Source organism: Lysinibacillus alkalisoli, from assembly GCF_014643595.1.
Taxonomy (GTDB): Bacteria; Bacillota; Bacilli; order Bacillales_A; family Planococcaceae; genus Metalysinibacillus; species Metalysinibacillus alkalisoli.
Genome location: NZ_BMJT01000009.1, coordinates 1 through 115,343 on the forward strand (window position 1 = coordinate 1; position 115,343 = coordinate 115,343).

Genomic DNA, 115,343 nt, shown 5'->3' on the forward strand with positions numbered 1-115,343 from the left:
CTAAAGAGCTTAACTACTGTGTTCGGTATGGGAACAGGTGTGACCTCTTTGCCATTGCCACTAGACTAAGTTTTTGTCACTTGCGAACGTTATAACGTTTCGTTACTGTCTCTCAAGGACAAAACCTATTGTATATTGATTTTAAAAATAAAGCAATACTTTTTTCAAAAAAAGTATAAATATTTATCAATTAATTTTAAAACATAAACTTTAACGTATATCGTTTAATGCATTTATTGTAGTTTCGACTTCTTGTAATGTCGTATTTTCACCGAAAGATATACGAATAAATTGCCTTTCATATTGCGACATGCCTAACGCATGAATCGTTTTTGTACCATCTTCATTATGTATGTCACATGCACTACCTGTAGAAATAGCGATACCCTTTGCATTCAATTGCATCATAACATGTTGACCTTCATAACGGTTAGTAATAATCCCACAAATAGAGGGCAACTGTTGCTGGCATTGCATAAGCAAATAATTTTTATTAAGCCTTGTTAGTATCTTTTCTCTCAACATATTAAATGTAGCACTATCATACTGAAAATGTTGAACAGCACTCACAAACGCTAAAATAGATGGAACATCAATCGTCCCACCACGCAAACCTTTTTCGTGCGTCACACCAGGCACTAGCGGTTTAGGACAAATCGTTGGATTAATAAAGAGAGCACCACACCCTTTTGGTCCTCCTACTTTATGCGCTGATACAGCAATACTGTCAACTAACGTAGCAAATGATGAATAATCTAACTTAGCAAATGATTGTACCCCATCGATATGTACAAATATCGCTCGTCGTTTCATGATAGTGGCAATACGTTTAATTGGTTGAATCATACCTACCTCAGGATTAACATGGTGAATAATACATAGCCCTGTTTGAGGGGTAATACTTTCTTCTAACAGTTGTTCATTAAGTAAGCCATTTTTTTGAAGTGGTAATTTAGTAACAGTAAACCCTTGATGCTGCAATATGTTAAGCGCTGCATGAACAGATGTATGTTCAGCTAATGTAGTAATAATATGCTTTTTATTACTCGCGTATGCTAAAGACAGAATCCCTATAATATTGCCTTCTGTACCTCCACCCGTAAAAATCACACCATCTCTAGTCACACACATTTTCTCTGCAATCATTGCCCTCGCTGTTGCCAGCATGTGTTGCGCTTCCCCACCTACATCATGCAAACTACTCGTGTTGCCATACACTTTTTTAGCAGTTTGAGTATATACTGCGATTGCCTGAGATGACATTGGTGTAGTAGCTGCGTAATCTAAATAAATCATGATCTAGCCTCCAACTCTTGTATTTGCTATTATTTTATGCAAAAATATGTGACAAGACAACTGTAAAATTAAAAGTAAAGTTAGTGAGGGTATATGTTATGAATCATATAAGATTACAAGATATGTTAAAGGATTTCTTAAATGAGGACATTGGACAGGGTGATTTATCAAGTGAGTTATTATTTCCTGTTACTCAGCAAGGCACACTACGTATAGTTGCAAAAGATACAGGCATTTTTTGTGGGGCTATTATCATCGAACAAACCTTTCGCTTGTTAGATGCTACTGCTCATGTTGCCATGAAGGTTCGTGACGGAGAAAGTGTAAAACAAGGGGATGAAATTGCTGTTATTACAGGAGCTATACATGCGCTACTAAAAGGTGAACGCACAATGCTAAACCTCATTCAGCGAATGTGTGCTATTTCGACGGCCACGTATCATGCCAATCAGCTCATCCAACATACCAGCACTAAAGTGTGTGATACCAGAAAAACAATGCCTGGCTTAAGAATGTTAGATAAATATGCTGTGCGAGTAGGTGGTGGGTTAAATCATCGCTCAGGGCTTTACGACGCTGTTATGTTAAAAGACAATCATATTGCTTTCGCGGGCGGTATTACACAAGCTGTTACAACAATAAAATCCAATTTGGGACATATGTCTAAAATTGAAGTAGAAATTGAAACTTTACAACAATTACAAGAGGCTATAAGGTCTAACGTTGATGTCATTATGTTTGATAATTGCACGCCTCAACAGATTAAAGACTGGCTGCCACTTGTCCCACCACATATTGTGACGGAAGCCTCCGGTGGCATTACAGTGGATAACCTTATCTCTTATGCAGAAACAGGTGTCTCTCTGATTTCTTTGGGTGAACTTACTCATTCTGTGAAGGCTTTTGATTTAAGTGCATGTGTATCTTGGAAAGGGGAATAATTATGAATATCGCATCATTATTACAACAATCACACACATTACCAGCGCATTATAAAACATTATCTACTGAAGAAATGGAGCAACGTGTTCGTACTATTAAGAAGCAATTAGGAACAAAACTGTTTATTCCAGGTCACCATTATCAAAAAGATGAAGTCATTCAATTTGCTGACGCAAGTGGAGACTCGTTACAACTTGCGCAATTGTGTGCGGCCAATCATGAAGCCGAACATATCGTATTTTGCGGGGTACATTTTATGGCGGAGACTGCTGATATGTTAACGACTAATCAACAAGCGGTATATTTGCCAGATATGCGCGCAGGTTGTTCTATGGCAGATATGGCGGATATTTATCAAACAGAAGCAGCCTGGCCTATTTTACAACGTTTATTTGGAGACACAATAATCCCACTCACTTATGTCAACTCGACAGCAGCTATTAAAGCTTTTGTTGGCAAACATGATGGCGCTTGTGTTACCTCATCAAACGCTAAAAAAATGGTGGAATGGGCATTTACAGAGAAGGAACGTATTTTCTTTTTGCCTGATCAACATTTAGGTCGAAACACGGCTTTTGATTTAGGTATACCATTAGAGCAAATGGCTGTATGGAACCCACATAGTCAAACATTAGAAACAAATGAACCTGTAGAAAATATTCGTGTTATTTTATGGCAAGGTCATTGTTCTGTACATGAGGGTTTTACAACAGCTCAGATTGACCATATACGTGCTACAGAACCAACTATGCGTGTCATTGTACACCCTGAGTGCAGCCGAGAAGTTGTGGCAGCAAGTGATGATAATGGGTCAACGAAATATATTATTGATACCATTGCACAAGCACCGAGTGGTTCCCGCTGGGCAATAGGTACGGAAATGAATCTTGTTAACCGCTTAATTCAACAATACCCTGATAAACATATTATTTCACTTAATCCTTATCTATGCCCTTGTTTAACGATGAACCGCATTGATTTAGCTCATTTATTATGGTCGTTAGAAAGTATTATAGAAGGTAAACCTCAAAATCAAATCACGGTAGATGAAGCTACTACTCAGTTAGCCAGTCTAGCTTTACAGCGTATGTTAAAACGAGCATAAAAAAAAGTAGTTTACAGCGCCTCCTGTAAACTACTAACTATGTAATTGATTATTTAATCCCCCTGGACGCCATAATCAACCGTTTATAATACTCCACCTTGAGTTAATAAACGTAAGCTTGCACTTGCCTAATCAGCCACCTGTTGATTAGGCAAGTTTTTATTGTAAGACAGAAACTAATACCGCTTTTTGAGCGTGTAAACGATTTTCTGCTTGTTCAAAGATATAAGAGTTAGGTCCATCAATAACTGAGCTCGCTACTTCTTCTTCCCTATGAGCTGGTAAGCAGTGTAAAAACATATAATCTTTTTTGGCATGTGCAACTAATGCGTCATTAATTTGGTAGTCTTTAAAATCGGCTAAACGTTTAGTTGTTTCGTCCTCTTGTCCCATCGAAGTCCAAACATCTGTATAAATGACGTCTGCATCTGTAGCAGCTAATACAGCATCATTCGTTACAACTACTGTACTATCATTAGAAGCCGCAATCTCTTGTGCTTCCTCGATTATTGTCTCGTCACACTCGTACCCCACTGGTGTAGCTACCACGATATGAGCACCAACATGAGCAGCACCTACTACTAAAGAATGTGCAACATTATTACCATCCCCAATGTAAGCTATTTTCAAGCCTTTTAGTTCCCCTTTATTTTCTGCAATGGTTTCGAGGTCAGCTAAAGCTTGGCAAGGATGATAAATATCCGTTAATCCATTCACTACAGGAATACTAGCATGTTCTGCTAATTCTTTCACCATTTCATGTGAATTCGCACGAATCATAATACCATCAAGATAACCTGATAATACATGACCAGTATCATAGATGGATTCGCCACGTCCAATTTGTAAGTCACGCGCATGCATAAACATACCTTTACCACCTAATTGATTCATACCTACTTCAAATGAAATACGTGTACGTGTGGAATGCTTTTCGAAAATCATTCCTAATGTTTTGCCTTCTAATAAGCGAGGGCACTTGCCTGCTTTAGTAATCGTTTTTAATTGTGTGGATAGCTCTACAAGTTGTTGAACTTCTTCACTTGTATAATCTAATAGTGTTAGCAAGTCTTTCCCTTGAAGACTTTTAACAATTTTTAATTGTACTTCTTCTAACAATTTCATTGCACTCTCTCCTTGTCGATTGCTGTTAATGATTAGTATACATATGTATATTTATTAAATCAAGCGAATTTTTATGTTTTCACAATATTTTTTGTCTATTTGTATTAAAACCTTATTTTACAGGCGTTTATTAAATAAAATACTTTTTAATCATTCCCTCTTAACATTCGTTTATACAGTATATTCGTATAAAAAAAGCACCGTCGAATATCAATTCGACGGTGCTTTTGCACACTACTTAATCAAATGTAATTTTATTGACAGTATCGCGGTCTAATTTCTTAATCACTTCTACAATTAGTTTCACTGCGTTATCATAGTCATCACGATGTAAAATACTTGAGTGCGAATGAATATAACGAGTTGCTACAGTAATTGCCATTGCTGGTACACCATTATGTGTAATGTGTATAGAACCTGCATCCGTGCCGCCACCTGCCATCGCATCGTATTGGAATGGAATATTTAATTCCTCGGCTGTATCTACAACAAAGTCACGCAATCCTTTATGTGATACTAATGAAGCATCATAAACAATAATTTGTGGCCCTTTACCGATCTCACTCGTTGATTCTTTAGCTGAGATTCCAGGTGTATCACCTGCTACACCAACATCAACTGCGAAACCGATATCTGGATTGATTTTATGCGTTGCCGTTTTAGCACCACGCAAACCAACTTCTTCTTGTACATTACCTACACTATATAAAATATTAGGATGTTTTTCATCTTTTAATGCACGCATTACATCAATGGCAATCGCACAACCAATACGGTTATCCCAAGCTTTAGCTAATAAATATTTTTCATTAGCCATAACATTGAATTCAAAATATGGTGTGACCATATCGCCAGGTGCAATACCTGCTTGTTGTGCTTCTTCTTTTGATGCTACACCAATATCAATAAACATATCTTTAATGTCGACTACCTTATTGCGCTCTGCTGCTGGTAAAATATGTGGCGGTTTAGAGCCAATCACACCAATAATTTCTTGCCCTTTACGTGTAGTGATTGTAACGCGTTGTGCAAGCATGACTTGGCTCCACCAACCACCCACAGTTTGGAATTTAATAAATCCTTTTTCATCAATTTGTGTCACCATAAAACCAACTTCATCTAGGTGACCTGCCACTAAAATTTTAGGCCCCTTTTCATCGCCTACTTTTTTAGCGATAATGCTGCCTAAACCATCCATCTCGATTTCATCTGCTACTGGTGCTAAATAACGGCGCATCACTTCGCGTGGTTGGCGCTCATTACCTGCAATACCATTGGCATCTGTCAGTTCTTTAAACATTTGTAACGTTTCATCTAGCTTTGTCATGTTGTCCCCTCCATATATCAATCACTTCCTCTTTATTATACGCTTTTAGACATATAAACTAAAGAAGTTGTGCGAAAATTTCTATTTTACTTTTTATTAATACCCTGTGCGCTGACGTTCATAATTTTTTTGATTTTTTTGGATATACGCATCCGTAATAGCTGCTGCGTCAAAGTCTAGATTATAAGCTAAACTATAATAATTTTGCCAAATCTTTTCATAGTGAGCTTGCGTTGGCTCAGCAATAAATTGTAAGATCACACGTTGTGTATCAATAAATAGGGTGGTCAATTTTACCTTTTCTTTTTTACCTTGCCATTGATCACATGTAAAACCCTTCATAATGCCTAAAGATAGCATAAAATGAATCGAATCTACGAACTCCTCAAGTAAAACAGGTTGAGGGGACGCCCCTTTTGTACTCCAGTATTTAAAGCATCGCGTCTCATTGGCTAGCTCACTTAATTCAATTAATAAGGCTAAACTTTTCTCTTCAAATACATCATATGTAATTTCCTTTGAGCCTTCAATAAAAGCATCTAGCTCTCTTTGCATGTTAAATAATGCTGTCATCTCCATTTTATTCGCCCTCCAATTATCTTAAAATAGCCTTAAAAAAACATTTTTCTTGTCGATTTAACTTTTAATCTCTTTTTCATACAAATAATTTTACCTTTTGTCGAAACCTTTTACACCCTCATCCGTATAAGTAGGAATAATGTAAGTTTGTTAGGAGGAATTGACGATGGCTCTACTTATTCGCTTTGCTATTATAGCACTAATCATCTATCTTTTTTATCGTGGCGTTCGTTATTTGTTAGATCCAAAGCGTAAGTTAGATGAGGCTTATGCGAAAGGGGCTTATTACTTTTATGATGATGTAAAAAATGTACGAAAAAACTTCTTCATCACATATAAAGGAGCTTTATTTGAAGGTGAAAAATACTTAGGTGCAACAAATCATGCATTTGAAGTCATCTCCATTCGCATTAGTGCAAGAGATGTTGCAGAACTACAAGGCTTCTCAAAAGACGATTTTTCCTTTCTTGAAGCAGAAATTGCGATGAACTATCCACAAGCTACTATTGAGTGGCAAGGTCCCATTGACGATTTATTGCATAACTAATTTTCAACTTCCTCTGTGTCTGATAAGGTACAGAGGAAATTTTACCAATGACATAATAACTCTATGAAATAATAAACAGGCACTGACGAAATAAAAACCGTCAATGCCTGTTTTATTTGAGCTAAATGAAGTAAAGCTCGCTTATTATGCGTTAACTGTTGCTAACTCACTTGCTACACGTTTTGTTAAATCTACTACACGAGCTGAATAGCCCCATTCATTGTCATACCATGCTAATACTTTTACTTTACGGTCACCAATTACCATTGTTGTTAAACCATCTACAGTTGAAGAATATGTTGTTGTGTTAAAGTCAGATGACACTAAAGGCTCTGTTGTAAAGTTCAAAATACCTTTCATTGTACCTTCTGAAGCTTTAATAAATGCCGCATTTACTTCTTCTGCTGTTACATCTTTTTGCAAGTCTACTACTAAGTCCACTAAAGAAACATTTGGCGTTGGTACACGCAATGCCATACCATGTAATTTTCCTTTTAGCTCTGGTAGTACTAAAGTCAATGCTTTAGCTGCTCCAGTCGATGTAGGAATAATAGATGATGCACAGTTACGCGCACGACGTAAATCTTTATGTGGGTTGTCTAAGTTGTTTTGGTCATTTGTATACGCATGTACCGTTGTCATAAGACCATTTTCAATACCAAATTCATCATTTAATACTTTTGCTACTGGTGCTAAACAGTTTGTTGTACATGAAGCATTTGAAATAACATCATGTTTTGCCACATCTAATAAGTTATCATTTACACCTAAAACAACTGTGATATCTTCGTTCTTACCAGGAGCCGTTAAGATGACTTTTTTAGCACCTGCTTCGATATGTTTAGCTGCACCTGAACGTTCATTGAATTTACCTGTTGCCTCGATAACAAGTTCTACGCCCATTGCTTTCCATGGTAGTTGAGCTGGGTCGCGTTCGCTAATTAATTTTACTGTTTTGCCGTTAACAATTAAAGCACCCTCTGTTGCTTCTACTGTTCCTTCAAACGGACCATGATTCGTATCATATTTAATCAAGTGAGCTAATGTTTCTGGTGGGTAACTCGCATTAATTGCAACAATATTTACTCCTTGTGTCATCGCTTGGCGAAACACCATACGTCCGATACGGCCAAAACCGTTAATAGCAATTGAAACTGTCATTGGGAAAATCCTCCTGTAAATACATTCTCATTTTTTATTTATCCGCAGATTAGTATAGCACATTTTATAAAAAGTTAAACACATTATATCACAAAATATCATTGTTAGTTAATTCTGATATCTCACTTAGACATAATTATAAAACATGCCATTCTTTTAATAAACGTTTTAATTGCTTTAAGGTCGTTTCCTCATCCCCATTATTATAAATTACACCATGTGCCCCTTTTTCTTTCACTGACATAGGCAATTGCGAGCGCATGCGGGCTAAAGCATCTTCTTTGGATAATTGATTGCGTTCCATTAAACGAGATAATTGTACATCCTCTTTGATTGAAACAACTAATATTTTATCGACAAAATGTTGTAGTTGGCTTTCAAATAATAACGGAATATCCATTACGACATGCTGATTACCATTTGTGACATACTCATCTCTTTGACGCAACATTTCTTGGCGAATCGCAGGATGAATAATATCATTAAGTTGTTGGCGCTTTGCAGGTTCATGAAAAATTAATTGCCCTACATACTCTCGGTTCATTGTGCCGTCACTATGTAACGCCTCATCGCCAAATGTTGCTACAATTTTTTGCAGCGTTGGCGAGTTAGGTTTGACCACATCTCTTGCTACTTGATCCGCATCTACAATTGGCAGTTGTAGGTTTTTCATCATGGTAGCTACTGTACTTTTCCCACTAGCAATACTACCTGTTAATCCTATAATCATATGCTTTTCTCCTTTACTACTGTTGGCAGTTGTCGCAATACGTTGATGTACGTCCTCCAATTGAGACTTGAGTTGTCTCACTTTGGCAGATGGGACATTGCTTTCGTCCATACATTTTTAAACGGTTTTGCATCGTGCCTGCCTCCCCATTAATGTTGCGATAATCTGAAATGGAGGAACCTCCAAAATCAATGCTTTCTTGCAAAATATTTACAATAGCATGAAATAGTAAACGCTTACTTGATTCACTGATTTGCGACGTTTTGCGCAAAGGATTGATCTTCATAGTAAATAACGCTTCTGTAGCATAAATATTGCCACACCCCGATATAACTTGACCATCCATAATAACTTCTTTAATTGCTTTATTCGCATATTTCGTTTTTTCACTTTGCTCAATAAAAAAGTCTTCTGCCTCTTTGACAAACGGTTCAGGTGCCATTTTTAACAGCGGGGGATGGTCGCTTATTTTCTCGATTAAGCGGCATTCACCAAATCTACGAATATCTGCATAAACGAGTAATTGTTTATCTGTAAATTGTATGATGACATGGGCATGCCTTCTAAACTTATCCTCTGTTATCTCTGCTAATGTATTAACCGTAAACCACGCGCCTGTCATACCTAGATGGTTGACAAAAAGATAGCGATTTCCCTCTCGCATCAAGTGAAAGAAAATATATTTAGCGCGTCTTTCAATCTCTGTAATTTGCATACCTACTAACGCTTTGGCAAATGTTTGGGGCGAACTTTTTTTTACAATACTTTCCTTACCATTCTCATACGAAGTTTGAATGGTTGAAGACGTTATTACTTTCTCAATTGTTTTTCCCTCAACAACGGGACGTAGTGCACGCACTACGCCCTCAACTTCTGGTAATTCTGGCATTTAACTCACTTCCTTATTTGGCATCATACCATGTTAAACCGGATGAATAATCTACTTTTAATGGTACATGTAAGGCAATTGTACGCTCCATAACTTCTGGCACAATCTTTTCAAGTATAGCAATCTCTTCTTTTGGTGCTTCAAAAATTAACTCATCATGTACTTGTAATAATAAGCGTGCTTGCAATTGCTCTTGTTCAAGTCTAGCATTCATATCAATCATTGCTTTTTTAATAATATCTGCCGCACTACCTTGTATTGGTGTATTCATGGCTGTACGCTCTGCAAAACTTCGCACATTAAAATTACTGCTATTTAAGTCTGGTAAATAACGTCTACGATTTAATAATGTTGTTACATACCCTTGTTTTTTTGCAATGGCTACACTTTCTTCCATATAAGTTTTCACGCCTGGAAATACTTCAAAATACTTTTTAATAAAAGTATCCGCTTCTTTTCTTGTAATATCAAGATTTTGTGATAAACCATAATCACTAATACCATAGACAATACCAAAGTTAACGGCTTTAGCAGCGCGACGCATATTGCTGTCTACCTCTTCAGCTGCCACATGAAAAACATCCATTGCTGTGCGTGTATGAATATCCATACCTTCTTTAAATGCTTCCACTAAGTTTTTATCATTTGACATATGTGCTAATACGCGTAATTCGATTTGCGAATAATCTGCTGCGAATAACACCCAATCTGGCTGTGACGGTACAAAAGCTTGACGTATTTTACGTCCCTCTTCTAAACGTATTGGTATATTTTGCAAATTAGGGTCTGTAGAACTTAAACGACCCGTTGCTGTCAAAGCTTGTTGGAAACGTGTATGCACCTTTTGATCTTCATGAATTTCTTTTAATAAACCTTCAATATATGTGGATTGTAATTTCCTAAGTTGGCGATATTGTAAAATATGCACTATGATTTCGTGTTCATCTTTTAATTTCTCTAAGACATCAGCCGCTGTTGAATAACCTGTCTTTGTTTTCTTGATAACAGTTAAGTCAAGTTTATCAAATAAAATAACCCCTAATTGTTTTGGCGAATTAATATTAAACTTTTCACCTGCTAATGTATAAATCTCTTCTTCAATAATAGCTAGCTTTGTTTGTAATTGTTCGCCCATAGCTTCTAGTGTTTTGCGTTCTACACAAATCCCTTGTACTTCCATACGACCCAAAATGAGCGCAAGAGGCAATTCTAAATCTTTATACAATGTAAACTGCTCTTTATTTTTCAGCGCTTCTTCAACTTTATTTTTAATCGTATAGATACTATGCGCTTTACGACCAATGTGTAAGGCTAAAGCTTCTTCTGTTGGTAGCTTCCACTTTGCACCCTTACCATAGACGGCTTCATTTGATTCAATATTCATGTACCCATAGTCTTTGACTAATGGGGCAACATCCTCACCATTACGTGCAGGATTATCAATATAAGCAGCTAATAATAAATCAAAATCTACACCTTTTACTGTAAAGCCAAAGCGTGAAAGGCTTGCCAATGCTGCTTTACTATCCGATACATACTTGTTAACCGTTTCACTCGCTAACCATTCTTTAAAGTCATCGCTTTGTCTCGCTACATCAAATGGTATGTAATATATTTTCTCCCCATTTGCCAAACCGATACCTAATATGTCACAGGTATGATAATGTTCATTAGCAAGCTCCACATGTAATGCCATATGCGCTTTAAGATGCTGTTTCGTAAGATCGGTTACGGTTTCTACAGTAAAATCCTCATCTACCGTTGATACTTCTTCCACTTCCATTTTGTCAAGTAACGTTTTAAAGTTCATTTCTTGATAAAATTGGACAAGTGCTTCTTCATCTGCCCCTTGGTACGTTAAATCATCTAGTGCAATCGTTAAGGGAGCTTCCAAATGGATTGTAGCTAACTGTTTACTCATATAAGCTTGTGTTTCATTTGCGATGAGCTTCTCTTTCATTTTTGAAGGCTTCATTGTATCAATGTTTTCATATAAATTTTCTACAGTAGTAAACTCTTTCAACAATTTAATAGCTGTCTTTTCACCAACACCTGGCACACCTGGGATATTATCCGAACTATCTCCCATCAAACCTTTCATATCAATAATTTGCTTGGGTGTTAAACCATACTTCTCTTCTACAAAAGCAGGTGTATAAACATCAACCTCTGTAATACCTTTTCGTGTAATATTAACAGTCACATAGTCATTAACGAGTTGTGTTAAATCTTTATCCCCTGATACTACAATGACATCCATTCCTTGAGTTGTAGCTTCACGTGCTAATGTGCCAATAATATCGTCCGCCTCATAGTTTGGAAGCTCATAACGCTTAATATGATAAGCATCAATTAAGGCACGAATATATGTGAATTGCTCAGACAACTCTGGTGGTGTTTTTTGACGCCCGCCTTTGTATTCTTTAAATGTTTCATGACGAAACGTTGTTTTACCAGCATCAAAGGCAACTAATACTTTCGTTGGCTTCACTTCATTTAACATGCGGTCTAACATCATCGTAAAACCATATGTCGCATTTGTGTGTACGCCTTGATCATTTGTTAACAATGGTAAAGCAAAGAAAGCACGATAGGCTAAACTATTTCCGTCTAGTAATAATAATTTTTCTTTTGTCATGACTGTTCCCGTCCTTTTTCTTTTGTCTTTATTAGTTTACCATGTGTGCACGCTAGGTTAAAATATTGATGCCCTTTCTACAAAAATACCCATAACTATGCGGTAAGCAATAGCTATGGGTTAATGCTTTCTTATTTTGTTTGTCCAGTAAGCATTCGAGCGTAAGGTGATTCTGCTGGTAGTATAATCATCGTATCTTCACCAATTGTTCGCTTGTAAGATTCTAATGTACGATACATCGAATAAAATTCAGGGTCTTTTGAAAAAGCCTCATTATATATTTTACCTGCTTCCTCTTCTCCTGCTGCAATAATTAATGCGGCTTCTTTATTAGCGGTTGATAATAACTCTTGTACTTCTTTATCCGTTTGTGCTTCAATACGACGTTTAGATGCATCACCTTCAGATAAATAACGCTGTGCGGTAGATTGACGCTCTGAAATCATTCTCGTATAAATCGCTTGTTCATTTTCCTTTGGTAAATCGGTACGTCGAATGCGTACATCTACAACCTCAACACCATATTGATCTTGTGCTAATAAGTCATTAACTTTTTTTGTTACTCTACCATTTAAATCGCCACGAGATGATTTTTCATCGTTAATAATCTCACCATATTCTAACTGCCCTACTTCATTACGAATCGTAGAATAAATAAATTCTTCCATACGTTGCTCGGCATTTGTCAATGTGCCTGCATTGCTAATTAAAGCTTTAGGGTCTGTAATACGCCACACAGCATAATTGTCAATAATAATCCGCTTTTTATCCTTTGTATTCATTTCTTCTTCTGAAATATCATAGATTTGCTGATTACTTGGCAAGGTAGATACACTTTGAATGAATGGTATTGTCATGTACAACCCTGGTTTCTTTTCAAATTTAACAACCTCACCAAATTGGCGTACTACTTTATATTCATTCTCACGCACAATATAAATATTAGCAATCGCAATGATAAGTAACGCAAATACACTTGTCACTACAATAGCTACTGGTATTATCTGCTTAAACTTAATGGGCTTTTTTTCAACGGGAACGGCTTTAGGTTGCGGCTTTTTAGGTGTACCTTTCAAAAAATCAGTGATTTTTTTTACATCGTTATTCTCACTCATTTTTTATCGCTCCCTTCTTTTTGCTCCTGTTGTTGCATCATTTGTAGTGGCAAATACTTCATCGTATTTCCATCATCATTCATAATATAAATTTGAGCTTTTGGTAAGACATTTTCTAATGTTTCAATAATTAAACGCTCTCTCGTAATCTCTTTATTATTTTTATATTGATCATAGAGTTTGTTAAAGACTGCTACATCACCTTGTGCTTGTTGCACACGAGCAATCTTTTGCCCCTCAGCTTTAGAGATAATGGCATCCTTTTCACCTTGCGCTTCGCTTGAACGTTGATTTTTATATTTATTGGCTTCATTGGTTTTTGTATCTTTTGTTTCTCTTGCATCTGTTACAGCTGTAAATGCAGCGCGCACCTCTTCATTAGGAAGCTCAACATCTTGTAACTTTACGCCTAGAATACCAATACCAATATCATAATGCTCCATTAAATTAACGAGTAAATCACGTGTTTTATTTTCCACTTCGCCTTTACCTTCTGTGAGAGCTGCGTCAATTGTAGATGAGCCAATGATTGAACGTGTAGCACTAGATGTAGCGCTATGTAAAATCTCTTTGGGTTGGTCTGCATTAAATAAGTACTTTACAGGGTCTGTAATTTTCCATTGCACTACTAGATTAGTTAATACAATATACTCATCCCCTGTTACCATTTTTGTTTCAATTGCTTTTGGCTCTTTTTCAAGTGCTTCTAAATCACTTTCTTTGTAGCCAAAATTTAAACTGAATGTCTCTTTAGACAACACTTCTACATTTTGAATAGGCCATGGTAATTTAAAATGTAAACCTGATTCTGTAACTGTGCGGTCCGCTTTACCAAATGTAATAACTACAGCTTGTTCTGATTCATCAACCGTATACCATGATGTAAATACAGTAGTTAGAGCTATAATTGCTACAAAAAATAAACCGATGAATAATAAACTTCGTTTTACACTCATTTGTCTACCTCCTTCAATGATGCTTAATTTATTTACGGATTTGTGACAAAAAAGTTTCAAAAAAACCCTAATAATTAACGAAGGCAAAACCTTCATTATTATTAGGGTCAAATAAAGAAACTAGACAAAGTGGTGAGTTTAGCGCTTTAACGCTAAGCAGTTCGCGTCTGCTAAACAAGTAGGGGGTTTCTACAATTTTTAGTATAAGCCCTAATTGTTAATCACACATTCACTTATTGTAAAAGGATTGTAAATTACGCTTTCGGAATCCAAACTGTCATTGCTGTCCCTTTTGCTACCTCACTACGCACAAAAATCTTACCATGATGTGCTTCTACAAAATGCTTTACAATTGCGAGCCCTAACCCTGTTCCACCTGAATTACGACTGCGTGCTCGGTCTACACGATAAAAGCGCTCAAACACTCGCTGAATTTCTTTCTCATCAATGCCAATACCTTCATCTTCAATTTCTAAAATACCATACTCTTCATTCTCACGTATTCTTATTGTTACTGTCGTATTTGGTGGTGAATACGTAATGGCGTTAGCAATTAAATTTGTTACTACTTGCATTAAACGATTATCATCGCCCTTAACCATAACATCTTTTGGAATTTCTACTGCAAATGCCATATTTTTCTCTTCCAAATGTTGTGTTGTTAACTCAGCACCGCGTAAGGCAACATCTTGTAAACTTGTTGGGGCTAATGTAATTGTATAATTTTGTTGCTCTACTTTTGATAATTCTAATAGATCATTAACAAGCATCTGCAAACGATTACTCTCTTTATGAATAATTTCCAAAAATGATAATAGCATTGTTTTATCTTGATAAGCACCATCTAATAATGTTTCGGAAAAACCTTTAATCGATGTAATCGGTGTACGCAACTCATGAGAGACATTTGCTACAAAGTCTTTTCTTACTTGTTCGAGACGAATTAAATCTGTAATATCATGTAACACAATGACAACGCCTAACCAACTCCCATGGTCACCAATGACCGGCGCGCCATATGCTTCGTTATACCTCGTATCTGTACCATTTTTAATTTGAATTTGCTTACGCGAAGGCATTTCTGTTAAAAAGACATGGTCAATAAATTGATTTACACTGTCTGGTAAGCCAATCGTGCGAAAGACCTCGCCATGTACATGTTCTGCTTGCAATTCAAAACGCTCTAAAAAGACACGATTTACAATAGAAATATTCCCTTCTCTACCAATCATCATCAATGAACTTCCCATATTTTCAATCAATGTTTTTAATCGCTCGTCTTCCACTTGTCGGATCTTTGTTAATTCTTCTAAATTACGCGCTAACATATTTAATGTGTTACTCAGTGGCAATTTAGGGTCGTATTCGTCTTCATACGTACGTGCTTTATAATTCCCACGTGATAACTCTTGTGCCATATGAATAGCTGCATCTACGGGGTCCGTATATTTCCTTATAATTTTACGTGCAATAAAAGCAATAAATATAAAAGCACCTAACAAGAAAATAAATACGGTAACGATAATTTGTTTCGCTACTTTCGTAACGTGTTCGTCTTCTTCTTGTCGCTCTACTGCTTGTAACAATGCAGTCTCCTGTGTAGGTGACAGCGAAATAGTATAATCTGTGATAGTTTGCTCAATGGCTCTCTTATTGTATTGCTCATCTTCCTTATTGAATTGATGCATATAAATAGGAAAAAGCTGTCCTACTGCTAAACATAAGACAGCTAACGCAAAGCCAATAAGCAACATTAATGTAAAGTACATATTGCTGCCTGTTGGTTTCATATTGCTCTTGGCTCCTCAAATTTATATCCTAAGCCACGAATTGTTTTAATAAATAGTGGTTTTCGACTATTTTCTTCGATTTTGTCACGTAAATGACTAATATGAACATCTACAATACGTGTATCGCCTGCAAAATCATAATTCCAAACTGCGCTTAATAATTGATCACGTGTTAATACACGATTTTTATTTTCTAATAAATAAATTAGTAATTCGAATTCTTTTGGCGTAAATTCCAACGGTTCTTCTTTCATAAAAACTTCAAAACGTTCAGGGAATACTTGTAAGTCACCAAAAGAATAGACTTGCTCTTTTGTGGCAACTTCTTCAACCACTACTGGCGCGAATCTACGCAACACAGCCTTAACGCGTGCGATTACTTCCCTAGGGCTAAATGGTTTAGTCATATAGTCGTCTGCGCCTAATTCTAAACCAAGCACTTTATCAAATTCATCGTCCCTTGCTGTTAACATAATGATTGGTGTATTCATTTTTTGTTGACGCAATAGTTTACAAACTTCCATGCCATCTAGATGAGGCAACATCACATCTAATAAAATTAAATCAGGTTGAATAGCAATGGCTTGGTCCAAACCACTTTGACCATCGTTAGCTGTTTCTACCTCATAACCTGCCTGTTCTAAATTGTACTTTAATAAAGTAGCAATGGATAATTCATCTTCTACAACTAAAATTTTTTTCATTTTCCAACTAGCCTCCGTCCTTGAATTGAAACCCCCATCTCAATCATCGAAACGCTTGCCTATTTTAACTCTGTGGTGGTGCTACAGTAATTAAGCCTTCCATCACACTTTGTTTTTTTTCGTTTACCATCATAAATGAAATACCTGCTTCATTATTTGCTACATCAATTGTTACAACTTCTAATGTTAACTCCACTATTTCATAATGATAAACAGGTGCAATATACTTGGACTGTTCCACTGTAATGTATGAGCCTGGTCCAGGTAAAAATTTAGAGATAGCAGTAAATACAATGCCATTTAATACGATTGGTGGTACAACTGGCTGTTTATAAATCGTATTTTGAGCGTAATCATGCTGAATAAAAAGCGGATTATTATCATTTGTTAATCCTAAATAAAGCAACAAATCTTGATCTGTAATTTGTTCGGTAATATGCATTTTCTCTCCAATTACTAACGCATTACAAGAGCGCCCTATCTTACTATTTTTATGAAGCAAAATCACAACCCCTTTACTGTAATCTAACATAATATTATCAATGTTTTCACAAAAGCACAAACACAAATAATGTTGTATCCGCTTGCATAAATAAACAATTAAAGAAAAGAGACGTTACCAAAAGGCAACCCCTCTTTTACAAATTCTTATCATTTTAAAACATTTTTGACTTCTTCAACGGCTTTTGCTGATTGATCTAATGCCTGCTGTTCGTCTTCTGTTAAGGTTAGCTCAAAGATACGTTCAATACCAGTGGCCCCTAATAATGTAGGTACACCTAGGTATAAATCATGATAACCATACTCACCCTCTAAATAAGCAATAGCTGGTAAGACACGTTTTTGATCTTTCAAAATAGCTTCTGCCATCTCCACCATTGCTGCAGCAGGTGCATAATAAGCAGAGCCATTGCCAAGCAGATTCACAATCTCTGCGCCACCTTTACGTGTGCGGTCTACTATGGCATCTAATCTTTCTTTTTCAATTAATGTTTCAAGTGGAATACCACCAACTGTTGCATAACGAGTTAGAGGTACCATCGTATCACCATGACCACCCAATACAAAACCTGTTACATCTTTAACTGACATTTGCAATTCTTCTGCAATAAATGCTCGGAATCTCGCTGTATCTAATACGCCAGATTGGCCAATGACACGATGTTTCGGGAAGCCGGTTTCTTTATATACCGTATATGTCATAGCATCAACAGGATTTGTAAGTACAATAACAATAGCATTTGGCGAATATGTAGCAATTTCTTTCGATACAGATTTCATAACATTTTGATTAATCTGTACAAGGTCATCTCTGGTCATGCCAGGTTTACGTGCAACACCCGCTGTAATTAACACAACGTCAGAATCTTTTGTATCTTCATAGTTCGAAGTACCTGTTATATATGCATCATAACCTTGAACAGGTGCCGCTTGCCACATATCTAAAGCTTTTCCTTTAGTAGGGTTTTCTGCTGTTGGTATGTCGACTAAAACAACATCACCTAATTCTTTTTGCGCCACTAAAAAGGCTGCTGTTGCACCTGTATAACCGCTACCAATTACAGCTATCTTTTTACGTTTTAACGTCATATTTTCTACACTCCCCATAATTAATTTAAAAAAATAAGAGTAGAGACATATCTCTACTCTTATTTTACCATATTTTATAGATTTTTAATTAGCTCGTCTGCAAACTCCGAACATTTTACTTCTTTAGCACCGTCCATTAAACGTGCAAAGTCATAAGTTACAACTTTAGAAGAAATAGTTTTTTCTACAGAGTTTGTTACTAAGTCAGCTGCTTCTTGCCAACCTAAGTGCTCTAACATTAACACACCTGAAAGTAATACAGATGAAGGGTTAACTTTGTCTAAACCTGCATATTTAGGAGCTGTACCATGAGTTGCTTCGAAAATAGCATGACCTGTTACATAGTTAATGTTAGCACCTGGAGCGATACCAATACCACCAACTTGTGCAGCAAGTGCATCTGAGATATAGTCTCCATTTAAGTTCATTGTTGCTACTACATCAAACTCGTTTGGACGCGTTAAAATTTGTTGTAAGAAGATATCAGCGATTGAGTCTTTTACAATGATTTTTCCAGCTGCTTCTGCATCTGCTTGTGCTTGATTAGCTGCCGCTTCGCCATCTGCTTCTTTAATTTTATCATATTGAGCCCAAGTGAATACTTTATCACCGTACTCACGTTCAGCTAAATCATAACCCCATTGTTTAAATCCACCTTCAGTGAATTTCATGATGTTACCTTTGTGTACTAAAGTAACAGAAGGTTTATTATGTTTAATTGCATAGTCAATCGCAGAACGTACTAAACGCTCCGTACCTTCTTTAGATACTGGCTTAATACCAATGCCTGACGTTTCAGGGAAACGAATGTTTTTAACGCCCATTTCGTTTTGTAAGAAGTCAATTACTTTCTTAACTTCTGGAGAGCCTTCAGCATACTCGATACCGGCATAAATATCTTCAGTGTTTTCGCGGAAGATAACCATTTCAACGTCTTCTGGACGTTTAACTGGTGAAGGAACACCATCGAAGTGACGTACTGGACGTAAGCAAACATATAAATCTAATTGCTGACGTAATGCTACGTTTAGGGAACGGATACCGCCACCGATTGGCGTAGTAAGAGGACCTTTAATTGCGATTAAGTATTCGTTAATTTTATCTAATGTATCTTGTGGTAACCACTCACCAGTTTTGTCGAATGCTTTTTGACCAGCAAGTACTTCTAACCACTCAATTTTCTTCTCGCCATTGTACGCTTTTTCAACAGCTGCGTCGATTACGCGTGAAGCTGCCGCCCAAATATCTGGTCCAATACCGTCACCTTCGATAAACGGAATTACTGGGTTGTTTGGTACATTAAGTACACCATTTTCAACTACAATTTTGTTTGTCATAGTAATTGTTTCCTCCTAAATGTCATAGTCATAGGACTGTGCTAGCACTAACACAGTCCTACAAGTAATTCTACCATATGTTAAAAATTAACGCTCGTCAATTGGAACGTACTTTTGCATGCCTGGTCCTACGTACTCCGCACGTGGACGGATTAAACGGTTGTTAGCATATTGCTCTAAAATATGAGCTACCCAACCTGATGTACGTGAAACAGCAAAAATAGGTGTAAATAGATCATGTTCGATACCTAAAGAATCATAAACTGATGCTGAGAAGAAGTCTACGTTAGCAGGTAATTTCTTTTGCTCAACAATCATGTCATGAATTTTAACTGACATATCATAAAGTTCTGGTTTGCCTGTTAATTTCGTTAGTTTTTCTGACATTTCACGTAAATGTGGTGCACGTGGGTCACCTTTACGATATACGCGGTGGCCAAAGCCCATGATTTTTTCTTTATTGTCTAACTTATTTTGAATATAAGACTCTACATTATCAACTGAACCAATTTCAGTTAACATTTTCATCACTTGCTCGTTAGCTCCACCATGTAAAGGACCTTTTAAAGCGCCAATTGCTGCTGTTACACCTGAATAAACATCAGAAAGAGTAGCTACACATACACGTGCTGTGAATGTTGAAGCGTTTAACTCATGGTCAGCATGTAATACTAATGCTTTGTCAAATGCTTCAATTTCAATTGCTTGTGGCTCTTCGCCCTTTAACATGTACAAGAAGTTAGCTGCATAACCTAAGTCTGCTTTTGGTTCAACAGGTTCTAGGCCTTTACGAATACGAGAGAAAGCAGTTACTACTGTTGCAATTTTAGCTTGTAGCTTAATGGCTTTGCGGTAATTTGCTTCTGGGCTCATATCATCAGCTTCTGCATCAAATACACCTAAAGACGAAACTGCTGTACGCAATGCTGCCATTGGGTGCACAGTGTCTAATGGGTATGAACGGAACTGGTCAATGATTGCTTTTTCAACGGACATATTTTCTGCTAACTGTTGTTTTAGTTCTGCTAACTCGTCAGCTTTTGGTAGACGTGTATGCCATAACAAGTAAATTACTTCCTCGAATGAAGCATTTACTGCTAAATCGTCGATATTATAACCAACATATGTTAATGTATCATCGATGATCGAACTAATTTTAGATTCCGCTGCTACAATACCTTCTAAACCTTTAGTTGCTGTCATAAAAAATCGCTCCCTTTTTTAAAAATAATATTTGTACAAAATCTTGTACTTTTATTCATCTGCTCATAAATGAATGTTTAAGTAAATCGCTTACATTGCTATTATAATAAATTTTGTCATCTTTGTGAATGAAAACAACTTAAATAAAGAAAAAGATGATTTTTCGATTATTTTTTTGCACTAAGCAGATTTTCAAAGGTTATTTTCTTGTGAATAATCCCTTCCCTACAGCATTTCATAAAAATATGCAAGTAAAAAACAGAAAATTCGCTATTTCACTCCTTTTTCTTCTTTTTCATGAATGATCACTCACATTATTTTTGTACAATAATCATTTGATGATTTTTTGTCCTTTTTCGTAACCATCTATACACGACTGGTTTGAATAAATTACGTGTAAACGGTAGGACTAGCACAATGCCAATTAGATTTGTTAACACACCAGGTAAAATCAATAATATACCACCTATAAATTGTGTTAACCCTTCTACCATTGCCATTGCAGGTACTTCTCCTTTATTTACTGATGTCTGAATAGCTGATACTGTCTTTACTCCTACTGTACGTAATAATATAACCCCAACAATACTTGTTAGTGCAAAGAGACCTACTGTTGGTAACACACCTACCCACTGACTAATCCATAAATAAATGGCCAATTCTACAATGCCATAGACGATAAAAGCAAAAAAGAGTTTACGAACCATAACATCACCTCTTATCCCATATTATATAAACTTTAAGAGCAGAACAGTAATAATATGCCTTGTGAATTATAGTTACATAAAAAAAGTCTGAATGATTGAGTTAGCGAATTGCGCTAACTTACTATCATTCAGACCTATACTATTTAAAGTACACTAGCATGACCTTTATAAATGACGCCTGTCTCTGCGTCCATTGTAATCTCTTGATTATGTCGGATTAGTGTTGTTGCCTCTTTCACACCTACGATAACAGGTATGCCTAAACTCAAGCCTACTACAGCAGCATGGCTTGTTAACCCGCCTTCTTCAGTAATCAAACCAACACAATTTTCTAATGCTGGCATCATTTCTTTATCTGAGCCCACTGTTACAATAATGGCACCATCTGTATCATACGCTAATGCTTCTGCTGCATTTTTAGCTACTACTACTTTACCAAATACAGAAGCTTTACCAATTCCTTGACCCCGTGCAATCAAGTCGCCAATAATATGAACTTTCATTAAGTTAGTTGTACCCGCCTCACCGACTGGCACACCTGCTGTAATGACCACAGCATCACCATGTTGAACATAGCCATGTTTTAAACTCTCATCTACAGCTAGTTCTAGAATCTCATCTGTCGTTGATACACGTTGACAAACAATTGGCGATACGCCCCATACTAACGTCAACTTACGAGCTGAACTTACAGAACCTGTTACAGCTACAATTTGTACGCCAGGACGATACTTGGCAATCATACGTGCTGTATTGCCACTCTCTGTAGGCGCTAAAACAGCTTTTACACCTAAGTTAATCGATGTGTAAGCAACAGCTTGCGAAATAGCCTCTGTCATATTTTGTTCACGTTCCCTACTGTGAGCTGAAACGATACTTTTATAATCTAATGAGTTTTCAATATACGAAGCGATCTTATTCATGGTTTGTACTGATTCTACAGGATACATACCGGCTGCCGTCTCACCAGATAGCATTATAGCATCAGTGCCATCCATAATGGCATTTGCTACATCACTCGCTTCTGCTCGTGTTGGGCGTGGATTACGTTGCATAGAATCTAACATCTGTGTTGCTGTAATAACAGGTTTCCCTACTTTATTACATTTTACAATGAGAGATTTTTGTACAAGAGGTACTTCTTCTGCAGGTATTTCTACACCTAAATCACCACGTGCTACCATAATGCCATCAGATACTTGAATAATATCGTCAATATTATCGACGCCTTCTTGGTTCTCGATTTTAGGAATAATTGAGATGGTACTGCCACCATTTTGTTCTAATAACTCACGAATTTCTAATACGTCTTTAGGTCGTCGCACAAATGAAGCTGCAATAAAATCTACACCTTGCTCAATGCCAAATAAAATATCTTCAGCATCTTTCTCTGTAATGCCTGGCAATTGCACCGAAACACCTGGAACATTAACCCCTTTTTTATTTTTTAAGACGCCTGCATTCTCCACAATTGTATGGATTAATCCTTTCTCCACATCTGTTGCTAACACACGCAGTTCAATTAAACCATCGTCTAATAAAATAATAGAGTTTTGTTTTACATCTTCAATTAATTTATCATAAGTGACTGAAAAAATTTGGTCATTACCTTCTACTTCTGTCATTGAAATATCTAGCACTTGCCCTGTTTTCAAGTGGACTTCGCCATTTTGCATATTATGTGTGCGAATTTCAGGTCCTTTTGTATCTAATAAAATACCGATTTGTTTGTTTAATTTTTCCGCTACTTCTCGAATAGTATGAATACGCACAGCATGTTCTTCATGTGTACCATGCGAGAAATTAAGTCTGGCTACATTCATACCTGCCTCTATGAGTTGCTCTAGCATTTCTGGCGATTCACTCGCTGGTCCAATCGTACAAACAATTTTCGTTTTTCTCATTTTGTCCACCCCAAATTTCGCTTTATTCATGTTAAATTGATAATTCTGTTGCCAAGGTATACAAGGCTAAGTTTGTTGCATGCTCTTTCTTAAATGCCTCTGTCAAATCATAGTCTACAATTTCATGATTCCGTACACCAATAGCTCTCCCTTTTTTGCCTGCTACAAGTGCTTCAACTGCATAAGCACCAAATTGCGAAGCAAGCACACGGTCACGCCCCGTTGGTGAACCTCCTCTTTGCATATGCCCCAACACAGAAACACGTGTAGTAATACCCGCATTTTCTTTTAATAATCTGGCAAGCTCAGTACCAGACATCACACCTTCAGCTACAATAATAATATTATACATCTTCCCGCGGTATTCGCCTCGTTTAATTCGTGCAATAACATCTTCAATACAAAAATCGACTTCTGGGATAATAACTGCACCTGCACCTGCAGCTACTCCTGCATAAAGCGCTAAGTCTCCCGCGTCTCTCCCCATCACTTCTACGATGAATAGGTTCTCATGCGACGTTGCCGTATCTCGAATTTTATCGACTGCATCTATCACTGTATTTAACGCCGTATCAAAACCAATTGTATATTGCGTACCTGGCACATCATTATCAATTGTGGCAGGAATACCAATACATGGAAAACCTTTTTTTACTAAGTCCATAGCGCCTCGGTACGAACCATCACCACCGATGACGATTAATCCCTCAATCCCCGCCTCTCGCATATTAGCAATGGCTTGGTCTTGTACATCAGATTGTTTAAAGTCAGGGTACCTTGCTGAGTATAGCTTAGTGCCACCACGCTGGATAATGCTGCCTACATCACCTACTTGCAAGGTAGTCATTTGTCCTTCAACTAAACCTTGGTAACCGTAATAAATACCAATTACTTCGATATTTAATACTTTTGCTTTCCTGACAACAGCTCGGATTGCTGCATTCATCCCTGGTGCATCACCGCCACTTGTCAAAACAGCGATTTTCTTCATGATTTACACCTCCTGTTTGTTTTCGTATGTACTCACATTAACATGAAAAATCAATCTTTGTAAGTAGGCTACAACAGGAAACATATATCTTTTACAATCGATATAAAAAGAATGCGTTTTCACACATTCTTTTTGAGTCATTATTGATTTTCAGCGATTGGCTCTGCTGTTTGGATAGCTGTTAGTTCTTCGTATTCGCCCATTTTTCGGAAGCGATCATAGCGATCTTGTACTAATTGCTCTTTCGTTAATGGCATTAATTCAGACAGCGCTTGTTGTAATACAACACGAATATTTTCAATTTGTTGTTTCAAATGATGATGAGCTCCACCTAACGCTTCTTCAATGACACCATTAATCACATCTAACTCATATAAATCTCTTGCTGTAATACGCATGGCACTAGCCGCTTCACTCGCTAATGAAGCATCTTTCCATAAAATAGACGCTGCTCCTTCTGGTGATATAACAGAATAGGTAGAGTTCTCTAACATATACACGCGATTGGCAACACCTAATCCAATAGCACCTCCACTACCCCCCTCGCCAATTACAATGCTGATTACTGGCACAGTTAAGCCTGCCATTTCTACTAGATTACGTGCAATGGCTTCACTTTGACCACGTTCTTCTGCCGCTTTACCTGGGTAAGCGCCTTTTGTATCAATAAAACAAATAATAGGGCGATTAAATTTTTCAGCTTGTTTCATTAAACGTAACGCTTTACGATAACCCTCTGGATGCGGCATACCAAAATTACGTCGAATATTTTCTTTTGTTGTTGTTCCGCGTTGATGACCAATGATAGTGACTGGTATACCGCTAAAACTAGCGACGCCTCCGACCATTGCTAAATCATCACCAAAGTTACGGTCACCATGTAACTCCATAAAATCATCAAATAATCCTTTAACGTAGTCTAATGTTGTAGGGCGCTCTAAATGACGTGCTACTTGTACACGATCCCAAGGCGTCATATTATCATAAATGTCTTTTTGCAATTCTTGTAGACGACTTTCAAGTTTTTGTATCTCTGCTGTCATATCAATATCTGCACTATGTGCTAACTCTTTTAATTCTTCAATTTTCTTTTTTAAATTTGCAATTGGCTCTTCAAACTTTAACATTTTAACCATGTTGTCGACCTCCTTGAGTATGTAGACGCACTAAAGTACCTACACAATCTCGCATATCTTTTCGATGGTAAATGGCATCGAGTTGTCCATGTTCTAACAAAAATTCAGCCGTTTGGAAATCAGCTGGTAATTTCTCTCTAACAGTTTGTTCAATGACACGTCGTCCTGCAAAACCAATTAAAGCTTGTGGCTCTGCTAAATTAATATCACCAACAGAAGCAAAGCTTGCGGAAACGCCCCCTGTAGTAGGATGCGTCATAATTGAAATAAATAGCAAGCCTTCTTTACTGTGACGCTCTAGAGCTACACTTACTTTTGCCATCTGCATCAGCGATAAAATTCCTTCTTGCATGCGAGCACCACCACTTGCTGTAAAGATAATGAATGGCACACCTAATGCCGTTGCTTTTTCGACAGCACGTGTAATTTTCTCACCTACGACTGACCCCATCGAGCCCATACGGAAGTGTGAATCCATTACAGCTACTACGATCTGATTGCCTTGCAATTGTCCGGTGCCTGTTGACACGGCTTCATTCATGCCCGTCTTCTCTTTATCTACTTGTAATTTTTCAAGATAAGAGGGAAAGTTTAAAGGGTTAACTGTATGTAAATGATCATCCAGTGGTGTAAATGTGCCTTCATCAAGAAATGCTGCAATACGCTCAGTAGCTCTCATTTCAAAATGATGATTACAACGTGGGCATACTTTTAAATTGCCTTCTAATTCTTTTGTTAAATAAATCTCGTTACATTTTGGACATTTCGTCATTAATCCTTCTGGAAATTCTTTTTTCTTGATCTTTTTAGATGCTTCTACATGACGTTTACGACTCAATGTAAATAAATTGCGAATTGCCATTTTAAATCCCTCACTCTGTTTTTATAATTGCTGACGCCACTGTTCGTACGCTTCTAATGCGTCTTCTTGTAAGCCTAATTGAATTGCTTTAAGTAATGTTAAAACATTTGTTTTTTCTTGCTGGGTTACTTTACCACTAAATTTATTACCACTATAGGCCTCTAATTGAAACCAAATACGTAAAGCTAATCGATTGCCAGACGCAATCATAATTTCCCGCATAACATCATTACGTAAACTATTGTTTGTAATCTCCAATTGAATAAATAAGCTATCCCAAACCGGCAAATTACGTAACTTCTCCTTTTGACATACTACCCGTATTGCCTCACGTTCATGCAAACTTCTTGTTTTCTCTACATCTGATAATGCACGTTCATCGTCCATAATAAATGTAGCTAATACTTCTATTAATTTATGTTGTGGGGAAGCGGATAAAAATGTACCTCCACCATGTTTTGTTTCAATTAATCCTAATAACTCTAAACTACGCAATGCTTCTCTCACTGCAGAACGCCCAACTTGCAAACGTTCTGATAACACGCGCTCTGATGGTAGTTTTCCACCTGCTTCTATTTTCTCTTCTCGAATTAATACCCGAAGCTGTTGAACAATCTCTATAAAACGCTTTTTAGGTTGCGTCATGTCCATCATTCATTATGCCTCCTTCACAAAGTGGTATGACCACTTTTAACAGCATAGCGAATTTTATTTTCTTTGTAAAGAAAAAACGTGAAAATTTTCGTTTCATGTCGAAAATCTTCACGCTTTTACGCAAAATAACTGTATTATAACAGTTTTCTATTTATGATGGGATAACTCGAAGTTGCTTAGCTTGTAATTGTACTTTACCTTGCCTTTGCTCCACTACTCCTTCTACATATAATAATGTAGCGATTGGAGGTGGTTCTTGTAATGTGCGAAATACTTGCGGGAAAACGGTGATAGAAATGGTATGATACTCGTCTTCGGCTTCAATAAATGCCATTTGTTCGCCTTTTTTAGTACGCAATACTTTTACTTGTTGTACCATAGCAAGCCATTTAACACGCGTACCAGGTATCGCTTGATACCAATCATCACTCACACCTATATAATGCTGTGTGCGCAAATGTTGCAAGGGATGCTCACTAATGTAATAACCTAATGCCTCACGCTCATATGCTAGAACATCTGTCATTGGTAAAGGCGGTACTTTATGATATTTAGGCACATAAAAGATAAACTGCTCTGCCTCTTCTATAGTAATAGTAATGTCTTTACGATGTGTGATGGCATGTTGGCGGGCTGCAGATACAGTCTCTAACAACGTTGCTCTAGTCTGCCCAAAATCATCTAATGCACCAGCTTTAATCAACAATGTTAATGCTTTTTCATTCATAGCCTCACCTGTTAATTTAATTGCTAAATCAAAAATATTTTGGTAAGGTCCTGTTTGTTTTCTTTGCTGAATTAATTGCTCTACCCATTTTTTTGGCACTTGCTTAATCGCTGATAAACCAACGGTAATTGTATGGTCATGTGCGGTATAATAGCGCTCACTATGATTAATGCTTGGTGCTTTAATCTGCAAACCTTTTGTGCGGGCTTCTTGTAATAGACGCAGTGTTTTCGTTGTGTCACCAATCGCATTCGTTAACAATGCGGCATAAAAAATCGCAGGATGATTTGCTTTAATATATGCTAGCTGATACGAGATTAAACTATATGCAACCGCATGACTTTTAACAAAACCATAATTAGCAAAACGCATAATTAATGAAAAAATCTGTTCTGCTACAGCCATATCATATTTTTTTTGCTGTGCACCATTAATAAATTGTTGTTGCATTTTAGCTAGTTGAACACCATCTTTTTTGCTGACAGCTCGTCTTAATAAATCCGCTTCACCAACCGTCATGCCTGCAAAGGTTGTAGCAACTTGCATAATTTGTTCTTGGTACACTATAATACCGTATGTTTCTTGTAAGATTGGCGCCAAATTGGGATGTGGCATACGCACAGGCTCTGCATTATTTTTACGACGCGCATATTGTGGGATAAAATCCATTGGCCCTGGTCGGTATAAAGCATTGATTGCTACAATATCTAAAAAATGAGTCGGTTTAATTAAGCGAAGCGCCTCTCTCATTCCTTGTGATTCTAATTGAAAGACACCTGTTGTATCGCCTTGTTGTAATAAAGCATAGGTTTTCTCATCATCTAACGGAATGTGATATAAAGGTAAAACTTGACCATATTCTCTTTCATATAACCAGCGCATTTGGGCTAACATCGTTAAATTACGCAAACCTAAAAAGTCAATCTTAAGTAAACCTGCTTCCTCTACTTCCTGCATGGGCCATTGTGTGGCGTATAAATCCTCCGCACCATTTTGAATAGGGGCTACTTCAACAATTGGGATTGGAGCTAATACAATACCAGCAGCATGGATAGAGCCTGTACGTGGTAAGCCTTCTAGCTTACAAGCTGTTTGCCACCATTGCTGATGCGATTCACTTTGAGCCACATAACTTCGCAAATTAGCATTTTGTTGATATGCTTCTTGCAATTGAGTAGCTTGAGCAGGTAATAATGATGCAATATGCTGTAGTTGCTCTGCTTCAAAGCCCATTGCTCTAGCCACTTCTCGTGCTGCCGCCCTCATCGCTAATGTGTTAGATGTACTAATTTGTGCTACATAATTCTTTCCATATCGCTTAGCTACATACTGAATAATTTGTTGCCTTTTCGCGTCAACAAAATCAATATCAATGTCTGGCAACGATACACGCTCTGGATTTAAAAAGCGCTCAAACAACAAGCCATATTTTAAAGGGTCTACTTCTGTAATACATAAAGCATAGGCAACTAATGAACTTGCTGACGAACCACGTCCTGGTCCTGTCACGATTTTTTGTTGACGAGCATACTGCATAAAGTCTGCAACAATTAAAAAATAATCCGCGTACCCCATATTACAAATCACTTGCAATTCATATTCTAGACGCTGATAATATTCCTTTGATACTTGCGGGAGGCGCTTTTGTAAGCCTTGTTGTGCTTGTTGACGTAATACCTCCGTAGTTGATTGACCCTCTTGTAGCGGGAATTTAGGCATATGTTTTGTAAAAGATAACGTTACTTGACAGCGCATTAATAATTGCTCTGTGTTTTGCCGCCATATAATAGGAAAGGCTCCGTACTCTTCTGCTGTTAGCATGCGGTAGTCTTGTGTGACTTCACTTTCTACACCTGCTATCTTTTGTGCAATTTCATAACTAAACGCGTCATCATGATATAAATAACGTGCTTCTCTACTAGCTAATAAGGGGATGGCATTTTTTTCGCAATAATCCATCACTTGTTCATCATCTGTACTGACATATAATTTAGATGAATACGCATCAAATAAAGCCTCCACGCTTTGCAATGTTGGTTGACTCATATGTAATAGACAACCTTTAATATAGCGGCTAAGCCAATGCCAACGAATGTATTGCTGTGTCTGTGCCGCGCTTGATAGCTTCAATAAATTTTGATACCCTTCGTTATTTTCTGCATAAAAAATACAAGAAACTTGTTGCTCATTTGGTAAAGCAATATTGACTTCAACGCCATATACCGCATGAATACCGGCTTGCTTCATCGCCTTAGCAAAAGGTAAAAGCCCATGCAATGATTGGTTAACAATTGCACAGGCTTTCGCATGTTGTGTTTGTAGAAAGTCTGTTAATGAAGCCAAACGTATCGTGCTTTGTAATGCATCCGCACTTGTTCGCACTTGGGCATATACCGTCATAACATTCCCTCCTTATTTGTGACAAAGTACTTGTAATTGACGATAAACTTCGTCTGCCTCCTCAAATGTGTAAACAGATGCACCTGAGGCAAGCGGATGTCCGCCACCACCAAATTGCTTTGCCAATGTATTAATCACTGGGCCTTTTGAACGCAAACGTACGCGGATATTATCTTCTTCTTCAATAAAAATAACCCATGCCTTCATATCTTTTACATCACCTAAAGAGCTTACTAATAACGAAGCTTCTGAAGGCGTTGCGTTAAATTGCTGTAATACCGCCTTTGTTAAATCAACTCGCCCTGCACCATGTTCATCCATAATAAAATTTTGGTACATATAGCCTTGTAAATGTAAGATGTTACATTCTAATTCATACATGCCATTATAAATTTTTTCGCGATCAAAATCATAGGTAATTAGTTTCCCTGCTGTGGTAAATGTCTTTAATGTCGCGCTTGGATAACGAAAACGCCCTGTATCGCCTACGATACCTGCATATAATAACGCAGCTGCATGATGAGGCAGTTGCCATTGTTTTGTCTGTTGACCAACTTCAAATAAATCAAAAATCATCTCACTGACAGAACTCGCTGTTGTATCTACCCATACAAGATCGCCATATACATCATCATTAGGATGATGGTCAATTTTAATTAATTTTGCGCCTTTACGATAACGCTGGTCATCCACACGTTCTGTATTAGCTGTATCTGTAACGATAACGAGTGCATCTTCATAAAGTGCATCAGCAATTACATCTGGTTTAGCCATAAAACTTAATGACTCCTCATGAGTTCCTACAGCATAAATATTTTTATTAGGGTAGTTATGTTGTAATAATTGCTTTAACCCAAATTGTGACCCATACGCATCGGGGTCAGGTCGTACGTGACGATGAATAATAATTGTATGAAACTGTTCAATTGTGTCGATGATTTGTCGTTGCAAATAAACTTCCTCCTTGCGCGTCATAATTTCCGTTAGCATTTTTGACAAAATATCGGTACAATGGTGTCAGCAATATGCTAGGAGGTTACTCGTTTTGACAGCGCTAAAATTTTTAAATATTTTATTTGTTGTTCTTATTGTACTGTCTTTCGTTAGTTATTTCTATTTTAAAACGAAACAGTTTCGCACATCACTCATTGCTCATAAAAACTGGTATAAAAGCAAAGCTGGTGTGAGCCTTGCTGCTTTTATTATTTTGTTCGGCTTTAACCAAGCACTCATGTTCCCTGATTGGATTACATTCTTAATAGCGGGGTTATTTGTGATCATAGGTGCGGTGCTTGGCGTTGGGAGTTATCGCCGCGTTAAACATTATGGCCAATTTGTTGAAGAAGAATACGAATTAAATAAAAAGAAATAATAAGAAGGAAGCAGCTATCAGGCGGCTTCTTTTTATTTTTTTATACAGTGCATAGCCGCCTCTGCCTCGTGCCAAGGCACAGCATAACCTTTACCTTTTGTACAAAACATACTAGAAGAAGTATAAAGTGGGTCTGCATTTTTATCATACTGTGACAGCGCTATGACTTCTTCTGTATTATGACACACATCATATCCATCTGCTTGCAAAGTGAGCACACCTTTCCCATTTGTCATTGCAGCAAAGTGCGTACTATAATGCATAAAGGTTGCAACAGGTACTCTGCCTGTGAGCTGTGCCTCACGCTCTGTCAAAAGGGGCGGCTCAAATTCACCACTTGCTTGTTGAATGTCTGTCATTACACGTCCTATTACTTCACTTGGCATCTTCATTTTGAAGCGGTAATATGGTTCTAATAAAATCGGTGTGATTTGTTCTAAACCTTGACGTAGCGCGCGGAACGTAGCTTCTCTAAAGTCACCACCTGCTGTATGTTTAATATCGGCGCGACCTGTTAGTAATGTAAATTGAATATCTGTAATCGCAGCACCGATAAGCACACCATTATGTTGCCGCTCAAATAAATGCTGTTCTATGAGTCGTTGATAATTTAGACTCAACTCATCTACATGACAAGTTGTGATAAATGTATTCCCCTGTCCGCGTTGATTAGGTGACAGTTGCAAATGTACTTCTGCATAGTGTTTAAGCGGCTCAAAGTGACCATACCCTATGACACTTTGTTCGATTGTTTCTTTATATAAAATCGTGGGCTCATTAAACGCCACTTGCAAATTAAAGCGTTGTTGCAGTATAACAGTCATGACCTCTAATTGAATTATCCCCATAATTTGAACATGGATTTCTTGCAAAGTTTCATGCCATACTACTTGGAGAGAAGGTTCTTCACTTTCTAATAATCGAAAGATATGTAACACATCTTTAATATGTTGCTCGCCTGTGTATTGTACACGAGCTTGTAAAGTTGGCTCTAACTCATATGTTGACGTTTGATAAGTTTCACCAATGGTGTCGCCAATTTTAGCTTGTTGTAAACCTTTAACTGCAAATAGGTCACCTGCACATACACAAGGGACAGCGTCAAAATTCTCACCATTATACACCCTAATCTCTGTTACTTTTTCTGTTTCACTAGCTAGATGAAGCTCATCACGCACACATAATTTACCTTGCCTCGCCTTCATAAAAGTGAGACGCTGATTGCCCTCATGTCTAATTTTAAAAACATCAGCATAAAATGGAGCGGATGTTTCATAACAAGTTGTCATTACTAGTATAATTTGTTGAATGAATGTCTCTATACCTATATCTTTTAGAGCCGAGCCATGAAAGCATAAAAAAGCTTGTTCGTTCTTTATGAGTTGACGTAATGTCATTAAACATTGTGCTGTGGATAAGCCTTCTGTTAAATAAGCTTCTAATAATCCCTCATCTTGCTCTGCTAGCCACTCTTGAAGCGCAATCGGTATATGAGTGTTTGTCATCGCTTCTTCCATACAAAAGAGTTGTGATGTTAATGATTGTAACTGCCTTTGCACATCATGCACCATAGCACCTTCACGGTCTACTTTATTAATAAAAAAGAAGGTTGGTATGTGGTACTTTCTAAGCAAACGCCAAACGGTCTCTGTATGCCCTTGAACACCTTCAACTGCACTAACAAGTACAATAGCATAATCCATTACACTAATGGCGCGTTCCATTTCTGGCGAGAAGTCTACATGCCCTGGTGTATCTATTAAATGATACACTTGCTCTCCCACTTTAAATCGTCCTTGTTCCGCAAAAATCGTAATACCACGTTGTCTTTCTAACACGTGATTATCTAAAAAGGCATCTTGGTGGTCCACACGCCCACGCTGTTGAATACCTTTAGTATAATAAAGTATTTGCTCTGAGAATGTCGTTTTTCCTGCATCTACATGCGCTAATACGCCAATTGTTGTAAACATTATACGTCCTCATTTCTTGATAAAAAAGACAAAGCCCTCCATCGATACTAGGCTTTGTCTACTTAACACTGATTTATCTTTCAAGCAATTGGAAAGTCATCATTGCTTTACCCACTAAAATTGTATCATGATATACTTCAAAGTCCATTTTAACAAATTTACGGCTCATATCTAAAATGACGGGCTTTACAGTTAAAATGCTTTCCATTTGTACAGGTTTGATAAAATAAATTGTCATGTTTTCTGCTACGGCATCACCACGTTTGCGTCTCTTTAAAGCAAATGTACCTGCCTCTGCTAATAATGTAGTAAAAGCACCATATGAAATGGCACCAAATTGGTTGGTCATTTGAGGTGTTACTTTAAACTCAACTTGTAACTCTTCCTCATTGTTTAATACTTTCACTTCATTTTTCACAATATCATCAATTGTCTCACCTTGCTGTGGCTGACGTTGTGCTAATTGCAACGCCTTTAACACGTCTTGCCGGCTAATCACACCTTGTAAAACATTATCATCATCTACAACTGGCAGTAAATCAATGCCCTCCCAAATCATTTGGTGACCGGCAGATGCCACACTCATTTTCATAGAACCTGAGATTGGGTTTTTCGTCATCACCTTTTCAATCGCCTCATCATCTGGACGCCCAATAATATCTTTTACTGTAATCATACCAACTAATTTATTTTTTGCTGTGACAACTGGGAAAGCCCCATGTGTTGTACGCTCATTTTCATGTTGAAAATCGGCGAGTGTTTGCGTATTACGCAACACTTTTGTTTCAGATATGGGCACATAAATATCTTCAATAAATAAAATATCTTTTTTAATTAATTGGTCATAAATCGCACGATTAATCATTGTTGCTACTGTAAAAGTATCATAGCTTGTCGTAATAATAGGCAAAGATAACGCATCAGCAAGCGCTTTATTCTCATCCGTTGTATCAAAGCCACCCGTAATTAATACAGCCGCTCCAGCATGCAAAGCATTTTCATGTGCTTTGAAACGATTTCCTACGATTAATAAACTACCTGCTTCTGTGTAACGCATCATATCATTTAATTGCATAGCGCCAATGACAAATTTGGTTAATGTTTTATGCAACCCATTTTTGCCACCAATTACTTGACCATCAATAATATTTACAATTTCTGCAAAGGTTAACCGTTCAATATTTTCTTTTTTCTTCTTCTCAATTCGAATCGTGCCTACACGTTCAATTGAACTTACTAAACGACGGTTTTCTGCTTCTTTAATTGCGCGATAAGCTGTTCCCTCACTCACAGACATTTCTTTAGCAATTTGTCGTACCGAAATTTTATCACCGACAGGTAAAGATTCAATGTATCTCAATATTTTTTCGTGTTTTGTTGACACAGTATCACCTATTTCTCATGCTGTATTTTGATGTTATCAGTGTAACATATTTTAATCAAAGGTGATTTTCTTTTATTTTTTTAAAATGCTACTGCGTCACCTGCTGACAAGATTTGCACCTCAGCATCCTTCACTAAATCAACAAATTTTTGTGGCTCTTGTTTAATAGGTGGAAATGTATCGTAATGAACAGGTATCACAATTTTAGGTTGTAAAAGTGATACAGCTTTAGCTGCATCTTCTGGCCCCATTGTGAAATGATCACCAATCGGTAAAAACGCTACATCAATTGCCTCATACTCTCCAATTAATTTCATATCGCCAAATAATGCTGTGTCACCTGCATGGTAAATCGTCTTGCCTTCAATTGTAAGTATGATTCCCATCGGCATGCCCATATAAATAATTTCATTATCTTCTGTAGTGTAAGAGGAGCTATGGAAAGCCTGTGTGTATTTCACACGTCCAAAGTCAAATTGAGCTGCGCCTCCAATATTCATTCCCACTGCATGAATTCCTTGAAAACCGAGCCATGTTGCTAACTCATGGGAACCAATAACCGTAGCACCTGTTCTCTTTGCTAGTGCCACTGTATCTCCCACATGGTCATTATGTCCATGTGTAAGTAAAATAAAGTCTGGTTGCTCCTCAGTAGCATTTAAATCTGTCAAATTATTGCCTGTAATAAAGGGGTCTATTAAAATCACATGTTGCGCTGTTTGAATTTTAACAACAGAATGTCCGTGATACGTTATTTTCATTAAAATTCCTCCTTATTTATGTCATCTAACATATATTATTCGTTAAAAGTGCAAAAAAACCTTTATTTTTGATATGCTAAGTATGCACAACAATAAGACATGGAGGTTTTCTTATGAAAGTAAAAGAAATTCAGCAATTTTTACAGCAAGAAAATATTGATGTGGCATTTATTACAACACCTGAAAATGTAAACTACATAACAGGTTTTAATAGTGACCCTCACGAAAGATTACTCGGGGTAGCTGTTTTTAAAGAAGCAGCACCATTTATTATTTGTCCACAAATGGAAGTACCTGATGCAAAACGGGCTTCTGGCTGGGAAGATGTAGTCGGACACCTAGATACGCAAAACGCAATGGATATTTTAGCTGATGCCATTCGTGCCCGTGTAAGCGATGTCAAATCGATTGCCATTGAAAAATTACACTTAAACGTTGCTCGCTACGAACAATTACAAGAGCGTTTTGTTAAAGCTTCCTTCCCTCGACTTGATGACAAATTAAATTATATGCGTGTGATTAAATCGGAAGATGAACTTGTTAAATTACGTGAGGCAGCTAAACTAGCTGATTTTGCTGTACAAGTTGGTTGTGATAATATTGCGGAAGGTAAAACAGAGCTTGATGTTTTAAATGCGATTGAAACAGCTGTTAAAAACAAAGGCTATGACATGTCATTTAGCACAATGGTGTTAACAGGTAAAAACTCTGCTTCACCTCATGGCGTACCAGGACATAATAAAATCCAAAAAGGTGACTTCGTATTATTTGACTTAGGGGTATTATACGAAGGTTACTGCTCAGACATTACACGTACTGTCTCATTTGGTGAGCCAACTGACAAACAAATTGAAATTTATGAAACAGTATTAAAGGCTAATGAATCTGCGATTGCAGCCGTTAAACCAACTGTTAAAGCAAAAGACATTGATAAAGTAGCACGTGATATTATTACAAATGCCGGCTTTGGTGACTATTTCCCTCACCGTTTAGGACATGGTCTTGGGATCTCTGTACATGAGTTCCCAGACATTAGTAGTGTAAATGAAATGGCATTGGAAGAAAACATGGTATTCACGATTGAGCCTGGTATTTATAAAGGCGATGTAACAGGTGTGCGTATTGAAGATGACGTAGTTGTAACAAAAGATGGCGTTGAGGTACTAACAAAATTCCCTAAACAACTTACTATTCTACCTGTTAAATAATCTCATAAAAGAGAAATAGCATAAGTAAGCTATTTCTCTTTTTTTATGAGATTTCATCGATAGATAATTGACTAACAACTACTAGATTTCATGTTAAAATATGAGTTATCAATTAAAGGAGGTTTTTTATTTGAGTAAAAAAACGTATTTCATTGCAACTTTAGCAATATCCGCTGTTGCAGTTAGTGCTATTGCACCAACAGCTCATGCAGAAAAACTGACATTCAAAGATTTAAAAGGGATCGATCCCGGACAAGAAAAAGCCATCTACTCATTAGTAGACAAAGGGATTATTAAAGGCTATGAAGACCAAACATTTAAACCTTATAATCATGTAACCCGCAGTAACGTTACAAAATTCCTTGCTAAGTGGCTTGTGTATAATGACTATAAAATCCCTGCAGATTACAAAGCCAAACAACGCTTTAATGATGTTTCTTTACAAGCGAAAGACCAAGAATTATTACAATATGCGGCACTTGTGCATGATGCTAATGTTTTTAAAGGGATTAAACAAGATAAAGGACTCCCATCATTAGCGCCTGAACAAACGATGACACGTGGGGCTATGGCAGTTGTGTTAGTACGTGCTATTAAAGAATTATACGATGTTGATTTGATTGATTTATATAAAAAGGACAACTTCAAAACATCAATTAAAGATTTGACATTGTTAAAAGATGACTTTGAAAAACAAGAAGCCATCATTGCTTTAGAATTTGCCAAAATCACAACACCTGAAAAAGGGATGTTTAAACCGAAAGACCCTGTGCGTCGTTCCCACTTTGCTAAGTTTTTAGATAGCACCATTACCAATATTGATGCATTTATTGAACCAGAAGTACCTGCATTAACTGTAAAAGAAGCTACAGCTACATCAACAACAACGCTTGCTGTAACATTAAGTGATGATTCAACGCATACTGTGACATTAGAAAAACCACTAGAGGAAAACATGACAACACCTGTTAGTTTTGTCATTGATGGTGTGACCTACAAAGCTGATGTCCGCTTTGATGTGAAAGAATTGAAATTATTGACAACTAATCATGCTAACAGCACAACATTACAATTGCATTTTAACCAAGCCATTGATCCAACAAAATTGTTAAATGCTGATCATACGTTAAAAAATGGTGTCATTTTATTTAATGGTATTGGACAAGCGAAAAACCCTATTATTGCTTCTGCTTCGTTAAGTAATAATCAGCGTACTATCACTTTACAATTGGATACAGCACTCGCTGGTAAATATAATATAGAACTTAGAAATCTAGCTGCGGCATCTGGTGAAACATTAACGCATGACTTTAATTTAACATTAGAAGCGGATACAACCGCCCCTACTATTGTAAAAGTAGAACAAAAAAATGCCTCATTAGCGAATGTTATTTTCTCTGAGCCCATGCAGGCTATTAACGCAAAAGACGTTACATTTACGTTAGCGAATGGCACTGCACTAGAAAATGTTAAAGGAACGTTACAAGAAAATAGCACAGAGATGCTTATTGACTTGTCTGAAGCAACAGCTAACGGCAAATTTTTAGCGCCTAATACAAAAGTACAAGCACGTTTTGCTTCTGTGCGGGATATGGCTGGCAACTTTATTGCACCTAACCCTACTATTGTTGAACTAATGAAGGGCCCTTCTGACGGTATACCACCTGCTTATCGTGAAATTAAACAGACTGGGCCTACATCATTTGATATTTACTTTAGTGAAGCTGTCTTACCTTTGAAACGAGAGGAATTATCTGTTGTTAAAGGGGATCAACGCATCGAGGTAAAACATATTACAATGGCGAAAGATACACCTCATATTATGTCTGTAACGATGACAGGAGCTAATTTAGATGGCAGTCATACCATTTCATTAGCTAAAGATGCTGTCATTCAAGATTTATCTGGTGAAACAGCAACCTTTGCTACAACATATACTTTTAACAACGATACACAGCCACCAACTGTAATCGACCAACGTATCATTACACAAAATGATGAGCAGATTATTGCCTTAATCTTTAATAAAACAATGACTCTTAGCGATGCTGTTGCTAGTGCTACAGGTACGTATACCAAAGATGGCGTTGAGTATCCTGTCGAGACTGATTTTATTAAAAACATGACATTATTGGATGACCGTCGTACATTACACATTAAATTACGAGATGTATTACAAGCGAAAAATCCTGAAGTACCTTTAGATGTAGTAGGGGCTAATTATCAGCTTTCTTTAAAATTAGAAAAACTAAAAAGTGAATACGGTGTAGACTATATTGGTTACACTACTTTAAACTTTGTACGCACACAAGATAGCATAAAAAATCAAGACATCATTATTGTTAAAGACATCCAACAAGACCCTACAGATAATAATATTGTTACAATCACTTTTGATAAAGAAGTAGATGCTGCAAGTGCAACTGATATTAGCAACTATTCCATTGATGGCGTTACGGTTGAAAAGGCAACTGTGGAATATAATAAGCTAAACACTGTAAAACTCACACTCAAACAAAATAGTATTACAGACACTGTAGACCGCCATATTACAATTAAAAATGTCCATGCTAAGCATTCAACTGTTCCTATGAAAGAAACACGTAAGACGATTCGTTTACAAGAAAATGTGTCACCTACTGTACAAAACATTGTAGTAAAAGATGGCACGACGCTTGAAGTTACCTTTTCAGAAAATATCATTGTCGAAAACTTGCCGTTTGAGATCGCCATCAATAACGCTAAAGTAGACTACATGATTACAACAAAAGCGACTGATGCTAAGACACAAGTCATCTCCCTTGCACAGGGTAAAATCTTTAAGGCTGGTGATCTACTATCAATCCAACCTAATATTGATAAATCTAATACGATTAAAGATCAAGCGAATAATCCGCTATCTTTCTCTGGTTATAGTGCACCTATTTCATTTAATTAATACTAAAGTGTATAAAAAAGTACCATGGCAAACATCGCCATGGTACTTTTTTTTATTGAAGTAAAGCGTCAATATCAACGTATGGTAAATCAAATGCCTCTGCCACACCTTTAAATGTCACATTGCCTTCTAATGTATTAATCCCTTGTTTTAAGGCTGCATTATCTAGACACGCTTGTTTATAACCTTTATTAGCGATTTGCAGTGCATATAATACGGTATTGTTTGTCAAAGCAATTGTAGACGTACGTGGTACTGCACCAGGCATATTTGCTACTGCGTAATGTACAACACCATGTTTGACATATGTTGGGTCATCATGAGTTGTCACACGATCAGAAGTTGCAAAAATACCACCTTGGTCAATCGCAATGTCAATTACTACCGAACCTGGTTTCATAGACTTAATCATTTCTTCACTGACTAACTTTGGTGCACGTGCGCCAGGAATTAATACTGCTCCCACCACTAAATCTGCATGTTTTACAGATTCTGCAATATTATATGGATTAGACATTAACGTTTGGACATCACGACCAAAAATATCCTCTAATTGACGCAAACGGTCTGCGCTTAAATCGATGACGGTCACATCAGCACCGAGTCCTACCGCTGTCTTAGCTGCATTCGTTCCTGCGATTCCTCCACCAATTACAGTTACACGACCACGTTGTACACCCGAGACACCACCTAGTAATATACCTTGTCCACCATGATTTTTCTCTAAGTATTGTGCGCCGATTTGTGTAGCCATTTTACCTGCTACCTCACTCATTGGCGTTAATAATGGCAACGTACGATTTGGTAATTGTACCGTTTCATAAGCGATAGCCACTACTTTTTTCTCTAATAATTTTTCAGTTAGCTTTGGCTCTGCTGCTAAATGTAAATATGTGAATAAAATTAAACCTTCATAAAAATAGTCATATTCACTTTCTGCTGGCTCTTTTACTTTTAACACCATATCGCTTGCCCAAGCTTCTTTTCCTGTCGCAACAATGGTTGCACCTGCCGCTATATAATCCTCATCTGTAAAGCCTGAACCCGCACCTGCATTCGTTTCAACTACTACTTCATGCCCAGCGCTTAGTAACGTCACCACACTAGCTGGTGTCATTGCTACTCGATTTTCATTATTTTTGATCTCTTTTGGAACTCCAATTTTCATCTTTCTTGTTCTCCCTTCTTAGGCAACTTGCCCTATTCAGACAAGAGGATTTTGACTAAACTTCATTTTATCAAATTTTATCTGAAAATTCTCGATTTCGTTGATATTTTTATAATTTAGCGTTAAAAAAAGTAAAATTACTTAATAAGTTAGTTCGCTCTTTCCTTTTTAATAGGAAAATGCTTGTTTATTCCCTTTTCTATGTTCTTTTTCATCATTTATTTCATAATATTTTCTAAGTTGCTATTTCCTTTGAGTAAGGATTTGGTATAATCAAGGTATACACATAGAGGAGGTAATTTAAATGGCTAATCATTATCAAAATATCGTTGTTGCAGTAGATGGTTCTAAAGAGGCTGAATATGCTTTCCGTAAATCAATCGATGTAGCAAAACGTAACCCAGGCTCAACTATTCACTTAGTAAACGTAATTGACACTCGCTCATTCGCAGCTGTAGAAGCTTATGACCGTTCAATTGCTGAGCGTGCTAAAGAGCATTCTGATAACTTACTTAAAGGCTATAAAGAAGAAGCTGCTAATGAAGGCGTTGACAACGTTAAATTAATCGTTGAATACGGTTCTCCAAAGAACATCATTACTAAAGAGCTTTCTAACTTAGTAGATGCCGATTTAATCATCTGTGGTGCAACAGGCTTAAATGCTGTTGAACGTTTCTTAATTGGTTCTGTTTCAGAAGCAATTGTACGTTCTGCGAAATGTGACGTACTTGTCATCCGTACACCAGAAAAGTAATACATAAAAAGGGCTTGCCCTTTTTACAAGAAAAGCTGAGGCGAATATCGCCTCAGCTTTTACTTTTGTTCATCTTGCCATTGTTGTACTTGCGCAAAGAACTTAGTTAATGCCTGTTTGTTTTGCAAATTTGGTACTTTAGCTAGTAATACTTCCTTTGGTGCTTTTGTTTCCTCACCTTGCTTTTGCAAAATTAATAAACTTTTCTCATGTGCTTGACTAGCAAACATGTTTGTAGGCAATTGCACGACTGCTTGAATGTGAGCATGCTTTTTAAGATAGCTATGCAACTGTTTTGCCTGTTCAGACTCAAATAATGTCGCTGGAATTAATAAGAAAACATAGCCACCGTCTTTCACATGTTGTAAAGATCGTTCAATGAAGAGATGGTGGGCATAACTCATACCTTCACTAGCACATAACTCATACTCTAAAGCTACTTCTTCATTTGGATAATAACCTACTGGTAAATCGCATATAATAGCATCCACTGGATCAATTAATAGTTTATCTAGTGCGTCTTGGCGATAAAGCTGGATAGGGTGTTCCAAACATTCTGCTGTAACCGCTGCTAACTGAATTAATAGTTCATCTACTTCTACTCCAGTAGCTTGTATCCCTTCACGCATATTCATAACAGTAAAGAGCAAATTGCCTGTGCCAACCGCAGGGTCTAGCACTGTAATAGTTTGGTCTTTGTAAAATTGTTGTATAAAATAACCGACTAGAAAACCTAACGTATCTGGTGTCATTTGATGATTAGGTTGTGCACTTTTACGCATACCTTTTAACATGGCAATTTGGATGGCTTTACGAATATCTTCCTTATCAACATTTGCTAAAGGCAATGTAACCTGTTGCTCTAATGCGCTATCTAATGTGTGTAAGACACCCTCTAAATAACTCAGTTCTTGTTCTTTTTCTAATTGTTCAACGTGTGTATTAATGGCGCCAAATAATTGTTCCATTTTTTCCATGCAAAAAATCCCTTCTTCCGTATACACATAAAGAAGGAGCTGATTGGAAAAGTTCCCTTAACAGCTCCCTCAGTACTTATAATATTGTATCTATTATTTTAATGCTTTAACCGCATCAATTGCACCTTCATAATTAGGATGGTCTGTTGCTTCGCTTACATACTCTACATATGTTACCTTATCGTCTTTATCTACTACAAACACTGCACGTGCTAGTAAACGTAGTTCCTCGATTGCTACACCATAGGCTTGACCAAATGACAAGTCACGGTGGTCAGATACTGTTTTTACTGCTTCAATACCCGCATCTCCACACCAGCGCTTTTGAGCGAATGGTAAGTCTACAGATACAGTATAAATGACAACATCGTCACCCAACTCGGCAGCTGCTTCATTAAATTTACGTGTTTGTGCATCACATACGCCTGTATCTAATGATGGAACAACGCTGAATAAACGTACTTTACCTGCATCTGTTTGTAAGGTTACTGGTGATAAATCATTAGCCAATACTGTAAATTCAGGCGCTTTGTCACCTACTTTTACTTCATTACCTAATAATGTTACAGGATTATTTTTAAACGTAATTTGTACCATTTTATGACCTCCTAAGGGATTGTGGTGGCATTGCCACGTTCTTCTTTATCTTACTAAACTTATTCAAACATAAGCAACTATTAGTACTTAGCTTTATCCACATACACATTTTCATGAACTACACATGTATCTGCAAAATAATCATGTAATGCTTGATGTTTAGGTAAAAAGGTGATTAAAACATAGAGTAATGGAATCACATTACTAATAAAACGGCCAATCCATTCTCTAAATAATAAATCGACTAATGTAGGTTTAGTGCCATCAATCCGTATTACTTTTAAACCAAATATCATTTTGCCTAATGTTTGTTGAAATTTCCAAGTCATGATAACAAAGTAAGCGTAATAAACAATAGCAGTTAAAATCGCTAATGGGGCAAACATTGTATCTTTATTAAACGATAAATCAAACAGATAGAAAAATGGATTAATCGCGATGCCAACAACAGCTGTCACAATTAGTGAATCCATAATATAAGCAATAAAGCGTATCCAGAAACCTGCATATTTATGTTCATACTGTTTAGTGTCAACAGCGTTAGTCAACGTTGTATCTTCTAATGGCATATCAAACTGTGTCATGCGATTTCCTCCTTAGTTTGCACCATATAAATACATCATTTGTGGTGCATTATATTTTGTTAACATCTCTGCTACAAAACGCTCTTCTAACGAAGGGCCAAATAACGTAGATGCCTTCACACCTAGTATTGTGCGCCAATTTGTCGTTGGATCTGCAAATGTAATAAGCTGTGCATCTGTTAAATCATAGTCTTCTCGCATTTGTTGAATAACCGTTTCCTCATCAGCGATTTCATCAACTAAGCCTGCTTTCATTGCTTGTGTACCACTCATAATACGCCCATCTGCCACTTTCTTGACATCTGCCTCTGACATATTACGCCCCTCAGCGATGATATTTACAAATGTACCATATGATTCATCAATCATCTCTTGCATCATTTTTCGTTCTTCCTCTGTGACTTCACGTGTTGGACTTAACATATCTTTATGAATGCCTGATTGGAATTTTTCATAACGTACACCTAATTTTTCTGCTAGTTCTTGATAATTGATCGTTTGCATAATAACACCGATAGAGCCTGTAATCGTTTCTTGCATAGCAAAGATTTTATCCGCTGGTGCTGAGACATAATAACCGCCTGAGGCTGCCATTGCGCCCATAGATACATAAACAGGGATATCACGTGTTGCTTGGATTTCCATAATTTTTTTACGAATTTCAGCAGACTCAATCACACCACCACCTGGTGTATTAACAGCAAAGACCACACCTTTAATGCTGTCATCTTCTTTGATTTGTTTTAATTGAGACAAGAAATTTTTATGATTATAACCTGTGGAGAAGGCACTCATTTCAACATCTTGAATCGTACCATCTAATTTAATATAAGCAATTTTGTCATTTGTTTTTCCTTGTTCTAACACTTGGGTATTTGTAAGCTCTGATTGTTCATTAACAAAATCCTCAATATTAGCAAAGAAATCTGTTTTAAAAAAGCTAAATACGGCATTGATGCCAATAGATCCTATAAATAATACAACAGCAATAATTAAAGCTGTCCAGCGTTTTGGATTCATTATTCTTCCTCCTTATAATAAACTAGCAAACTTATCTTCTTTTTGTTTTTCTGGGTACACATGAATTTCACGATTCGTTACTGCACGATTGATTAATGTTTCATAGTCTGTTTTCTCTTCAAAATGCTCTACTTTATCAAGCTTAGGCTTTGTTTTAGGATTAGCTGGTGTAAATATTGTACAACAATCTTCATATGGGCGGATTGATGTTTCATATGTCCCTATCCTTTCTGCTATGTCAATTATTTCTAGTTTATCATAAGAAATTAATGGTCGCAAAATAGGTGTTGTTGTCACAGCATTAATGGCTGTTAAACTATCTAATGTTTGGCTTGCCACTTGTCCTAAACTCTCACCTGTTACAATAGCTAAAGCACTAATCTCCTCACGTACTTTATCCGCTACACGCATCATCATACGGCGTGTTGTTGTCATTGAAATATTTTCAGGTACTTCTTCTTTGATTTTTAATTGGATTTCCGTAAAGGGAATAATGTGTAGGCGAACATTCGCACCAAACTTCGTTAACTCCTTAGCTAAATCTCGCACTTTCTCTAATGAATTTTCACTCGTATACGGTGGACTAAAGAAATGAATGGCATCAATACGCACGCCACGCTTCATCATCAAATATCCTGCCACAGGACTGTCAATTCCACCTGATAACATTAATAACGAACGTCCATTCGAACCAATAGGCATACCCCCTGCCCCTTGTATTACTTCTGCCATCATATAAACGGCATCTAATCGCACTTCAATACGTAACTCCAATGCTGGTTTACGCATTTGCACTTTCAGATTTTGATACGTACTTAATACTGTTCCCCCAATTTCACGTTGGATAGCATGTGATTGTAAAGGAAATTTTTTATCTGTACGTTTCACTTCTACTTTAAAGGTATAAGTGGTATCTTCGTATTGTTTTAACACGTACTTGGCTAACATTTTCATTTGTTCCATATCTTTTTCACAAGAAGCTACAGGACTAAAGGATTGAATCCCAAAAACATGAGGTAATCTTTTTACTAGTTCTTCTTTCATTTCCTCACTATCAATAGCAATGAACATGCGGTCATGTTCTGTGCGAATCGTTAATGGTGGTAAATCTGCGCAAGAATAGCGAATGTTTTGACGCAATCTCCGCACAAAATCCATTTTATTTTTACCTTTTGTTGATAACTCACCATAACGTATTAAAATTTCTTTCCAAACCATTATTTACTCTCCTTTTAAACTCGCAATTACTTGTTTAATCTTATGACAAGCTTGTTGTATTTCTTCATCTGTTAATAAACTGCCTAGACTTAATCGGACAACACCTTTACGATAAGCTGTATCCACCTTCAATGCTTGAAGCACATGACTTTCTGTTTGTTGTTTGGAAGAACAAGCACTCGAAGTAGATGCAATAACACCTTCCTTTTGCAAGGCATTAATAATAATTTCACCACGCAACTCTTTTATGCTAAATGTAATAATATGCGGTGCACATTGCTTAGTTGAAATCATCTGTACATCTTGAAAACAACCTAATACCTCCATCAGTTGGTGCTGGTACTTGCGATACTTCATTTCATTCATAGCTTGTTCACGCTTTGCGATACGCATTGCCTTGGCTAAGACAACATTTTGAGCAACCGCTACAGTCCCGCTGCGTAAACCATGTTCTTGCCCTCCACCTAATAATTGCGGGACAAGTAGTGGCCGGTTAGCAAAGGCTAAAATACCTGTGCCCTTTAAAGCATGTATTTTATGCCCTGACACGGTCATCACGTCCATGCCGTCTTGAAAACTAATAGGTAATTTACCAAAACTTTGTATCGCATCCACATGCAAAAATGCACGACTTTGTGTTTTTACTAAGCGCGCAATAGCTTGTATGGGTTGAATCGCTCCCATCTCATTGTTCACATGCATAATGCTAACAAGTACAGTATCTTTGCGTAAAGCTTGCTGCAATGCCTTTAAAGAAATTTGACCTTCTTTGTTCACTGCTAAATAAGTAACTTCATAGCCTTGCTCAGCAAGTTTAGCTATCGGATTTAACACAGATGGATGCTCAATAGCTGTTGTAATAATATGTTTACCAATGTGTTGATGTTGTTCAGTTAAGCCAAATATTGCTAAGTTATTTGACTCTGTTCCACCAGAGGTAAATATAATATGCTCACCCTTTGTGTGTAGCACTTCACCAATTTGCTCACGTGCTCGTGTTAACAATTGATTGGCTTCTACACCCTTTTCATGAATTGAAGCAGGATTCGCATAGTATTGTTCATTAATGGTTACAAATGCGTTTAGCACGTCTTGATAAGGGCGTGTTGTTGCACTATTGTCTAAATAAATCACTTTAAAATCATCCCTCGTTAAGATTTTACACATAAAAATAAAAGAGTTCTCCCTCACATTTGGAGCAACTCTAACAAAAAGGCTATCCAATTGGCTCATTGGATAGCCCAAACTATTATAACGTGAATCGAATGCTTCGTACACTACTTAATAATGACTTTTTCAAGGTCTTGCTGTACCACTTGTTGAATCCTCGCTAATGCACCAGGTTCAATCGCTTCTACAGCATTGCCTGCTTCTTCTAATGCTTTCGTATATTGCCTAGCGTTAAAAGCTTGCTCAGCTTCTGTTAAACGTTCGTCTAACATCGCATTTGTAGAGCGATAACGATTCCCATACTGTATAATGCGTTCAATCATTACTACTTTTTCAATCATTTCTTCACCCGCTACGTGTGCTTCTAACATATTGGTCTCAGCAGCCGTTAAATGTTTTTTTACTTCTTCCATGTTTAACGGTACTTCTTGTAAATTTTGTTTCACGACATAAATTAATTCGGCAACGTCATCTAACTTTGCTTGCAATTTATGCGGTACACCTGGTGTATTTGCTTTTTGTAACTTACGCTCAATATCCACAAGTTGACGTTCGACAACCGTTAAACGTTCTCTTGCGTCATTCTCATGAACGCGTAGATTAGCTAATCTTTTTTCAAAGCTTTCTTGTATTTTCGCAATGCTCTCCATTTCTAATTCAATTGCTTGCAATTCTTCACGCAAGCTAGAGTATGCTGATTGTTCTTCTGCAATTTGTTGTGCTAAAATATCGTATCTTTTTTGTAACACTTCCAAATGTCTTAAGCTATCTCTTGGCACCTCAGCGTCTTCTGCTGATAAACGATAACTCTCTTGCACATACTCTGCTTCTGTTAACGTTTTTCTTGTGTTTTGCATCAATTTAAAAATAGTATTTAATAATGCGTCTCCGTGACGATCTGTATATTGTTTAGCGACAACCTCATTTTCTAACACATCATAGAAGCCATCAATCTTTTGATTCAAATGTTCCACACGAGGCTGAATGGTCTCCAAGTGTAAATTAGCAATATCTTTTTTTAATGCTGCTAATTCCTCATCGACCGCTGTAAAGGCAATTTGCAACTCTAAATGCCTCAAATAATAACCTTGCGCTTCCATCTCTTTGTAACCTGTACGAATTTCGTCTAGTGCAGTCGGAATATTAGTTTGAATATCTGTCAGCAACCCTGGTATATCTTGAATCAATGGTAAGAATAACTGTGCTTCTGTTTGCAAAGATAAAACGAGCTCTCTTGCTTCTAAATAATTGCCTTGTTCGGTTAATCTTTCAAAGAGCTCACTTGCTGGTTCAAACGCTTCTAGACGCTCTTCTAAAGCTGGTAATGCTGCACCGAATGCGTGCTGATGGGCTAGTAATGTTTTTCTCGCGGTGCGGTATGTTTCTCGTAATTCTTCCATCTCAACTCGATTTTTCTCTTCGCTACCCATTAATTCATTAAGTTCGTCCAGGATTTTTTGCTGGTCTTGTGCAGCTCGCTTTAAATATTCTCTAATTTCCTCTTCATAGGCAGTGGCACGTTTAAACTTTAGCGCACGTATGCTATCTTCTACATCGAATAATAAATCATCAATTTTTTTCACAAACGTTACTTTGATTTCATCATTCATTTTGCGCCAACGCTCAAACATTTCTTCTGTTTGCCCATTCATGTTCAACGTTTTAACTTTAGTTAGCTCCTCGTTAATCGGCTTATTTTGCATTAACGATTTTTCTTCCTCTAATTTAACAAGTATCGTTTTATGTTTTTTTTGCTGTTGCATAATAACGAGTATGATAACAAGTAGTATGACAATCGGAATGATGATATACTCCATCGTAAGCCTCCTGTTCCAAATCCATATCGGTCGATTTCTATACAATAGTAGTTTACTATCCATTATATACTATACGTGCGTATTTTGTAGGGATTTTTAGTGCTTTTATCATTTACATCATAAAAAAAGGTTGTGTTAAATTTGAAAAGAGACGGACATATCCATACACCATTTTGTCCACATGGTTCTGCAGATGTATTGGACGCTTATGTAGAAAAAGCTATTGCGAATGGTTTTACTGAAATTTCATTCACTGAACATGCACCGTTACCACCTTCTTTTGTTGATCCTACGCCTGATCAAGATAGTGGAATGAGTTTTGCTTCTTTAGAAACATATTTCACCGAAATCGCTCATGTTAAACAAAAATATGCGAATACCATTAAAATTAATTGTGGTTTAGAAGTCGATTTTATTGAAGGCTACGAAGAAGAAACCACAACATTTTTAAATACCTATGGCAAAGAATTAGATGATGCTATTTTGTCTGTACACTTTTTACAAATCGCTACAGACTATTATTGTATTGATTTTTCACCTGAAGTATTTGAGGCATTCGCTCATAGAGTAGGCTCAATCCCTAACGCCTATGCACATTATTACCGCACTGTGAAAAAATCCATCACAACGGATTTAGGGCCATTCAAACCTAAACGCATAGGGCATCCTACTTTGATTCACAAATTCCAACATGCACATCCGTACCATGTAGATGACGAAGCTATGGTGAAAGATATACTATTAGCGATGAAACAGCATGGGTTGGAATTAGATCTTAATAGTGCTGGATTGCAAAAACCCCAGTGTTTAGAACCCTATCCACCATATGCTTACTTTTCTTTTATCCAGGAAATTGAGCTACCCTATGTATTTGGCTCTGACGCGCATACGGTGAAGGGTTTACATCAATATTATGAAGCGATTCAGAAAGGGTTGCATTATCATGTTTGAGACAACAAATTACAACGGTACTTTAGCAAAACAATACGATCAAGTGACCGCACAATTACAAGCTTTATTAGCAGGTGAAAGTAATCATATTGCTAATCTTAGTAATACAAGTGCATTGCTCAATCAATTTCTTACAGATATTAATTGGGTGGGCTTTTATTTACGTGAGGATGACCAACTCATATTAGGGCCATTTCAAGGGTTGCCAGCATGTGTGCGCATACCTTTAGGGCGTGGGGTTTGTGGTACAAGTGCAGCAGAGGATAAAACATTGCGTATTGCGGATGTCCATCAATTCCCTGGTCATATTGCCTGCGATGCGGCATCACGCTCTGAAGTCGTTATCCCTCTTCGCAAAAATAATGTAGTCATTGGTGTTTTAGATATTGATAGCCCCATTGCCAATCGATTTACAGAAGAAGATCAAGCTAGATTAGAGCAATTGGTTAAAGTATTAGAACAGCATCTATAAAAAATGATACAAAAAATGTTAGACCGAAATACATCGGCCTAACATTTTTTAAATTTATCAATGACTAACCGCAATATTTTCATGTTCGCCATACACAACAAAACGATTTTTCCCGCTATTTTTAGCTACATATAATGCATCGTCTGCTTGTGAAAAGATGGATTTAAAAATCTGTTGTTCATTAACATCCCACGTAATTAAACCTACTGATATTGTAACTTGAGGATTGGTAATGACAGGCATAGTCTCTACAAACTGTTGTGCGATTTTACGTGCTTTCTTCGCATCAATATTCGCCATGCAAACAGCCAATTCCTCACCACCCCACCGCGCACATATGCCTCGGTCTGCTACCATTTCTTTTAATTTATTGGCAATTTGGATTAATACCTCATCCCCAATTTGATGGCCATACGTGTCATTCACACGTTTAAAGTTATCAATATCAATTAACAAAAACATGCCTGTTGGTGTATCTGTTAATACTTGTTCAACATATTTATCTAAATAACTACGCGCATATAATTTTGTTAAATGATCACGATCTACCATTTCTTGCAATTTATTTTGTAACATCGTATTAGCCATCGCTAAAGAAGAATGGTGTATCAATGACTGCATTAACTTAAAACTATCAAAAGGGAAATAATAAGGGTCTTTATGCAAGACCATACAGTACCCTTGGATTTTTTCTTCTATTAAGATAGGGGCTGCCATAATCGAGTTATAGGTTACAGGCTCATTCATTTGTCTATTAAAATCTGCTATAAAAATAGGGTCTTTGCTAAAACTAAATTGCTGATTGATATAGTTAATATACGGATCTGCATCACTTGTGTGAAAAAGTTCTGTGCTTTCTTTCACACTAAAATTATTGCCGTCTTTAAACATGAAACAAATTTGATCAGGCTGAAATGATTTTTTTAATTGATCTTTTAAGAAAACAAACATTTCGTTTAAGTCCATCTTCAAGTTAAGACGGTGTGATGTTTCATTAATCAATTGCAAGTCGCTAATTAATCGATGCGACTGTCGATATAACTTAGCATTTTCTAACGCATTACCTGAGGCATCTGCTAGCATGCGAATATATTCTTTTTCTCTCCCTGAAAACACGTAACCTTCTGGGCCTGAGATTTGTAATATGCCATAAATAGCTTGTCTCCCCTTAATGGGTGCATTTAAGATGCGACGCTTTAAATCCGTTGCATGTTCAAATGTTAGCTCTCCAGACACAAAAGCCTCAATTGTAGCTGGACGCTCGGAAGCATAATCAAATAATTTAATGTTTAATGTCAGCTCACGATCTTGGTCATTAGACAAAATTAATTCGATTTGCAAATGTGGAATATGTTGTTGTAAAGCCATTAACATATTCTCTAATATGACATCCACATCCATTGTAGAGTGGAATAAATCTGTAATTTGAAACAACTTACGATATTGCTGTTCATTTGTTTTTTCATTTGATAATTGATCTATTTTATACATTAAATTCGTAATCAATAGTAAAAACTCTTGAAGATATTGTGATGATGCAAACGCTTCCCATTTAGATGTGGACTGTATTAATAAGACACCATTAGGTTTTTTAGCCTCTTTTTTTAAAGCAATCGCATGTGTAATTGCATCATAATGTTGATAATTTTTTAACAAGACAGGTTTCGGTACGATGGCGCTTTGGAAAAAGTAAGGTTCAATCATTACCCATGAAATGGCATCTTGAATAATATGATCTTGAACATTTTTTCGAATTGGCAACAATAATTCTGATTCAAATTTTAAAAAGGTGCTATTAGTAATATCAAAATATTTTTCCAAGCACGAATCGAGTATTTTTACATATTGATAAAAATCACTGAATCCCAACTCATTGTCCATAAGCAAACTCAACACATCTGACTTAATATTTTTTAAGGTTTGTTCATGTCCTGTCATCATCTCACCCTTATTTTCATTCCTTTATTTTTCACATATTTAAAGATTAGTATACACCAACCATGACATTTTGACTATTATTAATTATAACTTTATACACATACAAGTCGCATACAACTTCAATTTTATATCTATTTTTGCATTATTGGTAGTAAATAGACCTAACACAAGAAAGATTTATGAATTTTTTTATTAAAATTAGCCCTATAAACGAATTGACTTCGTTTCTTGAAAAAGCTATACTGAAATTTGTGTAAAATAATGCAGCAGTTATATGCGATAATATTAATTTTATTCCTCTATTTTGTCAAAGTAGAAGGTGTATCTTGTAACCTTTATAGTCGGCTGCATGGGTGAAGGTACATGAAAATAAAATTGTAGTACTCGTTAGATATAACTGGTTTGTTTTACAACAAAAACCAACATTTAAAGGAGGAGACACAATTATGTCTCGTTATACAGGTCCATCTTGGAAATTATCTCGTCGTCTTGGTATCTCTCTAAGCGGCACAGGTAAAGAAATCGAAAAACGTAACTACGCACCAGGTCAACACGGCCCAACTCAACGTAAAAAACTTTCTGAGTATGCTTTACAATTACAAGAAAAGCAAAAATTACGTCATATGTATGGTGTAAATGAGCGTCAATTCCGCACTTTATTCAACAGAGCTGGTAAAATGCCAGGTAAACACGGTGAAAACTTCATGGTACTACTTGAAACTCGCCTTGACAACCTAGTATACCGTATGGGCTTAGCACGTACACGTCGTGGTGCTCGTCAATTAGTTAACCACGGTCACATTTTAGTAGATGGTAAACGTGTTGATATCCCTTCATTCAGCGTTAAAGTAGGTCAATCTATTTCTCTACGTGAGAAATCTCAAAACCTTACTGCTGTAACAGAAGCTATCGAAGTAAATAACTTTGTTCCAGACTACGTTACTTTTGACGCTGACAACAAAGTAGGTACTTTCAACCGTATGCCAGAACGCTCTGAGCTTTCTGCTGAAATCAACGAAGCTTACATCGTTGAGTACTACTCTCGTTAATCTTTGTTATTTCATCGTTTTATGTGCAACACCTCACTTTTGTGGGGTGTTTTTTCTATGTTAGTATAACGCAAAACATCTGAAATTTTTCTGAATAATGAAGCTATGGCAATACAAACTTGCGACAACCCATATATGACAACAGGCACTAACGAATTAATATTCGCCAGTGCCTGTTTTAATCATCTATTATTGAAAAGTTACCATAGTATATTTCTTTTTACCTCGTCGAACAATGATAAACGCATCATCTAAACGCACACTTTCATTTACAATAAAGTTTACGTCTTGTATACGATCACCATTCATTGAAATAGCACCGTTTGTTACGTCCTCGCGCGCCTGTCGTTTAGATGGTGAAATACCTGCTTCTACGATAAATTCCACAATATTTTTATCTTCTTTAGTCATTTCTGCTGTTGGCACACCTTTAAATGCATCACGCATCTCACCTGTCGATAATGCTTTTAAATCGCCAGAGAATAAGGCTTGTGTAATACGTTGTGCCTGTTCTAATGCTTCTTGACCATGAATAAGTCTTGTCATTTCTTCTGCTAGCGCCTTTTGCGCTTTGCGTAAATGTGGCTCTTCTTCCACAGCAACAGCTAATGCTTCAATTTCCTCTTTGCTTAGGAAAGTAAAGATTTTCAAATATTTTACAACGTCATTGTCTGCTGCATTAATCCAAAATTGATAAAACTCATATGGTGATGTTTTTGTAGCATCTAACCACACTGCACCACCTGCTGTTTTACCAAACTTTGTACCATCTGCTTTTGTTACTAATGGAATTGTAAAACCATAAGCTTTAGCCGCTTCATCATGTGTACGACGCAATACTTCAAGACCTGTTGTTATGTTACCCCACTGGTCAGAGCCACCAATTTGCATACGTACTTTATGATTATCATATAAATGCACAAAGTCTGCTGCTTGCATTAACATATATGAAAACTCTGTATATGAAATCCCTTGGTCTAAGCGAGAAGCTACATTGTCTTTAGCTAACATATAATTCACACTTAATAATTTGCCATAATCACGTAAGAAGTCGATTAATGACAATTGACCAATCCAGTCATTATTGTTTACTAATTTCGCAGCGTTATGACTTGCTGCATCGAAATCAAAAATCATTTCTAATTGTTTTTTTATTCCTTGCACATTTTGTTCAACTTGCTCAGGTGTTTGTAATTGACGCTCTTCAGAACGACCAGATGGGTCACCAATCATCCCCGTAGCTCCACCAACTAATAATACAGGGCTATGACCATGCATTTGGAAGCGACGCAATGTTAATAAAGGCACAATGTGACCAATATGCATAGAATCTGCTGTTGGGTCCACACCACAATACAATGCAATTTTCTCTTCATTCAATAGGGATGCCATACCTTCTGCATCTGTTTGTTGATATAGCAAGCCACGCCATTCTAAGTCTTGAATTAATTCGTTTGTCATTATGTTTTCCTCCCAATAGATGCGTGAGGACAAAAAAAGCCCTACACGCAATTTGTTTGCATGCAGGGACGTTTATGTGGATAAACGCGGTACCACCCAGCTTGAAGAATTTAATGTTCTTCCACTCTTTTCACCATAACGCGGCGTGGCACGTTTTGCTCCCGAAACGTAATTCATTTTCACACTATGGCTAACTTGCAGCAACCGTTAGCTTTCTTCACAGGGAATGTAAAAACTACTCAAATTCGTTCAACACAAAAGAAGTATAAAACTTATAGTAGCTATTCTACAGCTTTTTAGTTCATTGTCAATAAATATATTTTCATAGGTATGAATTATGCTATAATAAACAAGATTTATAGGAGGTCGATGAAGTGAAAGATTGGATTGCTAAAATCAACCAACGCATCGAACATTTTTTTGAAAAACCGTGGATGTCTAAAGTTCGTATTTCAAGTGGCATCGCTTGGAATCTTAGCTTAATATTTATTGTAATGCTTATTTTAGGTGGCGTTTTTGCTGTATCAGTAGGCGCTGGCTATTTTGCATCGCTTGTTAGCAAAGAACCTTTACGCACGGAAAAAGAGATGCGTGACCTCGTTTTCAATTATGAGGAAACGAGTGAAATGTATTTTGCCGATAATATTTACATCGGGAATGTTCGTACAGACTTAGATCGTCGCGAAATTGCATTAGATCAAATATCACCTTATGTGATTGATGCTGTACTTGCTACTGAGGATGAGTACTTTAGAGATCATAAAGGAATTGTGCCAAAAGCATTAATTCGTGGTGTACTACAAGATGTTACTAACTCCTCTAGTCAAACTGGCGGCTCTACATTAACACAACAACTTGTTAAAAACCAAATCTTAACGAATGAAGTATCTTATGAGCGTAAAGCAAAAGAAATTTTACTCGCTATGCGCCTTGAACATTTTATGTCAAAAGATGAGATTTTAGAAGCTTATTTGAATGTAATTCCCTATGGACGTAATGCCTCTGGGCGTAATATCGCAGGTATTGAGACAGCTGCTCAAGGCGTTTTTGGTGTGCATGCTAAAGATTTAACTTTAGAGCAAGCAGCGTTTTTATCAGGTATTCCACAAAATCCATTTACCTACACACCATTTACTAATTCAGCTACTGTTAAAAGTGATGAATTTTTAAAAGCTGGGTTATTACGTATGAAAACAGTATTAGATCGTATGTTAGAAACAGGCTATATTACAAAAGCTGAGCATGATCAAGCTGTGGCTTACGATATTACAAAAGATTTTACAACACCACAAGCTCGTCCTGAAGATACCTACCCATGGTTAACATACGAAATTGAGCGTCAAGCTAAAGATGTTGTGGCAAGATTACTTGCAGAAAAAGATCAAATTGATCCAAAACGTTTAAAAGAAGAAGAAAATTTACGACAAAAATATTTAGTTTTAGCGGACCGTGAAATCCGTTCTAAAGGTTATCGCATACACTCTACAATAAAAAAAGATATTTATGATACTATGCAGCAAATTTCTAAAGACTATCCTTATTATGGACAAACTTATACCGAAATGATTTATGATGAACAAGCTGGTAAAGAAATCGAAGTGCAACAACCTGCTCAAACAGGTAGTGTGTTAATTGAAAACAAATCCGGTCGCGTCTTAAGCTTTGTTGGTGGTCGTGACTTTGAAATTGAAGAATTAAACCATGCCACGCAAGCGCCTAGACAAAACGGGTCAACGATGAAACCTTTACTTGTTTATGCACCTGCTGTTGAATACGGGAAGATTGGTGCTGGTAGCCCTGTTGTTGACGTAAAATATCCTGGTGGCCCTAGCAACTACTACGCTGAATACGAAGCTGGTTTAATACCTGCCAGAGAAGCTTTGGCACTGTCCTTAAATATTGCAACGTCAAGACTTTATCATAGCATTTTAGACCAAAACCCTACTTCATTTTTAGAGAAAATGCAGTTTTCAAGATTAACAAAAGAAACAAAATCTAATCCAAGCTCTGCTTTAGGTACAGTTGATACAACTATTCAAGAGAATACTAACGCTTATGCTACATTAGCCAATAATGGGCAATACGTTGAATCTTACATGATTGAAAAAATTGAAGACCCTTCAGGCAATGTAGTTTATCAGCATAAATCAGAAGCTGTAGATGTTTATAGCCCTGAGACAGCTTATATTGTTTCGGATATGTTAAAAGATGTTTTGCGAAAAGGTACAGGTGAAGCTGCTCGTAAAAACTTAAAGTTTGGTTACGAGTTTTCAGGAAAAACAGGTACCACTGAGGAATATAAAGATGTGTGGTTTGTTGGCTATAATTCACAAGTCACACTTGGTACATGGATTGGTTATGACCAACCTCGTACTTTGTACGCTTTTAATAATGCCTATATGGAACCTAGTAAACGTGTTAATGTATTATGGGCACAACTAATGAACGGAATTTATGATATTAATCCTAACTTAGCTGCGCCAAAAGAAGGGATTAAACGCCCTGATAATGTAGTATACGCTTCGTTTTGTGGCATGTCAGGTATGGCACCTTCTGCTGCTTGTTCCAATGCTGGCTTAGTGCGCAGCGATTTATTTAATGCTAAAGTATTTGTGCCATCTAAAGCAGATGATAGTATGTCTAGCGCTGCTGTTGTTATGATTGGTGGACGATATTACAATGCACTAGCAAGCACTCCTGCTGAATTTGTTCGTCGTTCAGGTGGTGGCTTAAACCCTAATTTTGTAAAGCGTATGTTATCACCTTTAGGTGGTAATCCTGCAAAATTAATTCCTAAAGGTTCATCTTTAACTACAGGAATTGCAGCTGGCAACTTCCCTGTAGATGGCGCAGCACCGGCTGCACCAGGTGTCTCTATGAATGGGAATGTTTTAAGTTGGTCACGCTCTGCTTCTGCTGATGTGGTAGGTTATCGCGTTTACTCGGGCAATGCATTAATTGCTTCCATCCCCGAATCTGGACCTTATAGCATTACTGTGAATCCAGGAGCTAGTTATGTGGTTGTAGCTGTTGATATTGAAGGTAAATCTTCTGGCGCTTCTAATGCGGCCTACTCTAAACCAGTAGAGCGACCAAGAGAACAACCAAACACAAATAACAACAATACTACAACACCACCACCTACAACAGAAACAACACCTGAAGAAAAACCACAAGAACCTACAACACCTGAGGAAAAACCGCAAGAGCCAGAGCCATCTACTCCGCCTGAGGAAGAACCTCAAGAACCCGCTGCATAAAAGAACATATACAAAATAACTGAGATACAAAGAAAAATGTTAGACCGAAAATTCCGGTCTAACATTTTTTGCTGTTATAGTAGCTCTATAGCTAACTTTATTATTGTTTTATGTCAAAATGCCTTTTAAAATTGTCACAGCTTCATTAATCTCAGATTGACTAACTGTCAAAGGTGGTAATAAACGAATCACATTAGGGCCAGCTTGAACAAGTAATAGACCATTTTCTTCTGCCTTTTTTACATAACTTGCAGCAATCGGCTCGCCACAATCAATACCTAATAATAACCCTTGCCCTACGACTTGATATCTCTCTGGTAATTGTTGTTGCAAAGCTTGTTTAAAATAGGTAGATTGTTGTTGAACCTGTGCCATAAACGCTGGCTTAAATACATGATCTATGACTGCTGTCGCCACTGCAATAGCTAATGGGTTACCACCGAATGTTGTCCCGTGTGAGCCAGGACCAAACGTGTCATAAAACGCTGCTGTCGCTAAAACAGCACCTATTGGAAAACCACCCCCTAAACCTTTAGCTAGTGAAATGATATCTGGCTTTAATGTCGTCTGTTGGAAAGCATACGGTGTTCCTGTTCTGACAATACCTGTTTGTACTTCATCAATAATTAATAAAATTTGATATTCATCACATACTTCTTGTATCGTATTGGCAAATTCAGGTGTTACAGCATTTACACCACCTTCTCCTTGAATCACCTCTAACATAATAGCTCCAATGCTCTCATCAGCTACTGCTTTTAGAGCTTCGCAATCATTGAAAGGGATGGTAGTAAACTTTCCTAGTAATGGGCCAAACCCTTCTTTTACTTTATCTTGACCAGTTGCTGCCATGGTAGCATATGTGCGACCATGAAAAGATTTTTCAAATGTGATTACATGGTGTCGACCAGAGTGTTTGCGTGCTAATTTAATGGCAGCCTCATTTGCCTCTGCTCCACTATTGCAAAATAATGCGTGCGATAAATGTGTATTAGCTACTAATTTTTTTGCTAATGCTTCTTGTTCAGCACTTTCAAATAAATTAGACACATGCCATAACTGTTCACTCTGCTTTTGTAATGCTTCTATGAGCATAGGATGGCAATGCCCCAAACTAAGCACTGCGATACCACTTGTAAAATCTAAATAGCGTTTATTATGTTGATCCCATACTTCCGTGCCTTTTCCTTTCACAAGCTGTACAGGACGTCGACCATAATTATTGAATAATACCGTCATACCTATCATCACTCACCTTTTATTTTTGTACCTGTTAAGTTAGCCCCTACAATGTGTACAGAAGGAATACCTGCTTGTAAACATTGTAAAGCCCCTTGCACTTTAGGTATCATGCCACCGTAAATATCACCTGTTGCTATCCATTCGTTGATTTTCTTCTCTGTTGCCTCTTGTTGATACACCTTATTAATGCGTATCCCATCAACATCTGTAACGAGCAATAAACTCTCAGCACCTATAGCAAGCGCAATTTCACTAGCCATTGTATCGCCATTAATATTCATCGCCTGTCCTTCATAGGCTCCTATACAGGCAATCACTGGAACAAAATCAACTGCTAATAATTGGTTTAGGAAAGCTGTATTGACTTGCGTAACTTCGCCTACAAATCCGTATAATTCCTCATCCAAAAAGTTAGCATTCACAAGTTGGTTATCAAAACCATTTAAACCTACTGCTGCAATCCCTGCTTTTGTTAGCGCATGTACGAGAGAAGGATTCACTTGACCAATTAGTGTATTTTGTATCACATTGATAGCTTGCTTACTCGTGACTCTAACACCGTCTATTGTATGGGAATGCACGCGTTGATTCGCTAATGCTTCGTTAATAGCTGGGCCACCACCATGCGTAATAATAATGTTATATTGATTTTGCATCGCCTTAAAGTTTAAAAAAAATTCGTCCGTTAAGTGACTTAATGTACTGCCGCCTAATTTAATTACGATTGTTTTACGAACGGTAGGAGGCGTTAATTTGGACATAGTCATAGGTTAAATCACACCCCCAGGCTGTACCTTTACCATCACCAATATGTAAAGCCACATCAATTTTCACTTCTTGTTGCTTTAAAATCTGCATTAATTCTTCTTCTGAAAAATGTACAGGCTCACCAGATTCAACAAGCATCTTATCGCCAATTTTAATCCCAATCTTTTCAGGGTCTACAACAGCACCACTATATCCAACAGCTGCAATGACACGCCCCCAATTAGCATCTGCACCAAAAACAGCCGTTTTAACAAGAGGCGAGCCTACAACTGTTTTCGCAATTTTGCGCGCTTCTTCATCTGTCTTAGCACCTGTCACATTAACTTCAATTAATTTTGTAGCCCCCTCCCCATCCTTAGCAATCATTTTAGCTAAGTCTTCTGCCACCATTTGTAATGTTGTATAAAATTTATGCCACTCTGGATGTTCAGGTGTTAAAGGTTTATTTTGTGCTAAACCATTGGCCATAATAATGACGGTGTCATTGGTTGATGTATCACCATCAACTGTAATAGCATTAAATGTACAATCCGTAATTTGAGATAATGCCATCTGTAACATTGGGGAGTCGATATTGGCATCCGTTGTAATAAAACCAAGCATCGTTGCCATATTAGGTTCAATCATCCCTGAGCCTTTTGCCACCCCTGCAATAATCACTTCTTTACCATCAATAATGGTTGTATAAGATGTATTTTTCATCACTGTGTCTGTTGTTAAAATGGCTTGTGCAAAATCGATGGCATTTTCTAAACAATCATCTACAACTAATGCCGCTACTCCTTGTTGTATAGGCTTCATCTTCATCGTCTCTCCAATAACACCTGTCGAACAAACACCTACTAAATTTTCTGCAATATTTAATTTTTGAGCAGTCAGTGTTTGCATTTCAAGTGCGTCTACTAAGCCTTGCTTCCCTGTGCAAGCATTAGCATTACCTGAATTAACAATCATCGCTTGCATTTTCTTTGTTTCATACACTACCTTTTTAGTCACACTTAGCGGTGCTGCTTGAATGGCATTTGTCGTAAACACACCTGCAACACTCGCTGGCACATCACTCACTAATAAAGCTAAATCTTTCTTTTTATGTTTAAGACCACAATGCATTCCTGCTGCCTTAAATCCTTTTGGTGATACAATATTTTTGCTTGATAATTTTGTCATAATTGCCGTTGAAGACCCCATAGTCATTCCTCCAAATAAAATAAATAATGAAATAAAGCAGACAAACTCACTGCGCTGTGGATTTGTCTAACATTTAAATAAACAATGGTACCACGTCTAAACCTGTTGTCTCTGGCAAACCAAATTGAATATTCATATTTTGGATAGCTTGCCCTGCAGCACCCTTCACTAAATTATCAATGGCACAAATGATCGTTGCTCTGTTCGTCCGTTGATCCACACGCACTAAAATATCACAATAGTTTGAACCTTTTACACGCGCTGTATTTACTGTTGTAGCATCTGTTATAACACGTACAAAAGGATGATTTGCATAAACTTGTTGTAAACAATGTACTAACGATTGTTCTGTTGCACTCCCTACTAACGGAGCGTATGCAGTAGTTAATATCCCTCTTGTCATGGGTACTAAATGTGTATTAAATGTAATGGTAGTTGTCACATCTGTGAATTGAGCAATTGATTGTTCGATTTCTGGAATATGTTGATGCTCATTGACCTTGTAAATGGAGAAACCTTCATTAGCTTCACTAAAATGTGTTGTTTGTGAAGGTTTATTGCCTGCTCCTGAATAACCACTTTTAGCATCTATAATTAGCTGCGTAGCATCAATCAGTCCCTCTTTAATTAATGGCAAAACAGATAATAACGTTGCTGTTGGATAGCAGCCTGGATTAGCAATTAAGGGGGCTACTTTAATCTTGTTGGCATTCCACTCCGATAAACCGTATACACTTTGTGCTAATGCTTTTTCATCAGCAGCTTCTTTTTTATACCATTGTGTATACAGTTGACGGTCTTTTAAACGAAAATCACCTGATAAATCAATAAGCTTTGGACCCGTGTGTAAAAGTGTTGGCATAATTTTACTTGCCACTCCAGCAGGTGTACTTGTAAAAACGACATCTAACTTCGCTAGTTGTTCATCATCGATTTTTTGTAGCGTATGATCAACAATATGCGTTAAATGACCAAATTTATGTGAAAACGAAACACCTTCTTCAGATGATGTAAATAAATGTAGTTCTGACATTTCTTTATGATTATGCAAAAATCGAATTAACTCTAATCCGCCATAACCTGTGGCACCTATAATACCGATTTTCATTTCTTTCACCTCTAAAATTTAATATATTCAGTATAGGCATGTATATTTATAAAGTCAAATGAATTTTTATAATTAAAAATAGTTGATTTGAAATTATATCAAACCAACTATTCTATCTTCTAACGTATTTAATTAATCTTCCATTGTAGAAAGGTCACCTGTTGGCAAATCTAGTTCCCATGCTTTTAAAACACGTCTCATAATTTTTCCGCTTCGTGTTTTTGGTAATTTATCTTTGAATTCAATTTCTCTAGGTGCAGCATGTGCAGCTAGTCCCGTCTTCACAAAATTTTGGATGTCAGTAATCAACTGTTCAGAAGGTGCAACCCCTTCTCGCAGGGCAATAAAGGCTTTAATAATTTCGCCACGTACAGGATCGGGTTTACCAATCACACCAGCTTCTAGTACATCTGGATGTTCAAGTAACTTACTTTCCACCTCGAATGGCCCTACACGTTCTCCTGCTGTCATAATGACATCATCCACACGCCCTTGGAACCAGAAGTAACCATCCTCATCTTGATAAGCAGAATCACCTGAGACATACCACTCACCTTGTAAAAAATATGCGTCGTATCGCTCTTGATTTCCCCAAATCGCACGCATCATAGCTGGCCATCCTTTACGTATCGCTAAGTTGCCCATTGTATATGGCTTCACCTCATTACCTTGGTCATCTACAATTGTGGCATAAATACCTGGCAACGGTTTACCCATTGAACCTGGTTTAATCGCCATAGAAGGATAGTTACAAATCATATGTGCACCTGTTTCAGTCATCCACCACGTATCATGGATGCGATGCCCTAATGTCTCAATTCCCCAACGAATGACTTCTGGATTTAATGGCTCTCCCACAGACAACACATGACGCAAGCTACTTAAATCATAATCTTTAACCATTTCTCCTGCCCCCATTAACATACGGAAAGCTGTTGGAGCACTGTACCAAACCGTTACATGATAAGATGCTAATGCTTGGTACCAATTTTGAGGTGAAAAACGACCACCTACTACTAATGTTGTTACACCATTTAACCAAGGTCCAAAAATTCCATAAGCGGTCCCTGTTACCCAGCCTGGGTCTGCCGTACACCAATAAATATCTTGCTCTTGTAAATCAAGTACCCACTGAGCAGATTGATATTGTTGAATCATTGCATTATGCACGTGTAAAACACCCTTTGGCGCACCTGTAGAGCCCGATGTATAATGCAATAACATACCATCTTCACGCGCTACCCAAGTAATATTAAATTGTTCAGAAGCTTGACTCATTTGCCTTGTTAAATGATAAACGGAATCTGTTTCTTCAATGTCATCCCCTACAAGAAAAACAGTTTCAAGTTTTGGTAAACGATCTAATGGCACACGCTTTAATAATGATGGTGTTGTCACTAATACTTTAGCGTCACTGTCGTCGAGTCGGTCATATACAGCGCCTTCCATAAAGGCTTCAAATAATGGACCTACAATCACACCTAGTTTTAATGCACCTAATAATGTAAAGTATAGTTCAGGCTGGCGTGGCATATAAATAAATAAGCGGTCACCTTTTACTAACGTTGTTTTATCTTGTAAGACATTCGCCACTTGGTTTGTTTTACATTTCATATCGTAAAAGGTATACGTCTCTTTTCTATCACCATCATCATAATACAGTGCTACTTTATTTTTCCGGCTTGACTCAGCGTGACGGTCAATCGCCTCGTAAGCTATATTCACTTCTCCCGTGTGAAACCAACTAAACTGTTTTTCTACATCCTCCCATCTGTGAGTGGCCGCAGTTGCCTCATAATCTTGTAACAAATAATACGCAGGTATTGCTTGTAACTTATCTTTGTCGCTCACTTGCATATTTTTTCCCCCTTTGTTATCAGAATATCGTTATCTTACCACTTTATTTTTTCATTATTCACAATATTTTCATTTTTAAAAAACTTACTGTATATTTCGCAAATATTAGCGTATTTTCGCATAATATCCGTTATAATGGTTGTATCAAAATCAGGTGGTGATTGAGATGGAACATAAAAAAACTTTTTTCTCTATTGAAAAGGAAACAAAACATGGCACTGTAATTGTGGAAGGCCCTGTCACAGCTGAAGCTTTAACAAGTTATACTTTCCATGAAGATTTAGTTGCTTTCCGATTGCCTGAACAACAACATCAAGCCATTATTGGCATTGCAAAGCTTGATGAAGGTCGTATTATTCTTATGCGACAAGGGACTACTGTAGTGGGGTATGTTACGTACTTATACCCTGACCCACAAGAACGTTGGGCTGAAGATCGCATCCCTAATATGATTGAACTCGGCGCAATAGAAGTGATCCCAGCTTATCGTGGCACTGGCGCTGGTAAAGCATTGCTAGAAGTATCCTTTATGGCTGATGAGATGGAAGACTATTTAGTGATTACTACAGAGTATTATTGGCACTGGGATTTAAAAGGCACTGGATTAAATGTATGGGATTATCGTAAAATGATGGAAAGGATGATGAGTTCTCAGAAGTTTGAGTACTATGCTACAGACGACCCTGAAGTTACCTCCCATCCTGCTAACTGTTTAATGGCACGTGTTGGGGAGCGTGTGCCTAGCGAAACTTTAGAGCGTTTTGATCGCTTGCGTTTTGCAAACCGTTATATGTACTAAAAGTAAATATCACAAGGGGGATTTTACATGTTAGTTGAACAAATCATGAATAATAAACCGTATACATTAGAAGCACATCATACAATACGTGATGCTATGCGTTTAATGCGGGAAAAGAAAATTCGTCACATTCCTATCGTGACACCAAATCGTGAAGTTATTGGGGTAGTAACACAGCGCGATCTAAAAGAAGCCATGCCATCGTCATTAGAAAGTGCTGAACGTGATCGACTATTTGACGTTACAGTGGATCAATTTATGATAAAAAGCCCGATCATGGCGCATCCTTTAGATACGGTAGAAGATTTAGCTTTAATTTTTTACGATGCTAAAGTAGGCTGTTTACCTATTATTTCTAATAATGAATTAGTAGGCATTGTCACAACAACGGATATGTTATATACCTATGTTGAGCTTACTGGCGCACATAAACCTGGTTCTAAATTAGAAATCCGTGTAGAAGACACACCTGGTGTGTTGGCTCACATTACAAAAATTATGGCTGACCATAAAACGAATGTGCAAAGTGTATTAGTATATCCTGACGATAAAAGCACGACCCATCGCGTGCTGTCTATTCGTATTCAAACTGTTAATCCGATTGAATTGATTGAAGACTTAATTAAGCATGGCTTTGATGTTTTAGGCCCTGCCTTTCCAGGTGTTGAATTTTAGTGCGAAATACTGTCTTTGTATATTCGCCAGAACAACTAGGCTACAAGTTTTCAGATAGTCATCCTTTCAATCATAAAAGATTAACATTAACGATGGATTTATTACGAAACATAAAAGCACTAGATGATGATGCGATTATTCCGGCTCGCATTGCAACAGACGAAGAATTATTACTTGCACACGAGGCAAAATATATTGATATTGTAAAACGAGCTGGTCATGGTGACCTCACTTCTCAACAAGGTGAACCTTATGGTATTGGTACGGAGGACACACCTATATTTGAGCAGATGCATGAAGCCAGTGCTCAACTCGTTGGTGGTACACTGACAGCTGTAGATGCCGTCATGCAAGGACAAGCGCAACATGCGCTTAATCTTGGTGGTGGCTTACATCATGGCTTTCAAGGGAGAGCATCAGGTTTTTGTATTTATAATGACAGCACAGTAGCCATTAAATATATGCAAAAAAAGTACGGGGCACGTGTACTATATGTTGATACCGATGCCCACCATGGTGATGGTGTACAATGGAGCTTTTATGACGACCCTGACGTATGTACGTTATCGATACATGAAACAGGCCGCTATTTATTCCCAGGCACGGGTAACCTCACAGAGAGAGGCAGTGGTGCAGGTTATGGTACGTCATTTAATTTTCCTATTGATGCCTTTACAGAAGATGAAAGCTTTCTAACCATTTATGAAAAATCAATGCGCGAAGTATTTGAATTTTTCAAGCCTGATGTAGTATTGACACAAAATGGCGCAGATGCACACTATTTTGACCCACTAACCCATCTCTATGGCTCTATGAATATTTATCGAGAAATACCTAAATTAGCTCATCAACTCGCTCATGAATATTGCGAAGGGCGCTGGATTGCTGTTGGTGGAGGTGGCTATGATATTTGGCGTGTTGTACCAAGAGCTTGGTCATTGCTTTGGCTAGAAATGAATGACATCGCTCTACCTCATGGCCCTTTGCCACAAGCATGGCTAGATCGTTGGCAAGAAGAAGCACCTGTCCCTTTAATCCCTACTTGGGAAGACCCTCAACCACTGTACCCTGCTATCCCAAGAAAAGCTGAGATTGAAGAAAAAAATGCAATGATGTTAGACAAAGCATTGCATATTATTCGTAAAGATTTAATAAATAAAGAAGCTTAATCGAAAACGAAAAAGGTAAGCCGATGAAATACTAATCGACTTACCTTTTTTATAACATATTTTTATCCCTTTGTAGAGTCACGTTCTTCAATACGGTGAGGTAAAACAACGGTTAACTCTTCCACATCTTCTTTATTGATCAGCTTTGTTAGTAAACGCATAGCCACAGCCCCGATATCATATAAGGGCAACACAACACTCGTTAGTTGAGGACGTACCATACGTGCTAATTTTGTATCTTCAAAACTAATCACTTCTACATCTGTTGGTACTTGTAAGTTATTATCATATAAGGCATGTACAATACCTAGAGCAATTTCATCATTACCAGCAAAATAAGCCGTTGGTGCATTTCCACTATTAATCAGCTCATTTACTGCTTGTACACTCTCATCATAATTTACAATGTTTTTAATAATATAATGCTCATTTATTTCCATATTCTTTTCTTGTAAAGCTTTTTGATAAGCTGGGATTTTATATCCACTATTTACTGTATAGTTTTCAGGCCCTGATATAAATGCTACTTTATTATGACGTTTTAGCAGATGTGATAATGCTTCATAGGCAGCAGCAAAATAATCAATGTTAACTGACGCAATCGTATGAGATTCGTCAATAGACCCTGCTAACACTACAGGCACTGGAGAAGCCTCAATAGCATCATGTAATGCAGGTGTAACTTCATCACTCATCAATACCACACCATCTACTTGTTTACCTAACATCGTATCAAATAGCTGTAATTCCTTATCTTCATTTTGGTCTGAATTTGCCAAAATAATATTATAATTGTACATCGTTGCAATATCTTCAATACCACGTGTTAATTCCGCATAGACGTTACTGGAAATGTCAGGGATAATGACGCCCACAGTTGTTGTTTTCTTACTAGCTAATCCTCTTGCTACAGCATTAGGACGATAACCTAGTCTTTTAATTACTTCTAATACTTTCTTTCTTGTTGCTGGCTTTACATTTTGATTACCATTCACAACACGTGATACTGTAGCCATTGAAACATTAGCTTCTCTAGCAACATCATAAATTGTTACAGTCATTTGCATGCGTCCTCCCATCATTTATTGTCTCTCTTATTTTAACAGAAATCGAATAAAAAAACGTCTTAAAGCAATTGATTTAACTGCTTTAAAACGTTTTGTCACTATGCGTTCACTTCATGTGTTTTCATAAATTTTTGTAACGTATCATAAAAAGCATTGAATGTTGGAATATCCATTTGTTGTTGCGAATCTGAAAGTGCGATTGATGGGTCTGGGTGCACTTCCGCCATTACACCATCTGCACCAATAGCAATTGCTGCTTTCGCACATGGTAGTAATAAGTCACGACGACCTGTTGAATGTGTTACGTCTACAAATACAGGTAAATGTGTTTCTTGCTTTAAGATTGGCACTGCTGAAATATCTAATGTATTACGTGTCGCCTTTTCATACGTGCGAATACCACGCTCACATAAAATAATATTCTCATTGCCTTTTGACATAATATATTCAGCAGCATGAATAAATTCATCAATAGTCGCTGCTAACCCTCGTTTTAATAACACTGGTTTATTAGTTGCACCTGCTGCTTTTAATAATTCAAAGTTTTGCATATTACGCGCACCAATTTGAATAACATCAATATAATCTAACGCTTCGTCTAAATGAGCTGGTGTTACGATTTCTGTAATTACGCCTAAACCGTACTCATCTGATACACGTTTTAAAATTTTTAAGCCTTCTAAACCTAGACCTTGGAAATCATATGGTGAAGTACGTGGTTTATAAGCTCCACCACGAATTAATTTTTCACCTTTTGCTTTAATAGCCTCTGCTACCGCTGCTACTTGCTCATAAGACTCTACCGCACAAGGGCCAAATATGAATGAAGGTTTACCTTCACCAATCTTTTCACCGTTTATATCAATAATTGTATTTTCAGACTTTTGCTTACGTGATACAAGTAATTCTTTTTTCTTTTCTGCTTCTAATTGCTTTAATGCCGTTTTGAAGATTTGTTTAAAAATATAATCAACCGTCATTTGGTTTAATGGACCATTATTATGTTCTTTAATTAAATCTAACATATGACGTTCACGTAATGGGTCGTAACGATTCACGCCCTGCTTTTCTTTAATTTTACCAATTTCATTGACAATCTCTGCACGCTCATTGATTAAACGTAAAATTTCTAAGTTTAAATTGTCAATTTGACTACGTAAACCTTCTAAATCTTGTTGACTCATATTCTTTCCCCTCTCTCCAACAGTCAGACTCTTTCAGAAGTCTGAAAACTATGTTACATTTTAATGAATACGTTTATTATAATCAAAATAAGCATGAATGTCACGCAAAAAGTTTTAGTGGTTTAAACCACTAAAGTGTTTTGCTGTGAGTAGGTGAAAGGAAGCGGTTTCATTGTCCCAAACATTATTTGCATTAGATATCGGCACGCGTTCAGTAGTTGGTATTATTTTAGAAGAAACAGATGGGCGCTTTCATGTTGTCGATATGGTAATGAAAGAACACCAAGAACGTGCGATGGTCGACGGACAAATACATAATGTCATATATGTAGCACAGTTAATTAAAGAAATTACTACAGCACTTGAACAAAAGTACGGTACTCTACAAAAAGTAAGTGTTGCCGCTGCAGGTCGTTCACTAAAAACAGAACAAGCAGAAGCAACAATGCCCATTCGCCACCGAGCAATCTTTACAGAAGAAGATATGAATCGTTTGGAACTGCAAGCTGTACAACAAGCACAGCAACAATTAGTACAAGCACAAGGTGAACATCAAACTCATTTTTATTGTGTAGGTTACTCCGTGTTACATTATAAATTAGACGGCGAAATTATTGGTAGTTTACTCGACCAACAAGGTGATTTTGCTGCGGTCGAAGTGATCGCTACATTTTTGCCACGTGTTGTTGTAGAATCGTTAATTGCTGCTTTACAACGCGCTGATTTAGAAATGGGTGCTCTAACATTAGAACCTATCGCTGCTATTAATGTGCTCATCCCTCCTTCAATGAGACGATTAAACGTTGCACTTGTGGATATTGGCGCTGGGACTTCAGATATTGCGATTACAGATAAAAACACAGTTGTTGCTTATGGCATGGTACCTATCGCTGGCGATGAAATTACAGAAGCCTTGAGTGACCATTACTTGTTAGACTTTCCTGTAGCAGAACAAGTAAAAAGACAAATTGTGACCGCACAACCTATTGTAATCCAAGATATTTTAGGTTTTGATGAGACATATGAACACGAAGCTGTTTGCCAAACGATATTGCCTGCTGTACAAGAATTAGCTAATGCCATTGGTACTGAAATTTTACGGCTCAATAATAACGAAGCACCTAAAGCTGTGATGTTAGTTGGCGGAGGTAGTCTCACACCTAAATTAACCGAAACCTTAAGTGCTGTTTTACAATTGCCAACAAACCGTATTGCAGTGCGCAACGTAGAGGCTATTCAAAACATTACAAGAGCTGACCATATTAGTACTACTCCCGAGCTTGTGACACCGATTGGCATAGCTATTGCAGCACAAAAAATGCCTATTCAATATATGTCTGTCACAGTAAATGAACAGGTTATTCGTTTATTTGAATTAAAAGAAATGACGGTTGGTGATGCCTTACTCGCTGCTAATATTAAAGCAAAACAACTTTTTGGAAAGCCTGGTCAAGCGCTAGCTGTGACAGTAAATGGACAAGATATTTTTATCCCTGGCGAACACGGCACCCCTGCAGAAATTTTAGTCAATGGTACACTTGCTTCTACTAAGACAATTATCCATTCAAAAGACGTGATTACAGTAGCTGAAGGCTTGGACGGGAAACCTGCTACTGCTACTGTTGGTGAAGTCATTGACTATACAGGTCATAAACAAATTACCATTAATCAAGAAAAATATGATATCGCACCAACCATTGTAGTGAATAAGCAAATCGTAAATATAGACTATATTTTACATGACCGTGATCAGATTACTGTAGAAACAGCTGATACCATTGAGCAAGTATTGCAATTGACTAACTATGAACAAGTAATAACACAACTTAAACCATTCCAAGTATACGTGAATCAAAAGGTGATCCAGATTCCTCAAGCAAGCGTAATGTTATTACTAAACGGCAAACCTGCTAAACTAACCTATCATGTGCAACATGGCGATAGCATTACATGGCAACAACCTCAAAAGGTGACCGTACAGGAGGTTGCTAATGAAGCAAGCCTTGTATTACAACATGAAATTACAGTCACATTTCAAGGTGAGCAACTGGTGTTATGTAAAACTGTTCACCAAGCTATGATGCAACAACAATTCGTTGAACCCTCTCATATTGTAAGTAATGGCGCAACAATAACCTTTATCCCAAGAGATAGTTCACCATGGATTTTTCAAGATGTTTTTCGCTTTTCAGATTGGCAGTTACCTACTGAGACCACAAGTCATTTCGAGATTTTACGCAATCAACAACCTGCCAGATTTGACTCTCCTATTTTTGGTGGCGATGAATTACAAATTATCTTTAAATAAAAAAAAGCATCGCTCGATTTTGAGCAATGCTTTTTATTTTAGCTTTGTTTTGGTGCCTCATCTGCAAGTGATTCTTCACCCTCTATTGAAGCTGTGCCATCATCAGATGGTAGTTTCTCATCTTTCAATGTTTTCACTTTATCAACAAGTTGTGAGGTTTGTTCTTGCAATTGTTGGGAGAGTTCTGCTGTTTTGTTTTTAGCTGTTGAAGATAATTCTAAGCTTTTATCTTTCAAATTTACAGCTTGTATCGCCACATCATCACGTAACTCACTCCCTGATTTAGGTGCTAATAGTAAACCTGCTGCGGCACCAATAATGCCACCAACGAATGCTCCAATCACGAAATCCTTCATATTTACACTCTCCTCGTCATAGATCGCTTCTTGCGCCTTATAAACTTGTGGTAAAGTACTGCCGAATTGTTGATCTTTCACTTCATTATAGTTTGGCTTTTTTGTCATAGTTTACTGCCTCCTAAAACAATAATGTTACTTCTTACGTTGCCAGAAGCGTTTTTTTGCTGGTACTTCTTTAGCTGTACCTACAATTGTTTCTGCTTCTTCTGTTTTACGCTCTTTCCATTTATCAGCAATGCCCATTGCTACATTGCTCCACTGTACAACTTGTGCAATTTTTTCTTCATTTTGTTCAACACTATTTGATACTGAAGAAGTGATACGCTGTACAGAATTGTTTAAACCACTGACAGACTCACCAATACCCTTAACTGCACCAACAACACTGTTTAATTGTTGTGATTTGTCTTGAATATCCTCTGCTAATGCATTTGTTTTTTCTAATAAGAACGTTGTCTCACGTGTAATCCCTTGCATTTGCCCTTCAATCTTGCCAACTGTGTCTGTTAATTCTTTTACCGTATCTTTTACTGTAAACAATGTCACGCCAACACTAATACATAAGATTAGAAACGCGATTGCTGCAATAAGTGCTGCAACATATAATACGATTACCATTGTTCTACCTCCTATTTGTGTATCATTTATTAGATTTAAGCATACTACTTTAATTCGATATGCTTAGAGAAATCCCTTTAATTATATTATAAAACCTCTTCAAATGCGCGTTGATATTTATTAACATCGCCTGCGCCCATAAATAGAAATACTGCGCCTTCATGTGCTTTTAACACATCAATTTGCTCCACATCCAACACTTGCGCTTGCTCAATTAAATCTGCTAAATTTTGGATTGATAATTCCCCTTGTTGTTCACGGGCTGACCCAAAAATATCACATAAGTAAACGTAGTCTGCACCACTTAGACTATGTGCAAAATCTTGTAAAAATTTCTTTGTACGTGTAAAAGTATGTGGTTGGAAAATCGCAATCACATCTTTGTCAGGGTATTTTTGTCTCGCAGATTGTAATGTTACTTTAATTTCTGTTGGATGATGCGCATAATCATCAATTAACACATTATTCCCTATAACGGTTTGACTAAAACGTCGTTTAACACCGCCATATGTCGTTAAACGAGCTTGTACTAATTCTGCTGGGATATGTTCATAATGACTTAATGCAATGACAGCTAATGTATTTAGCACCGTATGGTCACCATATAATGGAATATCAAATGTATAGTAAAAATCATTGCGTACATAAACATCAAATGTCGTACCTGCTGTTGTCTTTATCAGATTGCGTGCTTGGAAGTCGTTGCCCTCGCCAAAACCATAATAGACTACAGGTACATTTGCTTGAATGCGTTGTAATTGCTCGTCATCACCACATGCAATAATGCCTTTACTTACTTGTTGTGCAAGTGATTGGAAGGCATCAAACACATCATCAATATCACTGAAATAATCAGGGTGATCAAAATCAATATTGGTCATAATCGCATAATCCGCATGATATGCTAAAAAATGACGGCGATATTCACATGCTTCTAATACGAAGAAAGATGCCTCCTTATGCCCTTCTCCTGTACCATCACCAATTAAATAATTCGTTGGCTTATAGCCTGCTAATACATGAGACATTAAACCTGTCGTTGACGTCTTACCATGTGCGCCTGTAATTGCTATAGATGTATAGCGATTCATGTACTCACCTAAAAATGTATGGTAACGAATGACTTCCACACCTAATTCTTGTGCTCTCACTAATTCGGGATGCTCATCTGGAAAAGCATTCCCTGCAATAATTGTCATACCTTGTTTAATATTGTTTGCATCAAAAGGCAATAATGTGATGCCTCTCTCATGCAATGGTGCTTCAGTAAATAAATATTTATCAATATCAGACCCTTGTACGTGATGACCCGCATCAAATAAAATTTGTGCAAGTGAACTCATACCTGTGCCTTTAATGCCTGTAAAATGAAAAAGTGTCATGATATAAAAACCCCCCGGGGATTACCCTCCGAATCAAGTGAACTGCATTTTGCTCTAAGCCTGTTCCGTTGCTTATGATCATTTATAAATAAACATTTGTTAAATGATTTTTTCCCATAATAGTATACCACTATATGTGCTAAGACGTAAGGTATCCTAACACTTTTATTCACGTTATTTTGCTTTTATTATTAAATCGTCCTATCTTCTTATAACGGTTACCCTATTTTATTATAAAACTGCAACTTTACTACGTGGGTCGTGCGTTGTTCTCTCATCTTTTCACAATAATCTACACTCTTATGAGCAAAATAATTTGTACACTTTACAAAGCAAGAGACTTCACATGAACTAGTCTACGATAGAAAACGTAGAAGAGCTAGCGAAAAATAAAATGGTAAAAAAATAAGCTGACATATTTAAACTATTGCTATCTCGTATTATAAGCCAAATAGGACATAACTATCTCTCCCATTTTACTTACAAGACATCGCAAAGTGACAACTTTACCATAAAAAAGAGCAGCGAGTGCTACTCTTCATTTACCTATTAGGTTCAAAAATATTTTGCACAAGTATAAGCTAACCTGATTCTCTATGATGTAGGCTTCCTTTTTTGTTTAGCTTTATCTGACTTTAACATAATAACGTTAAATGGCATTACTTTCTCTTGTGGCTCCTTCTCCGTGAATGAGTCGCTATTAAGCGCAGGCGCTTCTATTATATTAACGTCTTGATTTTTTGGCTCTTGTAATGGTGGTTTAATGACTTCTACAACTTCATGTTTGTTTCTTTCTTTTGGTACTTTGACAATAGGCTCTTCTCGCAAAATAGTAGGTGTAGCTAGTTCTTCATCTGTCACATGCCGGTTTGCGATTGGCTCTGTGTCTAACTTTATTTTACGTACAGGTTTAGGCTCAACATATAACGCATCATTTTGTTGCGTTTGCATACGCTGTGCTATTTTTTCACTCATTGGTGATGGTTTGATAAAGCCGTGTACAGGCGACGGTACATCTTCTGCCTTGAACGGAATTTTATGAGAAGGGGGTGATATTGGTAGATCTTCTTTCTCTACAATTGGCTCTATTCGCATATTTTGACGTTTTTTCAACGGTTGACGTTGGGTAAATGTTGAGTCATCAAAACGCTGATATACCTTTTTAGAGCGTGCTGCTAATAATTCATGAAGTTTTGGTTGGTCCATCTCACAAATATCATCTTCTCGCAGACCTGGTATCTCTTGCTTGTCTTGTTGCCAACCTTCAATATTAAACACACGTCCCTCATTTTCATATGTGGACTCTTGTTCTGTTGTTAGCGTTAAATTTGTTTCATCGTCTGGAATCAGTGGGAAGGAGAAATTTTCACGCTTATCTTCTGTTGGCTCTGACTTAGGTTGTGGGGGGCTTGTCGTTTTATCCCCGTGCTCTTTGTCTTCTGTAGCAAATATTTTATTCACTTGCTTTTTAAACCAATTCATCGCTTTCACTCTTTCCTTACCTTGTCATACAAGTCTTTTTATTTAACACATACTCCTTTCAAGGATAACATAATTTTATACGTATTTCTTCGATAAACATGCCTATTCTCCACGTTTTTCAACAAAAAAAGTACCTAGAAAGGAATGCTTTCTAGATACCCTTTATTCATTATTGTTCAAACGCTTGCCCAATCACTGCGCGCTCGTCTAACACTAAAATACCTTTTTCTGAAGGTGCGTTTGGAATAGCTAACTCCTTAGCTGAACAAATCATGCCAAAGGAATCAACACCACGTAAATTGCCTTGCTTAATTAATAAACCTGAAGGCATTACAGCGCCAATTTTAGCTACAACGACTTTTTGACCTGCGTCAACATTAGGTGCACCACATACAATTTGTAATGTTTCTTCACCTATATTAACCATGCAAATATTTAATTTATCTGCATTAGGGTGTTTTTCTTTTGTCTCAACATACCCCACAACAAATTTAGGTGAGAAGTCAACAGCTAAATCAACACTCACTTCGTTATCCTGTAATGCCTTTTCTATATCCGCTACTAAAGTGGGCGTTAATTCCACAATACCTTGTGCTGTTGTTGTAACATATTGACTGGCATTAAAGAGGTTAAATGCTTTTATTTCTCCTGTTGCGGCTTCTTTTAAGAGGGCAACATCTCCTGTTTTTTCTACAACTGTTTTTACAATCGGTTCTGTGGCAAGTTGTACTAATAATACGTCGCCCACATGTGCTTTATTATAAGCTACATTCATGATTCATGATTCTCCTTGTCTACTTTGTTTTTCGCTAAAATAAAGATAGGCTCTAATGCGCCATCTTCATAAATGAACGATAATGAGGTAATAGGCACCATACCTACTGTGAAGTAATGCATCGTTAACTGTGCTAATACATCATAACCTGTTTCATTACGTATATCACCAATAATTAAAACATCTTGATGCGGAACTGACAAGGTCATATCACCAGTAATGTGTTGACGCATCTCCTGTAAGAAGCTGTCATTTAAAATGCGACTTGCATCGTAACCATCATTTTGATTAATAAAGTAAAAAACATTACCTGCTACTTCATCACGTTTTGTAGTAGTGGATAACCCTTGAACAGTAAAGCGCGCTGCTTCTTTAACTTGTGTTGTTGTCATTTGTAGCGATGTAAGCATACGTTCGTCTATTAATCGATAGGTTGTGCCTAAATCTAAAGCGTAAAAAATACGTGTTTCTGCTGTATGTTCAGTTGTAATAAATGGCTCACCTTCTTTTGAACTCGTTGGAAATGAAGTGGCCCTAATCACTGGATAAATAGTTGGAGCATGAGAAAACCCCTGTTGTTGTTCACTTTGCATCGCTTGGAAAGTTTGTTTTACAGTGTATACTACTTCTTCTATTGCAGCTTCCTGTTTTTCATTATATTTGGCTACAACTTGACTCACTTGAATGGTCATACCTTGTTGTAACGTTGTATGTTGTAAACGCAATTGTTCTTTTTCTTGATCGAACGCATACGTAAAATCGACTGAACCGAGTCGTTTCTGTAATTGTTTAACAATATCTTGTGCTTTCATATGTCAGCCTCCTACTCTCTTGCTAAGTGTATGCAACAGACGCTTAAGTTGCAATTACTTAGCGTTGATTATAGCGATATTGTCCAACCAATAATGTAATAATATGTTCAAACATCGCTTGACGTGATACTAAACCATCCGTAAAAATACCAATTGCACCTTGATTCTGTCTAATATCAGATTGAGCAGCATAACGCTCCATTACAGGGCCCAATTCCTCTCCTGCTAAAATACATTGAGCGACTTCTATAGGTAAAGGCAATTGTGCACCTGCTGCTGTAAAACTTTGCCCATCGGCTGTCACAAGTGCTGCCCAGTTACAAATGTATAATTGATCTTCTAATACTGTGACGCCACCTTCTAAACCAAATGCTATATGAGCATCGGTTAATGTCAATGCATGCTGTGCTCGGTTAATGGCACCTTGCCTCGTCTCTTCATTAGACATAGGTTGGTCACTCACTAAAGAATGAGCTTTTACAGGTGTAAAAATAGCATCTAAACATTGCGACTGCATCACCATTTTGACAGCATTCACTTTTGCTTTATTCATTGTACCAATAGCTATGTTCATTATTTCCCCTCCTATGTAGAGATAAAAGAAACCACTGGAGTGAGCGGTTTCTTTTCTTTAATCCTATTAACTATTCGTTAAAATTGTATTGATTGTAGAGCGGTCTGTTGCTTCCACTAATTTTACTAATAGCTCTTTAGCAGCTGCATAATCCTCTACATGCATAACAGAAGCAGACGTATGAATGTATCTTGAGCAAATACCAATAACAGCACTTGGCACGCCTTCTAGTGACATGTGCACACGGCCAGCATCTGTACCACCTTGTGATACAAAGTATTGATAAGGGATTTGATGTGTTTCCGCCATATCAAGAATAAATTCTCTCATGCCGCGATGCGTCACCATTGAACGGTCTAAAATACGCAACAACGTCCCTTGTCCCAATTGACCAAATTCTGTTTTATTGCCATTAGCATCATTAGCAGGTGATGCATCTAGTGCAAAAAATATATCAGGTTTAATCATATTTACAGCTGTTTGAGCACCGCGTAATCCCACTTCCTCTTGCACAGTAGCACCTGTATAAAGATGGCTCGCTAATGATTGATGTTGCACAGCTTTTGCTAAATCTAATGCTAAACCACAACCGTAACGATTATCCCAAGCTTTAGCCATAATTTTTTTCGGATTTGCCATTGGTGTAAATGGACAAACAGGAATAATGGATTGGCCTGGGCGAATGCCAAGTTCAAGTGCATGGTCTTTACTATCTGCCCCTACATCAATTAGCATATTGCTAATCTCCATTGGTTTACTGCGCTCTGCTTCTGTTAATAAATGCGGTGGAATAGAAGCAATAACACCAGGTATTTTGCCGTTTTTAGAAAATACATCGACACGTTGTGCTAGCATTACTTGATTCCACCAGCCACCTAATGGCTGGAAGCGTATCATGCCATTATCTGTTACAGAAGTAACCATAAAAGCCACTTCATCCATATGTCCTGCCGCCATAATAGTTGGTGCATCTACTTCTTTACTTTGACGCACCCCAAAAATACTCCCTAAATTATCTTGTACGGTATGATCTGTATATTTTTCTAATTCACTGCGCATAAATGCACGCATTGCCCCTTCATCACCAGGTGCTCCTGGTAATTCTGTTAACGTTTTAAACATTTCTAATGTTGTTTGATCCAAAGTTGCCCACTCCTTTATTATAAAAATACATTTAATATTGTAACATAAGTATTTAGGTGTTATGAATTGGCATGCTATGGTAAACTATAGATATTAGTAAAAAGGAGGCTATTTTTTATGAAATTTCGTGATTTTTTAATCGGGGTTGCTACAGGTTTAGCTGCAGCAGTTATTATTAAAGAAGCAACTGAGCGTGTGTCACCGTACAAACCAGCAAACAAAGTATTAGAGGACATTAAGAGCGAGTTTAAAAACGTGGCACCAATTGACGGCTCATGGATTTACATGAAAACAGAGGACTTTTCAAATGGCGTAGCGACGGTTCCTGTTTATCGCGGGGGGATTTCTCGCATTGTAGATGGCGAGACTGAAACATTTGAATTTGCTGCAGATGCACGTTCAGGTGTAGTAGTAGATTTACAAAAAATTTAATGATATTGATGAAACGTTCCATCAAAAAAATGATGAGAACGTTTTTTCATTATAATAATTTGACGATAAAAAAAGAGTTGTACGAGTAATGAACAAATGTGTCCTTTACTCAACAACTCTATCTACTAGCTACTTTGGGAGCCCAAGTTGTCCCATTCACTATTTTAAAACTTTAATTGTAACTGTTTTTCTACCCCATTGATATGCACGTGCTTTATTTGGAATAAATACATCTATTTTATTCCCTTTGATCGCACCGCCTGTATCACCTGCGATAGCCTCTCCGTAACCTTCAACCCATACTTTAGAGCCTAATTTAATGACGCGTGGGTCAACAGCGATTACTTTTAAGTAAGGGTTAGCACGTAAGTTAATGCCTGTTGCTGTAATGCCTGAACAACCTGCGCAATACGCTGTGTATGCTGTTGCTGTCACACGCATTTCTTTCGCTACATTACTTTCTTCTTTTGGTGGTTCTGGTTTTGGTGCTGGTGGTTCTTCTAACACTTGTAGTGTTTGGTTTGGATAGACAATGGATAACTTCATATTATTAAGGTTTTTAATTTTCTCTACTGAAGTACCATACTGTTTTGAAATCGAATATAGCGTTTCGCCACGTTGTACAGTGTGTGTTTGTGCATCTGCAACTGCAGCATAAATTCCTGCTGTAAGTGCTAGAGCACCTAAAAGAGTTAATAGCTTTTTCAACATTACGTTTTTCTCCTCCAATTTCTGATTGTACGTCTGTTTTCTAGCTGATACCTACTTTACCGAAGTTATATTACAGATACATTACAGAAATATATTAACTACGTAACAAAGTATTACTAAAACGCTTTATGTTACTCATTAAAAGAAAGCGGTTACAACGTTGATAATATCGCTTTAGCGTTTATTCAGCTGTAATTTCTTTGTCATATTATAATTTTTATTACCTATTTTATTCCACATAAATGGATTTTATTTACTTATGTATTCAAAAACTTATCCCTTAACCAAAAAAACGCCACTGAAAAATCTCAGTGCCGTTTTAGATACTATGTTCTTTTATTAAAATTGAATTGTAGCTTCTCTACCACGTTTCACTTCATCAACTACTTGTTTGCCTGTTGAATCCCATTTAATCATGCGATAATAAGCATCATGGTAAAAACTAAACCAATATCGCTCAGCAAGAGCCTCTTTCATTAGCTTCTCTTTAGCAAACACAGATGTCATTGGATAATCGTCGTAGGCTAACACCCATAATGGATTTTGATGGGCATGCGTTGGCATAATATCGCCCATATGCAATATTGTCTCATTGTTTTGAGTAAGTTTAATAATAGCATGACCTTCACTATGTCCACCTGTATGCACCATCTCAATGCCAGGCAACACTTCTATACGTTCTTGAAAGGTAACTACTTGGCTTACAATAGGTTCCCAGTTCTCTTTCCAATACGTATTGCGTGAACGAATATTAGGTGAGCGCATCTCATCCCACTCAATTTGATTCACTATGATTTTAGCATTGGGAAATGCAGATACTAATTGCTCACCATGCCATTCCGTTAATCCTCCTGCATGGTCAAAATGCAAATGTGTCATTAAAATATAATCCACATCATTTGGCTCAATATGACAAGCAGTTAAACTTGCTTGTAGTGACGACTCTTCAATAACACCGAAGTTGCGCAGTTGTTTTTCATTTAATTTGTTAAAGCCGACACCTGTGTCGATGAGTAAATTTTTCCCTTGGTATTGTAATAAAATTGGTTCTGTCGGTAATTCGATTTGATTATTAGCATTGACTGGATATTTACGCGACCACAATGGTTTTGGTACAACACCAAACATCGCTCCCCCGTCGAGACTTGTTACGCCACCATTTAACCATGTTAATGTCATATCGTGAAATGTAAATTGATCCATTCCCCTTCCCCCTTTTACGAATATTACGCTTTTGTTTGAAACTTAGCTTCTAATCGATAAATGGGTTGTCCTTTAGCTGAAAATCTCTCTTCATACTCTGTCATCACATTATCAACTGGCATATTAACATGTAGGTCGAGTGATACATCTTTTAACAACATGCCATAAGCGGAGATACTCATCAGCGAGTATTCAAAAAGACCTCTATTATCCGTTTTAAAATGGACTTCCCCTTCATCTACTAGAATAGATTCATATAATTTCAAAAATCCTTCATGCGTTAAGCGACGCTTTGCATGGCGCACTTTAGGCCAAGGATCTGAGAAATTCAGATAAACTTGTGCAACATCACCTTTTTCAAAATACGTTAAAAGGTCAGCACCATTTACTTTTAACAGGCGGAGATTGGCTGGTGTGTTTGCAGCAATTGCCTTTTCTAATGCGCAAACCATCACACTATCGTATAATTCGATGCCAATATAATTAATATCAGGATTTTGTAGCGCCATCCCTGTTACAAATTGTCCTTTACCTGTACCCACCTCAATATGCAGGGGGTTATCGTTACCAAATACGGCTTGCCATTTACCAATATGTTCCTCAGGATTGGGAATAACAACATTTGGGTGACTTGCAATAAAGTCCGTTGCCCAAGGTTTATTTCTTAATCTCACAACTATTTCCTCTTTTCTTAAAGATGTTTAAATTGTACAACATTTCATTATAAAAATATCGTTTTTGCAGAATTTTATTATGAAATAGCAGTATAGTCCTTCTATATATGATGGTTAGCTGTAAATCGTACACTTTGCCAACAACGCGGCTTTATTTGACCACTGATTGTGGCATCCACTGATTGATTTGCTAGCTTTTCGCCGTCAACATGTGCAGGTGCGTCTCCTTGTGTAATTGTTATTGCCATTGTTGTGGCTTGCATAATACTTACCTCTTTAAAAAACGTATGCCATCCTATAAAAACCGAACTAAACACCAATAATAACTTCAATCGTGACACTTTGTTTACAACAACTACTTGTAAATAACCATCATGGGGTACAGCCTGTGGCGCCACCTTCATACCACCACCAAAATAAGGTTGATTACATAGCGCAATAAACCATATGTCTTTGTAATGTATTGTTTTGCCATCGCTTGTAATCGTAGCTGAAAATGTTTTGTAATGTAACAAAGCACGAATTACCGCAAAAAAATAAAGAAAGCGCCCAATACGTAAATGGTTAAATAGACGTTTCCATTTTGATTGATTGACTAAGGTAGCTACATATGCGTCAAAACCTAAGCCTGCATTATTAACAAAACAATGCACTTCATCATCGACTTGCATTACACCACTATCAAAGGTATGAATTGTAGGCTGTACTTGTTGCATAAATTGTTCAATCTCATGTGCGTGATGAAAGGTTGGAAAGGCGCGTGCAAAATCATTACCCGACCCAGCAGGTACATAACCAATAATGATATTTTTAGCGTGTAATGCACCTTGTACAATCTCGTGCATCGTCCCATCACCACCCACGCCTATAATAAGATAGGGGCGATTAGATTGTGCTAACTGTTTAGTGATTACCGTAGCATCTCCTTCAGCCCTCGTGTTGTGTACTTGATAAGAGACTGTAAGTGTACGCTGTAGCTGTCGCCATATTCGTTTTGCCTTCCCCGCCTTAGGATTGACGATGAAAAACAACTCCATCTATTAGTCCTCGCTTTCCTCTTCATCCCAAATATTGCGATTAAAGGACGTAACTTGTGTTTGTGATAATAAAGCTTGTGCTGCTCTCATCTGCATATGTTTCATAGGAGATGCTGCTCGTTGTAATTGTTCAAACCATTCATGAAATGAGCGTTTATCTACTAATTTCGTATTAAATGGCACGCCAGGATAATCAAAATAACCATTTGGCGATAATAAGATTTTTTTTATAGGTAGGGTAATACCTTCTTGTTTGAGAATTTGCTCTACAATAGACTCTGTACGTTGTAAATTAATCATAGGGTTTAACATGCGGGTATCTCGCTTCCCCACTTTCTTTGTCCAAAAGCGATCGCCATCCGCTACATATACCGCTTGGTCTTCATTAGCGAGCTTAGTAATACATAAACACTCTGTTGGCGTCATAATAATAATATCTAGCTCTATAGGTGCTTTTTTAATTTGCACAATAGGATAATAAAAGACCAAATACGTATCTGGCAAACTTAACAATACTTTACGCAGAAACGCATCACGCAAAAATTTAGGGTCTACATACGATTTTTCACGCAAGGTAGAACTTGCCCACTTTAATTGGAAGTGAAAGAATTGATTCATGAACATCTGTCTTAATTCTTTTACACTTTGCGGGGCATAGACAATTTTAGGATTAAATGTAAGTGTTGTTGCCTCATCTGGTATTTCATCCTCACTCGCTAATAGCTCTTCATCACCTTCTACAGGTTCTTCTATTATTTTCTCTCCTTTTTGGCGTTTAAATAAACGCGTAAGGAAAGACGAGCGCTGTTCCTCTTCCTCCTCTTCATGCTCCCACGTTGCTACTGTCTCACCTTGTTCCCATTCTCTTTTTGTGCGTTCCCATTGATTTTGTTTTAAGCGTACAAATTGAGTAGGGTATCTTGCTAGGTCAATTTGATAACGCGACGTATAATCTTGTATTTTTACGAGTTGTGCCATTCATTGCCACACCTTTCTCTTTACTATGTCTTATTTTACATGAGCCCTTTACTTTTTAATATGTATAAGACAAAGAAACCGCTCACTTGCACGCGGTTTCTCGCCTATTATTCTCTCCAATTAATGCAGTGCAGCAATACGTTGGGCAAAGCTAGCTTGCAAACGGCGTGTGTAGTCACCTACAATACCATCATTAATCTTATGTTCGTCCACCTGTACAATCGGTGTTACTTCAGAAGTTGTAGATGACACAATTAGCTCGTCCATGGCTAAAAGTTCTTCCACTGTAAATGCTTCTTCTTTTACAGGTAGACCAATCTCATGAGCACATTGGATAATTACGCGACGTGTGATGCCATTTAAAATAAAATGATTAGCTGGATGTGTATATAAGACACCATCTTTAATGCCTAATACATTAGAAGCAGCACATTCTGTCACGATACCATCTCGGTGTAATACCGCTTCATAACAGCCTTTTTCTGCTGCTGCTTGTTTAGCAAGTACTGCACCTAACAAACTGATAGATTTAATATCACAATGTAACCAACGCGTATCTTCCATGATTGTCACTTTAACGCCTTTTTCAAAATTCTCCACTGGGCGTTCTTTAAATGTAATATTACCCGTAACAACCGCTTCCACACCAGGCTCTGGGAATAAATGATTACGTGGTGCAGCACCTCTTGTTACTTGAACGTACACATGCCCTGTCGTTAACTCATTTGCCTCTACTAAATCATGTAACATTTTATGCATAACATCTTTTGTATAAGGGATGACTAAATGAATTTTTTCAGCACTCTCATATAGGCGGTCGATATGTTCTTTAATAGTGAATAGTTGACCGTCATACGCTTTAATCACTTCATACACACCATCACCTAATTGATAACCTCTATCCTCTTGTGAAATCACTACTTCTTCTTGTTTAACAATGTTGCCGTTCCATAATACATACATACGCTTACCTCTTTTCTTTAATTTGTGGCTAACGCTACAATAGCCTCTGCATAAATTGCGGCTGCCTTAATCACATTATCAATCACTACAAATTCATCTGCTTGATGCATCACATCTGGCTCTCCTGGAAATAACATACCATAAGCCACACATGCTACATTCTCCCCTTTTTCTGCCATAGCACGTGCATATGTGCCACCACCTGTTGATAATAAAGGTGTTGTTTGGTCGCCAGAATACTTGCGATAGATACGCTCTAACGTTTTCACCAACGGAGCATCTGCCTCTACATAGTGAGGGGGCGAATTACTTACGATATCAAAAGCAAATGACAAGGCATGGATTTTAGCTTGTGCACCTGCTAATCTCTCTGCAAATGGATATGTGACACTGTAGCGCATACTAACTTGAATTTCTGCTTTATTATGCGCAAAATGAATAATACCAGGATTTAATGTTGTGTGCCCGGATGCTTCGTCTTCATATGCTAAACCTAGCGCTGTACCGTAACAATCTTTGCCAAATGCTGTCACCATAAATGATGTAAAGTTGCGGCTAGCTGGTTCTTGCATATAAGGGTGTAAAAATTCTGCTAATTTAATCGCTGCATTAATCCCGTTATGAGGCTCCATCGCATGTGCCGATTTGCCTTTCAGTGTAAACGTAGTTACACCATCTTTTGTTTCCACTGTTCCTGTTAAAGCTTGGTCTTGTAAAAATTGATGATATGCTTGCTCACTATGTTGTAAATGATGCACTTGTGCAGTTGCTAATTCGGGTACCATATTAGTACGATGCCCCGCTTTAAAGGTAATAATCTGTTCTTTTCCCTCTGCTTGACTCGTGAATAATAAATCTGCAATGCCTTTTTCAGCATTGATTAACGGAAAATCAGCATCGGGTGCAAAACCGATACTTGGCAACTCTTCTGTAGCAAAGTAACGGTCTACACAACGAAAACCTGATTCCTCATCCGTGCCAATAATCATGCGCACACGTTTATTTAATGGAATATTAGCATCCTTAATCATTTTCATTGCTAGCCATGCAGCCATTGTAGGTCCCTTATCATCAATGGCACCTCGTCCAAATAATTTACCATCTTCAATCACGCCTTCAAATGGCGGGTATGTCCATGTTGATTCATCACCTGCTGGTACTACATCGACATGACAAAGTATACCAACAAGTTCATCACCATGCCCCATCTCAATATGCCCTGCCATTTCATCTATATTTTTTACTGTCATACCTTGTGCCTCACCACGTGCTAATAACCAATGTAATGCTTCATTAGGCCCTTTACCAAATGGCTGCTGGGCTGTTGCCTCTTGCTCATTCAATACACTCTCAATACGAATTAATTGCTGTAAATCGTCAATTAATTCTCCTTGTCGTGCAGTTGCTTGTGCTAACCAATCCAATTTGTCTACCTCCTCTAGTTGTCGTTATAGCTATTTTACTCTTTATCATTGAAATTACAATCGCATGTACTAACAAAATGGTTCACTTTTTAGACAAAATGTTTATCTTTTAAAAAAAGCGTGAAATAGTACTGTGAAGGCTTTTTACTTCACAGGTAAAAATAAGTGGCGGCTGTTAGTTGTTAAATATTTATTAGCCTATTGTAAAAAATGGTTGTAACACTAGCACTTCTTTTAAATCTTTTATATAATGGAGTTGTCAGAATTCATCTGACAATAAAACAATAGGAAAAGGGGATGTCTAAGGCAACTTATGATATAACCTTGTGTATTCCACACAACATTCAGTGTCGTCCGCTAGTCTTTGCCAAGAGAATTAAGATGAAGGAGTGGTTCCATATATGAAACCAACTACTGATCGAATGCTTAATCGTATTAAAGATGTGTATTTATTTATCCTAGATAGAGGAACAGTCACTACACAAGATTTAGTCGACGAGTTTAGTATCACTCCTCGCACCGTTCAACGAGATTTGAACGTGTTAGCCTTTAACGATTTGGTACAAAGCCCAAGTCGAGGCAAATGGACAACGACGAGTAAGAAAGTTAAGATTCCGTCATAATTAACAAAAGAGTGGCCTTTTCGTCGGGGCCATTCTTTACTGAAAAAAGCATCTGCAAAAGATAGTGAAACTTGCTACCTTTTACAAATGCTTTTTATTTTGCTTGTAAATCTTCTAGTTCTTGTGCTGTTAACTCACGATACTCACCTAACGCCAAGGACTCATCTAACTGTAAGCTCCCCATAGAGAGGCGTTTCAAATAAATCACTTTTTTATTTACAGCTTCAAACATTCGCTTCACTTGATGAAATTTCCCTTCATGAATGACTAATTCAATCTGGGATACTTCACCTGATGTGAGAATCGTTAATTGAGCAGGCTTTGTCGTATAACCATCATCTAAAGTAACCCCATAAGCAAAAGCAGTAATATCTTTATCTGTCACTATCCCTTCGATATGTGCATAGTAACGTTTAGGCACGTGCTTTTTAGGTGACAATAAATTATGACTCAATTGCCCATCATTCGTTACTAATAATAAACCCTCCGTGTCTTTATCTAGGCGCCCCACGGGAAATGGTTTAAAATGTTGTAATTCAAAGTCCAATAAATCAATTACTGTTGTATCACGTAAATCCTCAGTTGCTGAAACCACACCTGGTGGCTTATGTAGCATCACATAAACAAACTCTCTATACACGATACGCTCACCTAACACAGCAACCTCTTGTTTATTCACATCAATATGCTGAGCAGCATTTTTTGCTACCTCACCATCAATCGTCACAACTTTATCTTTTAATAATTGCTTTACTTCTTTACGTGTACCATAACCTGTATGGGCAAGCAATTTATCCAATCTCATCTCATACACCCCTTACAAACCAAATTTAGCTGCAATACGCATAACACGCTCACCTAATATCTTTTGTGCTAAACCTAATTTTAATGATAAGAAAGCGTAAGCTAACGCCCCTATTGGCGCACACACTACCACATATAACAACGCTAATAATTTAGTATCTGCTGGGCCAATCACTAATGATAATAACCATTTAGCTGCTAAAACAACACATGCCATTACCGCTGTCACACCTGCAATTAACATAATACGTCTAAACACCATAGTAGAGCGATAGTTCAAAGCAATACTTAATACCGTAATATTGATAGCAATAGCTACGCCATAACCAATTGCTGTAGCTAAAATCGAACCATCTGCCTCAAACAACTTAATAAGTGGAATATTTAATGCTAACTTAAAGAAAATACCTGTCAATAAGCTAAAAACAACCCATTTTTGATAGTTAATTCCTTGTAATAAGGCTGCTGTAATAGCAAATAGAGCAAATAAAATGGCAATTGGTGCATAGTGCATTAAAATAGTTGAACCTTCGACACTTTCTGAATAAAATGTAAAATAAATTTCATATGATAATGTCATAATGCCCACACAAGCAGGCAACATAATAAACATAATGATTTGGAATGTCTTATCAATCGTATAACGTAATGAGACTTGTGCATTTTGTGTAAAATACTTTGTAATGGTAGGAATGAGTGCCATAGATAAGCCTGATGCTACCATAACAGGGATCATTACAATCTTATTAGATAAGAAGTTAATCATTGAAAAATACTTATCTGTCACATTAGCCAAGCCAATCGATGTCATCGCGCTGTTGAATGTTAACATATCAACCAATTGGAAAATAGGGTCAGCTACACCGACAAAAGCAAATGGGATAGAATATGTGAGAATTTCTTTAAACATAGATGTTGTAGAGACATCACTTGTAATACCATTTGCTCGCAAATCATTAAACTCTGGCAAATATTTACGCCAGTAGTGTAATAACACAAGCATGGATGCAATCGCACCAACAAATGCAGCAAATACAGCCATACCAATAGCTGTTTCAACTTTACCATCTAACAAAACAATAATAATGAACGAACTTGTTAATAAAAAGGCAACTCGCACAACCTGTTCAACAAATTGAGAAACAGACGTCGGAATCATAATGCCATACCCTTGGAAAAAACCACGCCATAAACTCATAAAAGGTACAACAATTAAGGCAAAGCTTAACCAGCGAATCACCATGGCAATTTGTGCTACTGTAAACACTTGGTCATCACTTTTTATGACCATACTTGCAATTGGTGTGGCTAAACTAAATAATGCGATAAAAGCAATAATACCAGTAGCGAGCATAATCATTAAGCCCGACTTCATTAACCTACGCCCTGTATCATAATCATTTAATGTATTATATTTTGATACAAACTTTGCAACTGCATTCGGAGCTCCGGAGATGGCTAATGTCAACATGATGGAGTAAGGAATATATGCATACGTATAAAGTGCAACATTTTCTTCACCAATGATTGCGTAAAAAGGAAAAATATAAATTAAGCCTAATGCTTTAGAGAGGAACAAACCAATGGTTAATATCGCTGTTCCTTTCATTAAACTATTTGAGGACATGAAGCAGCCACCCATTCTTTTCAAATTAACGTAATGTACGATAACACACTACTAAACGAACCTAAAGTATAGTTTACCCTTGAACTAACATTTACTCAATTGCTTTCTTTAAGAAAAATTCATTTTAATGTTATGATAATTGAGCAATATTAGCGAAAAGAAAACAAGTAGTCATCTTATATGGTAAGCTTATTATCTTCTATAACCACGTCTTACTAGAGACGAAAGGTGATTAAATTTGTTGCGGAAAATAGGAAGTGAAAATATGTATGATTGTATTATTGTCGGTGGCGGTACAGCCGGCTTAATGGCAGCTGTTGCAGCGGCAGAACAACAAAAAAAAGTTTTACTCATAGAAAAAGGTAAAAAATTAGGACAAAAACTGGCCATCTCAGGTGGTGGTAGATGCAATGTCACTAACCGATTACCTATCGAAGAGATCATTAAAAATATTCCTGGGAATGGTCGCTTTTTATATGGACCTTTTAGTATTTATAACAATGAAGATTTAATTCAGTTTTTTGAATCCAATGGTGTAGCGCTAAAAGAGGAAGACCACGGTCGCATGTTCCCTGTCTCTAATCGTGCGCAAGATGTTGTAAATGTGTTATTACATGCATTAGAACGACAAAATGTTACTATAAAATTACAGACACCTGTCACAAAACTCATTATGAATGAGGAGCGTGTACTAGGTGTTAGGACAACACAAGGTGATTTTTTAGCGCACTCCGTTATTATTGCGGTAGGTGGTAAAGCCGTACCACATACAGGCTCAACAGGTGATGGCTATGCATGGGCAGAGCGTGCAGGTCATACAATTACAACATTATTCCCAACAGAAGTACCACTCGTTTCACAAGAAAGCTTTATTCAAAATAAAGAGTTGCAAGGTTTGGCACTGCGAGATGTGAACGTGAGTGTACTCAATAAAAAAGGCAAAGCAATTATTACTCATAAGATGGATATGTTATTTACTCACTTTGGCGTAAGTGGCCCTGCTATTTTACGCTGTAGTCAATTTGTTGTGAAAGAACAAATGAAGACACAACAACCTGTAACGCTAGCGATTCAAACATTAGACATGAATACGCATGAAGCCACTCAACTTTTGCAAAAGCTCACAAAAGACGCACCTAAAAGAGCGATTAAAAACACATTAAAAGGGCTTGTACCTGAACGTTGGCTACTCTTTTTATTACAGCAAGCCTCCATTGATGGTAATAAAAATGGCGCAGACCTCTCACACTTACAAATCCAAGCATTAGCTGTATCCTTAACGCATTTTACAATGCTTGTACATGATACACTACCAATGGAAAAAGCTTTTGTTACAGGTGGTGGTATCTCCACAAAAGAGATCGAACCTAAAACAATGGCGAGTCGTAAAAAGCAAGGTCTTTACTTTTGTGGCGAAATTTTAGATATTCATGGTTATACAGGTGGTTATAATATTACCGCTGCGCTTGTTACTGGTAGAATTGCTGGTATGAGTGCTGTGTCAAATTTGTAAATAACTTGTGTGTTATGACAGATTCTCACGGATTCATGCAAATAAAATTGACAGTGTTGTGTAACTGTTATAATTTATTAGTAGTTCATACTTTTTGTTATATAACAAAAAAAGTGCGAAGCTTACATATGTAAGCCTCGCACTTTTCTATACATGTGAAATATCATCTGTCGTTTGTGAAGCTAGACTGCGTTTTTCACGTGTAATATCTACTTTCAATGCAATGGCAACAGCGAGTGCGATTGCCACAAGCCCAACAAAAATATAGAACACAGGTACATAACTATTTGTGCTTGATTTAACAAAAGTTACAATCATAGGCCCAAATATGCCACCTAATGACCAAGTCGTTAGTAAATAACCGTGAATGGCTCCTAGTTGCTTTGTACCAAACATGTCACCTGCAAACGCTGGTAGATTAGAGAATCCACCACCATAAAAGCTTACAACAAGGAAAATAAAGAGTTGGAATAAGACCGTGTTAGTCGTCATTGGTAATGAGATAAAGATAATAAGTTCGGCAACAAAGAATAAAATAAAGACGTTAGCGCGTCCTACATAATCTGATACTGCTGCCCAAACTAAACGGCCACCACCGTTAAAGATTCCCATAATCCCTACCATTGTTGCTGCACCTGCTACTGATAAACCAGCAATCTCTTGTGCCATAGGTGAAGCAACCGAGATCATCATAATTCCGGCTGTTACGCTAATGAGATGCATTGTCCAAAGCATCCAAAAGCGCTTCGTTTTAACAGCCTCTCTTGCAGACAACTGTGCTAAATCGCCAGTTGTTTTTTCTTTTTTACCTTTAACTAATGCTTCCATACCAGCCACTGTATATTCACGTGGCGGCGGTGCAATATATGAAGCACCCAACATCATTAAAATAAAATAACTAGAACCTAAAATAAAATATGTTGTTGAGATGCTAAAGTTATTCATCAATGCTACAGCTACTGGTGCTGTAATTAAGGCGCCTGAACCAAAGCCTAGCACTGCCATTCCTGTCGCTAAGCCTCGACGATCTGGGAACCACTTAATTAATGTAGATACTGGTGCAATATAGCCAATCCCCATACCTAAGCCACTGAGTACACCATAAGTGAGCCAATATAATGTTACAGAATCTAATAAAATGGCTACACCTGCTCCCGCTTGCCCTAAGCCAAATAATATGGCGGCTAACATAGCAGAACGACGCGGCCCTTGTTTCTCAACAAAGTTACCAAACAACGCTGCTGCAAAGCCTGCTAACCCCATCATAATTGTAAACGCTACTGTAATTTTTGAATCACTCCACCCCATCTGTTCTGCGATTGGCATTTTATATACACTGTATGCATATGCTGCACCAATAGATAGGTGGATTGCTATTGCAGATAATGCAATTAACCATCTGTTTTTATTCATATCTTCTCTTTCAACCCCCATCTTGCTATTTGTGAATACTTTATGAACGGCTATGAGTTAAAAGATACCACTTGTTTTTATACAATTGCAAGCTATTTTTTAGACTATTTATTATTTTCATTCGAAGTCATTTATTATATAACAATTGCAAAAAAAGCATTTTTTTCTTTATAAAACGCTTTTTATCTTGATTTATAAAAATAGATTACTATTATCTAAAGTATATAATCCACCGTTCATTATTATAGCGCCATAAATATTGTTTTTTAGTTTTTTTGTTCCTGTAAGTTATATTTATATACTTAGAGCAGAAAAATTCAACATTTTATAAATATACTTTCATCTTTTTTAAGCTAGGATACTTTGTAGTAATAGATAGGGTGAAAATGAACATAGCACTTGTTGTATAACAACCCGTTTTATTTATGTTCTTTCTTCCAAATCACATAAAAAAACGCTAACCTTTTTTCTCGGTTAGCGTTGATTTTTATATGCTATTTCATTTTCTTAGGCCAAAAACTCCATTTTCCTAAAATCACAAGTAATGCTGGAATGACAATTGTACGTACTAAAAACGTATCAATTAATACACCAATAAATACAGCAAAGCCAAATACACGTAAATCTAAAACAGGTTGTGTCATTAATACAGCAAAAGTGGCTGCTAGTATTAATCCTGCAGAAGAGATAACCCCTCCTGTTTTGCCAACGCCTTCTAAAACGGCTGTTTTCAGGTCATGTGTACGTTGTTCTTCTCTAATGCGTGCCATTAACATAATACTATAATCCACGCCTAATGCTACAAGAAAGACAAAAGCATATAATGGTGTACGATAACTTAAACCGCTATAGCCTAATACATCTTGAAATACTATCACGGTAATGCCTAATGCTGCACCAAAAGATAATAAAATAGTCGCCATCATATATATTGGTGCAATCATAGAACGTGTTTGAATGCCAAGCATAATCCCGATGAGTACAATCATAATGGCACCAACACGCCATAAATCCGCTTCACTCGTAGCCCGAATATCTGCTTGTTCAGCAGTCTCGCCTGCATAATATAACGTAGCACCTTGCATGGATGCTTCTTTTACAATAGCTTGCTCCCGTTGCTGCATATCTTCAAGCAAATCAAATGTGACTTCATCATATGGGTTATCTTTGAATAACAATGTAAGCTTAGCAAAATGGTTGTCTACTTGTGAGATACTTGTCCCTTGTGCTGTAACACTTTGTACACCCGTTTGTTTAGCTAACACTTTCACTAATTGTTGAACATTTTGCTCTGTCAGCGCTTCTTTATGCTCCACCACTACTGTAGTTGGTGCAATGTCACCTTTTGAAAAGGCCTTTTCTAATTGTTGGTACCCTTGGATAGATGACATCTCTTCTGGAAAAGAATCTAATAAATTAAACGTATATTTCATGGTGGAAATTTGTGTTGAACATATGATGAGAATAACAATTACAGGTAACATGGCACGCCATGGTTTAGCAATCACAAAGCGCGCAATCTTATGCCAAATCCCTTCTTTGTGTCCCGTTTTCTTTTTATGTGGGTTAAATGGCCAGAAGGCTTTAGCCCCTGCAATCTCAAATAATGCGGGCAGTAATGTAAGACCTGCCATTAAGATAATAATGACTGCCACAGCGAATACAGGTGCAAATACACGATAAATTTCAAATACAGCAAAGAATAACGTTAACATCCCTAGCAAAATTGTACTACCACTAAAAACAATGGGTTCTCGTACATGCTTCATCGCCTTTTTCATAGCTAAAGTAGGTGATGGTTCGCTCATCAATTCTTCTCTGAAGCGTGAAAAAATAAGTAAAGAGTAATCTGTAATGACAGCAAATAATAAAATTAACATAATGGATAATGCTTGCCCATCAATGGTTAATAATTGTGCTTCACCTGCCAAACCAATTACACGGTCCACCACCATATAAACAATGCCTGCACCAACGAGTGGAATGAATGCAAGTAATGGTGAACGATAAATAATAATGAGAAGAATTAAAATCACAAAGACTGTACTAACCATTAATACAACATCTGCTTTTGTAAACATCTCATAAGCATCGCCAGCTATAGCTACTGGACCTGTAAAATAAGTGTCTACAGTTGGTAATGCTTGTTCGGCTTGTTGTGCCATCTTGTTAATTGCTTGCTTGGCTACCTTACCTTCAATCTCTCCTGTTATGGTAATAGGCACAAAGAAAGTTTGTTTGTCTTTTGAAGTAAATGCTTCTAGTGCTTGTGGTGGCATTTGAGCTAATGGTAATACTTTAGCCTCTAATGTAGTCGTTTCCACCATATGATCTAACATAGCAATCGCTTCATTGTATTGCATTTTTGTAAAAGGCTCGTCGCTGTGCATAACCACAAATAGTGGTGCCCCTTCTGAAGTAGGAAAATATGTTTTAATATATTGTTTAGCTTCTATAGATTGAGCTTCATCTGGCAACCCACCATTTTTAGCATTTGTGCTCACTTCTTTTGCTGTAGGTGCTACTATACTTAAGACCACCATTGCAATTAGCCATAAGCTTACTGTAATGAGTGCCCATTTTTTTGTTTTAAAAAAGTTCATGTTGCCTTCCCCCTGTCGTTTAATAACTACAGTTTAGGTTAGCAACATGAACTTTAAATGAACTCTATCTAACGCCAAGATGAACTAGTTAAATTTTTTCCGCATAAAATATCGATGTTCGTTTTGACCAAATTCATGCAGACGCTCTTCTTCAATCTTAAATCCTGTTTTTTTGTATAATCGTATCGCTGCCTCATTTTTGATATCCACAGTAAGTACAACTGATGTAAATGATTCTTGTTGTAAAAATTGTAGGACAGCGTTAAAAAATTGACTGCCTAAACCTTTCCCTTGGTAATCTGAACGTACATAATAGCCAAAAATATAAGCACATGTGGCATCTTCATAATCACGTATTACTTGTGCTACTGCAAGCGGACGCTCATCCTTTGTACTGGTATACCAAAGTAGCCGTCCATAACGGGCAATGGGGACAAAAGTTTGTTCATCCACAGCACCAAATTGAGGAAAGGCATCCTGTTCTAAGGCTCGCATCATCTGTTGTTGTGATGGTGTTAATTTGTTGACAACTTGCAAAGTATACATAAGTATCTCTCCTTCTTACAAAAAAGACAAAGTCATTCGTACCTGACTTTGCCTTCCACCTTGTTTTATTTAATAACGATATTAACTAATTTACCCGGAATAGCAATTAATTTAACTAATGTTTTACCTGCCATTTGTTCTTGTACCTTAGCATCTTCAAGTGCTACTTTCTCAAGTGCTTCTTTTGTGATATCTTTTGCTACTTTAATTTTAGCACGTACTTTCCCATTAATTTGTACAACCATTTCGATTTCGTTATCTTCTAACTTACGCTCGTCAAATGTTGGCCATGGCTCATACGTTAGTGATTCCTTATGCCCTAAATGTTGCCATATTTCTTCTGCAATATGTGGAGCAACAGGTGATAATAATAAAACAATACCTTCTGCATACTTTGTTGGGATACGCTCTACTTTATTGGCTTCATTTACAAATACCATTAATTGTGAAATAGCTGTATTATTACGCATATGTTCGTAATCATCTGTTACCTTCTTAACCGTTTGGTGATACACTTTTTCAAGTTCTCCACCTTCTTCACCATGCACTTTAGCATTCAATGTACCTTCTTCGTTCATAAACAAACGCCATACACGGTCTAAGAAGCGACGAGCGCCATCTACACCATTTGTTGTCCATTCTTTTGACGCATCTAAAGGCCCCATAAACATTTCGTATAAACGTAAGGTGTCAGCACCATGTGAAGCGACGATATCATCAGGATTGATGACATTACCTAACGATTTAGACATTTTCACATGTCCTTCACCTAAAATCATACCTTGGTTAAATAATTTTTGGAAAGGCTCTTTTGTTGGTACAACACCTAAATCGTATAATACTTTATGCCAGAAACGTGCGTATAACAAGTGAAGTACTGCATGCTCTGCACCACCTACATAAATATCCACAGGCAGCCAACGTTTAGCTAATTCTGGGTCAATAATCATCTCGTCATTAGTAGGGTCAATGTAACGTAAGTAATACCAACAGCTACCTGCCCATTGCGGCATTGTATTTGTTTCTCGACGACCTTTCATACCTGTTTCAGGGTCTACTACATTAATCCACTCTGTAATATTGGCAAGTGGTGACTCTCCTGTACCTGATGGTTTGATATTCGTTGTTTTTGGTAGTTCTAATGGTAATTGATCTTCCGGAACGGTTGTCATTGTGCCATCTTCCCAATGAATAACTGGGATTGGCTCACCCCAATAGCGTTGGCGTGAGAATAACCAATCGCGCAAACGATAGGAAATTTTCTTTTCTCCAACTTTATTTTCTTCCAACCAGGCAATAGCCTGACTAATGGCTTCGTCTTTACCTAAACCATCTAAGAAACCAGAGTTAATATGGCTGCCATCACCTGTAAAGGCCTCTTCTTCAATATTACCACCTTCTAATACAGGCACGATGTCTAAATGAAATTCTTTAGCAAACTCATAGTCACGCTCATCATGTGCTGGTACCGCCATAATAGCCCCTGTACCATAAGAAACTAATACATAATCTGCAATCCAAATTGGCATTTTTTCACCATTGATTGGGTTAATAGCATACGCTCCTGTGAATACACCTGTTTTTTCTTTTGCTAAGTCTGTACGTTCTAAATCTGACTTTGTTTTTACTTTATCTAAGTATGTTGTGACAGCGGCTTGTTGCTCAGGTGTTGTAATTGCTTGTACTAATTTATGTTCAGGTGCTAACACAGCATAAGTGGCACCGAATAATGTATCTGGTCGTGTTGTAAATACTGTGAAGTCATAGTCTGTATTCTCTACTTTAAAAGTGACATTTGCCCCCTCTGAACGACCAATCCAGTTACGTTGCATCTCTTTTAAGCTCTCAGGCCAGTCTAATTCATCTAAATCTTCAATTAAACGATCCGCATATTCTGTAATTTTTAACACCCATTGACGCATTGGACGGCGCTCAACAGGGTGATTGCCACGCTCAGACAAGCCGTCAATTACTTCTTCATTTGATAGGACAGTACCTAATGCTGGGCACCAGTTTACTGCTACCTCATCGACATAGGCCAATCCCTTTTTATACAATTGGATGAAAATCCATTGTGTCCATTTATAATATTTAGGATCCGTTGTATTGATTTCACGATCCCAATCGTATGAGAAACCTAAATCATTCATTTGACGTTTGAATGTTGCAATGTTTTTAGCCGTAAACTCTGCTGGGTCATTACCTGTATCAATGGCATATTGTTCAGCTGGCAAACCAAAGGCATCCCACCCCATAGGGTGTAAAACATTATAGCCTTGTTTACGCTTAAACTGACTTAACATATCTGTTGCAATATAGCCTAATGGATGCCCGACATGTAAACCTGCACCTGATGGATACGGGAACATATCTAATGCGTAAAACTTAGGCTTTGATGGGTCGTTTTCTGTTTTGAACGTCTTATTGTCCGCCCAATACTTTTGCCATTTCTTCTCAATTTGTTCATGATTGTAACTCAATTTTTTTCCTCCTTTAATACACTGCTTGATTAAGATGTAAAAAAAATCGCCCCTTTCTTAAAAGAAAGGGACGAGAGATAATAAACTCCCGCGGTACCACCCAAATTAGTGACCACACTCAGCTTACATCTTTATCGCAGACTTACGGCATTAATTACTACTACTTCGTTAATGCTAGCTCCAAGGCGAGTTCAATAATAGTTACTTATCAACTTTCACCAACCGTTGACTCTCTGCAAAGTACACATTATTTACTAGTCCTTTTCCTCGCTATATTTTCGTTATGCATTCATTCTAATCGAGAAAAGTTAAGAGTGCAACTTATTTTGTAGTAGCTACTTGTTTTTTAAGCGGTCGGTCATATAACACACTCGGAATGATGGCCAATGCTAACACACCTACCATAAAAGTAATCATCAGCGTGAAACTGTAAGTCTCAACAAGAATACCACCAAGTAATGGACCAATCATACGTCCTGTTGTTGCCGCACTATTTACTATACCTTGATAGAAACCTTGCTTCCCTTTAGGTGCTAGACGATTCGCAATAAGAGGTACTGCTGGCCAAAAGAACATCTCACCTAATGTCAACACAACCATAGCAATAGCAAACATTGTAAAGTCTTCTGCATAACGCACAATAACAAAAGATACTAAGACAATAGCAATACCAAATACAAGTTGATGCTTTACTTTATTTTCCCAACGTCTTACTAGAGGCGCAATAAGAGGTTGCCCTAATACAATGAGTAATCCGTTGATTGTCCATAACAAACTATATTCTTTTAACGTTAAACCAAGCTGCTGTGTATAAGAGGAAATTGTAGCACTCCATTGTGAATATGCTAACCATACTAACATCATGGATACACAAACCGTCAACAAGGCATAAAGTGAAGCTCTATTATGGATCGGCTGGCTCTCAGATAATACAGAACGTGGCTTTTCACTATCTTCACCATCAACTAACCCTTTGTAAGTTGTAAGAGCAATGACAAAGAAAATCAGGAACATCACCAAATTAATCACAAATAAGTAATTAAAACTATAACTCGCTACAATACCAGCTAAAGCCGGTCCTACTGCCACACCAACATTTTGGGACAAATAAATCGCATTAAATGCACGCCTACCACCTTCTGGCCAGGCTGCGCCCGCCATAGCAAACATGCTCGGGAAAACAATCCCATTACTAAAACCTAATAAAGTTAAGAACCAAATGTATTGTGGCCAACCATGCCATAACGTCAAACAACCTATTGATATAATCGTACAGGTAATCCCTATCATGATGGCACGATACCCACCTAAACGGTCAAATAAAAAACCACCGACTAAGTTTCCAATAACGCCAGCAGCTGAATTCAATGTAAGGGCTACACCTGCAATTACAAGTGATTTCCCTAAATGATCATGAATATAAATCGCATTTAATGGCCATAAAAAAGAGCCACCTGTGTTATTAACAAGCATGCCAATAATTAAAAACCACATTTTTTTAGGCAAACTCTTGCGCCTCCCTTCTCCATCTCAATTCACAAAGTGTAAAGCTTAAATAATAAATATACAACCCCTAAAAACGAAAAAAACACAAAAGCATAATACATTTCTCAGGCCTTTGTGTCTTATGGTTTATTTCTTAACATCCACCCATTTTAACGTTTTAGATTTTGTTATGGTAGTAACTACATACTTTGCTTCTGCCACTTGTTCAACATAAGGTGTACGTCTTTTTTTATAAGTTTTGTTATTGTACTCTTCTTCTACTTTATTGGCACTATCAATCATATACATGCCTAATGAAACATCCCCCTTATCAAAAATCACCTGTGCATTCATTTTCGTTTGGGCAATATATTTACGCGCTTCCTTTGTAGTCTTCGCATATTTCACACGATGTTTTAAATGTTTACGCTCTTCATTAGCTAACTCTGCCTTCTTTTTTTCAACGGGGTTAAGTTCCGCTAGCTTTTTACGCTCACTTGCTGTCAAAGCCTCTCCTCTTGCTATTTTACGTAATGCCTGTCTTGCTTTCATTTTTTCTTTTAGCTCATCCATAGCATCAGCAGTAGTACTTCTTGGCAAGATACTTTTTTTATCTTGTGTTTTTTTAGGTTGCATCTTTTCAACCCTATTTTTTTCGGCTAATTTAGTAAAATCACGCACGCTATTTTTATTCATTTGCATGGCTACTTGTTGTGAAGCAGTGCCAAATATCATCATAATCATCGCTCCTTCGTCCCTCATTTGCATCCTTGCTTATTTTCTATATCGGATTATATTGAAAAAGCTACAACAAATTGCTTTTATCGTGCTAAAATATACCGTTAGAGGAGTGAAAGTAATGACAGAACAACAATTTCCATTTCCTTCAGATGGAAAAAGATATTATACATGGAATCGTTATTTACGTAATGAATTTGGACATAAAGTATTTAAAGTAGCGCTCGATGCGGGTTTTGATTGCCCTAACCGAGATGGTACAGTTGCTTTTGGTGGTTGCACATTTTGTAGTGCTGCTGGGTCGGGTGATTTTGCAGGGGATCGGGTAGACCCTATTGATGTACAATTTGCGGAGATTAAAGGAAAGATGCAACAAAAGTGGAAAGATGGTAAAACGATGGCCTACTTTCAAGCCTATACAAATACACATGCTCCCCTTCCCATATTAAAAGAAAAATTTGAAGCGGCTCTAGCACAAGAGGGCGTGATGGGATTATCGATTGCAACTCGCCCTGATTGTTTACCTGACGATGTTGTTGAGTATTTAGCGGAATTGAATGAGCGAACATTTTTATGGGTAGAGCTTGGTTTACAAACCGTACATGAAAAAACAGCAACACTCATCAATCGTGCACACGATTATCAAACTTATATTGAAGGTGTTGAAAAGCTACGCAAACATAATATTCGTGTTTGTTCCCATATTATTAATGGGCTTCCACTTGAAGATTACGACATGATGATGGCAACAGCTAAAGCCGTAGCACAACTTGATGTACAAGGGATTAAAATCCATTTACTACACTTATTAAAAGGAACTCCTATGGTTAAACAATATGAAAAAGGGATGCTAGCATTTTTAGATAAGGATGCTTACATTCAACTTGTCGCAGACCAACTTGAAATCTTACCTCCTGAAATGATCATCCATCGTATTACAGGTGACGGTCCTATTGACTTAATGATTGGACCGATGTGGAGTGTGAATAAGTGGGAGGTTTTAAATGGTATTGATGCGGAACTTGAGCGTCGTGGGAGTTGGCAAGGCAAAAAATATGAGGTCTCACAATGAAACTTGAACGTGTCTTGCAATATGCTAAAACATTACTTACCCAAACTATAGAAGAAGGCGCTACAGTTATTGATGCAACGGCTGGTAATGGGCATGATACTTTATTTTTAGCTAAGTTAGTTGGCAATACAGGGCATGTGTATGCCTTTGATATTCAACAACAAGCCTTAGACCACACAAAAGAACGACTAGGATCCTATGCTTCACGTGTCACATTAATCAACGATGGACATGAAATGGTAACAAACTATGTTGCACAACCTATTGATGCAGCCATCTTTAATCTAGGTTACTTACCTGGGGGTGACCATTCCATTGTTACAATAGCAACTACTACCATTGAAGCTATCGACCGTATGCTTGATTTATTAATCGTTGGCGGGATTATTATTCTTGTCATCTATCATGGGCATGCTGGTGGTGCAACTGAAAGAGATGCCATCATTCAACATGTTAGCCAGTATGATCAAAAATACGTTCATGTGTTGCAATACCAATTCTTAAATCAAAAAAATACACCGCCCTTCATCATTGCATTAGAAAAAGTCAAAGCTTTTTCTTAATATTACCTACAAAGTACGCCTGGAAAATACTTTTCAAGCGTACTTTGTAGGTTACCTCCTATTTATTCTATGCGTTCAACTGACAACGTAGTAATTTGAGCAGGGAAAGACTCTTTAATTTCACCATCATAACCTACCTTTATTTGATCACCCACTTCAAATTGTGTCTGTTTATTAACGGAAAGATCCACCACAATCTCCCCTAAATCGCTACTGACAATAGCTAAATCACCATCTATTTGCATAATACTGGCTTCAAAAAAGAGCGCTTTTTGTGGGGTATCTGGATTATCATTTGTACAAGCTGTCACAAAAAACAGACAAACACCTATTACAATTACCACTTTTTTATACATCTACGACCATCTCCCTATCATGTTTTAATGCATTCATGTAAAAAGGAATTATCACCAATATAACGTAGTAGCGTTACACTTGTTGATAATTCCTTCATTACATCAATGATTTATTTTTTTTGATTGCGTTGCACCCAGAAATCTGCTTTTTGAATACCTAATGCTTGTGGGTCAAATTGCGGGTCAATCCCTTGTTTTCGTTGACGCTCATAATCTTTTAAAGCAATAATGGCTGGTTTTGATAATAACAACATCCCAATAATATTTACCCATACCATCATGCCAAGACCAATATCACCAATCAACCATGCCGTTTGTGCTGTACGTACCGACCCAAAATAGGCCGCTGCTAACACGATGATTTTAACAAAGAACACACCTTTTCCTTGTGCTTTACCACGCATTAAATAGGCAACATTTGTTTCTGAAATATAGTAATAAGACATAATTGTCGTAAATGCAAAGAAAAATAGCGCAATTGCGACAAATGCAGAGCCAAAACCATGTAATGATGTAAAAGCGCTATCTACAGCAATCTGTGTATACTCTGTATACGAGTGACCTGGTACATGTTCAACAATGTAAGGACCTGACTCATTGCCTTCTTGTACATTATAAGTCCCCATAAATAAAATCATAAACGCGGTAGCCGAACATACAAGCAACGTATCAATATAAACTGAAAATGACTGTACTAAACCTTGTTTAACAGGATGAGATACCTCTGCTGCTGCTGCAGGATGTGCGCCGTTACCTTGACCTGCCTCATTAGAAAAGATGGCACGTTTTACACCCCATGCAATAGCGGAACCAATCAAACCACCAAATGTTGCATCTACACTAAATGCGCTACGTACAATTAAACCAAACACAGCAGGCACTTCTGATATATTCATCGCAATAATAACTAATGCTAATAAAATATAAGCAATCGCCATAAATGGCACAATTAATGTAGCAGCTTTTGCAATACGTCGCACACCACCAATAATGATAAAACCTAATACAAGTACAAGTACAATTCCAGTAATTGCTGGTGTAATACCAAACGCATTTTTAGTAGCACTAGCAATAGCATTTGCTTGTACGCCTGTCATTAACATAGCTGTAGCAATAATAGCTGTAAAAGCAAAAATCATGCCAAACCATCGTTGACCCGTACCCTTTTCGATATAATAGGCTGGCCCTCCACGATAGACACCGTTATTTTCTTCTTTATAAATTTGTGCTAATGTCGATTCCACAAATGCAGTGGCAGCCCCAATAAATGCTGTAACCCACATCCAAAAGATAGCACCTGGCCCCCCAAAAGCAATAGCTGTCGCGGTACCAACAATGTTACCTGTACCCACACGACCTGATAACGCAAGTGATAAAGCCTCAAAAGAAGAGATGCCAGAGTCTGATTTTTCACCAGCAAACATTAACTTCACACTATCTTTAACTAATCTTACTTGAACAAACCGTGTAATAATTGTGTACATTAAGCCAATTACTAAAATACCATAAATTAAAATAGGCCCCCATAATGCATCATAAATCGTTGTTAAAAAACTTTCCATCTAAGCCCCCCCTTTGCTTATCCTTTATTTTACAATATAACCGATCGAGCGTAAAACGTTTCTAATATAATCCATCATAAATAGGAATATACTGTCGCGCTCTGTCTCTTGGAATAAGCTATGCGAACAGTTTGGCCATTCTTTCAAATGCATTTCAGCTACCTTTTGTTGATATAGCCATTTTTTAGCTGCCGCTAATTCTATGATCTCATCATTTTCCCCTGTCATCACTAAAATCGGAACATTCGGGAATTTATAAGACATTAGTGTTGTAATATCGCGCTGTAGTAGTTGCAATTCGCGATACCATTTCACTGAAACGGTTGTATTATACGGAATGTCTTCCATTAAAGTATGCACTTTCTCTACATCCTTTGTTAACATCGTCGGTTCAATTTCATGTGTGATCTTCACACTGGCTGTTAATGCGCTTAAACTTGTTAAAGCACTTGCCATTTTACCAGGTTGCAAGGCTAGTTGTAGCCATGGTGATGTAAAAACAACGCCTGCAACAGGAAAACCTTTACGCAATGCATGTATAGCTAATACTGCTCCTAAACCATGCGCAATAATAAATACGGGTAAATCATAGGAGAATGCCGTTTTCAATAAATTTTGTACATGTTGGTCATACCGCTCAAAACTCTCATCGTGTGCATGTAATTTTCGATTTAACTCCCCGTGACCAGGTAAGTCACCAGCAAGTACATGGTAGCCTTCTCCTCTTAATTGTTCAATTAACCAAGCATACCAGCCATGGTGTTCATAAGCACTGTGTATAATGGCAATGACAGCTCTCGGCTGACCTTCTGCCTCCCACTTCCACATAGCTGAACCTCCTTTAAATTGCAGTTCTATTTTCCATTATAACGAACATCTTATCAAATAGTCATTTACTATTTGCTTTCACTAAAGTGTTTGATACGATTAATCTATTAACAAAGGAAATGGGGAGAGTATTGTGATTTATCCATATCAAGATAAACAGCCAAAGATTGACCCTTCTGTGTTTATTGCAGATTACGCTACAATAACAGGAGATGTAACTATTGAAGCAGAAACGACAATTTGGTTTAATACCGTAATTCGGGGCGATGTTTCACCTACTAAAATCGGTAAACGTGTCAGCATTCAAGATAATTGTTGCCTACATCAAAGTCCGAGTTACCCACTTATTATTGAGGATGAGGTAACTGTTGGTCATCAAGTTACATTGCATAGTTGTACGATTCGTAACCATGCATTAATTGGGATGGGCTCTATCATATTAGACGGCGCTGAGATTGGTGAGGGTGCATTTATTGGTGCAGGGAGTCTTGTTCCTCCTGGAAAAGTAATACCTCCCCATTGTTTAGCGATGGGGCGACCAGCAAAAGTCGTGCGTGAATTAAATGAAACGGATAAAAAAGATATGGCACGCATTGTACGTGAATATGTTGAAAAAGGAAAATATTATAAAACACTACAACATAACAAGTAAAAGGGAATAACAAAGCTTTTTCATAACCATATAAAAAAGAAGTTGCCTAGGCAACTTCCTTTTTATGTGACTAAGATGATACGTATCTTGGTCTCTCTTATTTATTTTACTAATGCTGCTTTTTCTTTCAATACAGCTGCAATCGCTGTGTCCTCCCATGGTAACGCAATATCTGTACGACCAAAGTGTCCATAAGCAGCGGTTTGTTTGTAAATCGGGCGACGTAAATCAAGCATCTTAATAATACCTGCTGGGCGTAAATCAAATAACTCGCGTACCCAGGTAACTAATTCGCTTTCTGCAACTTTACCTGTACCAAATGTATCAACAGCAATCGATACGGGTTGAGCAACGCCAATTGCGTAAGCTAACTGCACTTCTGCACGGTCTGCTAAACCTGCAGCCACAATATTTTTAGCCACATAGCGAGCAGCATAAGCAGCTGAACGGTCTACTTTTGTTGCATCCTTACCAGAGAAAGCACCGCCACCATGACGCGCATAACCACCATAAGTATCTACAATAATTTTACGACCTGTTAAACCAGCATCACCTTTAGGCCCGCCAATTACAAAACGTCCTGTAGGGTTGATGAAATATTTAGTAGCGTCATCTAATAATGCTTCAGGCACGATTGGTGCAATGACAACACGTTTTAAATCAGCTTGAATTTGCTCTAATGTCACAGCCTCATCATGTTGTGTAGAAATAACAATCGTGTCAACGCGCACAGGGATATTATGTTCATCATACTCAACGGTAACTTGTGTTTTACCATCCGGACGTAAGTAAGCCAGTTCACCTGATTTACGCACTTCAGTTAGACGACGTGCCAACTGGTGTGCTAATGAAATAGGTAAAGGCATAAGCTCTTTTGTTTCATTACATGCATAACCAAACATTAAGCCTTGGTCTCCCGCGCCAATCGCTTCTATTTCCTCATCTGTCATAGCGCCTTCTCGTGCTTCAAGTGCTTGGTCAACACCTTGTGCGATATCTGGAGACTGTTCACCAATCGCTGTTAATACAGCTAAGTTTTCCGCATCAAAGCCATACTTGCCACGCGTATAGCCAATCTCTTTTACAGTGTCACGTACAACACCTTGAATATCCACATAAGTGGATGTCGTAATCTCACCTGCTACTAATACTAAACCTGTAGTAACCGTTGTTTCACATGCTACCCGTGCATTAGGGTCCTTTGCTAAAATAGCGTCTAAAATACCATCTGAAATTTGATCACAAATTTTATCTGGATGACCTTCTGTAACACTTTCAGATGTAAATAGGCGACGTTTTGTCATAATTGTTTCCTCCTAGTATGTTTGCGATGATCGCATTGATACGGTACTCTTCCCATGTTCGTTTTTTTAAACGATAAAGCCGCTAACTGCTTTAAACACAAGGAATATAGAAAGGTACTTTAATAAGGAAAATCTATATTAGGTACTTATTAAAATGTTGTAGAAACAAAAAAAACCTTTACTCACCAATAAAAAGTGAGGAAAGGAGTTAACGTTCGGTATCCTTTCACTCTTATCGTTCAAGGGCAATTCCCTTGCATTCAGATTAAGCACCAACACCTTATATATACATATAATGCAGGTTGCCGGGTTTCATAGGGCCTGACCCTCCACCAGCTCGGGATAAGAGTATCCGTTCGCATATCATGTTACGAAATATATGCGTTAAAGTCAAATATTTTTTGTCTATTTTTCGAAATAGAGAACTTTTGCAAAAATTAATCGTATAATTAGTATAGATTATTTAAGTAAATGTGTTATACTATTTTTGAAATTACGAAAGTCACCCTAATTATATAATTAGGAATATTATAAAAAAGGATGGTAAATAAGCGATGAATTCAGTAGATATCCATAACGAACTGAAGGACTTATTAAGCGGTAGCAATATTAAGAATCAACTTTCTGTAGCACAACTTGTAGAGAAAGCCACTTCACGCGGCGAGGCTATGTTAACAGCTGATGGTGCGGTTTGCGCTGAAACTGGTAAATATACAGGTCGTTCTCCTAAAGATAAATATACCGTTGAAGAAGAAAGCACAAAAGACAAAATTGATTGGGGTAAAGTAAACCAACCGATCTCTGCTGAGGTGTTTGATAAATTATACACTAAAGTAGTGAACTATTTAAAGACTAAAGACGAAGTTTTCGTATTTAATGGTTTTGCTGGCGCTGATAAAGATAGCCAACTTAGCATTAAAGTTGTTAATGAATATGCTTGGCACAATTTATTCTGTCACCAATTATTCATCCGCCCTACTGATACTGAATTAGCTAGCCATACAGCTGATTTCACAATCGTTTCTGCACCGACTTTCCATGCTGACCCAGCAGTAGATGGCACTAACTCTGAAACATTTATCATCGTTTCGCTTGAAAAGAAAATCATCTTAATTGGTGGTACAGAGTATGCTGGCGAAATGAAGAAATCCATCTTCGGCATCATGAATTATTTATTACCACAGCAAAATATTTTATCTATGCACTGTTCAGCAAACGTTGGTGAAGCTGGCGATGTAGCATTATTCTTTGGCTTATCAGGCACAGGTAAAACAACATTATCTGCTGATGCTGACCGTAAATTAATCGGTGACGATGAGCACGGTTGGTCAGATAATGGTGTCTTCAATATTGAAGGTGGCTGCTATGCTAAAACCATTAATTTATCTGCTGAAAAAGAACCTGAAATTTATAACGCAATCCGCTTTGGCTCTGTACTAGAAAACGTAGTCATTGACCCAGAAACACGCATTGCAGATTATGACGATGGTTCATTAACAGAAAACACGCGTGTAGCTTACCCTATTGACTACATTGAAAATATTGTAACGCCTTCAGTTGCAGGTCATCCAAAAACCATTGTATTTTTAACTGCGGATGCGTTTGGCGTATTACCTCCAATCAGTAAATTGACAAAAGAACAAGCGATGTACCACTTCTTAAGTGGCTTTACTTCTAAACTTGCTGGTACAGAGCGTGGAGTAACAGAGCCTGAACCAGTATTTTCTACTTGCTTTGGTTCACCATTCCTACCACTTCCAGCAACGGTTTATGCGGAAATGTTAGGTCAAAAAATCGATGAGCATGGCGCACAAGTATTTTTAGTTAACACTGGTTGGACTGGTGGCGAGTACGGCGTTGGTAACCGTATGAAACTATCATACACACGCACAATGGTACGTGCAGCTATCGATGGAAAATTAAACGGTGTACCTACTATTCAAGATGAGGTATTTGGTTTACACATCCCTACAGCAGTAGAAGGGGTACCAAGTGAAGTATTAAACCCACGTGATGCATGGGCTGATAAAGCCGCTTATGATCAAAAAGCAGCACAACTTGCGGACTTGTTTAAAGATAACTTTAAAAAGTTTGCCAACGTACCTGAAAATATTACAACTCAAGGTGGACCAATCGTTTAAGTTGGACACTCTAAAAAAAGACACTCACGTAAAACATCGTGAGTGTCTTTTCCTTGTACAAAATATTACATATCTTATTCAGCTTTTTTAGCAAATATGGATACAGTCAAGAGTGCCATTATGATTGAAAAAACCATAAACATAAACTTTTTCATGATTTTGCCTCCTTCATCCATGTGGTCAAAGCATTAACCGTTTGACGATGTATAGCAGGTGGGAATGCATGACCATAGTCTTTATAATACCAAGTACTCGCTTGTGGTAAAGCTCGTTGTAATAATTCACTATGTGTAATCGATACATGATAATCTTTAACACCATGGATAATTAACACGTCTGCTGCTATTTTATGGACATGACGCAATGGTGTGCGTGCTTCATACGCATCTGGTACTTTAGTAGGTGTACCTCCAATCACACGTTTCATCATACGACGCATATCCATTCGTTCGTTGTAAGTTAACGCAACATCCGTCATGCCGCCCCACACAACAACAGAGCTGATATCATCTCGCTCAATAGCTGTCCATAAAGCCATTGTGACACCGCGTGAAAAACCGAGTAAATGAATGTCTCCTTCCCAATATGCTCGTAAGACATCCACTGCGTAAATGGCATCATAACGGTCAACACCTACAAATTCATCACGCCCTTGCCCACCACGATTACCACGATAATAAGGAGCAAAAACAATAAATCCTTGTTGCGCATATTCAGCAATTCTTGCTGGTCGTATCATGCCAACTCTTTGAATGCCGCCTCGTAAATAAATTAATCCATCTTGATAGGTTTGTGGGATCGCTAATAATCCTTTTACTAAAACACCTTTAGCGTAGTATGTAATCTCTTGTAATGTTACACAAGGCGTTGGTGAAGGATAAAGTTTACTATAAACTATTTCACCATTTTGCATGAGCATACTCCAAGATTTTAGCCATACCTTCATCTCTCATATAAAAGCTAAGTTTTGGCTGATTGAATAACTCTTGTTCCGTTAACCACAACTTGCCTATCGTTTCCTCGTCAATCGGGACTTGCTCTTCCTCTACGGCTTCTGCTATAAAAACGGTTTTACAAAAAGGGGTTTTATCTAATACTTCATAATAAGCTAGCCACTGAGGCGTTGAAATACGCACACCTGTTTCTTCCCAAACCTCACGTGCTGCTGCCTCTTCAACTGTTTCGTTTTTCTCAACTTTACCACCAGGAAACTCCACACCACGTTTTTTATGAATCGTACATAAATATTGGTCATGTCGTTTAACTAGCACTAAGACGTGCTGGCAAGACACTTTGTGGTTAGGCTCAAAAAACAAATTTACTTGTAAACCATTTACATCTGTAAAGGTGAACATCTTTAACACCTCCTGCTTATTTAGTTTACCATGATTGTCGAAATTCATTCACTTCATTCTTTCTCTTCAATCTCTTATAATAGGGGGGAGAGTATACACAAGGAGTGAAGAAAATGGGTGTACCTACCGCTATCATTGTAATGATTGCTTTAATTATGTTTATTTTTGCTATGGCAGCAATCATTATTATTAAAAAGAAAAAAGTATCTTTAAAACAAACCATTGATGAGCATCCTGTTCAAAAGACATACACTAAAGATGACCGTCAATGAAGCATGTTTTTATTTGGCTCATTCAATTTTACCGTAAAGCGATTTCACCGTTTACCCCACCTTCTTGTCGCTTCCACCCTACTTGTTCATCTTATGGGCTTGAAGCATTTGAAAAACATGGAGCCTTCAAGGGTTTTATTTTAACCATTGTACGTATATCAAAGTGCCACCCTTTGCATAAAGGTGGCTTTGACCCTGTACCCGAAAAATGGCCTTCACGTAAAAAATAACGTGAAGGTTATTTTTATGCTTGTTTTTACAAAATAATTACGTTACAATAAAAACGGTTATTAACAAAACGTAATCATTACTATTTAAGAGGTGCTCTACTATGAAAAAATATATTATCGCTTTATTATTACTCTGTTCGGTCTTGGGGCTTAGTGCATGTAATAAAGAAGTACGTCAAGCTAAATCTGACACTTTGACCGTTTATACTACGGTTTATCCTTTATCTTATTTTACAGAACGCATCGCTGGTAATAAAGTGGATGTTCATTCCATTTATCCCCCTGGTGCTAATGAACATACTTTTGAGCCTACTCAAAAAGATATGATGAAATTAGCAGATGCTGACATCTTTTTCTATATTGGCTTGGGGTTAGAAGGCTTTGTGGAAAACGCTAAAAAAACATTGGATAAAGAAGACGTTTCACTTGTAGCTACTGCTGACCGTGTGACAGATGCTAAATTAGCGACTAGTACTGGTCATGTACACGCAGAGGATGAGGAGCATGAACATGACGAACACGAACATGACCATGCTCATGGTGAAATTGACTCGCACGTTTGGTTATCACCAAGTATTAGTGAGGATTTAGCTGCGAGTATTTTACACACCTTATCTGAAAAAATGCCTGCAGAGAAAGAGAACTTTACTAAAAACTATGATGCACTTATACAAGACTTACAAAAGCTTGATAAAGATTACGCGCAAGGTTTAAAAGATGTTACGCAACATACCTTCTTTGTATCACATGCTGCTTTTGGCTATATTGCAGGTAATTACGGGCTTAATCAAGTGCCTATTGCAGGATTAAACTCACAAAGTGAGCCTTCTCAAAAAGCTTTAATGAAACTGGTAGAACAGGCTAAAAAAGATAATATTTCTACTATATTTTTTGAACAAAATGTTTCATCTAAGCTAACCGAAGTAATCCAAAAAGAAGTTGGCGCTACATCTAGCACTTTACACAACTTAAGTGTGCTAACAAATGAGGATATTAAACAAAAAGAAGATTATTTTAGTTTAATGTATCGCAATTTAGAAGCTTTGAAAAAAGCATTACAATAGTTTTATTGTACTATAATTTCACTTGCGATAAAGTGCTATAAAAAGTCGATGACTTTTTATAGCACTTTTTTATTTTCTATGTGCAGATCGTTTAACTTACGTTACTATTGATATAAACGGTGGAACAATGTAGCTTATTTTAGGGTATAACATAGTAATACGAAACTTTTAGTCTGTTCAATCGTTATACAAAAAGAATGAAAAGAAAAGGAAGTGGTAAAATGCGTAAAACCACAATCGCCTCTTTATTGGCATTACCTATTGCCTATTCTGTAGGGGCAACATTATTTGAGCGTTTATATAATCCACGTATTATTCGCAATATACCTACACATAATACGATTTACTTAACTTTTGATGATGGGCCACATCCTGTGTATACGCCTGCCCTACTGGATTTGTTAAAAAAATATGATGCTACTGCTACATTTTTTGTCGTAGGTGAGTTAGCCGAGAAGTACCCTCATATTTTACAACGCATGGTAAAAGAGGGACATACGATTGGGATTCACCATTACACGCACACATCAAGTTGGCAACTTACGCCTTACCAGTTACAGCGACAAATTGAAAAAACGGCACAAGTAATTGAACAAGCAACAACAATTGTACCAATTTTATATCGTCCGCCTTGGGGACACTTTAATCTAGCTACACGACAAATTGCTAAAAAGTATGATGTTATTTTATGGTCTCATATTTTTAAAGACTGGAAATTGCATGATAATCATTTAGCTCAATTACATGAACCTATCGAAGATGGCGCCATTTTATTACTGCATGATAATGGCGATACAAAAGGCGCTGACCAACAAGCACCTGAAAGTATGTTACTACAGCTGAAACGTTTTTTAACGAGTACAACGCAAAAGTGTAGGGCGATCCCTGTATGACGGTTGACTTTATTATTCATGCCTTTAGTACATATGGCTACATTATTATATTTATTTGCGCCTTTTTTGGTATTATCGGCATTCCCGCACCCGAAGAGTCGTTACTTGTTATTATTGGCATGGCTTGTGTAACAGGCAGTATGGACTTTACACATGCTGTGTTCTTTGCTGTGATTGGTACAATTGTAGGTATGATGACAGGTTATTTACTTGGTAAAAAATTAGGCTTACCTATGTTACAACGTTGGGGGCATTATGTTGGCTTTACAGAAGAACGTTGGCAACACGTTTCACAGCGTTATGTACGTAAAAGCCGACTCACTATTATCGGCGCTTACTTTTTACCAGGTATACGGCAAATTAGTCCTTATGTGGCTGGTGTGGCTAAATTACGCCTTTCACTCTTTATGACTTACAGCATTATAGGTGCGATCGTTTGGATTGTCCCTTATATGGCAGCAGGTTATTTCATTGGTCGATATTTTAACATTCCGCCCGTTTATATTTCTTCCATTGGTTTTATTTTATTTGGCCTATTCATTGTGCACCTCATCATACAATATATTAAAAAGAAATGGAAAGGAGCCAAAAAAGCATGAGAGTTTTAATGTTACCTTTATTTCGTTTCCCTACAGGGCATACAAAGGCAGCAGAAGCTATTATAGATGCAATCGAAAAAGTTGACAGCACCGTGCAAATTGATACTGTTGACTTACTGAGCTATACGAATGCTACTATGGAAAAAGGGATTGGCACCTTTTATATTAAATGGATTCACTCTTCACCAAAATCCTATCAATTGATGTACGAAAAAATTGTCAATAACAAAAAACCAAAAACAACAAAAGAAACGCCACCTTTCTTTGCTAAATTCTTTTTACGTAAAATGAAACAACTTGTGGCACAATATAATCCCGATCTTATTATTTGCACACATGCTTTTCCCTCTAGCATTTTAGGTATGTTAAAGCGTGATAATGCTATCAAAAATGTACCTGTTGTAAATGCTTATACGGACTTTTTTATGAATGATGTATGGGCGAAAAACACCAGTGAGTATCATTTAGCGCCACACCAAGAAGCTAAACAGCAGCTTATACAAACATTTGGACGAGAGGCATCACGCATTTTTGTAACAGGTGTACCTATTCACTCTGGGATTACAACAACACCTGCAACACCTCAATCTCATCACGTGTTACTAGCTGGTGGTAATATCGGCTTTATGGACGTACAAGCGCTCATTGACCTAACTGCTCTATTGCCTGATACAACCTTCACTGTCTTATGTGGCAGTAATAAAAAACTTTATCAAAAAATCAAACAGGCAAATAGAGACTCTTTAATCCCACAAGGATACATTACATCTCGCTCTGAAATGAATACCTTGTACGAGAGCACATCCGCTATGGTAACAAAGCCAGGTGGTGTCACCATGACTGAAGTGATGCGTAAACGTATTCCTATTTTTATTGATCATTTCTTGCCAGGGCCTGAGGAGGAGAATTTTCATTATCTCAATGCGCGTGGTATGGTACGAAAATTAAACGAACATAAGTTACAAGAGCTTACAGACCCTACCATTATCGCTCAAATGAGTGAGGCTATTCAACAATATGAGGAAGAATTAGATTATTCTTTGGAAGAAGCGATACAAGCAATATTTGCTGACCTTGCTCAATAATTATATAAAAAGTGGTGAAGAGGACATAGCATTATTATCCTTTTCACCACTTTTCTATTATGCTCTCTATATTTCACGTTGCCACTTTTGACAAACATAATATAACAAATAAAACAATATGAAAATGACTGCTATCTCTATAGGAATATACCATGGATAAGAAGGAACCCAATTAAGAAATACAGATGGTGGCAGCTCCCGTAAGTAAGCATAATTTGTATTAAAAGTTGTATTAATCATTAATAATAGTCCGAAATACACTAAGCTTTGACGATACACCTTGTATAATGCCTTCTCATTTACTGTAAATTGAAATAGTATTGCTAAATAAATAACACCTAAAAATAATGCACTATGCCCCATAAAAAATTGAATAAACATCGCATTTGGAAAGCCAAGTTGCCCTGTTTCTGGCGATAACAATGCTAAAAAAGCACCTATTAGTCCCCAGTAAAATGTAAATGATAATAATAACGGTCGTTTTATAATAAGCATCATCAACACTAACAATGTAGTAAGTCGACATGGATACAATGGCAAGGCATCAGAGGCATACCATTCATGATTCATGGCATACCAACTGTATAACAACACTTGTTGCACAACGATAATACTAATAAATATATAACGTAAGTAATGCTTTAATTTTGTCTTCTGAATTTTTTCAGCATTGCGCACCAGTAATATCGCAACACATAAAACAAGTAAGAGCCATGTAATATGAGGCCAACTTAATGTTGCAAATATCGGTTCGTTGCTATGATAAAGTGCATCTATGATAGTGAAAACTCCTTTGCCAACTCCATCAATGAGGTTATGTTAATAACTCTCGTAATTGATGACGCATAATTTTATTAGAGGCATTGCGTGGCAGTTGTGAGACAACAAACCAATGTTTGGGGCATTTATAGCTTGCTAAATGCGCTTTACAATAAGCTTCTACTTCCTCTTGACGATACGATGTTGTCACTACAATGAAAGCAGCAGGCACACTGCCCCAGCGCTCATCTTCTATACCACAAACACCCGCTTCTAAAACCATAGCATGCCCCAATAATACTTGCTCAATCTCTGCTGGATAAATATTTTCTCCCCCAGAAATAATTAAATCTGCAC

At 37.3% G+C, this 115,343-nt stretch carries 103 protein-coding genes, 1 rRNA gene, 1 riboswitch and 2 other annotated features (1 of these 107 running past the window's edge); of the genes, 28 read left to right on the top strand and 76 right to left on the bottom strand.

Annotated elements, in window-relative coordinates; all coding sequences use genetic code 11:
• Both rrf and IEW44_RS12705 read right to left on the bottom strand, forming a co-directional pair.
• Positions 1 to 65 (bottom strand): 5S ribosomal RNA (gene rrf / locus IEW44_RS12700); the annotation flags it as partial.
• Between the two features lie 145 nt (positions 66 to 210).
• Positions 211 to 1,296 carry an IscS subfamily cysteine desulfurase gene (locus IEW44_RS12705; RefSeq protein ID WP_188615431.1) on the bottom strand — a complete coding sequence of 362 codons (1,086 nt, stop codon included), beginning with the start codon at positions 1,294 to 1,296 and terminating at the stop codon, positions 211 to 213.
• Positions 1,297 to 1,394: 98 nt separating this feature from the next.
• Between IEW44_RS12705 and nadC the strand changes: the two genes are divergently transcribed.
• Positions 1,395 to 2,237: a carboxylating nicotinate-nucleotide diphosphorylase gene (gene nadC, locus IEW44_RS12710; protein WP_188615432.1), complete on the top strand. Its 843-nt coding sequence runs from the start codon at positions 1,395 to 1,397 to the stop codon at positions 2,235 to 2,237.
• A 2-nt stretch (positions 2,238 to 2,239) separates the two neighbouring features.
• The gene (nadA, locus tag IEW44_RS12715) at positions 2,240 to 3,343 is read left to right on the top strand and encodes a quinolinate synthase NadA (protein ID WP_188615433.1); all 1,104 of its coding nucleotides are present in this window, start codon (positions 2,240 to 2,242) and stop codon (positions 3,341 to 3,343) included.
• 159 nt (positions 3,344 to 3,502) lie between these two features.
• Here nadA and argF read toward each other — a convergent pair whose 3' ends face one another.
• The 3 genes from argF to IEW44_RS12730 all read right to left on the bottom strand — a co-directional run bounded on the left by argF (position 3,503) and on the right by IEW44_RS12730 (position 6,374).
• Positions 3,503 to 4,468, bottom strand: coding sequence for an ornithine carbamoyltransferase (gene argF / locus IEW44_RS12720; RefSeq protein ID WP_188615434.1), 966 nt, complete (start codon positions 4,466 to 4,468; stop codon positions 3,503 to 3,505).
• Between the two features lie 238 nt (positions 4,469 to 4,706).
• Complete coding sequence (locus tag IEW44_RS12725; RefSeq protein WP_188615435.1) at positions 4,707 to 5,795, bottom strand: M42 family metallopeptidase; 1,089 nt, start codon at positions 5,793 to 5,795, stop codon at positions 4,707 to 4,709.
• 96 nt (positions 5,796 to 5,891) lie between these two features.
• On the bottom strand, positions 5,892 to 6,374 hold the full coding sequence (locus tag IEW44_RS12730) for a dUTP diphosphatase (RefSeq protein ID WP_188615436.1): 483 nt from the start codon (positions 6,372 to 6,374) through the stop codon (positions 5,892 to 5,894).
• A 166-nt stretch (positions 6,375 to 6,540) separates the two neighbouring features.
• Here IEW44_RS12730 and IEW44_RS12735 point away from each other — a divergent pair, with 166 nt between their 5' ends.
• Positions 6,541 to 6,921 (top strand): sigma-w pathway protein ysdB, encoded by a 381-nt coding sequence (locus IEW44_RS12735; protein WP_188615437.1) that lies wholly within the window; start codon positions 6,541 to 6,543, stop codon positions 6,919 to 6,921.
• 144 nt (positions 6,922 to 7,065) lie between these two features.
• Here the strand turns inward: IEW44_RS12735 and IEW44_RS12740 are convergent, their stop codons facing one another.
• The 20 genes from IEW44_RS12740 to IEW44_RS12835 form a co-directional block, all read right to left on the bottom strand.
• On the bottom strand, positions 7,066 to 8,082 hold the full coding sequence (locus IEW44_RS12740; protein WP_188615438.1) for a glyceraldehyde-3-phosphate dehydrogenase: 1,017 nt from the start codon (positions 8,080 to 8,082) through the stop codon (positions 7,066 to 7,068).
• Between the two features lie 136 nt (positions 8,083 to 8,218).
• On the bottom strand, positions 8,219 to 8,812 hold the full coding sequence (gene coaE, locus IEW44_RS12745; RefSeq protein ID WP_188615439.1) for a dephospho-CoA kinase: 594 nt from the start codon (positions 8,810 to 8,812) through the stop codon (positions 8,219 to 8,221).
• A gap of 16 nt (positions 8,813 to 8,828) precedes the next feature.
• The gene (mutM, locus tag IEW44_RS12750) at positions 8,829 to 9,701 is read right to left on the bottom strand and encodes a bifunctional DNA-formamidopyrimidine glycosylase/DNA-(apurinic or apyrimidinic site) lyase (RefSeq protein ID WP_188615440.1); all 873 of its coding nucleotides are present in this window, start codon (positions 9,699 to 9,701) and stop codon (positions 8,829 to 8,831) included.
• A gap of 13 nt (positions 9,702 to 9,714) precedes the next feature.
• Positions 9,715 to 12,339, bottom strand: coding sequence for a DNA polymerase I (polA, locus tag IEW44_RS12755; protein WP_188615441.1), 2,625 nt, complete (start codon positions 12,337 to 12,339; stop codon positions 9,715 to 9,717).
• A 131-nt stretch (positions 12,340 to 12,470) separates the two neighbouring features.
• Positions 12,471 to 13,454, bottom strand: a complete 984-nt coding sequence (gene hflC / locus IEW44_RS12760) for a protease modulator HflC (protein WP_188615442.1) — start codon at positions 13,452 to 13,454, stop codon at positions 12,471 to 12,473.
• Complete coding sequence (gene hflK / locus IEW44_RS12765; protein ID WP_188615443.1) at positions 13,451 to 14,410, bottom strand: FtsH protease activity modulator HflK; 960 nt, start codon at positions 14,408 to 14,410, stop codon at positions 13,451 to 13,453. Before hflK ends, hflC begins: the two co-directional genes overlap by 4 nt.
• A gap of 254 nt (positions 14,411 to 14,664) precedes the next feature.
• Complete coding sequence (pnpS, locus tag IEW44_RS12770) at positions 14,665 to 16,200, bottom strand: two-component system histidine kinase PnpS (protein WP_188615444.1); 1,536 nt, start codon at positions 16,198 to 16,200, stop codon at positions 14,665 to 14,667.
• On the bottom strand, positions 16,197 to 16,904 hold the full coding sequence (locus IEW44_RS12775; RefSeq protein ID WP_188615445.1) for a response regulator transcription factor: 708 nt from the start codon (positions 16,902 to 16,904) through the stop codon (positions 16,197 to 16,199). The genes pnpS and IEW44_RS12775 overlap by 4 nt, the downstream gene beginning before the upstream one ends.
• Positions 16,905 to 16,968: 64 nt before the next feature.
• Positions 16,969 to 17,412: a hotdog family protein gene (locus IEW44_RS12780; RefSeq protein ID WP_229704242.1), complete on the bottom strand. Its 444-nt coding sequence runs from the start codon at positions 17,410 to 17,412 to the stop codon at positions 16,969 to 16,971.
• A gap of 143 nt (positions 17,413 to 17,555) precedes the next feature.
• A complete protein-coding gene (gene mdh / locus IEW44_RS12785) occupies positions 17,556 to 18,494 on the bottom strand; it encodes a malate dehydrogenase (RefSeq protein WP_188615447.1) in 939 nt (312 codons plus the stop codon).
• Between the two features lie 74 nt (positions 18,495 to 18,568).
• Positions 18,569 to 19,831 (bottom strand): NADP-dependent isocitrate dehydrogenase, encoded by a 1,263-nt coding sequence (gene icd, locus IEW44_RS12790; RefSeq protein WP_188615448.1) that lies wholly within the window; start codon positions 19,829 to 19,831, stop codon positions 18,569 to 18,571.
• An 87-nt stretch (positions 19,832 to 19,918) separates the two neighbouring features.
• A complete protein-coding gene (gene citZ / locus IEW44_RS12795; protein ID WP_188615449.1) occupies positions 19,919 to 21,034 on the bottom strand; it encodes a citrate synthase in 1,116 nt (371 codons plus the stop codon).
• 314 nt (positions 21,035 to 21,348) lie between these two features.
• Complete coding sequence (locus IEW44_RS12800) at positions 21,349 to 21,741, bottom strand: FxsA family protein (protein ID WP_188615450.1); 393 nt, start codon at positions 21,739 to 21,741, stop codon at positions 21,349 to 21,351.
• A gap of 143 nt (positions 21,742 to 21,884) precedes the next feature.
• A complete protein-coding gene (gene pyk / locus IEW44_RS12805; protein ID WP_188615451.1) occupies positions 21,885 to 23,645 on the bottom strand; it encodes a pyruvate kinase in 1,761 nt (586 codons plus the stop codon).
• Positions 23,646 to 23,676: 31 nt separating this feature from the next.
• Positions 23,677 to 24,636, bottom strand: coding sequence for a 6-phosphofructokinase (gene pfkA / locus IEW44_RS12810; RefSeq protein WP_188615452.1), 960 nt, complete (start codon positions 24,634 to 24,636; stop codon positions 23,677 to 23,679).
• Between the two features lie 140 nt (positions 24,637 to 24,776).
• On the bottom strand, positions 24,777 to 25,772 hold the full coding sequence (locus IEW44_RS12815) for an acetyl-CoA carboxylase carboxyltransferase subunit alpha (protein ID WP_188615453.1): 996 nt from the start codon (positions 25,770 to 25,772) through the stop codon (positions 24,777 to 24,779).
• Positions 25,765 to 26,634, bottom strand: coding sequence for an acetyl-CoA carboxylase, carboxyltransferase subunit beta (gene accD / locus IEW44_RS12820; protein ID WP_188615454.1), 870 nt, complete (start codon positions 26,632 to 26,634; stop codon positions 25,765 to 25,767). The genes IEW44_RS12815 and accD overlap by 8 nt, the downstream gene beginning before the upstream one ends.
• Before the next feature lie 21 nt (positions 26,635 to 26,655).
• On the bottom strand, positions 26,656 to 27,288 hold the full coding sequence (locus IEW44_RS12825; protein ID WP_188615455.1) for a FadR/GntR family transcriptional regulator: 633 nt from the start codon (positions 27,286 to 27,288) through the stop codon (positions 26,656 to 26,658).
• Positions 27,289 to 27,439: 151 nt separating this feature from the next.
• Positions 27,440 to 30,415 carry a DNA polymerase III subunit alpha gene (locus tag IEW44_RS12830; RefSeq protein ID WP_188615456.1) on the bottom strand — a complete coding sequence of 992 codons (2,976 nt, stop codon included), beginning with the start codon at positions 30,413 to 30,415 and terminating at the stop codon, positions 27,440 to 27,442.
• A 12-nt stretch (positions 30,416 to 30,427) separates the two neighbouring features.
• Positions 30,428 to 31,366, bottom strand: coding sequence for a DHH family phosphoesterase (locus tag IEW44_RS12835; RefSeq protein WP_229704243.1), 939 nt, complete (start codon positions 31,364 to 31,366; stop codon positions 30,428 to 30,430).
• 94 nt (positions 31,367 to 31,460) lie between these two features.
• On the opposite strand from IEW44_RS12835, the gene IEW44_RS12840 reads away from it, so the two are divergent.
• Positions 31,461 to 31,787: a YtpI family protein gene (locus tag IEW44_RS12840; RefSeq protein ID WP_188615457.1), complete on the top strand. Its 327-nt coding sequence runs from the start codon at positions 31,461 to 31,463 to the stop codon at positions 31,785 to 31,787.
• Between the two features lie 32 nt (positions 31,788 to 31,819).
• On the opposite strand, the gene IEW44_RS12845 is transcribed toward IEW44_RS12840, so the two are convergent.
• The 3 genes from IEW44_RS12845 to IEW44_RS12855 all read right to left on the bottom strand — a co-directional run bounded on the left by IEW44_RS12845 (position 31,820) and on the right by IEW44_RS12855 (position 35,905).
• Complete coding sequence (locus tag IEW44_RS12845) at positions 31,820 to 33,760, bottom strand: elongation factor G (RefSeq protein ID WP_188615458.1); 1,941 nt, start codon at positions 33,758 to 33,760, stop codon at positions 31,820 to 31,822.
• Between the two features lie 73 nt (positions 33,761 to 33,833).
• The gene (locus tag IEW44_RS12850; RefSeq protein ID WP_188615459.1) at positions 33,834 to 35,144 is read right to left on the bottom strand and encodes a DRTGG domain-containing protein; all 1,311 of its coding nucleotides are present in this window, start codon (positions 35,142 to 35,144) and stop codon (positions 33,834 to 33,836) included.
• Positions 35,145 to 35,224: 80 nt separating this feature from the next.
• Positions 35,225 to 35,905, bottom strand: coding sequence for a metal-dependent hydrolase (locus tag IEW44_RS12855; protein WP_188615460.1), 681 nt, complete (start codon positions 35,903 to 35,905; stop codon positions 35,225 to 35,227).
• Positions 35,906 to 36,018: 113 nt separating this feature from the next.
• Here IEW44_RS12855 and IEW44_RS12860 point away from each other — a divergent pair, with 113 nt between their 5' ends.
• On the top strand, positions 36,019 to 37,113 hold the full coding sequence (locus IEW44_RS12860) for a M24 family metallopeptidase (protein WP_188615461.1): 1,095 nt from the start codon (positions 36,019 to 36,021) through the stop codon (positions 37,111 to 37,113).
• Positions 37,114 to 37,243: 130 nt separating this feature from the next.
• Positions 37,244 to 40,051 carry an S-layer homology domain-containing protein gene (locus IEW44_RS12865; protein WP_188615462.1) on the top strand — a complete coding sequence of 936 codons (2,808 nt, stop codon included), beginning with the start codon at positions 37,244 to 37,246 and terminating at the stop codon, positions 40,049 to 40,051.
• Between the two features lie 52 nt (positions 40,052 to 40,103).
• Here the strand turns inward: IEW44_RS12865 and ald are convergent, their stop codons facing one another.
• Positions 40,104 to 41,219: an alanine dehydrogenase gene (ald, locus tag IEW44_RS12870; RefSeq protein WP_188615463.1), complete on the bottom strand. Its 1,116-nt coding sequence runs from the start codon at positions 41,217 to 41,219 to the stop codon at positions 40,104 to 40,106.
• A 304-nt stretch (positions 41,220 to 41,523) separates the two neighbouring features.
• On the opposite strand from ald, the gene IEW44_RS12875 reads away from it, so the two are divergent.
• Positions 41,524 to 41,973 carry a universal stress protein gene (locus tag IEW44_RS12875; RefSeq protein WP_188615464.1) on the top strand — a complete coding sequence of 150 codons (450 nt, stop codon included), beginning with the start codon at positions 41,524 to 41,526 and terminating at the stop codon, positions 41,971 to 41,973.
• 59 nt (positions 41,974 to 42,032) lie between these two features.
• Here the strand turns inward: IEW44_RS12875 and IEW44_RS12880 are convergent, their stop codons facing one another.
• The 7 genes from IEW44_RS12880 to IEW44_RS12910 form a co-directional block, all read right to left on the bottom strand.
• Positions 42,033 to 42,950, bottom strand: a complete 918-nt coding sequence (locus IEW44_RS12880; protein ID WP_188615465.1) for a class I SAM-dependent methyltransferase — start codon at positions 42,948 to 42,950, stop codon at positions 42,033 to 42,035.
• A gap of 93 nt (positions 42,951 to 43,043) precedes the next feature.
• A complete protein-coding gene (gene tpx / locus IEW44_RS12885; RefSeq protein ID WP_188615466.1) occupies positions 43,044 to 43,547 on the bottom strand; it encodes a thiol peroxidase in 504 nt (167 codons plus the stop codon).
• Positions 43,548 to 43,627: 80 nt separating this feature from the next.
• The gene (locus IEW44_RS12890; protein ID WP_188615467.1) at positions 43,628 to 44,131 is read right to left on the bottom strand and encodes an RDD family protein; all 504 of its coding nucleotides are present in this window, start codon (positions 44,129 to 44,131) and stop codon (positions 43,628 to 43,630) included.
• A 12-nt stretch (positions 44,132 to 44,143) separates the two neighbouring features.
• Positions 44,144 to 45,151 carry a signal peptide peptidase SppA gene (gene sppA / locus IEW44_RS12895; RefSeq protein WP_188615468.1) on the bottom strand — a complete coding sequence of 336 codons (1,008 nt, stop codon included), beginning with the start codon at positions 45,149 to 45,151 and terminating at the stop codon, positions 44,144 to 44,146.
• A gap of 12 nt (positions 45,152 to 45,163) precedes the next feature.
• A complete protein-coding gene (gene thiI / locus IEW44_RS12900) occupies positions 45,164 to 46,369 on the bottom strand; it encodes a tRNA uracil 4-sulfurtransferase ThiI (RefSeq protein ID WP_188615469.1) in 1,206 nt (401 codons plus the stop codon).
• Between the two features lie 3 nt (positions 46,370 to 46,372).
• Complete coding sequence (locus IEW44_RS12905; RefSeq protein WP_229704244.1) at positions 46,373 to 47,503, bottom strand: cysteine desulfurase family protein; 1,131 nt, start codon at positions 47,501 to 47,503, stop codon at positions 46,373 to 46,375.
• A 143-nt stretch (positions 47,504 to 47,646) separates the two neighbouring features.
• Positions 47,647 to 49,356, bottom strand: coding sequence for a septation ring formation regulator EzrA (locus IEW44_RS12910; RefSeq protein WP_188615471.1), 1,710 nt, complete (start codon positions 49,354 to 49,356; stop codon positions 47,647 to 47,649).
• 141 nt (positions 49,357 to 49,497) lie between these two features.
• Here IEW44_RS12910 and hisJ point away from each other — a divergent pair, with 141 nt between their 5' ends.
• On the top strand, positions 49,498 to 50,307 hold the full coding sequence (hisJ, locus tag IEW44_RS12915; protein WP_188615472.1) for a histidinol-phosphatase HisJ: 810 nt from the start codon (positions 49,498 to 49,500) through the stop codon (positions 50,305 to 50,307).
• The gene (msrC, locus tag IEW44_RS12920; protein ID WP_188615473.1) at positions 50,300 to 50,779 is read left to right on the top strand and encodes a free L-methionine (R)-S-oxide reductase MsrC; all 480 of its coding nucleotides are present in this window, start codon (positions 50,300 to 50,302) and stop codon (positions 50,777 to 50,779) included. The genes hisJ and msrC overlap by 8 nt, the downstream gene beginning before the upstream one ends.
• A 57-nt stretch (positions 50,780 to 50,836) precedes the next feature.
• On the opposite strand, the gene IEW44_RS12925 is transcribed toward msrC, so the two are convergent.
• On the bottom strand, positions 50,837 to 52,717 hold the full coding sequence (locus IEW44_RS12925) for a sensor domain-containing diguanylate cyclase (protein WP_188615474.1): 1,881 nt from the start codon (positions 52,715 to 52,717) through the stop codon (positions 50,837 to 50,839).
• A gap of 446 nt (positions 52,718 to 53,163) precedes the next feature.
• Here IEW44_RS12925 and rpsD point away from each other — a divergent pair, with 446 nt between their 5' ends.
• On the top strand, positions 53,164 to 53,766 hold the full coding sequence (gene rpsD / locus IEW44_RS12930) for a 30S ribosomal protein S4 (RefSeq protein WP_188615475.1): 603 nt from the start codon (positions 53,164 to 53,166) through the stop codon (positions 53,764 to 53,766).
• 189 nt (positions 53,767 to 53,955) lie between these two features.
• On the opposite strand, the gene tyrS is transcribed toward rpsD, so the two are convergent.
• Positions 53,956 to 55,227 carry a tyrosine--tRNA ligase gene (gene tyrS, locus IEW44_RS12935; protein WP_188615476.1) on the bottom strand — a complete coding sequence of 424 codons (1,272 nt, stop codon included), beginning with the start codon at positions 55,225 to 55,227 and terminating at the stop codon, positions 53,956 to 53,958.
• 61 nt (positions 55,228 to 55,288) lie between these two features.
• Positions 55,289 to 55,489 (bottom strand) — a binding site (T-box leader).
• Between the two features lie 112 nt (positions 55,490 to 55,601).
• On the opposite strand from tyrS, the gene IEW44_RS12940 reads away from it, so the two are divergent.
• Positions 55,602 to 58,487 carry a transglycosylase domain-containing protein gene (locus IEW44_RS12940; RefSeq protein WP_188615477.1) on the top strand — a complete coding sequence of 962 codons (2,886 nt, stop codon included), beginning with the start codon at positions 55,602 to 55,604 and terminating at the stop codon, positions 58,485 to 58,487.
• 108 nt (positions 58,488 to 58,595) lie between these two features.
• Here the strand turns inward: IEW44_RS12940 and argD are convergent, their stop codons facing one another.
• The 5 genes from argD to acsA form a co-directional block, all read right to left on the bottom strand.
• Positions 58,596 to 59,726: an acetylornithine transaminase gene (gene argD, locus IEW44_RS12945; RefSeq protein WP_188615478.1), complete on the bottom strand. Its 1,131-nt coding sequence runs from the start codon at positions 59,724 to 59,726 to the stop codon at positions 58,596 to 58,598.
• A gap of 8 nt (positions 59,727 to 59,734) precedes the next feature.
• Positions 59,735 to 60,496: an acetylglutamate kinase gene (gene argB / locus IEW44_RS12950; protein ID WP_188615479.1), complete on the bottom strand. Its 762-nt coding sequence runs from the start codon at positions 60,494 to 60,496 to the stop codon at positions 59,735 to 59,737.
• Positions 60,459 to 61,691: a bifunctional glutamate N-acetyltransferase/amino-acid acetyltransferase ArgJ gene (gene argJ / locus IEW44_RS12955; RefSeq protein ID WP_188615480.1), complete on the bottom strand. Its 1,233-nt coding sequence runs from the start codon at positions 61,689 to 61,691 to the stop codon at positions 60,459 to 60,461. The genes argB and argJ overlap by 38 nt, the downstream gene beginning before the upstream one ends.
• 67 nt (positions 61,692 to 61,758) lie before the next feature.
• Positions 61,759 to 62,793: an N-acetyl-gamma-glutamyl-phosphate reductase gene (gene argC, locus IEW44_RS12960; RefSeq protein WP_188615481.1), complete on the bottom strand. Its 1,035-nt coding sequence runs from the start codon at positions 62,791 to 62,793 to the stop codon at positions 61,759 to 61,761.
• A gap of 132 nt (positions 62,794 to 62,925) precedes the next feature.
• On the bottom strand, positions 62,926 to 64,650 hold the full coding sequence (gene acsA, locus IEW44_RS12965; RefSeq protein WP_188615482.1) for an acetate--CoA ligase: 1,725 nt from the start codon (positions 64,648 to 64,650) through the stop codon (positions 62,926 to 62,928).
• 166 nt (positions 64,651 to 64,816) lie between these two features.
• Here acsA and IEW44_RS12970 point away from each other — a divergent pair, with 166 nt between their 5' ends.
• Genes IEW44_RS12970 through IEW44_RS12980 form a run of 3 tightly spaced genes read left to right on the top strand, consistent with a single transcriptional unit; the run spans position 64,817 to position 67,293 of the window.
• Positions 64,817 to 65,449, top strand: coding sequence for a GNAT family N-acetyltransferase (locus tag IEW44_RS12970; protein ID WP_188615483.1), 633 nt, complete (start codon positions 64,817 to 64,819; stop codon positions 65,447 to 65,449).
• A gap of 27 nt (positions 65,450 to 65,476) precedes the next feature.
• Positions 65,477 to 66,124, top strand: coding sequence for an acetoin utilization AcuB family protein (locus tag IEW44_RS12975; RefSeq protein WP_188615484.1), 648 nt, complete (start codon positions 65,477 to 65,479; stop codon positions 66,122 to 66,124).
• Positions 66,124 to 67,293, top strand: a complete 1,170-nt coding sequence (locus IEW44_RS12980) for an acetoin utilization protein AcuC (protein WP_188615485.1) — start codon at positions 66,124 to 66,126, stop codon at positions 67,291 to 67,293. Before IEW44_RS12975 ends, IEW44_RS12980 begins: the two co-directional genes overlap by 1 nt.
• A gap of 62 nt (positions 67,294 to 67,355) precedes the next feature.
• On the opposite strand, the gene ccpA is transcribed toward IEW44_RS12980, so the two are convergent.
• Both ccpA and IEW44_RS12990 read right to left on the bottom strand, forming a co-directional pair.
• A complete protein-coding gene (gene ccpA / locus IEW44_RS12985) occupies positions 67,356 to 68,354 on the bottom strand; it encodes a catabolite control protein A (RefSeq protein ID WP_188615486.1) in 999 nt (332 codons plus the stop codon).
• A 104-nt stretch (positions 68,355 to 68,458) separates the two neighbouring features.
• Positions 68,459 to 69,544: a bifunctional 3-deoxy-7-phosphoheptulonate synthase/chorismate mutase gene (locus tag IEW44_RS12990; RefSeq protein ID WP_188615487.1), complete on the bottom strand. Its 1,086-nt coding sequence runs from the start codon at positions 69,542 to 69,544 to the stop codon at positions 68,459 to 68,461.
• Positions 69,545 to 69,716: 172 nt separating this feature from the next.
• Here IEW44_RS12990 and pilM point away from each other — a divergent pair, with 172 nt between their 5' ends.
• Positions 69,717 to 71,852 (top strand): pilus assembly protein PilM, encoded by a 2,136-nt coding sequence (pilM, locus tag IEW44_RS12995; RefSeq protein WP_188615488.1) that lies wholly within the window; start codon positions 69,717 to 69,719, stop codon positions 71,850 to 71,852.
• A gap of 38 nt (positions 71,853 to 71,890) precedes the next feature.
• Here the strand turns inward: pilM and IEW44_RS13000 are convergent, their stop codons facing one another.
• The 8 genes from IEW44_RS13000 to IEW44_RS13035 all read right to left on the bottom strand — a co-directional run bounded on the left by IEW44_RS13000 (position 71,891) and on the right by IEW44_RS13035 (position 78,997).
• Entirely contained in the window at positions 71,891 to 72,316 is a 426-nt protein-coding gene (locus IEW44_RS13000; RefSeq protein WP_188615489.1) for a YtxH domain-containing protein, read from the bottom strand.
• A 27-nt stretch (positions 72,317 to 72,343) separates the two neighbouring features.
• The gene (locus IEW44_RS13005; RefSeq protein ID WP_188615490.1) at positions 72,344 to 72,829 is read right to left on the bottom strand and encodes a DUF948 domain-containing protein; all 486 of its coding nucleotides are present in this window, start codon (positions 72,827 to 72,829) and stop codon (positions 72,344 to 72,346) included.
• An 86-nt stretch (positions 72,830 to 72,915) separates the two neighbouring features.
• Complete coding sequence (murC, locus tag IEW44_RS13010; protein ID WP_188615491.1) at positions 72,916 to 74,211, bottom strand: UDP-N-acetylmuramate--L-alanine ligase; 1,296 nt, start codon at positions 74,209 to 74,211, stop codon at positions 72,916 to 72,918.
• 594 nt (positions 74,212 to 74,805) lie between these two features.
• Positions 74,806 to 75,693 (bottom strand): hypothetical protein, encoded by an 888-nt coding sequence (locus tag IEW44_RS13015; protein WP_188615492.1) that lies wholly within the window; start codon positions 75,691 to 75,693, stop codon positions 74,806 to 74,808.
• Positions 75,694 to 75,862: 169 nt separating this feature from the next.
• Entirely contained in the window at positions 75,863 to 76,468 is a 606-nt protein-coding gene (gene ytpR, locus IEW44_RS13020) for a YtpR family tRNA-binding protein (protein ID WP_188615493.1), read from the bottom strand.
• Positions 76,465 to 77,280 (bottom strand): DUF1444 domain-containing protein, encoded by an 816-nt coding sequence (locus IEW44_RS13025; RefSeq protein ID WP_188615494.1) that lies wholly within the window; start codon positions 77,278 to 77,280, stop codon positions 76,465 to 76,467. Before IEW44_RS13025 ends, ytpR begins: the two co-directional genes overlap by 4 nt.
• Before the next feature lie 58 nt (positions 77,281 to 77,338).
• The gene (locus IEW44_RS13030) at positions 77,339 to 77,854 is read right to left on the bottom strand and encodes a DUF84 family protein (protein WP_188615495.1); all 516 of its coding nucleotides are present in this window, start codon (positions 77,852 to 77,854) and stop codon (positions 77,339 to 77,341) included.
• Positions 77,855 to 77,920: 66 nt separating this feature from the next.
• The gene (locus IEW44_RS13035; RefSeq protein ID WP_188615496.1) at positions 77,921 to 78,997 is read right to left on the bottom strand and encodes a M42 family metallopeptidase; all 1,077 of its coding nucleotides are present in this window, start codon (positions 78,995 to 78,997) and stop codon (positions 77,921 to 77,923) included.
• Positions 78,998 to 79,114: 117 nt separating this feature from the next.
• Between IEW44_RS13035 and IEW44_RS13040 the strand changes: the two genes are divergently transcribed.
• Complete coding sequence (locus tag IEW44_RS13040) at positions 79,115 to 79,429, top strand: hypothetical protein (protein WP_188615497.1); 315 nt, start codon at positions 79,115 to 79,117, stop codon at positions 79,427 to 79,429.
• 159 nt (positions 79,430 to 79,588) lie between these two features.
• Here the strand turns inward: IEW44_RS13040 and IEW44_RS13045 are convergent, their stop codons facing one another.
• The 7 genes from IEW44_RS13045 to pepV all read right to left on the bottom strand — a co-directional run bounded on the left by IEW44_RS13045 (position 79,589) and on the right by pepV (position 86,419).
• The gene (locus tag IEW44_RS13045; RefSeq protein ID WP_188615498.1) at positions 79,589 to 80,140 is read right to left on the bottom strand and encodes a 3D domain-containing protein; all 552 of its coding nucleotides are present in this window, start codon (positions 80,138 to 80,140) and stop codon (positions 79,589 to 79,591) included.
• A 339-nt stretch (positions 80,141 to 80,479) separates the two neighbouring features.
• Positions 80,480 to 81,343: a YtnP family quorum-quenching lactonase gene (locus tag IEW44_RS13050; protein ID WP_188615499.1), complete on the bottom strand. Its 864-nt coding sequence runs from the start codon at positions 81,341 to 81,343 to the stop codon at positions 80,480 to 80,482.
• A 23-nt stretch (positions 81,344 to 81,366) separates the two neighbouring features.
• Positions 81,367 to 82,017, bottom strand: a complete 651-nt coding sequence (trmB, locus tag IEW44_RS13055) for a tRNA (guanosine(46)-N7)-methyltransferase TrmB (protein ID WP_188615500.1) — start codon at positions 82,015 to 82,017, stop codon at positions 81,367 to 81,369.
• Positions 82,018 to 82,118: 101 nt separating this feature from the next.
• Positions 82,119 to 83,054, bottom strand: a complete 936-nt coding sequence (locus IEW44_RS13060) for a diacylglycerol/lipid kinase family protein (RefSeq protein WP_188615501.1) — start codon at positions 83,052 to 83,054, stop codon at positions 82,119 to 82,121.
• 3 nt (positions 83,055 to 83,057) lie between these two features.
• Entirely contained in the window at positions 83,058 to 84,032 is a 975-nt protein-coding gene (locus IEW44_RS13065; RefSeq protein WP_188615502.1) for a nuclease-related domain-containing protein, read from the bottom strand.
• A 120-nt stretch (positions 84,033 to 84,152) separates the two neighbouring features.
• A complete protein-coding gene (gene dat / locus IEW44_RS13070) occupies positions 84,153 to 84,995 on the bottom strand; it encodes a D-amino-acid transaminase (RefSeq protein ID WP_188615503.1) in 843 nt (280 codons plus the stop codon).
• A gap of 17 nt (positions 84,996 to 85,012) precedes the next feature.
• Positions 85,013 to 86,419: a dipeptidase PepV gene (gene pepV, locus IEW44_RS13075; RefSeq protein ID WP_188615504.1), complete on the bottom strand. Its 1,407-nt coding sequence runs from the start codon at positions 86,417 to 86,419 to the stop codon at positions 85,013 to 85,015.
• A gap of 401 nt (positions 86,420 to 86,820) precedes the next feature.
• On the opposite strand from pepV, the gene IEW44_RS13080 reads away from it, so the two are divergent.
• Positions 86,821 to 87,042, top strand: a complete 222-nt coding sequence (locus tag IEW44_RS13080) for a DeoR family transcriptional regulator (protein ID WP_188615505.1) — start codon at positions 86,821 to 86,823, stop codon at positions 87,040 to 87,042.
• 94 nt (positions 87,043 to 87,136) lie between these two features.
• On the opposite strand, the gene IEW44_RS13085 is transcribed toward IEW44_RS13080, so the two are convergent.
• Both IEW44_RS13085 and IEW44_RS13090 read right to left on the bottom strand, forming a co-directional pair.
• On the bottom strand, positions 87,137 to 87,847 hold the full coding sequence (locus tag IEW44_RS13085; protein WP_188615506.1) for a pseudouridine synthase: 711 nt from the start codon (positions 87,845 to 87,847) through the stop codon (positions 87,137 to 87,139).
• A gap of 12 nt (positions 87,848 to 87,859) precedes the next feature.
• Positions 87,860 to 89,473: a putative polysaccharide biosynthesis protein gene (locus tag IEW44_RS13090; RefSeq protein WP_229704245.1), complete on the bottom strand. Its 1,614-nt coding sequence runs from the start codon at positions 89,471 to 89,473 to the stop codon at positions 87,860 to 87,862.
• Between the two features lie 265 nt (positions 89,474 to 89,738).
• On the opposite strand from IEW44_RS13090, the gene IEW44_RS13095 reads away from it, so the two are divergent.
• On the top strand, positions 89,739 to 90,986 hold the full coding sequence (locus tag IEW44_RS13095) for a BaiN/RdsA family NAD(P)/FAD-dependent oxidoreductase (protein ID WP_188615508.1): 1,248 nt from the start codon (positions 89,739 to 89,741) through the stop codon (positions 90,984 to 90,986).
• 147 nt (positions 90,987 to 91,133) lie between these two features.
• On the opposite strand, the gene IEW44_RS13100 is transcribed toward IEW44_RS13095, so the two are convergent.
• From IEW44_RS13100 to IEW44_RS13125, 6 genes are all read right to left on the bottom strand, one after another.
• Positions 91,134 to 92,399 (bottom strand): L-lactate MFS transporter, encoded by a 1,266-nt coding sequence (locus IEW44_RS13100; RefSeq protein WP_188615509.1) that lies wholly within the window; start codon positions 92,397 to 92,399, stop codon positions 91,134 to 91,136.
• 494 nt (positions 92,400 to 92,893) lie between these two features.
• Positions 92,894 to 95,002, bottom strand: a complete 2,109-nt coding sequence (locus tag IEW44_RS13105) for an MMPL family transporter (RefSeq protein ID WP_188615510.1) — start codon at positions 95,000 to 95,002, stop codon at positions 92,894 to 92,896.
• Positions 95,003 to 95,086: 84 nt separating this feature from the next.
• A complete protein-coding gene (locus tag IEW44_RS13110) occupies positions 95,087 to 95,548 on the bottom strand; it encodes a GNAT family N-acetyltransferase (protein ID WP_188615511.1) in 462 nt (153 codons plus the stop codon).
• 65 nt (positions 95,549 to 95,613) lie between these two features.
• Positions 95,614 to 98,028 (bottom strand): leucine--tRNA ligase, encoded by a 2,415-nt coding sequence (gene leuS, locus IEW44_RS13115; RefSeq protein ID WP_188615512.1) that lies wholly within the window; start codon positions 98,026 to 98,028, stop codon positions 95,614 to 95,616.
• Between the two features lie 63 nt (positions 98,029 to 98,091).
• Positions 98,092 to 98,305 (bottom strand) — a binding site (T-box leader).
• Positions 98,306 to 98,349: 44 nt separating this feature from the next.
• The gene (locus tag IEW44_RS13120; protein WP_188615513.1) at positions 98,350 to 99,534 is read right to left on the bottom strand and encodes an MDR family MFS transporter; all 1,185 of its coding nucleotides are present in this window, start codon (positions 99,532 to 99,534) and stop codon (positions 98,350 to 98,352) included.
• Positions 99,535 to 99,660: 126 nt separating this feature from the next.
• Positions 99,661 to 100,251 (bottom strand): hypothetical protein, encoded by a 591-nt coding sequence (locus tag IEW44_RS13125; RefSeq protein WP_188615514.1) that lies wholly within the window; start codon positions 100,249 to 100,251, stop codon positions 99,661 to 99,663.
• 121 nt (positions 100,252 to 100,372) lie between these two features.
• On the opposite strand from IEW44_RS13125, the gene mnmL reads away from it, so the two are divergent.
• Positions 100,373 to 101,323: a tRNA modification radical SAM protein MnmL/YtqA gene (gene mnmL, locus IEW44_RS13130; RefSeq protein ID WP_188615515.1), complete on the top strand. Its 951-nt coding sequence runs from the start codon at positions 100,373 to 100,375 to the stop codon at positions 101,321 to 101,323.
• Positions 101,320 to 101,886, top strand: a complete 567-nt coding sequence (gene mnmM / locus IEW44_RS13135) for a tRNA 5-(aminomethyl)-2-thiouridylate-methyltransferase MnmM (protein ID WP_188615516.1) — start codon at positions 101,320 to 101,322, stop codon at positions 101,884 to 101,886. The genes mnmL and mnmM overlap by 4 nt, the downstream gene beginning before the upstream one ends.
• Positions 101,887 to 101,948: 62 nt before the next feature.
• On the opposite strand, the gene IEW44_RS13140 is transcribed toward mnmM, so the two are convergent.
• The 3 genes from IEW44_RS13140 to IEW44_RS13150 all read right to left on the bottom strand — a co-directional run bounded on the left by IEW44_RS13140 (position 101,949) and on the right by IEW44_RS13150 (position 104,632).
• On the bottom strand, positions 101,949 to 102,242 hold the full coding sequence (locus tag IEW44_RS13140; RefSeq protein WP_188615517.1) for a DUF3221 domain-containing protein: 294 nt from the start codon (positions 102,240 to 102,242) through the stop codon (positions 101,949 to 101,951).
• Between the two features lie 110 nt (positions 102,243 to 102,352).
• Complete coding sequence (locus IEW44_RS13145) at positions 102,353 to 103,804, bottom strand: alanine/glycine:cation symporter family protein (protein WP_188615518.1); 1,452 nt, start codon at positions 103,802 to 103,804, stop codon at positions 102,353 to 102,355.
• Between the two features lie 24 nt (positions 103,805 to 103,828).
• The gene (locus tag IEW44_RS13150) at positions 103,829 to 104,632 is read right to left on the bottom strand and encodes an alpha/beta hydrolase (RefSeq protein WP_188615519.1); all 804 of its coding nucleotides are present in this window, start codon (positions 104,630 to 104,632) and stop codon (positions 103,829 to 103,831) included.
• 133 nt (positions 104,633 to 104,765) lie between these two features.
• Between IEW44_RS13150 and IEW44_RS13155 the strand changes: the two genes are divergently transcribed.
• The gene (locus IEW44_RS13155; protein ID WP_188615520.1) at positions 104,766 to 105,284 is read left to right on the top strand and encodes a gamma carbonic anhydrase; all 519 of its coding nucleotides are present in this window, start codon (positions 104,766 to 104,768) and stop codon (positions 105,282 to 105,284) included.
• A gap of 101 nt (positions 105,285 to 105,385) precedes the next feature.
• Here the strand turns inward: IEW44_RS13155 and metK are convergent, their stop codons facing one another.
• Positions 105,386 to 106,588: a methionine adenosyltransferase gene (gene metK, locus IEW44_RS13160; RefSeq protein WP_188615521.1), complete on the bottom strand. Its 1,203-nt coding sequence runs from the start codon at positions 106,586 to 106,588 to the stop codon at positions 105,386 to 105,388.
• Between the two features lie 229 nt (positions 106,589 to 106,817).
• Positions 106,818 to 106,937: riboswitch (SAM riboswitch) on the bottom strand.
• A 205-nt stretch (positions 106,938 to 107,142) separates the two neighbouring features.
• Between metK and pckA the strand changes: the two genes are divergently transcribed.
• Positions 107,143 to 108,729, top strand: coding sequence for a phosphoenolpyruvate carboxykinase (ATP) (gene pckA / locus IEW44_RS13165; protein WP_188615522.1), 1,587 nt, complete (start codon positions 107,143 to 107,145; stop codon positions 108,727 to 108,729).
• A 151-nt stretch (positions 108,730 to 108,880) separates the two neighbouring features.
• Here pckA and IEW44_RS13170 read toward each other — a convergent pair whose 3' ends face one another.
• Both IEW44_RS13170 and IEW44_RS13175 read right to left on the bottom strand, forming a co-directional pair.
• Positions 108,881 to 109,642 carry an alpha/beta hydrolase family protein gene (locus IEW44_RS13170; protein WP_188615523.1) on the bottom strand — a complete coding sequence of 254 codons (762 nt, stop codon included), beginning with the start codon at positions 109,640 to 109,642 and terminating at the stop codon, positions 108,881 to 108,883.
• The gene (locus IEW44_RS13175; protein WP_188615524.1) at positions 109,629 to 110,084 is read right to left on the bottom strand and encodes an NUDIX domain-containing protein; all 456 of its coding nucleotides are present in this window, start codon (positions 110,082 to 110,084) and stop codon (positions 109,629 to 109,631) included. Before IEW44_RS13175 ends, IEW44_RS13170 begins: the two co-directional genes overlap by 14 nt.
• 113 nt (positions 110,085 to 110,197) lie before the next feature.
• On the opposite strand from IEW44_RS13175, the gene IEW44_RS13180 reads away from it, so the two are divergent.
• The 6 genes from IEW44_RS13180 (at position 110,198) to IEW44_RS13205 (ending at position 114,227) form a co-directional block, all read left to right on the top strand.
• Positions 110,198 to 110,356 carry a hypothetical protein gene (locus IEW44_RS13180; RefSeq protein WP_188615545.1) on the top strand — a complete coding sequence of 53 codons (159 nt, stop codon included), beginning with the start codon at positions 110,198 to 110,200 and terminating at the stop codon, positions 110,354 to 110,356.
• Positions 110,353 to 110,586 carry a membrane protein insertion efficiency factor YidD gene (yidD, locus tag IEW44_RS13185; RefSeq protein WP_188615525.1) on the top strand — a complete coding sequence of 78 codons (234 nt, stop codon included), beginning with the start codon at positions 110,353 to 110,355 and terminating at the stop codon, positions 110,584 to 110,586. Before IEW44_RS13180 ends, yidD begins: the two co-directional genes overlap by 4 nt.
• Positions 110,587 to 110,687: 101 nt before the next feature.
• Positions 110,688 to 111,650, top strand: a complete 963-nt coding sequence (locus tag IEW44_RS13190; protein ID WP_188615526.1) for a metal ABC transporter solute-binding protein, Zn/Mn family — start codon at positions 110,688 to 110,690, stop codon at positions 111,648 to 111,650.
• Between the two features lie 221 nt (positions 111,651 to 111,871).
• The gene (locus IEW44_RS13195) at positions 111,872 to 112,543 is read left to right on the top strand and encodes a polysaccharide deacetylase family protein (RefSeq protein WP_188615527.1); all 672 of its coding nucleotides are present in this window, start codon (positions 111,872 to 111,874) and stop codon (positions 112,541 to 112,543) included.
• Positions 112,540 to 113,142 (top strand): DedA family protein, encoded by a 603-nt coding sequence (locus IEW44_RS13200; RefSeq protein WP_188615528.1) that lies wholly within the window; start codon positions 112,540 to 112,542, stop codon positions 113,140 to 113,142. Before IEW44_RS13195 ends, IEW44_RS13200 begins: the two co-directional genes overlap by 4 nt.
• Positions 113,139 to 114,227 (top strand): MGDG synthase family glycosyltransferase, encoded by a 1,089-nt coding sequence (locus IEW44_RS13205; RefSeq protein ID WP_188615529.1) that lies wholly within the window; start codon positions 113,139 to 113,141, stop codon positions 114,225 to 114,227. Before IEW44_RS13200 ends, IEW44_RS13205 begins: the two co-directional genes overlap by 4 nt.
• A gap of 66 nt (positions 114,228 to 114,293) precedes the next feature.
• Here the strand turns inward: IEW44_RS13205 and IEW44_RS13210 are convergent, their stop codons facing one another.
• Both IEW44_RS13210 and IEW44_RS13215 read right to left on the bottom strand, forming a co-directional pair.
• Positions 114,294 to 115,037 (bottom strand): YwaF family protein, encoded by a 744-nt coding sequence (locus IEW44_RS13210; RefSeq protein ID WP_188615544.1) that lies wholly within the window; start codon positions 115,035 to 115,037, stop codon positions 114,294 to 114,296.
• A 4-nt stretch (positions 115,038 to 115,041) separates the two neighbouring features.
• Positions 115,042 to 115,343, bottom strand: the final stretch of a protein-coding gene (locus IEW44_RS13215; protein WP_188615530.1) for an o-succinylbenzoate--CoA ligase. The gene runs 1,126 nt beyond the window's last position; the window shows 302 of its 1,428 coding nt (coding positions 1,127-1,428); the start codon falls outside the window, past its right edge; its stop codon occupies positions 115,042 to 115,044.

Excerpts from the sequence above, each read along its gene's own strand:
- mutM (WP_188615440.1), bottom strand. The coding sequence starts at position 9,701 with ATGCCAGAATTACCAGAAGTTGAGGGCGTAGTGCGTGCACTACGTCCC.
- IEW44_RS12830 (WP_188615456.1), bottom strand. The coding sequence starts at position 30,415 with ATGACGGTATATGCCCAAGTGCGAACAAGTGCGGATGCATTACAAAGC.
- IEW44_RS13170 (WP_188615523.1), bottom strand. The coding sequence starts at position 109,642 with ATGCAAAATGGTGAAATAGTTTATAGTAAACTTTATCCTTCACCAACG.
- argD (WP_188615478.1), bottom strand. The coding sequence starts at position 59,726 with ATGACGGTATTATTCAATAATTATGGTCGACGTCCTGTACAGCTTGTG.
- mdh (WP_188615447.1), bottom strand. The coding sequence starts at position 18,494 with ATGACGTTAAAACGTAAAAAGATAGCTGTAATTGGTAGCGGTTATACA.
- IEW44_RS12725 (WP_188615435.1), bottom strand. The coding sequence starts at position 5,795 with ATGACAAAGCTAGATGAAACGTTACAAATGTTTAAAGAACTGACAGAT.
- IEW44_RS12890 (WP_188615467.1), bottom strand. The coding sequence starts at position 44,131 with ATGACACAGTTTGATATGCCATTAGAAGATACAACGTTGACTAACGCT.
- IEW44_RS12875 (WP_188615464.1), top strand. The coding sequence starts at position 41,524 with ATGGCTAATCATTATCAAAATATCGTTGTTGCAGTAGATGGTTCTAAA.
- IEW44_RS13175 (WP_188615524.1), bottom strand. The coding sequence starts at position 110,084 with ATGTTCACCTTTACAGATGTAAATGGTTTACAAGTAAATTTGTTTTTT.
- argF (WP_188615434.1), bottom strand. The coding sequence starts at position 4,468 with ATGAAATTGTTAGAAGAAGTACAATTAAAAATTGTTAAAAGTCTTCAA.
- IEW44_RS12855 (WP_188615460.1), bottom strand. The coding sequence starts at position 35,905 with ATGAAAATAACGTATCACGGACATTCTGTTGTTAAAATTCAAACAGCG.
- IEW44_RS12910 (WP_188615471.1), bottom strand. The coding sequence starts at position 49,356 with ATGGAGTATATCATCATTCCGATTGTCATACTACTTGTTATCATACTC.
- IEW44_RS13025 (WP_188615494.1), bottom strand. The coding sequence starts at position 77,280 with ATGAAAGCACAAGATATTGTTAAACAATTACAGAAACGACTCGGTTCA.
- IEW44_RS13100 (WP_188615509.1), bottom strand. The coding sequence starts at position 92,399 with ATGAATAAAAACAGATGGTTAATTGCATTATCTGCAATAGCAATCCAC.
- hflK (WP_188615443.1), bottom strand. The coding sequence starts at position 14,410 with ATGAGTGTAAAACGAAGTTTATTATTCATCGGTTTATTTTTTGTAGCA.
- IEW44_RS12735 (WP_188615437.1), top strand. The coding sequence starts at position 6,541 with ATGGCTCTACTTATTCGCTTTGCTATTATAGCACTAATCATCTATCTT.
- IEW44_RS12845 (WP_188615458.1), bottom strand. The coding sequence starts at position 33,760 with ATGTTTACAACAATTGGCGTATTAGCGCATGTAGATGCAGGAAAAACG.
- IEW44_RS12880 (WP_188615465.1), bottom strand. The coding sequence starts at position 42,950 with ATGGAAAAAATGGAACAATTATTTGGCGCCATTAATACACACGTTGAA.
- argC (WP_188615481.1), bottom strand. The coding sequence starts at position 62,793 with ATGAAAATCGGTATTATAGGTGCCACAGGTTATGGCGGATTAGAGTTA.
- IEW44_RS13000 (WP_188615489.1), bottom strand. The coding sequence starts at position 72,316 with ATGACAAAAAAGCCAAACTATAATGAAGTGAAAGATCAACAATTCGGC.
- sppA (WP_188615468.1), bottom strand. The coding sequence starts at position 45,151 with ATGAATCCAAAACGCTGGACAGCTTTAATTATTGCTGTTGTATTATTT.
- IEW44_RS13065 (WP_188615502.1), bottom strand. The coding sequence starts at position 84,032 with ATGGCACAACTCGTAAAAATACAAGATTATACGTCGCGTTATCAAATT.
- coaE (WP_188615439.1), bottom strand. The coding sequence starts at position 8,812 with ATGATTATAGGATTAACAGGTAGTATTGCTAGTGGGAAAAGTACAGTA.
- yidD (WP_188615525.1), top strand. The coding sequence starts at position 110,353 with ATGAAGCATGTTTTTATTTGGCTCATTCAATTTTACCGTAAAGCGATT.
- IEW44_RS12740 (WP_188615438.1), bottom strand. The coding sequence starts at position 8,082 with ATGACAGTTTCAATTGCTATTAACGGTTTTGGCCGTATCGGACGTATG.
- nadA (WP_188615433.1), top strand. The coding sequence starts at position 2,240 with ATGAATATCGCATCATTATTACAACAATCACACACATTACCAGCGCAT.
- argB (WP_188615479.1), bottom strand. The coding sequence starts at position 60,496 with ATGACTATGTCCAAATTAACGCCTCCTACCGTTCGTAAAACAATCGTA.
- IEW44_RS13105 (WP_188615510.1), bottom strand. The coding sequence starts at position 95,002 with ATGAACTTTTTTAAAACAAAAAAATGGGCACTCATTACAGTAAGCTTA.
- citZ (WP_188615449.1), bottom strand. The coding sequence starts at position 21,034 with ATGACAGCAACTAAAGGTTTAGAAGGTATTGTAGCAGCGGAATCTAAA.
- ccpA (WP_188615486.1), bottom strand. The coding sequence starts at position 68,354 with ATGACTGTAACAATTTATGATGTTGCTAGAGAAGCTAATGTTTCAATG.
- IEW44_RS13150 (WP_188615519.1), bottom strand. The coding sequence starts at position 104,632 with ATGTGGAAGTGGGAGGCAGAAGGTCAGCCGAGAGCTGTCATTGCCATT.
- IEW44_RS13200 (WP_188615528.1), top strand. The coding sequence starts at position 112,540 with ATGACGGTTGACTTTATTATTCATGCCTTTAGTACATATGGCTACATT.
- IEW44_RS13085 (WP_188615506.1), bottom strand. The coding sequence starts at position 87,847 with ATGAGATTGGATAAATTGCTTGCCCATACAGGTTATGGTACACGTAAA.
- ald (WP_188615463.1), bottom strand. The coding sequence starts at position 41,219 with ATGAAAATTGGAGTTCCAAAAGAGATCAAAAATAATGAAAATCGAGTA.
- IEW44_RS12825 (WP_188615455.1), bottom strand. The coding sequence starts at position 27,288 with ATGATGGACATGACGCAACCTAAAAAGCGTTTTATAGAGATTGTTCAA.
- mnmM (WP_188615516.1), top strand. The coding sequence starts at position 101,320 with ATGAAACTTGAACGTGTCTTGCAATATGCTAAAACATTACTTACCCAA.
- rpsD (WP_188615475.1), top strand. The coding sequence starts at position 53,164 with ATGTCTCGTTATACAGGTCCATCTTGGAAATTATCTCGTCGTCTTGGT.
- IEW44_RS13190 (WP_188615526.1), top strand. The coding sequence starts at position 110,688 with ATGAAAAAATATATTATCGCTTTATTATTACTCTGTTCGGTCTTGGGG.
- IEW44_RS12705 (WP_188615431.1), bottom strand. The coding sequence starts at position 1,296 with ATGATTTATTTAGATTACGCAGCTACTACACCAATGTCATCTCAGGCA.
- hflC (WP_188615442.1), bottom strand. The coding sequence starts at position 13,454 with ATGAGTGAGAATAACGATGTAAAAAAAATCACTGATTTTTTGAAAGGT.
- IEW44_RS13045 (WP_188615498.1), bottom strand. The coding sequence starts at position 80,140 with ATGTTGAAAAAGCTATTAACTCTTTTAGGTGCTCTAGCACTTACAGCA.
- IEW44_RS12815 (WP_188615453.1), bottom strand. The coding sequence starts at position 25,772 with ATGGTTAAAATGTTAAAGTTTGAAGAGCCAATTGCAAATTTAAAAAAG.
- IEW44_RS13050 (WP_188615499.1), bottom strand. The coding sequence starts at position 81,343 with ATGGATCAATTTACATTTCACGATATGACATTAACATGGTTAAATGGT.
- IEW44_RS13095 (WP_188615508.1), top strand. The coding sequence starts at position 89,739 with ATGTATGATTGTATTATTGTCGGTGGCGGTACAGCCGGCTTAATGGCA.
- IEW44_RS13145 (WP_188615518.1), bottom strand. The coding sequence starts at position 103,804 with ATGGAAAGTTTTTTAACAACGATTTATGATGCATTATGGGGGCCTATT.
- nadC (WP_188615432.1), top strand. The coding sequence starts at position 1,395 with ATGAATCATATAAGATTACAAGATATGTTAAAGGATTTCTTAAATGAG.
- IEW44_RS13125 (WP_188615514.1), bottom strand. The coding sequence starts at position 100,251 with ATGATGATATTTGGCACTGCTTCACAACAAGTAGCCATGCAAATGAAT.
- IEW44_RS13040 (WP_188615497.1), top strand. The coding sequence starts at position 79,115 with ATGAAATTTCGTGATTTTTTAATCGGGGTTGCTACAGGTTTAGCTGCA.
- accD (WP_188615454.1), bottom strand. The coding sequence starts at position 26,634 with ATGGCAATTCGCAATTTATTTACATTGAGTCGTAAACGTCATGTAGAA.
- IEW44_RS13205 (WP_188615529.1), top strand. The coding sequence starts at position 113,139 with ATGAGAGTTTTAATGTTACCTTTATTTCGTTTCCCTACAGGGCATACA.
- IEW44_RS12925 (WP_188615474.1), bottom strand. The coding sequence starts at position 52,717 with ATGACAGGACATGAACAAACCTTAAAAAATATTAAGTCAGATGTGTTG.
- icd (WP_188615448.1), bottom strand. The coding sequence starts at position 19,831 with ATGACAAACAAAATTGTAGTTGAAAATGGTGTACTTAATGTACCAAAC.
- IEW44_RS13090 (WP_229704245.1), bottom strand. The coding sequence starts at position 89,473 with ATGTCCTCAAATAGTTTAATGAAAGGAACAGCGATATTAACCATTGGT.
- IEW44_RS13195 (WP_188615527.1), top strand. The coding sequence starts at position 111,872 with ATGCGTAAAACCACAATCGCCTCTTTATTGGCATTACCTATTGCCTAT.
- tyrS (WP_188615476.1), bottom strand. The coding sequence starts at position 55,227 with ATGACAAACGAATTAATTCAAGACTTAGAATGGCGTGGCTTGCTATAT.
- murC (WP_188615491.1), bottom strand. The coding sequence starts at position 74,211 with ATGACACTTTTTCATTTTACAGGCATTAAAGGCACAGGTATGAGTTCA.
- pckA (WP_188615522.1), top strand. The coding sequence starts at position 107,143 with ATGAATTCAGTAGATATCCATAACGAACTGAAGGACTTATTAAGCGGT.
- IEW44_RS13015 (WP_188615492.1), bottom strand. The coding sequence starts at position 75,693 with ATGAATTGGTTTAAAAAGCAAGTGAATAAAATATTTGCTACAGAAGAC.
- IEW44_RS13180 (WP_188615545.1), top strand. The coding sequence starts at position 110,198 with ATGGGTGTACCTACCGCTATCATTGTAATGATTGCTTTAATTATGTTT.
- IEW44_RS13080 (WP_188615505.1), top strand. The coding sequence starts at position 86,821 with ATGAAACCAACTACTGATCGAATGCTTAATCGTATTAAAGATGTGTAT.
- pnpS (WP_188615444.1), bottom strand. The coding sequence starts at position 16,200 with ATGAAACCAACAGGCAGCAATATGTACTTTACATTAATGTTGCTTATT.
- acsA (WP_188615482.1), bottom strand. The coding sequence starts at position 64,650 with ATGCAAGTGAGCGACAAAGATAAGTTACAAGCAATACCTGCGTATTAT.
- IEW44_RS13140 (WP_188615517.1), bottom strand. The coding sequence starts at position 102,242 with ATGTATAAAAAAGTGGTAATTGTAATAGGTGTTTGTCTGTTTTTTGTG.
- thiI (WP_188615469.1), bottom strand. The coding sequence starts at position 46,369 with ATGGTTTGGAAAGAAATTTTAATACGTTATGGTGAGTTATCAACAAAA.
- dat (WP_188615503.1), bottom strand. The coding sequence starts at position 84,995 with ATGTATGTATTATGGAACGGCAACATTGTTAAACAAGAAGAAGTAGTG.
- IEW44_RS12730 (WP_188615436.1), bottom strand. The coding sequence starts at position 6,374 with ATGGAGATGACAGCATTATTTAACATGCAAAGAGAGCTAGATGCTTTT.
- IEW44_RS12975 (WP_188615484.1), top strand. The coding sequence starts at position 65,477 with ATGTTAGTTGAACAAATCATGAATAATAAACCGTATACATTAGAAGCA.
- IEW44_RS13030 (WP_188615495.1), bottom strand. The coding sequence starts at position 77,854 with ATGAACATAGCTATTGGTACAATGAATAAAGCAAAAGTGAATGCTGTC.
- metK (WP_188615521.1), bottom strand. The coding sequence starts at position 106,588 with ATGACAAAACGTCGCCTATTTACATCTGAAAGTGTTACAGAAGGTCAT.
- IEW44_RS12775 (WP_188615445.1), bottom strand. The coding sequence starts at position 16,904 with ATGAAAAAAATTTTAGTTGTAGAAGATGAATTATCCATTGCTACTTTA.
- IEW44_RS12800 (WP_188615450.1), bottom strand. The coding sequence starts at position 21,741 with ATGGTTCGTAAACTCTTTTTTGCTTTTATCGTCTATGGCATTGTAGAA.
- argJ (WP_188615480.1), bottom strand. The coding sequence starts at position 61,691 with ATGACTATGGGGTCTTCAACGGCAATTATGACAAAATTATCAAGCAAA.
- IEW44_RS13060 (WP_188615501.1), bottom strand. The coding sequence starts at position 83,054 with ATGGAGTTGTTTTTCATCGTCAATCCTAAGGCGGGGAAGGCAAAACGA.
- IEW44_RS13005 (WP_188615490.1), bottom strand. The coding sequence starts at position 72,829 with ATGGTAATCGTATTATATGTTGCAGCACTTATTGCAGCAATCGCGTTT.
- IEW44_RS12970 (WP_188615483.1), top strand. The coding sequence starts at position 64,817 with ATGGAACATAAAAAAACTTTTTTCTCTATTGAAAAGGAAACAAAACAT.
- pyk (WP_188615451.1), bottom strand. The coding sequence starts at position 23,645 with ATGAGAAAAACGAAAATTGTTTGTACGATTGGACCAGCGAGTGAATCG.
- mnmL (WP_188615515.1), top strand. The coding sequence starts at position 100,373 with ATGACAGAACAACAATTTCCATTTCCTTCAGATGGAAAAAGATATTAT.
- IEW44_RS12990 (WP_188615487.1), bottom strand. The coding sequence starts at position 69,544 with ATGAGTCAACAAGATTTAGAAGGTTTACGTAGTCAAATTGACAATTTA.
- pfkA (WP_188615452.1), bottom strand. The coding sequence starts at position 24,636 with ATGAAGAAAATCGCTGTTTTGACAAGTGGCGGTGATGCACCAGGGATG.
- IEW44_RS13110 (WP_188615511.1), bottom strand. The coding sequence starts at position 95,548 with ATGTATACTTTGCAAGTTGTCAACAAATTAACACCATCACAACAACAG.
- IEW44_RS12860 (WP_188615461.1), top strand. The coding sequence starts at position 36,019 with ATGAAAGTAAAAGAAATTCAGCAATTTTTACAGCAAGAAAATATTGAT.
- msrC (WP_188615473.1), top strand. The coding sequence starts at position 50,300 with ATGTTTGAGACAACAAATTACAACGGTACTTTAGCAAAACAATACGAT.
- polA (WP_188615441.1), bottom strand. The coding sequence starts at position 12,339 with ATGACAAAAGAAAAATTATTATTACTAGACGGAAATAGTTTAGCCTAT.
- tpx (WP_188615466.1), bottom strand. The coding sequence starts at position 43,547 with ATGGTACAAATTACGTTTAAAAATAATCCTGTAACATTATTAGGTAAT.
- ytpR (WP_188615493.1), bottom strand. The coding sequence starts at position 76,468 with ATGAATGTAGCTTATAATAAAGCACATGTGGGCGACGTATTATTAGTA.